This is a genomic window from Mucilaginibacter sp. RCC_168, assembly GCF_041355315.1.
Classification (GTDB): Bacteria; Bacteroidota; Bacteroidia; order Sphingobacteriales; family Sphingobacteriaceae; genus Mucilaginibacter.
Genome location: NZ_JBFUPN010000024.1, coordinates 1 through 115343, shown reverse-complemented (window position 1 = coordinate 115343; position 115343 = coordinate 1). Strand labels below are relative to the sequence as shown.

Annotated in this window: 117 protein-coding genes, 3 tRNA genes and 1 pseudogene (1 of these 121 running past the window's edge); 63 read left to right on the top strand and 58 right to left on the bottom strand. The window is 41.5% G+C overall.

Annotated features, from left to right (window positions below; translation table 11 throughout):
* Both AB6735_RS22075 and AB6735_RS22070 read right to left on the bottom strand, forming a co-directional pair.
* Positions 1 to 872: the 5' portion of a lanthionine synthetase LanC family protein gene (locus AB6735_RS22075; protein ID WP_370998241.1), read on the bottom strand. 1759 nt of this gene lie to the left of the window's left edge; the window shows 872 of its 2631 coding nt (coding positions 1–872); it begins with the start codon at positions 870 to 872; the stop codon falls past the left edge of the window.
* Between the two features lie 343 nt (positions 873 to 1215).
* Positions 1216 to 1794, bottom strand: coding sequence for a Crp/Fnr family transcriptional regulator (locus AB6735_RS22070; protein ID WP_370998240.1), 579 nt, complete (start codon positions 1792 to 1794; stop codon positions 1216 to 1218).
* 240 nt (positions 1795 to 2034) lie between these two features.
* Between AB6735_RS22070 and AB6735_RS22065 the strand changes: the two genes are divergently transcribed.
* Entirely contained in the window at positions 2035 to 3216 is a 1182-nt protein-coding gene (locus AB6735_RS22065; protein WP_370998239.1) for a hypothetical protein, read from the top strand.
* 2 nt (positions 3217 to 3218) lie between these two features.
* Here AB6735_RS22065 and AB6735_RS22060 read toward each other — a convergent pair whose 3' ends face one another.
* A complete protein-coding gene (locus tag AB6735_RS22060; RefSeq protein ID WP_370998238.1) occupies positions 3219 to 3443 on the bottom strand; it encodes a hypothetical protein in 225 nt (74 codons plus the stop codon).
* A gap of 420 nt (positions 3444 to 3863) precedes the next feature.
* Here AB6735_RS22060 and AB6735_RS22055 point away from each other — a divergent pair, with 420 nt between their 5' ends.
* Positions 3864 to 4706, top strand: a complete 843-nt coding sequence (locus tag AB6735_RS22055; RefSeq protein WP_370998237.1) for an RteC domain-containing protein — start codon at positions 3864 to 3866, stop codon at positions 4704 to 4706.
* Positions 4707 to 4735: 29 nt separating this feature from the next.
* On the opposite strand, the gene AB6735_RS22050 is transcribed toward AB6735_RS22055, so the two are convergent.
* The 4 genes from AB6735_RS22050 to AB6735_RS22035 all read right to left on the bottom strand — a co-directional run bounded on the left by AB6735_RS22050 (position 4736) and on the right by AB6735_RS22035 (position 7792).
* Positions 4736 to 5011 carry a helix-turn-helix domain-containing protein gene (locus tag AB6735_RS22050; protein WP_112654675.1) on the bottom strand — a complete coding sequence of 92 codons (276 nt, stop codon included), beginning with the start codon at positions 5009 to 5011 and terminating at the stop codon, positions 4736 to 4738.
* Between the two features lie 79 nt (positions 5012 to 5090).
* Positions 5091 to 6344 carry a site-specific integrase gene (locus tag AB6735_RS22045; RefSeq protein WP_370998236.1) on the bottom strand — a complete coding sequence of 418 codons (1254 nt, stop codon included), beginning with the start codon at positions 6342 to 6344 and terminating at the stop codon, positions 5091 to 5093.
* Positions 6345 to 6569: 225 nt separating this feature from the next.
* Positions 6570 to 6642, bottom strand: a tRNA-Lys gene (locus AB6735_RS22040).
* A 133-nt stretch (positions 6643 to 6775) separates the two neighbouring features.
* Positions 6776 to 7792, bottom strand: coding sequence for a WD40/YVTN/BNR-like repeat-containing protein (locus tag AB6735_RS22035; protein ID WP_370998235.1), 1017 nt, complete (start codon positions 7790 to 7792; stop codon positions 6776 to 6778).
* A gap of 180 nt (positions 7793 to 7972) precedes the next feature.
* On the opposite strand from AB6735_RS22035, the gene AB6735_RS22030 reads away from it, so the two are divergent.
* Both AB6735_RS22030 and AB6735_RS22025 read left to right on the top strand, forming a co-directional pair.
* A tRNA-Leu gene (locus AB6735_RS22030) sits at positions 7973 to 8056 on the top strand.
* Positions 8057 to 8116: 60 nt separating this feature from the next.
* Positions 8117 to 8200 (top strand) — tRNA-Leu (locus AB6735_RS22025).
* Between the two features lie 24 nt (positions 8201 to 8224).
* On the opposite strand, the gene AB6735_RS22020 is transcribed toward AB6735_RS22025, so the two are convergent.
* From AB6735_RS22020 to AB6735_RS21985, 8 genes are all read right to left on the bottom strand, one after another.
* A complete protein-coding gene (locus AB6735_RS22020) occupies positions 8225 to 8680 on the bottom strand; it encodes a hypothetical protein (protein WP_370998234.1) in 456 nt (151 codons plus the stop codon).
* Positions 8677 to 8928, bottom strand: coding sequence for a hypothetical protein (locus AB6735_RS22015; RefSeq protein ID WP_370998233.1), 252 nt, complete (start codon positions 8926 to 8928; stop codon positions 8677 to 8679). The genes AB6735_RS22020 and AB6735_RS22015 overlap by 4 nt, the downstream gene beginning before the upstream one ends.
* On the bottom strand, positions 8925 to 9392 hold the full coding sequence (locus AB6735_RS22010) for a lysozyme (protein WP_370998232.1): 468 nt from the start codon (positions 9390 to 9392) through the stop codon (positions 8925 to 8927). The genes AB6735_RS22015 and AB6735_RS22010 overlap by 4 nt, the downstream gene beginning before the upstream one ends.
* A complete protein-coding gene (locus AB6735_RS22005) occupies positions 9389 to 10015 on the bottom strand; it encodes a head maturation protease, ClpP-related (RefSeq protein WP_370998231.1) in 627 nt (208 codons plus the stop codon). Before AB6735_RS22005 ends, AB6735_RS22010 begins: the two co-directional genes overlap by 4 nt.
* A gap of 510 nt (positions 10016 to 10525) precedes the next feature.
* On the bottom strand, positions 10526 to 10756 hold the full coding sequence (locus AB6735_RS22000; RefSeq protein WP_370998230.1) for a hypothetical protein: 231 nt from the start codon (positions 10754 to 10756) through the stop codon (positions 10526 to 10528).
* A 206-nt stretch (positions 10757 to 10962) separates the two neighbouring features.
* Positions 10963 to 13383 carry a hypothetical protein gene (locus AB6735_RS21995; protein WP_370998229.1) on the bottom strand — a complete coding sequence of 807 codons (2421 nt, stop codon included), beginning with the start codon at positions 13381 to 13383 and terminating at the stop codon, positions 10963 to 10965.
* 87 nt (positions 13384 to 13470) lie between these two features.
* The gene (locus AB6735_RS21990) at positions 13471 to 14115 is read right to left on the bottom strand and encodes a hypothetical protein (protein WP_370998228.1); all 645 of its coding nucleotides are present in this window, start codon (positions 14113 to 14115) and stop codon (positions 13471 to 13473) included.
* Positions 14116 to 14510: 395 nt separating this feature from the next.
* Positions 14511 to 15116 carry a hypothetical protein gene (locus AB6735_RS21985; RefSeq protein ID WP_370998227.1) on the bottom strand — a complete coding sequence of 202 codons (606 nt, stop codon included), beginning with the start codon at positions 15114 to 15116 and terminating at the stop codon, positions 14511 to 14513.
* Between the two features lie 167 nt (positions 15117 to 15283).
* On the opposite strand from AB6735_RS21985, the gene AB6735_RS21980 reads away from it, so the two are divergent.
* Complete coding sequence (locus AB6735_RS21980; protein ID WP_370998226.1) at positions 15284 to 15466, top strand: hypothetical protein; 183 nt, start codon at positions 15284 to 15286, stop codon at positions 15464 to 15466.
* On the opposite strand, the gene AB6735_RS21975 is transcribed toward AB6735_RS21980, so the two are convergent.
* The 3 genes from AB6735_RS21975 to AB6735_RS21965 form a co-directional block, all read right to left on the bottom strand.
* Positions 15463 to 17517, bottom strand: a complete 2055-nt coding sequence (locus AB6735_RS21975; protein WP_370998225.1) for a hypothetical protein — start codon at positions 17515 to 17517, stop codon at positions 15463 to 15465. The genes AB6735_RS21980 and AB6735_RS21975 overlap by 4 nt on opposite strands.
* Before the next feature lie 188 nt (positions 17518 to 17705).
* The gene (locus AB6735_RS21970; protein WP_370998224.1) at positions 17706 to 18599 is read right to left on the bottom strand and encodes a hypothetical protein; all 894 of its coding nucleotides are present in this window, start codon (positions 18597 to 18599) and stop codon (positions 17706 to 17708) included.
* Positions 18600 to 19019: 420 nt separating this feature from the next.
* Positions 19020 to 19484 (bottom strand): terminase small subunit, encoded by a 465-nt coding sequence (locus AB6735_RS21965; protein WP_370998222.1) that lies wholly within the window; start codon positions 19482 to 19484, stop codon positions 19020 to 19022.
* Between the two features lie 437 nt (positions 19485 to 19921).
* Between AB6735_RS21965 and AB6735_RS21960 the strand changes: the two genes are divergently transcribed.
* The 3 genes from AB6735_RS21960 to AB6735_RS21950 all read left to right on the top strand — a co-directional run bounded on the left by AB6735_RS21960 (position 19922) and on the right by AB6735_RS21950 (position 22400).
* Positions 19922 to 21175 carry a hypothetical protein gene (locus AB6735_RS21960; protein WP_370998221.1) on the top strand — a complete coding sequence of 418 codons (1254 nt, stop codon included), beginning with the start codon at positions 19922 to 19924 and terminating at the stop codon, positions 21173 to 21175.
* Between the two features lie 167 nt (positions 21176 to 21342).
* Complete coding sequence (locus AB6735_RS21955; RefSeq protein ID WP_370998220.1) at positions 21343 to 21939, top strand: hypothetical protein; 597 nt, start codon at positions 21343 to 21345, stop codon at positions 21937 to 21939.
* Positions 21940 to 22100: 161 nt separating this feature from the next.
* The gene (locus AB6735_RS21950; RefSeq protein ID WP_370998219.1) at positions 22101 to 22400 is read left to right on the top strand and encodes an RNA recognition motif domain-containing protein; all 300 of its coding nucleotides are present in this window, start codon (positions 22101 to 22103) and stop codon (positions 22398 to 22400) included.
* A gap of 89 nt (positions 22401 to 22489) precedes the next feature.
* Here the strand turns inward: AB6735_RS21950 and AB6735_RS21945 are convergent, their stop codons facing one another.
* On the bottom strand, positions 22490 to 22843 hold the full coding sequence (locus AB6735_RS21945) for a hypothetical protein (RefSeq protein ID WP_370998218.1): 354 nt from the start codon (positions 22841 to 22843) through the stop codon (positions 22490 to 22492).
* A 739-nt stretch (positions 22844 to 23582) separates the two neighbouring features.
* Here AB6735_RS21945 and AB6735_RS21940 point away from each other — a divergent pair.
* Entirely contained in the window at positions 23583 to 23888 is a 306-nt protein-coding gene (locus tag AB6735_RS21940) for a hypothetical protein (RefSeq protein ID WP_370998217.1), read from the top strand.
* Positions 23889 to 23944: 56 nt separating this feature from the next.
* Here AB6735_RS21940 and AB6735_RS21935 read toward each other — a convergent pair whose 3' ends face one another.
* A complete protein-coding gene (locus AB6735_RS21935) occupies positions 23945 to 24646 on the bottom strand; it encodes a helix-turn-helix transcriptional regulator (RefSeq protein WP_370998216.1) in 702 nt (233 codons plus the stop codon).
* 433 nt (positions 24647 to 25079) lie between these two features.
* Between AB6735_RS21935 and AB6735_RS21930 the strand changes: the two genes are divergently transcribed.
* Positions 25080 to 25493, top strand: a complete 414-nt coding sequence (locus AB6735_RS21930) for a hypothetical protein (RefSeq protein WP_370998215.1) — start codon at positions 25080 to 25082, stop codon at positions 25491 to 25493.
* Between the two features lie 145 nt (positions 25494 to 25638).
* Here AB6735_RS21930 and AB6735_RS21925 read toward each other — a convergent pair whose 3' ends face one another.
* Entirely contained in the window at positions 25639 to 25977 is a 339-nt protein-coding gene (locus AB6735_RS21925) for a hypothetical protein (protein WP_370998214.1), read from the bottom strand.
* A gap of 172 nt (positions 25978 to 26149) precedes the next feature.
* Here AB6735_RS21925 and AB6735_RS21920 point away from each other — a divergent pair, with 172 nt between their 5' ends.
* A complete protein-coding gene (locus AB6735_RS21920; protein ID WP_370998213.1) occupies positions 26150 to 26458 on the top strand; it encodes a hypothetical protein in 309 nt (102 codons plus the stop codon).
* 99 nt (positions 26459 to 26557) lie between these two features.
* A complete protein-coding gene (locus tag AB6735_RS21915) occupies positions 26558 to 26917 on the top strand; it encodes a hypothetical protein (protein WP_370998212.1) in 360 nt (119 codons plus the stop codon).
* Between the two features lie 74 nt (positions 26918 to 26991).
* On the opposite strand, the gene AB6735_RS21910 is transcribed toward AB6735_RS21915, so the two are convergent.
* Complete coding sequence (locus tag AB6735_RS21910; protein ID WP_370998211.1) at positions 26992 to 29223, bottom strand: tetratricopeptide repeat protein; 2232 nt, start codon at positions 29221 to 29223, stop codon at positions 26992 to 26994.
* A 652-nt stretch (positions 29224 to 29875) separates the two neighbouring features.
* Here AB6735_RS21910 and AB6735_RS21905 point away from each other — a divergent pair.
* The 4 genes from AB6735_RS21905 to AB6735_RS21890 all read left to right on the top strand — a co-directional run bounded on the left by AB6735_RS21905 (position 29876) and on the right by AB6735_RS21890 (position 32672).
* Positions 29876 to 30466 carry a TetR/AcrR family transcriptional regulator gene (locus tag AB6735_RS21905; RefSeq protein ID WP_370998210.1) on the top strand — a complete coding sequence of 197 codons (591 nt, stop codon included), beginning with the start codon at positions 29876 to 29878 and terminating at the stop codon, positions 30464 to 30466.
* A 46-nt stretch (positions 30467 to 30512) separates the two neighbouring features.
* Positions 30513 to 30881, top strand: coding sequence for a VOC family protein (locus AB6735_RS21900; RefSeq protein ID WP_370998209.1), 369 nt, complete (start codon positions 30513 to 30515; stop codon positions 30879 to 30881).
* A gap of 42 nt (positions 30882 to 30923) precedes the next feature.
* Complete coding sequence (locus tag AB6735_RS21895) at positions 30924 to 31217, top strand: YciI family protein (RefSeq protein ID WP_370998208.1); 294 nt, start codon at positions 30924 to 30926, stop codon at positions 31215 to 31217.
* A gap of 765 nt (positions 31218 to 31982) precedes the next feature.
* Complete coding sequence (locus AB6735_RS21890; protein ID WP_370998206.1) at positions 31983 to 32672, top strand: hypothetical protein; 690 nt, start codon at positions 31983 to 31985, stop codon at positions 32670 to 32672.
* A gap of 8 nt (positions 32673 to 32680) precedes the next feature.
* Here AB6735_RS21890 and AB6735_RS21885 read toward each other — a convergent pair whose 3' ends face one another.
* On the bottom strand, positions 32681 to 33508 hold the full coding sequence (locus AB6735_RS21885) for an alpha/beta fold hydrolase (RefSeq protein ID WP_370998205.1): 828 nt from the start codon (positions 33506 to 33508) through the stop codon (positions 32681 to 32683).
* 229 nt (positions 33509 to 33737) lie between these two features.
* Between AB6735_RS21885 and AB6735_RS21880 the strand changes: the two genes are divergently transcribed.
* Positions 33738 to 34556, top strand: coding sequence for an N-acetylmuramoyl-L-alanine amidase (locus AB6735_RS21880; protein ID WP_370998204.1), 819 nt, complete (start codon positions 33738 to 33740; stop codon positions 34554 to 34556).
* Positions 34557 to 34634: 78 nt separating this feature from the next.
* Here AB6735_RS21880 and AB6735_RS21875 read toward each other — a convergent pair whose 3' ends face one another.
* Positions 34635 to 35087 carry a hypothetical protein gene (locus AB6735_RS21875; protein WP_370998203.1) on the bottom strand — a complete coding sequence of 151 codons (453 nt, stop codon included), beginning with the start codon at positions 35085 to 35087 and terminating at the stop codon, positions 34635 to 34637.
* Between the two features lie 250 nt (positions 35088 to 35337).
* Here AB6735_RS21875 and AB6735_RS21870 point away from each other — a divergent pair, with 250 nt between their 5' ends.
* Positions 35338 to 35559 (top strand): hypothetical protein, encoded by a 222-nt coding sequence (locus tag AB6735_RS21870; protein ID WP_370998202.1) that lies wholly within the window; start codon positions 35338 to 35340, stop codon positions 35557 to 35559.
* A gap of 174 nt (positions 35560 to 35733) precedes the next feature.
* Positions 35734 to 36309, top strand: a complete 576-nt coding sequence (locus AB6735_RS21865; protein ID WP_370998201.1) for a YceI family protein — start codon at positions 35734 to 35736, stop codon at positions 36307 to 36309.
* Between the two features lie 257 nt (positions 36310 to 36566).
* On the opposite strand, the gene AB6735_RS21860 is transcribed toward AB6735_RS21865, so the two are convergent.
* Positions 36567 to 36968 carry a hypothetical protein gene (locus tag AB6735_RS21860; RefSeq protein WP_370998200.1) on the bottom strand — a complete coding sequence of 134 codons (402 nt, stop codon included), beginning with the start codon at positions 36966 to 36968 and terminating at the stop codon, positions 36567 to 36569.
* 393 nt (positions 36969 to 37361) lie between these two features.
* On the opposite strand from AB6735_RS21860, the gene AB6735_RS21855 reads away from it, so the two are divergent.
* Positions 37362 to 38612 carry a DUF2130 domain-containing protein gene (locus tag AB6735_RS21855; RefSeq protein ID WP_370998199.1) on the top strand — a complete coding sequence of 417 codons (1251 nt, stop codon included), beginning with the start codon at positions 37362 to 37364 and terminating at the stop codon, positions 38610 to 38612.
* Between the two features lie 19 nt (positions 38613 to 38631).
* On the opposite strand, the gene AB6735_RS21850 is transcribed toward AB6735_RS21855, so the two are convergent.
* Complete coding sequence (locus AB6735_RS21850) at positions 38632 to 38841, bottom strand: hypothetical protein (protein ID WP_370998198.1); 210 nt, start codon at positions 38839 to 38841, stop codon at positions 38632 to 38634.
* A gap of 181 nt (positions 38842 to 39022) precedes the next feature.
* Between AB6735_RS21850 and AB6735_RS21845 the strand changes: the two genes are divergently transcribed.
* Positions 39023 to 40030 (top strand): ABC transporter ATP-binding protein, encoded by a 1008-nt coding sequence (locus AB6735_RS21845; protein WP_370998197.1) that lies wholly within the window; start codon positions 39023 to 39025, stop codon positions 40028 to 40030.
* A gap of 93 nt (positions 40031 to 40123) precedes the next feature.
* On the opposite strand, the gene AB6735_RS21840 is transcribed toward AB6735_RS21845, so the two are convergent.
* The 4 genes from AB6735_RS21840 to AB6735_RS21825 all read right to left on the bottom strand — a co-directional run bounded on the left by AB6735_RS21840 (position 40124) and on the right by AB6735_RS21825 (position 43808).
* The gene (locus AB6735_RS21840; RefSeq protein WP_370998195.1) at positions 40124 to 41077 is read right to left on the bottom strand and encodes an EamA family transporter; all 954 of its coding nucleotides are present in this window, start codon (positions 41075 to 41077) and stop codon (positions 40124 to 40126) included.
* An 8-nt stretch (positions 41078 to 41085) separates the two neighbouring features.
* The gene (locus AB6735_RS21835) at positions 41086 to 41565 is read right to left on the bottom strand and encodes an Lrp/AsnC family transcriptional regulator (RefSeq protein ID WP_370998194.1); all 480 of its coding nucleotides are present in this window, start codon (positions 41563 to 41565) and stop codon (positions 41086 to 41088) included.
* 427 nt (positions 41566 to 41992) lie between these two features.
* Entirely contained in the window at positions 41993 to 42283 is a 291-nt protein-coding gene (locus AB6735_RS21830; protein ID WP_370998193.1) for a hypothetical protein, read from the bottom strand.
* Positions 42284 to 42554: 271 nt separating this feature from the next.
* Positions 42555 to 43808: a metallophosphoesterase gene (locus AB6735_RS21825; protein WP_370998192.1), complete on the bottom strand. Its 1254-nt coding sequence runs from the start codon at positions 43806 to 43808 to the stop codon at positions 42555 to 42557.
* Between the two features lie 227 nt (positions 43809 to 44035).
* Between AB6735_RS21825 and AB6735_RS21820 the strand changes: the two genes are divergently transcribed.
* Positions 44036 to 44893: a family 16 glycosylhydrolase gene (locus AB6735_RS21820; protein ID WP_370998191.1), complete on the top strand. Its 858-nt coding sequence runs from the start codon at positions 44036 to 44038 to the stop codon at positions 44891 to 44893.
* 202 nt (positions 44894 to 45095) lie between these two features.
* On the top strand, positions 45096 to 45293 hold the full coding sequence (locus AB6735_RS21815) for a hypothetical protein (protein WP_090466280.1): 198 nt from the start codon (positions 45096 to 45098) through the stop codon (positions 45291 to 45293).
* An 81-nt stretch (positions 45294 to 45374) separates the two neighbouring features.
* On the opposite strand, the gene AB6735_RS21810 is transcribed toward AB6735_RS21815, so the two are convergent.
* Together AB6735_RS21810 and AB6735_RS21805 are read right to left on the bottom strand one after the other, a co-directional pair.
* Complete coding sequence (locus tag AB6735_RS21810; RefSeq protein ID WP_370998190.1) at positions 45375 to 46049, bottom strand: Pr6Pr family membrane protein; 675 nt, start codon at positions 46047 to 46049, stop codon at positions 45375 to 45377.
* Between the two features lie 14 nt (positions 46050 to 46063).
* A complete protein-coding gene (locus tag AB6735_RS21805) occupies positions 46064 to 46678 on the bottom strand; it encodes a hypothetical protein (RefSeq protein ID WP_370998189.1) in 615 nt (204 codons plus the stop codon).
* Positions 46679 to 46852: 174 nt separating this feature from the next.
* Here AB6735_RS21805 and AB6735_RS21800 point away from each other — a divergent pair, with 174 nt between their 5' ends.
* The gene (locus AB6735_RS21800; protein ID WP_370998188.1) at positions 46853 to 47083 is read left to right on the top strand and encodes a hypothetical protein; all 231 of its coding nucleotides are present in this window, start codon (positions 46853 to 46855) and stop codon (positions 47081 to 47083) included.
* 72 nt (positions 47084 to 47155) lie between these two features.
* Positions 47156 to 47653, top strand: a complete 498-nt coding sequence (locus AB6735_RS21795; protein ID WP_370998187.1) for a VOC family protein — start codon at positions 47156 to 47158, stop codon at positions 47651 to 47653.
* A gap of 155 nt (positions 47654 to 47808) precedes the next feature.
* On the opposite strand, the gene AB6735_RS21790 is transcribed toward AB6735_RS21795, so the two are convergent.
* The 3 genes from AB6735_RS21790 to AB6735_RS21780 form a co-directional block, all read right to left on the bottom strand.
* On the bottom strand, positions 47809 to 48024 hold the full coding sequence (locus AB6735_RS21790; RefSeq protein WP_370998186.1) for a hypothetical protein: 216 nt from the start codon (positions 48022 to 48024) through the stop codon (positions 47809 to 47811).
* Positions 48025 to 48156: 132 nt separating this feature from the next.
* Positions 48157 to 48567 (bottom strand): hypothetical protein, encoded by a 411-nt coding sequence (locus AB6735_RS21785; protein WP_370998185.1) that lies wholly within the window; start codon positions 48565 to 48567, stop codon positions 48157 to 48159.
* Between the two features lie 49 nt (positions 48568 to 48616).
* On the bottom strand, positions 48617 to 49189 hold the full coding sequence (locus AB6735_RS21780) for an RNA polymerase sigma factor (RefSeq protein ID WP_370998183.1): 573 nt from the start codon (positions 49187 to 49189) through the stop codon (positions 48617 to 48619).
* 494 nt (positions 49190 to 49683) lie between these two features.
* On the opposite strand from AB6735_RS21780, the gene AB6735_RS21775 reads away from it, so the two are divergent.
* Positions 49684 to 50856 carry an aminotransferase class V-fold PLP-dependent enzyme gene (locus AB6735_RS21775; RefSeq protein WP_370998182.1) on the top strand — a complete coding sequence of 391 codons (1173 nt, stop codon included), beginning with the start codon at positions 49684 to 49686 and terminating at the stop codon, positions 50854 to 50856.
* Positions 50857 to 51435: 579 nt separating this feature from the next.
* On the opposite strand, the gene AB6735_RS21770 is transcribed toward AB6735_RS21775, so the two are convergent.
* Positions 51436 to 51756 carry a hypothetical protein gene (locus tag AB6735_RS21770; RefSeq protein ID WP_370998181.1) on the bottom strand — a complete coding sequence of 107 codons (321 nt, stop codon included), beginning with the start codon at positions 51754 to 51756 and terminating at the stop codon, positions 51436 to 51438.
* A gap of 266 nt (positions 51757 to 52022) precedes the next feature.
* Here AB6735_RS21770 and AB6735_RS21765 point away from each other — a divergent pair, with 266 nt between their 5' ends.
* Positions 52023 to 54860, top strand: coding sequence for a TolB family protein (locus tag AB6735_RS21765; protein ID WP_370998180.1), 2838 nt, complete (start codon positions 52023 to 52025; stop codon positions 54858 to 54860).
* 530 nt (positions 54861 to 55390) lie between these two features.
* Here AB6735_RS21765 and AB6735_RS21760 read toward each other — a convergent pair.
* The 5 genes from AB6735_RS21760 to AB6735_RS21740 all read right to left on the bottom strand — a co-directional run bounded on the left by AB6735_RS21760 (position 55391) and on the right by AB6735_RS21740 (position 59340).
* Positions 55391 to 56155 carry a hypothetical protein gene (locus tag AB6735_RS21760; RefSeq protein ID WP_370998179.1) on the bottom strand — a complete coding sequence of 255 codons (765 nt, stop codon included), beginning with the start codon at positions 56153 to 56155 and terminating at the stop codon, positions 55391 to 55393.
* A 166-nt stretch (positions 56156 to 56321) separates the two neighbouring features.
* Positions 56322 to 56768 carry a hypothetical protein gene (locus AB6735_RS21755; protein WP_370998178.1) on the bottom strand — a complete coding sequence of 149 codons (447 nt, stop codon included), beginning with the start codon at positions 56766 to 56768 and terminating at the stop codon, positions 56322 to 56324.
* 91 nt (positions 56769 to 56859) lie between these two features.
* Positions 56860 to 57612 (bottom strand): copper homeostasis protein CutC, encoded by a 753-nt coding sequence (locus AB6735_RS21750; RefSeq protein ID WP_370998177.1) that lies wholly within the window; start codon positions 57610 to 57612, stop codon positions 56860 to 56862.
* A gap of 140 nt (positions 57613 to 57752) precedes the next feature.
* On the bottom strand, positions 57753 to 58760 hold the full coding sequence (locus AB6735_RS21745; RefSeq protein WP_370998176.1) for a N(4)-(beta-N-acetylglucosaminyl)-L-asparaginase: 1008 nt from the start codon (positions 58758 to 58760) through the stop codon (positions 57753 to 57755).
* 163 nt (positions 58761 to 58923) lie between these two features.
* Positions 58924 to 59340: a DUF2007 domain-containing protein gene (locus AB6735_RS21740; RefSeq protein ID WP_370998175.1), complete on the bottom strand. Its 417-nt coding sequence runs from the start codon at positions 59338 to 59340 to the stop codon at positions 58924 to 58926.
* 155 nt (positions 59341 to 59495) lie between these two features.
* On the opposite strand from AB6735_RS21740, the gene AB6735_RS21735 reads away from it, so the two are divergent.
* The 4 genes from AB6735_RS21735 (at position 59496) to AB6735_RS21720 (ending at position 62253) form a co-directional block, all read left to right on the top strand.
* Positions 59496 to 60443, top strand: a complete 948-nt coding sequence (locus tag AB6735_RS21735; RefSeq protein ID WP_370998174.1) for a helix-turn-helix transcriptional regulator — start codon at positions 59496 to 59498, stop codon at positions 60441 to 60443.
* A 218-nt stretch (positions 60444 to 60661) separates the two neighbouring features.
* Complete coding sequence (locus AB6735_RS21730; protein WP_370998173.1) at positions 60662 to 61183, top strand: EVE domain-containing protein; 522 nt, start codon at positions 60662 to 60664, stop codon at positions 61181 to 61183.
* 97 nt (positions 61184 to 61280) lie between these two features.
* On the top strand, positions 61281 to 61703 hold the full coding sequence (locus AB6735_RS21725; protein WP_370998172.1) for an SRPBCC family protein: 423 nt from the start codon (positions 61281 to 61283) through the stop codon (positions 61701 to 61703).
* A 79-nt stretch (positions 61704 to 61782) separates the two neighbouring features.
* Entirely contained in the window at positions 61783 to 62253 is a 471-nt protein-coding gene (locus AB6735_RS21720) for a GyrI-like domain-containing protein (RefSeq protein ID WP_370998171.1), read from the top strand.
* Between the two features lie 177 nt (positions 62254 to 62430).
* Here AB6735_RS21720 and AB6735_RS21715 read toward each other — a convergent pair whose 3' ends face one another.
* Complete coding sequence (locus AB6735_RS21715) at positions 62431 to 63765, bottom strand: dihydroorotase (protein ID WP_370998170.1); 1335 nt, start codon at positions 63763 to 63765, stop codon at positions 62431 to 62433.
* A 448-nt stretch (positions 63766 to 64213) separates the two neighbouring features.
* Here AB6735_RS21715 and AB6735_RS21710 point away from each other — a divergent pair, with 448 nt between their 5' ends.
* The 8 genes from AB6735_RS21710 to AB6735_RS21675 all read left to right on the top strand — a co-directional run bounded on the left by AB6735_RS21710 (position 64214) and on the right by AB6735_RS21675 (position 74274).
* The gene (locus AB6735_RS21710) at positions 64214 to 65560 is read left to right on the top strand and encodes a DEAD/DEAH box helicase (protein WP_370998169.1); all 1347 of its coding nucleotides are present in this window, start codon (positions 64214 to 64216) and stop codon (positions 65558 to 65560) included.
* 111 nt (positions 65561 to 65671) lie between these two features.
* Complete coding sequence (locus AB6735_RS21705) at positions 65672 to 65938, top strand: hypothetical protein (protein ID WP_370998168.1); 267 nt, start codon at positions 65672 to 65674, stop codon at positions 65936 to 65938.
* Between the two features lie 328 nt (positions 65939 to 66266).
* Entirely contained in the window at positions 66267 to 66596 is a 330-nt protein-coding gene (gldC, locus tag AB6735_RS21700) for a gliding motility protein GldC (RefSeq protein ID WP_370998167.1), read from the top strand.
* A gap of 172 nt (positions 66597 to 66768) precedes the next feature.
* Complete coding sequence (locus tag AB6735_RS21695) at positions 66769 to 67209, top strand: hypothetical protein (RefSeq protein ID WP_370998166.1); 441 nt, start codon at positions 66769 to 66771, stop codon at positions 67207 to 67209.
* Positions 67210 to 67469: 260 nt separating this feature from the next.
* The gene (locus tag AB6735_RS21690; RefSeq protein WP_370998165.1) at positions 67470 to 70919 is read left to right on the top strand and encodes a response regulator; all 3450 of its coding nucleotides are present in this window, start codon (positions 67470 to 67472) and stop codon (positions 70917 to 70919) included.
* A 1-nt stretch (position 70920) separates the two neighbouring features.
* Positions 70921 to 71745: a protein-glutamate O-methyltransferase CheR gene (locus tag AB6735_RS21685; RefSeq protein ID WP_370998164.1), complete on the top strand. Its 825-nt coding sequence runs from the start codon at positions 70921 to 70923 to the stop codon at positions 71743 to 71745.
* The gene (locus AB6735_RS21680) at positions 71735 to 72325 is read left to right on the top strand and encodes a chemotaxis protein CheB (RefSeq protein ID WP_370998163.1); all 591 of its coding nucleotides are present in this window, start codon (positions 71735 to 71737) and stop codon (positions 72323 to 72325) included. The genes AB6735_RS21685 and AB6735_RS21680 overlap by 11 nt, the downstream gene beginning before the upstream one ends.
* Before the next feature lie 20 nt (positions 72326 to 72345).
* The gene (locus tag AB6735_RS21675; RefSeq protein ID WP_370998162.1) at positions 72346 to 74274 is read left to right on the top strand and encodes a response regulator; all 1929 of its coding nucleotides are present in this window, start codon (positions 72346 to 72348) and stop codon (positions 74272 to 74274) included.
* Between the two features lie 3 nt (positions 74275 to 74277).
* Here AB6735_RS21675 and AB6735_RS21670 read toward each other — a convergent pair whose 3' ends face one another.
* A complete protein-coding gene (locus AB6735_RS21670; RefSeq protein WP_370998161.1) occupies positions 74278 to 74763 on the bottom strand; it encodes a methylated-DNA--[protein]-cysteine S-methyltransferase in 486 nt (161 codons plus the stop codon).
* A gap of 366 nt (positions 74764 to 75129) precedes the next feature.
* On the opposite strand from AB6735_RS21670, the gene AB6735_RS21665 reads away from it, so the two are divergent.
* The 7 genes from AB6735_RS21665 (at position 75130) to AB6735_RS21635 (ending at position 80771) form a co-directional block, all read left to right on the top strand.
* The gene (locus tag AB6735_RS21665) at positions 75130 to 75813 is read left to right on the top strand and encodes a heme exporter protein CcmB (protein ID WP_172336915.1); all 684 of its coding nucleotides are present in this window, start codon (positions 75130 to 75132) and stop codon (positions 75811 to 75813) included.
* A 358-nt stretch (positions 75814 to 76171) separates the two neighbouring features.
* Positions 76172 to 77362, top strand: coding sequence for a carboxypeptidase-like regulatory domain-containing protein (locus AB6735_RS21660; protein ID WP_370998160.1), 1191 nt, complete (start codon positions 76172 to 76174; stop codon positions 77360 to 77362).
* 156 nt (positions 77363 to 77518) lie between these two features.
* Positions 77519 to 78190, top strand: a complete 672-nt coding sequence (gene ccsA / locus AB6735_RS21655) for a cytochrome c biogenesis protein CcsA (RefSeq protein ID WP_370998159.1) — start codon at positions 77519 to 77521, stop codon at positions 78188 to 78190.
* 2 nt (positions 78191 to 78192) lie between these two features.
* Positions 78193 to 78402 carry a CcmD family protein gene (locus tag AB6735_RS21650; protein ID WP_370998158.1) on the top strand — a complete coding sequence of 70 codons (210 nt, stop codon included), beginning with the start codon at positions 78193 to 78195 and terminating at the stop codon, positions 78400 to 78402.
* 152 nt (positions 78403 to 78554) lie between these two features.
* On the top strand, positions 78555 to 79991 hold the full coding sequence (locus tag AB6735_RS21645) for a Glu/Leu/Phe/Val dehydrogenase (protein ID WP_370998156.1): 1437 nt from the start codon (positions 78555 to 78557) through the stop codon (positions 79989 to 79991).
* A gap of 58 nt (positions 79992 to 80049) precedes the next feature.
* On the top strand, positions 80050 to 80331 hold the full coding sequence (locus AB6735_RS21640; RefSeq protein WP_370998155.1) for a hypothetical protein: 282 nt from the start codon (positions 80050 to 80052) through the stop codon (positions 80329 to 80331).
* Positions 80280 to 80771: a hypothetical protein gene (locus AB6735_RS21635; RefSeq protein WP_370998154.1), complete on the top strand. Its 492-nt coding sequence runs from the start codon at positions 80280 to 80282 to the stop codon at positions 80769 to 80771. The genes AB6735_RS21640 and AB6735_RS21635 overlap by 52 nt, the downstream gene beginning before the upstream one ends.
* Before the next feature lie 22 nt (positions 80772 to 80793).
* Here the strand turns inward: AB6735_RS21635 and AB6735_RS21630 are convergent, their stop codons facing one another.
* A complete protein-coding gene (locus tag AB6735_RS21630; protein WP_370998153.1) occupies positions 80794 to 80970 on the bottom strand; it encodes a hypothetical protein in 177 nt (58 codons plus the stop codon).
* 345 nt (positions 80971 to 81315) lie between these two features.
* Between AB6735_RS21630 and AB6735_RS21625 the strand changes: the two genes are divergently transcribed.
* The 3 genes from AB6735_RS21625 to AB6735_RS21615 all read left to right on the top strand — a co-directional run bounded on the left by AB6735_RS21625 (position 81316) and on the right by AB6735_RS21615 (position 85436).
* A complete protein-coding gene (locus AB6735_RS21625) occupies positions 81316 to 81726 on the top strand; it encodes a cytochrome c maturation protein CcmE (protein WP_370998152.1) in 411 nt (136 codons plus the stop codon).
* Between the two features lie 117 nt (positions 81727 to 81843).
* Positions 81844 to 84312: a cytochrome c biogenesis protein CcsA gene (ccsA, locus tag AB6735_RS21620; RefSeq protein ID WP_370998151.1), complete on the top strand. Its 2469-nt coding sequence runs from the start codon at positions 81844 to 81846 to the stop codon at positions 84310 to 84312.
* Positions 84313 to 84716: 404 nt separating this feature from the next.
* Complete coding sequence (locus tag AB6735_RS21615; RefSeq protein WP_370998150.1) at positions 84717 to 85436, top strand: phytanoyl-CoA dioxygenase family protein; 720 nt, start codon at positions 84717 to 84719, stop codon at positions 85434 to 85436.
* 14 nt (positions 85437 to 85450) lie between these two features.
* Here the strand turns inward: AB6735_RS21615 and AB6735_RS21610 are convergent, their stop codons facing one another.
* Positions 85451 to 86182 (bottom strand): hypothetical protein, encoded by a 732-nt coding sequence (locus AB6735_RS21610; protein ID WP_370998148.1) that lies wholly within the window; start codon positions 86180 to 86182, stop codon positions 85451 to 85453.
* 44 nt (positions 86183 to 86226) lie between these two features.
* Positions 86227 to 87150 (bottom strand): alpha/beta fold hydrolase, encoded by a 924-nt coding sequence (locus tag AB6735_RS21605; protein WP_370998146.1) that lies wholly within the window; start codon positions 87148 to 87150, stop codon positions 86227 to 86229.
* 89 nt (positions 87151 to 87239) lie between these two features.
* On the opposite strand from AB6735_RS21605, the gene AB6735_RS21600 reads away from it, so the two are divergent.
* The 6 genes from AB6735_RS21600 (at position 87240) to AB6735_RS21575 (ending at position 90783) form a co-directional block, all read left to right on the top strand.
* Positions 87240 to 88022, top strand: a complete 783-nt coding sequence (locus AB6735_RS21600; RefSeq protein ID WP_370998144.1) for a Rossmann-like and DUF2520 domain-containing protein — start codon at positions 87240 to 87242, stop codon at positions 88020 to 88022.
* Between the two features lie 19 nt (positions 88023 to 88041).
* Positions 88042 to 88374, top strand: a complete 333-nt coding sequence (locus AB6735_RS21595; protein ID WP_370998142.1) for a 2Fe-2S iron-sulfur cluster-binding protein — start codon at positions 88042 to 88044, stop codon at positions 88372 to 88374.
* Between the two features lie 102 nt (positions 88375 to 88476).
* Entirely contained in the window at positions 88477 to 88719 is a 243-nt protein-coding gene (gene iscX, locus AB6735_RS21590; protein WP_090524422.1) for a Fe-S cluster assembly protein IscX, read from the top strand.
* Positions 88720 to 88846: 127 nt separating this feature from the next.
* Positions 88847 to 89368 (top strand): KdsC family phosphatase, encoded by a 522-nt coding sequence (locus AB6735_RS21585; RefSeq protein ID WP_370998141.1) that lies wholly within the window; start codon positions 88847 to 88849, stop codon positions 89366 to 89368.
* Positions 89369 to 89489: 121 nt separating this feature from the next.
* Complete coding sequence (locus tag AB6735_RS21580; RefSeq protein ID WP_370998139.1) at positions 89490 to 90068, top strand: Maf family nucleotide pyrophosphatase; 579 nt, start codon at positions 89490 to 89492, stop codon at positions 90066 to 90068.
* Positions 90069 to 90132: 64 nt separating this feature from the next.
* Entirely contained in the window at positions 90133 to 90783 is a 651-nt protein-coding gene (locus tag AB6735_RS21575) for a DUF4136 domain-containing protein (protein WP_370998138.1), read from the top strand.
* A gap of 64 nt (positions 90784 to 90847) precedes the next feature.
* On the opposite strand, the gene AB6735_RS21570 is transcribed toward AB6735_RS21575, so the two are convergent.
* The 4 genes from AB6735_RS21570 to AB6735_RS21555 form a co-directional block, all read right to left on the bottom strand.
* Positions 90848 to 91081 carry a hypothetical protein gene (locus AB6735_RS21570; RefSeq protein WP_370998137.1) on the bottom strand — a complete coding sequence of 78 codons (234 nt, stop codon included), beginning with the start codon at positions 91079 to 91081 and terminating at the stop codon, positions 90848 to 90850.
* Positions 91082 to 91088: 7 nt separating this feature from the next.
* A complete protein-coding gene (locus tag AB6735_RS21565) occupies positions 91089 to 94808 on the bottom strand; it encodes a beta strand repeat-containing protein (RefSeq protein WP_370998136.1) in 3720 nt (1239 codons plus the stop codon).
* A gap of 202 nt (positions 94809 to 95010) precedes the next feature.
* Complete coding sequence (locus AB6735_RS21560; RefSeq protein ID WP_370998135.1) at positions 95011 to 98298, bottom strand: hypothetical protein; 3288 nt, start codon at positions 98296 to 98298, stop codon at positions 95011 to 95013.
* 237 nt (positions 98299 to 98535) lie between these two features.
* Positions 98536 to 100032 carry an ATP-binding cassette domain-containing protein gene (locus AB6735_RS21555; RefSeq protein ID WP_370998133.1) on the bottom strand — a complete coding sequence of 499 codons (1497 nt, stop codon included), beginning with the start codon at positions 100030 to 100032 and terminating at the stop codon, positions 98536 to 98538.
* Between the two features lie 225 nt (positions 100033 to 100257).
* Between AB6735_RS21555 and AB6735_RS21550 the strand changes: the two genes are divergently transcribed.
* Both AB6735_RS21550 and AB6735_RS21545 read left to right on the top strand, forming a co-directional pair.
* Positions 100258 to 100425 (top strand): hypothetical protein, encoded by a 168-nt coding sequence (locus AB6735_RS21550; RefSeq protein ID WP_370998132.1) that lies wholly within the window; start codon positions 100258 to 100260, stop codon positions 100423 to 100425.
* 87 nt (positions 100426 to 100512) lie between these two features.
* Positions 100513 to 100965 carry a PA2169 family four-helix-bundle protein gene (locus AB6735_RS21545; RefSeq protein WP_370998131.1) on the top strand — a complete coding sequence of 151 codons (453 nt, stop codon included), beginning with the start codon at positions 100513 to 100515 and terminating at the stop codon, positions 100963 to 100965.
* A 200-nt stretch (positions 100966 to 101165) separates the two neighbouring features.
* Here AB6735_RS21545 and AB6735_RS21540 read toward each other — a convergent pair whose 3' ends face one another.
* The 4 genes from AB6735_RS21540 to AB6735_RS21525 form a co-directional block, all read right to left on the bottom strand.
* On the bottom strand, positions 101166 to 101375 hold the full coding sequence (locus AB6735_RS21540) for a hypothetical protein (RefSeq protein ID WP_370998130.1): 210 nt from the start codon (positions 101373 to 101375) through the stop codon (positions 101166 to 101168).
* 177 nt (positions 101376 to 101552) lie between these two features.
* Entirely contained in the window at positions 101553 to 101762 is a 210-nt protein-coding gene (locus AB6735_RS21535) for a hypothetical protein (RefSeq protein WP_370998129.1), read from the bottom strand.
* 185 nt (positions 101763 to 101947) lie between these two features.
* Positions 101948 to 104581: a phosphoenolpyruvate synthase gene (ppsA, locus tag AB6735_RS21530; RefSeq protein ID WP_370998128.1), complete on the bottom strand. Its 2634-nt coding sequence runs from the start codon at positions 104579 to 104581 to the stop codon at positions 101948 to 101950.
* Between the two features lie 344 nt (positions 104582 to 104925).
* Positions 104926 to 105144, bottom strand: coding sequence for a hypothetical protein (locus tag AB6735_RS21525; protein WP_370998127.1), 219 nt, complete (start codon positions 105142 to 105144; stop codon positions 104926 to 104928).
* Between the two features lie 587 nt (positions 105145 to 105731).
* On the opposite strand from AB6735_RS21525, the gene AB6735_RS21520 reads away from it, so the two are divergent.
* Both AB6735_RS21520 and AB6735_RS21515 read left to right on the top strand, forming a co-directional pair.
* Entirely contained in the window at positions 105732 to 106301 is a 570-nt protein-coding gene (locus tag AB6735_RS21520; RefSeq protein ID WP_370998126.1) for an RNA polymerase sigma factor, read from the top strand.
* The gene (locus tag AB6735_RS21515; protein WP_370998125.1) at positions 106259 to 107416 is read left to right on the top strand and encodes a trypsin-like peptidase domain-containing protein; all 1158 of its coding nucleotides are present in this window, start codon (positions 106259 to 106261) and stop codon (positions 107414 to 107416) included. Before AB6735_RS21520 ends, AB6735_RS21515 begins: the two co-directional genes overlap by 43 nt.
* Before the next feature lie 227 nt (positions 107417 to 107643).
* On the opposite strand, the gene AB6735_RS21510 is transcribed toward AB6735_RS21515, so the two are convergent.
* Both AB6735_RS21510 and AB6735_RS21505 read right to left on the bottom strand, forming a co-directional pair.
* On the bottom strand, positions 107644 to 108768 hold the full coding sequence (locus AB6735_RS21510; RefSeq protein ID WP_370998254.1) for an NADH-quinone oxidoreductase subunit D: 1125 nt from the start codon (positions 108766 to 108768) through the stop codon (positions 107644 to 107646).
* Positions 108769 to 108981: 213 nt separating this feature from the next.
* Entirely contained in the window at positions 108982 to 109857 is an 876-nt protein-coding gene (locus tag AB6735_RS21505) for a cupin-like domain-containing protein (protein WP_370998124.1), read from the bottom strand.
* Positions 109858 to 110007: 150 nt separating this feature from the next.
* Here AB6735_RS21505 and AB6735_RS21500 point away from each other — a divergent pair, with 150 nt between their 5' ends.
* Positions 110008 to 110979: a glycosyltransferase family 2 protein gene (locus AB6735_RS21500; protein ID WP_370998123.1), complete on the top strand. Its 972-nt coding sequence runs from the start codon at positions 110008 to 110010 to the stop codon at positions 110977 to 110979.
* 1 nt (position 110980) lies between these two features.
* Positions 110981 to 111436, top strand: a complete 456-nt coding sequence (locus AB6735_RS21495) for a hypothetical protein (protein ID WP_370998121.1) — start codon at positions 110981 to 110983, stop codon at positions 111434 to 111436.
* A gap of 734 nt (positions 111437 to 112170) precedes the next feature.
* Here AB6735_RS21495 and AB6735_RS21490 read toward each other — a convergent pair.
* Positions 112171 to 113385, bottom strand: coding sequence for an NAD(P)/FAD-dependent oxidoreductase (locus tag AB6735_RS21490; protein ID WP_370998119.1), 1215 nt, complete (start codon positions 113383 to 113385; stop codon positions 112171 to 112173).
* Between AB6735_RS21490 and AB6735_RS21485 the strand changes: the two genes are divergently transcribed.
* Together AB6735_RS21485 and AB6735_RS21480 are read left to right on the top strand one after the other, a co-directional pair.
* Positions 113384 to 113998, top strand: coding sequence for an NADH-quinone oxidoreductase subunit A (locus AB6735_RS21485; RefSeq protein WP_370998118.1), 615 nt, complete (start codon positions 113384 to 113386; stop codon positions 113996 to 113998). The genes AB6735_RS21490 and AB6735_RS21485 overlap by 2 nt on opposite strands.
* Positions 113988 to 114470, top strand: coding sequence for an NADH-quinone oxidoreductase subunit B (locus AB6735_RS21480; protein ID WP_090468904.1), 483 nt, complete (start codon positions 113988 to 113990; stop codon positions 114468 to 114470). Before AB6735_RS21485 ends, AB6735_RS21480 begins: the two co-directional genes overlap by 11 nt.
* A gap of 601 nt (positions 114471 to 115071) precedes the next feature.
* On the opposite strand, the pseudogene AB6735_RS21475 reads toward AB6735_RS21480, so the two are convergent.
* A pseudogene (locus AB6735_RS21475) lies at positions 115072 to 115343 on the bottom strand (hypothetical protein); the annotation flags it as partial.

Genomic DNA, 115343 nt, shown 5'->3' with positions numbered 1-115343 from the left:
CCAATTGACTCCAATAAAGAAGAACCCTCAACGTATTCCATAATAAAATAGCTATTGCCGTCTTCTTCAAAAAAATCGATTGCCCGAGGCAGAGCTACTGCACCGTGCAAAAGGGATTGTACTTCAAACTGCCACAGCAGGCGATCTTTGATACTCCGCCCCGCATCGTCTGCACAATGATGTCTATTTCCTTGTTTAATAATACACCACTCGGCGTTCAGCCACTTTGTTAAATTAAAACCCTTATATACATTTCCCTTAACATCGTTTTTCAAACTATAAAGCTGAAGATATTTACCCTGGTGCCACTTTTTAAGCTTGCTGCTTTTTCCGGAATTAATACCCTTGAACGGCCAGGCCGATTGATTAGGCAGGCTTATCCGATTTTGATCACCTAAATAAACAAACTCGGTAAAGACACAATTATCCAAGTGCCGGGCTGAAGGTATATCCGGGCCAAAATTTTCCCTGGTTTCGGCAATAAGCATTTGAGCTGCCTCTTTGGCTGTAGTTGCATCTAAAGGATATATCACTATTACCTTACCTACCTGATCATAGCCTAACCCCCCATCCATAATCGTCGAGTGTATGGTACTACTGGCTGGAATAAAATATGTAACTCTTAAATTGGTTAATGCCGGGATTAGCCTTGATAATAAGCCAGGCATTTGCTGTTTAGTAACTGATAAGTAAACGGCCCAGCAATACTCAGGGATATTTTGCCCAATCTGTAAATAAACTGCATGCTTTGTATATGCAATCCCTTCATCAGTTAGAATGATCTCAAAATCAGATAGCAAATGTTCGGAAGAACCAGCCCTTGAATTATCTTGAATTCCAGAGTGAGTTTTTTGAATTGCAGTGGTTTCCATAGTGTTGCTTAAATCGGTATAAAGCTACGCCGCAGTAGTTTAGTCACTGTTGACTAACGATATTAAATAAACATAATACCTCACAAAAATTTATGATATGTATCAATGATGTTATTATGGAAAATCAATTATAAAGACGGTGTTGATCTTAACCCCGGTTGATTTTTCAAAGGTTAGAACGGCAGTCTAATGCAATCTTTGAAAAAAAATTGTAAACGATAATAAAAGGAAAATATGGTAAAATTAGTATCTAAACATATTGCTCAGGTTGATATAGCATATAAAAAGAGAGTGCTACCATAAATTTTTTTATGAAGTAAACTTGTCCGCCAAATACGGTAAATCAATAATCTAAACCTTTATGCAGCCTGCTAAACGTTTCTTTTGTCACATTCAGATAAGAGGCGATCAGATAGTGTGGGATTCTTTTAAGAATGAAGTCCTCATGTTTTGAAAGGAAAGCATAACGGTCTTTTGCAGCCGAAATACGGAGCAATTTTTCACGGTACTGTCCATTCAAAGTGGTTTCCGAAATCAATAAAATAAACAGCTCTTTTGCTTCAGGATACGACTCTAAAACTTTCTGAATATGGTTAATTGGAAGTGCCAGTAATACTGTTTTAGCGGACACAGCGCTGATATATTCTTCACCTGCCCGCTGATTAAATAGCCCCTGCGGTATAATAATATCCCCCTCTTGTTTAAACCAGGTCGTCATTTTATCTGACTCTCCCTCAATCGAACCCCTGACGATCCCGCTTTGAATAAAGTAGAGCGAACTGGGGAGGTTGCCTGGGGATATAAAAGTTTCCTGGGCATCAAAGCGGTTTACTCTTAAACCTTCCATCAGCGCATTCGCAAGTTTTAAGGTTATAGATTTAGTGCGGTTTAGGCGTTGTACAAAAGCGGCAGAATCGATCATAATAACTCCGTTTAGACAACAAATAACACGAATCTAAATGCACTGGTCAAGTGGCTAAAGGTGGCAACAAAAAAGCCATCCTGAATGAAAAAGCAGATTTTTGTAAAAAAAGGCCCATAATCAAAAACAATTTTCCCCAATAAGGGAATTTTATAATTAATTTTGTTACACCTTTTAAGAATATCCTTTTAATATTAAACTATCTCAATTAAATACTTCTAAAAATGTGAAAGATAGATTATGGCTGCTGCGTTAACTAAATTAAAAGGATTTATTCAGACCTATTCCGGATTAATCTTTACTAATATTTCTGAAATCGAACTGGATGAGCTAAAAATCTTTATCACTCAGGCAATTTCTACTATTAGATGGGAAATTGAAGATGAGATAAGCCAGATGAAAGATCATTCTGCCAAATCAATTTATATACTGGCGCTTCAGTTCCAGTTAACCTATCTCGCTGACGGAATCACAGGTTTTCAGCATGAAGGTAACAATTTGTTAATAGAGTCCGGGTTATTTGACTGGTTATCATTAAGTATCTACGAATTATTGGAGCACATTCGGGAGTATTTCACCGATTACTTTGATTTTGATGCAGAATTACCAATACATTTTTTTGAACGATACCAGTCATCAATTCCTCTTTTTGGGGACGCATTTAGCGAGCGTTTAACCTCATTGAATGTCGATCCCAAACTTTCAGCCCTAATACTCGGGTTCAGCCAAGGGACAAACAAAACGGAACAGTTTAAGATAAGAACATGGCGACAATGGGATTATCTCGCCAAAACGGTTCGTGTCATTTCCCAATTTCTGGAAAATCCGCCGAAAGAGGACATAGACCTTGAATTATTAAAATTAATGATCTGTAAGGAATTCAACAGTATTCAGGTATATGCTTACTTTCTGAAATATATCGAGCGGATTACCTTGAGTGATACCGAATTTCATGAGCAGAAGCAGGACTTGATTTATCTATTAAAAATATTTCAGCAGGTAAGAGTAGATGCCCAGAACTTGTACGATCCTAAAGTTCAATCTCTTAAACTCTCGGTTATTGAAAGCCTTGAGGCAGAACTGGCCTATATCGAACAGAAAGAAAAACTTTACACGCAGAATTTTAAGATTACAAGCCCTAACGAGCCTTCTAAATTTTATTTTGTCGTCGCGGTTACGCTGGCAGAACTGATGTTTTTTTTCAGAATATTGCTGGAGGTCGCTTTTATTCAAACAAAATTCAAATCTTATTTATACGAATTCGTGAATAATCATATCAAGACTGAAAGAGCGGAGAACATTTCAAAAAAAAGCCAGCGTAATCATTTTAGCAACAAGCCATTCCCGGATCGGATCGTTCAAAGCATAAGAAGTTGGCTGCAAAAAATGATCAACCATATTGATCAGCATTACAAGTTATAGGTTTAATTTTCCATCAATGAAAGTAAGTTTTGGGATTGCAGGAATTTAATCAATTCATTAAATTTTCTGTAATCAAAGCCGTCCATTTCTCTTAACCCATTCCATTTCTTAGCAATCACTTCCTGTAGATTGCTGAACCCTTGCTGTTTAAGATATAGCTTACAATCATCGCTTAAAGCAATTTCATCAATAGGCAGGGTAAGAATTTCCAATTTAATTTCCTCCATAAAAAATAGCGTGGGACACTAGCTTTTCTGTTACAGGAGGTACGGCTAAGAACCTACACACAGGGTAAACCAATGCCCACGCATGCGTGGACGATTAGTCTATTACCCCCTTGTGTTAATTTTGAATTTAGCCGATTCCCTGTAACAAGGTTAATAGTATCGTATTATATCTTAATTTTCTTTTGTCTATTTCATACTTCAAAGTTAAGCATCCTTTAACAATTGGCATTTATTGAAAAAAATAAAAAAAATATTGCTAAACAGGGTTGCATCTAAATCTACGCATTATCTGCTCAAATGCGTTCATATCTGCTGTGTATGACACATTTATGTGCCATGTTAGCCACTTTACATCAAAGGTCTTTTACACCAAGTTTGTCCCAAGTTCTAAAAAATGGATGTGAAAAATAATTTAAAGCTATGATAATCGAAGAAGCAAAAGCACGCTTAGTGCAACTTGACGACGACCTGGAATTATTTGAAGAGATGGGAATTCCAGCCGGGCAAAAATTGAATGGTAAGCTTAACAGTATCAGACAGGCAATTGCTGAACTGAAAGTAATGTTAAACCAGCAGTCCTTTTCTTCAACTGACGAAGAAATCCAGTTTTTTAAATATGTAAAACCGCAGTTCATCGCGCGGCATTTATTTGCTTTGGATGTTTTTACCATCGAAGCAGGTAAACCGGTTGATACAGTCGAAGTGGTCAAAAATTACTTTGAACAGGAATTAAAATATTTGAGGAAATATTATGACCAGAACAAATTTATGCATCAGTATTACCTGCTTGACGGCACTGAACTTGATGCTTTATTATTTGTCCGCAATGCCCAGCTGCCGGGTTCGCTGATTCCTGACGTACAAGGCTTTGATCCTCAATTTTCAACTGCCGGTGATTATGTTTTCGCAAGGTTTATAACCAATGAGCGGATACAGCAGTTTTTGACAGATCGCTTGTATAGTCCACAAGAAGCCGAAACTTTATCCGGCATCACAAAGAAGAGAACGACATTAAAGTGGACGGGAGATGCAATTAACCTGGCAGAAATGGCTTATGGTATTTGGCTGACTGGTCAGGTCAACCATGGCAACGCTGGGATTGCTGAAATTATTGGTTCGCTGGAAGTAAACTTTCAGGTAAACATTGGGCGGCCATTCAGAAGGTGGCAATCTATCTCCGGCAGGAAGCGGGTGAGCCAGGTTAAATATCTCGATCAGATGAAGGCAGCGATATTAAAGCGTTTGGATGACGAAAATGCCTAAAATAGAAGCCGGGGTGACCGGCTTTTATTTTACCTTTTGGGCTTTTTTGCGGTGCCTTCCATGAGCTGCATAATGTCCTCATAATTGTAATAAATGATGTGCCCGATCCGCGTGAATTTCAAAGTGCCGTTTGCGCGCAAGGTGTGTAAGGTTCCCCCGGAAATCTTCAGCATATTTTTTACCTGGTAACTTTTTAAATATTTCTGAGGTTCCTCGGTTCGTTTGGTTAAAAGTAATTTGAGATCCTGCAACATGGATTGCCTGAATTGCTCTAAATCATCTTTTGTTATTAGTTCTACTGTCATCTGTTTTTAATTAAAGAAGACAAAACTATCTAATCTGTTTAACGCTGATTGTGTCCTTTCGGGGTGGCACCCTCAAATTTTAAGCACTTACCGCTAATCGCAGGGGGCTATTATTTTCATACAGTTTATCATGCAAGGCCTTCATATTGTTACTAATCTTCCTTTTGGTCATCTTTGCATAAATTTGGGTTGTCCTGATATCCTTATGACCGAGCATTTTGCTGACAGTTTCAATAGGTACATCGTTTTCCAAAGTAATTGTTGTTGCAAACGTGTGACGGGCGGTGTGCGTGGTCAATAGTTTATTGATGTCACAGATGTCAGCCAGCTCTTTCAGATAGGAATTAAACCGCTGATTACTATTTACCGGCAACAATTTGTTTTCATTGACGCAATAAGGATGACGTTTATATTTTTCAATGATCTCCAATGGGATAGGCAGTAGGGGTACGGTTTCTTCCGTACCTGACTTGGCCCGGTCTTTAGTAATCCACAAGCCGCCATCCACACCGGTAAAGATATTTTCCGGTTCAAGCGCATACACCGTTTCAAAGGCATAGCCGGTAAAGCAGCAGAAAACATAGACATCCCTTACTTCAGCGATCCGTTGGCAGCTTATTTTCTTGCTGTACATTTTAATGATTTCATCCATTTCCAAGTAATCGCGATCCGGGTCTTTGTAGGTACACTTAAAGTTGTTGATAGCGCTTTGGGCGATCATACCGTCATTCACGGCCTTTGTCATTACCTGCTTTAAGGTTTTGACGTATTTCATCGATGTGTTTTCATCGATGTCCTGCATCAGCAAATAATGATAAAAGCCTGAAGCGAATGAATACTGGATCTGGTCGAGGTTGATATCCGTCGATTTAAATTTCTTTTTCAGAAAGGCTTCCACTTTTCCCTTTAAACGCTCGTACCGCGCCAATGTACCTTTCGTGCCTTTACCCTTGCTTACCTTTTCGGCGAATTCGTCATTATGGACTTTAAACGCATGCATGAGCGTTGGTTTTGCTTCCGGTTTAAAAAGGTAAGCCTCCTTGACCATTTTTGCTGTAACTGTTACATGTTCTTCACAAAGCTGGTTATAACATTTCTCCAGTTCCCTCGTCGTATAAGTGATATAGGTATTAATAGTAGCGGCATCCTTACATGCCCTGATGGCAAACCCGGTTTCGTCATTCCAGTGTTCTGCCATAATCTTCTTACCGGATGAGAACTGATCCCTTAATCCGTTGACGGTGATGCGTACATAGATGGGGATCATCCCATCTGATGTTTGTTTGGCTTTCCAAAGCCAGAACAAAATTGAAAGTTCCTGATTTACTTTCATTTAGCCAGTTATTTGAGGTTAAACCATGGCCCCACCACAACCCCAAATTGAACTGCTGAATAAATTCGGTATACTAAATTCCGTTTTTTTGGTAGTATACCGAATAGTATACCGAACGGCTTAAACTGTTTTGACCCTGCCTGAATGAAAAAGTGCCTTAGAAGTGGTTTAAAACGAGAAAAGCCATTCTTTCGAACGGCTTTATCTCTCCTTAAACGGATTTTGTGATCCCGCTGGGACTCGAACCCAGGACCCCAACATTAAAAGTGTTATGCTCTACCAGCTGAGCTACGGAATCTTTCTTTTAACTTTTTCGATTGTGTTACCGTTTCCGTTTAAAGTGGTGCAAATATAGAAGTATTTGATATATGGCGCAAGTCTTTTTTTGAATTAATTTATAAGTATTTTTTAAGGTATTCATTGCCAATAAACTATAATTTTAAAAGCGCGATTTTACCTCCATTTCCAGCCAATAAAATCATTTTTCCGTGCCTGGCTTTAATGCAAACATTAAAACTGGCGCTGTCTATCTGCCTCCAGGTGCGGCCGCCATCCATCGTTATATTACTTCCGGAAGTTCCAGTGGAAAGAAATATGTTGTCTTTAATGTATTCTACACATGACTGAAAACCTAAAGGTCCCTGGGTTGGGCTGTTTAAAATAGGTGGATGAGCTGTGAAAATAGTGGCAACAGAATCTGTTCTTTTATCGTTTTCATAATCGCCGCCAACTATTATGATCTTGTTTTTTCCGATAGCTAAAGAGAATGCTCCCTGGCTGGCTTTGGAATGAATAAGGGGTAGATTGGTATAATTGTATTCAGGTTTGCTATCCATGCGGGTAATTATTCTGCTGTTTTTACCTCCGGATACAATAAATAATTTCCTGTTATATATTCTGAAACAGGTACCGCTGGCCGCAAAGGCTGCTTCGTTTGGTAGGGCAGTAGGAGGATTGGATACATTAGTCCATGTTTCACCGCCATCTTTAGTCTCCATTAATAAAAACTTGTTTTGAATAGGATCACCAAGGATATACCCATGCCGCTTGTCGGCAAAATCCATGGCATCAAAGAAATAAGTAGTGTCGGTTTTTCGATATTTTTCCTGCCAGGTTTTACCACCATCAATGGTTTTTAACACTAATGATGGTGTACCAGAGCTCATAACCACTGCTTCTTTGTTCGAAAATGCTTCAATATCCCTGAATTCAGATTTTTCATAACCTTTTATCTGTTGCCAATCCCAGGTTTTTCCTCCATCGTTGGTTATCGCAATGTATCCTTTACTACCACTAATCCACGCTGTTTTATCATTTACAACAGATAGCCCCCGAATACTTGTGGGTTTATCTTGTTGTAATAATACCACGCTTTGCGATCTTGCGATTGGCGATAGAAATAGAAGTGGAAATAGAATGCTGGTAATGAGGTAGTATTTTGTTTTCATTGAATTGGATAAAGAATACAGTTTTATCCGAAATTAATTTAAAAGAGTGCAAATGACAATATTTATCAATTTTTATATTATTTAGATTGCAATTTGATTGAAACGATTATATTTGCACGCTTGTTAATTAATCGATATCAAAAATCACTTTATGGTGAGCTTGAAGTATCAAAACGATAAGCCCGGATGGCGAAATTGGTAAACGTTGCGGTCTCAGAAGCCGTTGAGAATTGTCTCTTGAGAGTTCGAGTCTCTCTTCGGGCACGCCTGATTTGATTGAGTAGCCTTAAGTAATTATTTAAGGCTACTATCTTTTAGTAAAGAGCCCAGGTGGCGAAATTGGTAGACGCACCATCTTGAGGGGGTGGCATTCGTAAGGATGTGGCGGTTCGAATCCGCTCCTGGGCACACCTCAAAACATTAATCGTATTCTTATTCCTCAACCGTTTTGAACTTATGTTCATAATACCATTGTGATAAAAGTACGCCATCACTCCAGCTTAACTTTCCATCCGCTGCAACTTGTGCCATGAGTATAGAAAGCTGGTGAAGAATTCCCGGTTTAATGTTTTTGTCCATAGTTTGTATAATTGCGATTGCAGCTTTTACAATGAGATCGGGCTGGGTTAGACTTAAAGAACTTTCTACCAGTTTCAATTCAGTTAAAAGAACAGGTAAAGATGCCCGCAGTTTATCTTTGATCACATCATCAATATTTCCTGGTATAATGGAAGTCAAGATATCTACAATAGGGGAGTCGACAAAGTTTTTAATATTTTCCGTTATCGTAATCCCAATCTGCAGTGCTGCCTTTATTTCTGAGGAAAGTCCACCAAAAAGGACTTCGATCTGATTCCAGATCTTTTTTAAAAATGTGTTTAAGCTCATGGTTTTTTATTTTCTTTAAGTTTGTTTACATCTTGTTGTAATATGGCCACCTGACCCTCTAAAACCTTTAATCTTATTTCGTTGACACGAGATTGCGTCTCTTGCGTTGAACGAACGTCTTTTATATCACTTTTCAATTGGAAATAGGTTGTCATAACAGACATAACTATACTGACCGTGCTGACGACAGTCACCAAAATATTTTTAAGGGTGATACCCTTGATTTCGCGATGTTCTATAGTTGTCATGGTTGTTTGAATAAAGCGCTTTCCTTAGCGCGTCTTTTTGTTAATGCGTCGTTTACTATTTTTTTGCCGGTTTTAGGATCAGTAACTTTATTCCAGGGCGCAAACCAATTGGCAGCCGTAGCATAATCTTTTTCATTCAGCTTTTTTAATAGAGTAGAGTGTAATAAGGCATTTGTCCCCAAATTATAAGTGAACGAAACAAGAGCATCGTATTGATTTTGCGTAAGTGGAACAAGTACATAGCTATTAACAGCTGTTTCGTACTGGTTGAGTGTATTCAGCAATAGTGAATTGGCTTGTGCCTCGTTACTGAGTTTATCGCCTGGTTTTATAGCATCGCTATTCTGATACCTTGTTGATCCGTATCCAATTGTCCATATTCCGCCAATATCTTTATAAGCGTGCAGTACCAGGCCCTCAAAGTTTTTAATAATGGCAATACCGTTTTTACTGAGCTTCATCATCGTGGTAAGGATATTATAGCTTTTGCCGGTGTAAACAGATTTTTGTTAATGCATCGCTGGTAAACCGCGGGGGCGGTATCGGTGTATTTTTGAATGAGGGCACTGTTAGTAATAGGCGAATTGTAATCATCAATGCTATCGATAAAACCAAGATCAAGGGCCTGGTCGGCAGTCATCCATGTAACAGAATTGATGAGGCTGTTGATGGTAAGCCCATCCAGCCCCGATTTATCCATGTAGATCTGTGCCAGGCGCGATTGTACCACGTTGAGCATCTGTACATCTTTTAAAAGTTCGTCGGCATTACCACCCGAGCCTACCATGGGCTTGTGGATCATGAGCAGGGCATACTTGCTCATCACCACCTGCTGTCCACCCATTGCCACAACCGAAGCTGCCGAGGCGGCCAGCGCATCGATATATGTAATTACCTTACCGGGATATTTTTTTAGCAGATCATAGATGGCGATGGCGTCAAAGGCGCTGCCGCCTACCGAACTGATGTGTACTTCTACATCGGCGCCGGCGGCAGCTTCCAGTTGCTGCTTGATATAAGCCGAGGATAAGGCGCCCGAACCTATACAGTCGGTTTCGGTATCATGTAAATAAATTTTGTAGCTCATTTGTTGAGATATTTGATGTGAGATTTGAGTATGGAGATTGTCTGAACCCGAATTAAACGAACTGCTTGAACTGATCGAATTGTATTGGAATTCTGTAAATTCTTTAATTCCTGGAATTCAGGTTCAGACAGTAGCTTTTGAGTCGTGCCGGCTATTAAATGTGAAGCAGGTTTGCTTATGTGTTTAATATGTTGAATGGCATAATTCAAAGGTCGTTATTAATTTTTATTTGGATGGTGACAGTGTTTTGTCAGTGGGTGATTGTCTGAACTCGAATTAAACGAATTGTTTGAATTGATCGAATTTTAGTGAAGTTCTGTGAACTCTTTAATTCCATGAATTCCGGTTCAGACTAATTTGATATTCAAAGATCGGGACAATTATTGAGTAGTGTGGTGGCAGTAGTTTGTCAGTAGCTATCTAAACCTTGATTTTCTTGATGTTAGAACTGATGGATTAGGATATCGGTAATCAAGTTAATCAATAAATCCTACAAATCATGGTTCAGAATTATTCCGAAAAGCAATTCAGCGCCCGCCAAATAGTGCGTTCATCTTTGCCGAACTTGACTTCGGCTTCCAGTACAGCCTGGTTTTTGCTGATTCCGCGTGTTTGCATCTGGGCATCAACCCATAGGTAAATTTCGCGATAGGTAAATATTTTGGTGGTGATGAAACCGGCCTTGTACATGGCCGTAAATACGCCTTCATCAAACAGCGTGTTTGCAAGTTGGATATTCATGGGAAAGAGGTCAAAAGTCAAAAGTCAAAAGGCAAGAGATCAAAAGGCAAAAGGCAAAAGGCAAAAGGCAAAAGGCAAAAGGCAAAAGGCAAAAGGCAAAAGGCAAAAGGCAAAAGGCAATGATTGATATGAAATTTGGCATACTTGTATTGCCAGCAACAAAAGTTTTAACTTTTGAATTTTAACTTTTGAATTAAAGCCGAAGGCTACAGATTCACCCTGTTTACCGTTTGGGCCAGGATGTTTTGCTGATTGTTGATGTCTTTTACATCTACATAAACAGGGGGGAAGTTGTTGATCATCTGGTAGGCCAGGGTGTTGGTCAGCTCTTTAACATCATTAACCGGCTGATTGTAGTAACGGTTGGCATTGCCACCATCGGTAAATATACCGCCTATGGCATAACCCCTGCTTGTATTGGGCATCGAGAAATCCCTGCCGCCGTGCGCCACATTGATGGCGCTTACCAGGTTACGTGCCCAGGGATTGCGCATAGCTTCGGACACCACAATCGCCTCGCCCGAACGCAGGTAGGCGTTGGTGTTATCGGTACGACTATAACCGGGCAGCAAAGCACCTCGCCCGTCCGACTGGTAATGCAGACCGCCTTTGGCATATTGCGGTGGTTTTTGGGCCGCAATGGTGGCTACCTGTATAGCTGTGGAAGCAATAATACCTGGGATAACAAATGCAGCCAGCATACCCGCTTGCGAAGTAGCCTTGGTAACTGCCAATGCGCCATTGATAACTGCCTGTAATATAGATGATTTTTGCTCCGATTTAAAGGCTTTTACCTTTTCGGCGGCTTCCTGCTTTTGATATTTGGCTTCGATGGCCTGGCGTTGGGTACTGGTGAGGCTTTTGTTGCTTAACTCGGCGGCTTTGTCTTTTTCCAGCCCTTTTATCTTGGCATCACTTTGATTTTTGATATTGTTTTGAAGAATGGAAAATGCCGCGTTGGAAACCTGTTGAGCCGCTTGTTGAATGAACTCATTACGTTGTTGCTCATATTGCTTGGTTAGCTGGGTAAGAGCTTCCTGTTTTTGAGTTTCCAGCTCTATTATTTGTTCCGTGTTGCCGGCCGCCAATTTTATTTCATAATTATACTTATCGGTGATCAGTTGTTTTTCGGCATCCAGTTTTTGGCCGGGGAGGATGGCTTTATCAACGTTTTTCTGATCTTTATCTATAACTCCCTTTTGCTGTTGGGCATCAACCAGGTCTTTTTGTAGCTGTTGGGCTTTAGCAAGATCATCTTTGTTGAATTGGGTAACCATTTCGCCAATATCGATATGGAATTTTTGCTGCAACTGTTCACTCTGTTGCTGATATTGCTCTTGGCTTATTAATTTGTTATCCAGTTGTGCTTTCAAATCAATTTGCTCGGTATTATAATTGGCATGATCTTGTTCTAACTTCTTATTAAAAGCATCGGTAGTTTGCAGGAGTTGTTTTGTCAGAAAATCGGTATAAGCTTTTTCATTATCAGTAGTCGATTTTTGCACATGATTCTTCTTTTCAGTTTCCCTGACGTCATTAACCGAATAATTGCTTAACATTTTATTGATAGCTCTGATACGTTTGATGATTGGCTTTGCTTTGGTCTCAAAACCCTTTGTTCCGGCTTCCAGTTTATTTAATGCTTTTTGTTGGTTTGCCAACTCGGCTTCCCAATAGGTTTTATCATGTTTAGGATTTAAGTTGGCTTTAGGGGCAAAGTTGAGGAGTGATTCGGCCAGTTCACTGTCCAACTTTGCTATTTGGCTTAATATAGCCTTATCTTTTTCTGCAACATCTTTGAATCTCGCATATGCCTTATCTCTCAAACTGCTTTCACGATACGCCCCACCAGTATCTGAGCCCGGGCGATAGGTAAATCGCGAAATACCTTCGTCCTTTTTTTTACCGCTTTTATAGGCATCCCTATCTGCTTTTGCTTCTGCGTAATCCTCCTTCAAAGCCATACGTTGTTTTACATATTCAGTTCTTTTATCCTGTACGGCCTCTTCCATGGCCCTGCGGTTAAGGGAGTTAATATATTCGTCCAATAGCCGTTTACCTTCTTTGGTTTTTATGTTTTCGAGAGTAAGATTTTCTAAATATTTAGGTGATAATTCATTGAGTTGTTTTATCGCTTCAATTTGTAACTCATGCGAGGAATTTTTATTATTTATGATATTTACCAGCATGTCTACTTTTGAGATTTCGCCTGATACGTTGTCGATATAGGATTCCATGACCTCCTTATAGTCTTTCAAAGCCTGCGCCGCCCGCTTTGTTTTTTCGGACTGGAACATGTTGCTTAAAAAATCCAGTATCTGCGGCCCATAAGTAGTGATGATGGTAAAAGTAGCTGATAAAATTCCCTGCCAGCCCTTAAGACTTTCGGTTGCAATACTAATGAATTCTTTAGATGTATTAAATGCGTCATTAATATCCTTTATTGTATTTTTAATTTTTGCCCCCCAGCTTACGGTTTCCTTGTTTTGATTATTATACTTCAAGATCTCTTTATTGAGATTATTGATGGAAGACTGTAAACTGTCAAAGGCCGCTTTATACTGGGGTATTTCTCTTAATGAGTCGGTATTGATATTAATATCAACGTTAATTTTTTGATTATCCATATTTTTATGTTTTAAATTCCATTTGGCATATATTTATGTGAGAAAAATTCTTACAGCAGATAGAAAGTAGAAATGTGTACTTATAACTTACCTGAAATTTGAAAGCTCAGCGTTTGATATCAATAGTGGGTCAAGGTAGATATCCTTATTAGCGAACGTATAGTTTTTAGGAATCCCATATTTATGCTCATAATCATTTGGATATTGTGTAAATACCTTTTTATTGGGTTCTATAACGTACGCAATACCTAACATATATTTTCCGTCAAGGACTTCTATATAAACAAGGCTCGATTTGATGAACGTGCCTATGTATCCGGATTTCTGTTTTTTTACTTCATCTAAGTCAAATACTTCTGTGAGTGGAAGCACATAGGGTTTTAACGAAGTTGCATCGGATAATTTTATATCATTAACTTCCTTGTCAGTTAAGCCTAAGGGGCCTATATCCTGACTGGTTATTGGTCTTATTAAACGTAATGTACCTAATGCATTAACCCGTTTGTTGTCAAAATAGCTTTGGGATACGTATACTTTATCACCCTTATCAAAATGTGGACACTGGAATAGATAAGCATATCCTATTGTTATATAATTGAAGTTCAAATATCCAATTATCGCTATTGTAATAGCACATGCTCCAATTATCCAGGCTTTGGCATTGCCTTTTCTGTTATTTTTCTGATGTGTGCTGAGGGAATTATGAGCCCCTGGAGTTTGTGATTCGGTCATGATAGATTTGGTTACTAAATATTTTAGTAAAAAAAACAATAGAATATTCAATTGCAAATAATAAGTAAAGTTGTGGAGAATAACTCCCCAGCAGTTCGAATATCCTCCGTTTGAACCGATATACTGATGAGAACAGACGCTCATCAATATCAAATAAATCAAAATTAAGTACATGAGCGTTGACGCTCATGTAAGGCTGCATTCAAGCTAAGACACCTGACTGTGCGGGTAGTTGTAAACTACAGGCATAGTTGTCCGAAGTCAGAGACATTCGGACAGCACAGAACTCTACGAACAACGGGCGTTTTTTTGTCTTTTCTAATCATGGCCGTAATATTCGGCTTTTGTTATTTTTTTGTCTTTTAAATCCTTATTTGATTTTTAAATATCATCAGTTATTTGTGGTTTTGTTTAACTATGTTTTTGATATCAAATTCAAGTTTTGGGTTAGTAAATATATCCCCGTCATGGCTTAAAACGTCGGTATAAGCGGCAAAATCAATATCTCCAGCTTCACTTTTTTGAAATGAGCCACTTACTAAAACATTATCACCTTTTGATAATTCTCGTAATGAGTTTTTAACTGAAGATTTTTCATTAAGTGGTATTCCTGAGGATAATACTATACTACTATATTCTGGATATTTTTCATCTTTGTCTGGCATTATCCCCTTAGGAATAAGCAACGTGACCTCTATAAAATCAGCAGGCCAATGTTTGACACTAATTTCATGAACAATGGCATGCCATTGTTTAGCTTCATCATGTAGACTATCAGTGATGAATTTTATTAGTGAAGTTTTTTGCTTCTCATAAGTTTCAGTTTTCTTAATTTCATTTGTTTCGAACTCATCGTAAAGTGAGTCTGCAAGCTGGAATTTTCTAATTAGTGATTGTTCCTCAAATGGTCTATTATCAATTTCAACTATTTTAGCGGGCGGCGGTGTTGTGTTGCACCCTAAAAGAAAGAAAGAAGGAAAAAGTAATCTTGAAAGCTTCATGTAATGATATAGTTTAAGGTATTGCTAAATATTTTAGTAAAAATAAGCAATAGAATATTCAATTGCAAATAATTATTAAACTTGCGGATAATATATTAGAAGACTCTTTTGCCAAAACCCGTAACAAAATAGCAGGCTCATCATCTTCTTCAAAAAAAATCAACCATATGATCATCTTAAAATCTGATTCTTTTAGTTCGCATAAAACACTTACCCGCTTTATAAACGAGAACCTCATCAAACGCGAAGACATATTGAAGATTACATATGAGGAAAGTACAAGTTTTTATATTATTTTCTTTTATGGAGAAGACTCGGTAGAGGAAATCACACACGGCTTGTTCTCTTAACCCAGTTTTACCAGCTCTACCTTAGCAGGCTGCCCGCTGCGCCAACTGTCAATTTTGTTGATGTAGTAATAGCAGCCATCCTGTTCCAGGTAAACGGGGATAAGAAGATTGAGCTCCAGGATATCGCGCGGACTGAGCAGAAAGTAGCGCACCACTTTTTTGGTTTGCTGCAGTATTTTTTCCAGTTCGGGGTAGTAGGCAATGCGCAGATCTTCCCACAACAGGCTGTGCTCGCCGCCAGGTTTATAAAAATAGGGTACGGATATTACATCATTCACGGTAATACGATTACTACCATCGGTAAAGGTAACTGATGGGGTACCGTTTTGCTGACGCAGGTCGATCTTTTGATCGATCAGTAAACGTGGCTGGGTATTGATGCTGAAATCAACGGCATCGGCATCCTGCAAGGTATCTATCTTTAATATTTGCGCCATATTGCCACCAATGTATGGCCGGTTAAGGGTAGGGGCAAACTGGCTCTCGAACAGAGCTGTAGTTAATGGCAGGGTTTTATCGGCCACATTGATCTGGGCGTTGCCAAAGTTTTTGGGCAAAATGGCATCATCCTCCTTATAGGTCATGGTGTTTACCTGTGCATAATTACCCAGCTGAAAGGATACGGTTTTACCCTGGTCAACACATTTGCTTGTCCAGTTGGTAGCCACAGGTATATTACTCACAATATCACGGAAGGACGAAAATGTAACGGTGCGCGTGGTATTGTTAGTTTGGCAAATGATGCCGAAACGCTGCAGGGTGTCCTTCAACAGATCTTTCTGAGTAATATCCGGGAAAATGCGCTCGCACTGGATATCCTGTCCAAATAAAATATCCTGACCATCAGCCTTAATGGTTAGCTCCGTAGTGCCGGGCATGCTAAACCGCGAACCGGTGTAGCCCTTAAATTCATAACCAATATGCAGCTGCCCGCCAATGGGTAAATCCGCGTCAGCCGAGAGCGTTACCGGATCCGTAGTGTTTTTATAGGCGTAAAGATTGAAGAACCCCGATTGTTTATCGATAACGATATTGTCTTTCAGATCAAAATTATGGGTAGCTAATGGAAGTTGAACACCATTTACCGGGTCGGTGTAAATGATATTGATATCCAGGTTAGAGGCATAGTCGCCAACAAATTTCCCGTAGAAGTAAAAAGAAGGTATTTTTACCGTGATAGTAACTTTCGTAACAGCCTTCGCTACATACCTGCCTGCTGATGCCTGGTAATTTGGATCGCTGTTAAGGATGTTTTTAAAAACAACGGTGCCGGTATTGTTTCGGGTATCGGGATGTGAAACATTTAAATCATTACCTAATGACGCGTTTACACCAAGGGCCGTGGAGTTTTGATAATCCGTACCATGCTCAAAGTTGTCATTGGCAAACTGTACAATGAGTTTATCATACATGGCTTGCCTCAACAGGAACGAGCTTTGATCGATCTTATAACCCGCCGTTTGTGCGAATAGTTCGATAGCTGTTTTCAGGAAAAAGCCTGGTCGTTGATAACGCACATCGATTTGAGGGTTATTTGAAAAGTCGGTAGCTATCCGGCCATAATCAATCACGGGCCATATATAGCCGTTGGTGTTGTTTTGTGAATGCGCAACCGTATTCAGATCCCACGTATGCTGATATGGCCCAAATGCGTTTTGCTTGCCTATCTCGGTAGTGGTATCGCCCATGTCATAAATTTTTACGTCCAGCGCGTCGAAAAGATCAACATTGCCGCTGAGCACGGTGACGCTGGCTGTATCCTGTTCAATAAGGTTAAGCTGGGCAATGGCCGAGGGCACGATCTCCAGTCCATCCTGTATGATCCGGGCTTCGTAATTATCATAAGGCAGGTTGGTGGTGAAGGCCACATCATCCGGGAAGCCCAATATCTGCCGGTTACGCTGTGTAAGGAGCAGCTTAAACTGGTTACTGGTATTGCCCTGCTGATTTTTTACCTCTGCCAGGTTATTGATCTGGAAGGTGAGCGCGATAGGGCTATCATCACTCAGATCAACCAGTTGATTGTTGAGATATAGTTGTAATTGGTTCATTTTGATTTCGGAATTGGGATGTTGGATTTTGGATTTATTTTTGATTGGGATATTGGAATTTCTGAACCTTGATTTATGAGATTGAAGGATTTTCATGATTCCTGTTTGATATGAAATCCTTTAATCCCCTAATCAGGTAAATCATGGTTAAGAAATCCGAAATCGAACATCCCAAATCCGAAATAACCCTACTGCGTTTGTATATTAATTGACGGCATGTTGAACGTTACGCTGAATGGTGCTTGGCCATTGCGGGTTTCATACTCGCTATAGGTTGCGGTATTGATCACAATGGTTTGCCATTTTACCGGATTTTTGTTCACCAACATCTGTACTTTGGGCGAGTATTTGATAGACTGTAAACCCTTGATGTCATTAACCGAAAGGTCTTCAGCCATCACCTTCATTTTTTGCCCGGCTGTTTTGCTGATCACCTGTTCAATGCCTTCCTGGTTTTCCCAGTCGCTTACAAAATTTTTAATGATCACAGCATTCTGTACGTCCAGACTTACCTCCTGATTAAAAACAAAACGATAGTATTCCCAACTGCCGCTCAAACCTATCCAGCGCAGGTAAACGGAGTTATCATCAACAGCATCATCTATCCTGATGGTTTGAGTTTGGGTAACGGTATGGTTAACGTTCTGCTCGTCGTTATATTTGAGATCAAGATTCATATAAAAAGCCTCCCGCGGGAAGTTGCCGTTGATGTGCAGACGATTAAGCCCCAGTTGAGCAGCCAAAGGTGTGTTTACCTGGGTCTGATCGGCGATGATAAATGAACTGCCGTCCTCGTTCAGTAACCAGGAGCCATCTTCATTAAGTAGATAGCTTGTTTGCTGTCCGCCGGCAAGCGGGTTGCGGTTAATATCCAGTAAAGTGAGCTCTGCATATAGTTGTAAGCCTAACAGATCTTCGCTGTAAATAAAACCGATATCAAAAGGGTAGCCGTTGGAGTAGGCAGGCTCTGTAAAATCAGTTACCCAGCGGGCAAGCAAGGTAGGATTGTTCATGGTTTTAAATGGTACATAAGCGGCCAGGTTACCGCCATAACGCTCGCCCAGTTGTTTGGCAGCATACATCACATAAAACGGATAGGGTAACGATCACCTGTGCATTGGAGAAATAGTTTTGCCCAAAAAGGACCGATCCTCCCAAACCGTTAAATGGGGGCGCATTAATATCATTCAGCATGATGTATTTAAGTTAAGAATTTGGTATGGAAACCCTTTGCCTGAGTGGTAAAGAGCTTTATGTTTAAAGTGCCATTTGGCATAAATGAATTCAAATATACTAAGAAAATTAGTTAAATCAAAATATATTTGATTTTGGAGCAAGGATTTTTAGAACAAGGAGTAAAGACATTTGATATATGGATTGGGATTTCGAATTAAGGATAAAGAATGGAATGCTTCAATACTTTCTTTAGTATCCTGCTCTTCATTTTGCTTTATTCTTACTTTTCCTGTCCTTGCTCTTTGCTCCAAAAATCCTTGCTCTACTCAAAGCATTACTTCCTTTTCGCTACCAGCGGGTAAGGGGCCTGTATTTAGGATCTCCACTTTGAGGGTATTACCGGTTTTTGAAACTGGTTTTTGTACCTCCGGTTTGTCATTCCATCCCAGTGTTTTAAGCGCGAATATAACTCCGGTTGGTGTTTGATATAAACGCGATTCATAGGCAGCTTCTAACCGCAGGCGTCCGCGTTTTAATACACGGGCATGCTTGCCGCTATCCTCATAAGCTTCAAATTCCTGCTTGCTGCTAAAGCCAAGGAACAGCGCCATACCTGCTATGGTGGCGGCTTCCGGTTCGCGGTTCAACATCTTTTGTGCTTTTGTAGTAGTAGTTTTCCTGTGGACTGTTTTTTGTTCGATAGGGGATGATCCTTCAATGTGTTTAAAGTACTGATCAATACGGTTGGCTAATACTGCCGCTGATTTTGAATAATAGGCATGAATTTTCATAGATTAATGTTTGAATTGTTGAACAGGGATTTTGAAATAAGAGCAAGGATTTTTAGAGCAAAGATTTTGAAACAAAGAGGTGGGATTCCCGAACTGTGCAAACATGTTGCTATTTAATCTTTGCTCATTCCTTCAAAAATCTTCGACCCAAAAAATATGACATGAATGACGACTGGAATAATCACTAACAAATATCGGAAATAAAAATATAAAATGCTAATTTTTTTGGTAATTTATCGCAATGATTTGATTGGCAGCTTGTTAATTTTTGAAAGTGGTTTATCTACTCCACACTTTGCAAAACACAAAACTTCAGCACAAAATTTAGCTATAAACTTTGTGTGATGCCCGTCAAATTAGTTTATAAAAACAACCTTTTGGCTTATTATTTTTATTATTGCACCCGATAACCATTTATATACCCGGGTACTATCATAATGCGCATACAAAAAATACCTGTTCTTATTTTTACTTTGGCAGTTTTCTTTTTCGGCAACGAAAAAGTATGTGCACAGGATAAGCGGTATATTCCACTGGGGCATCCCAAATATAAAGATACCTTAATGGTTGTTCATCCTGATACTACTTTTGAAAAGGATATTTTTGACGTTATCAAATCCATATTTGATAAAAATTACAAGGACAGCAAAGCCGATTCGGTGACTACCAAACCGGTGTTCTCCATTGTACCGGCCATAGGATATACCTTGCAAACAAATCTGGCTGGTACCCTATCGGGTAATGTGGTTTTCCGTACGGCTCCCAATACCCGTATCTCTACCATTACCATCAATCCAGCCTATACTCAAAAAAAACAGATACTGATACCCCTGTTATCCAGTATCTGGACAAAGAACAATAAGTACAATTTTGTTGGCGATTTCAGATTTTATAAATATCCGCAAAGTACCTATGGTTTAGGAACCAATTCCAATCTGGCTAATGAAAATCCGCTTGATTATTCCTTTTTCAGGTTTTCAGAAACAGTACTAAAACAAATTTCTGGCAATTTTTATGCAGGTCTGGGGTATATTTTCGATAACCGATGGAATATGTCTGAACGGGGGCAAATCAATGGCGGTGTTTCCGATTATGAACGATACGGACCCATTGCCCGTTCCATTTCCACAGGCATAACTTTTAACGCGCTGTTTGATAGTCGCGATAACTCCATCAACGCCTCACGCGGCTTTTACGCTTCTTTGCAATACCGCGATAATTATTCCTTTTTAGGCAGTACCAACCCATGGCGTTCGCTCATTATCGACGTACGGAGGTACTATAAATTTCCGCAGGAATCTGATAACGTGTTGGCTTTCTGGTCATACGATTGGCTGATCTTGAATGGCCGCCCGGCTTATCTTGATCTGCCCGCCACCGGTTACGACGCCGGCAACACAACCGGCCGTGGATATATCCAGGGAAGGTTCAGAGGAGCGCAAATGATTTATCTGGAGAGTGAGTATCGTTTTAAGATTACGCGCAATGGGTTATTAGGCGGTGTGGCCTTCGTCAATGCGCAATCTTTCTCAGCTACTCCAGGCTCAGGATTACAAAGTATACAGCCCGGCTTTGGCCCTGGTTTACGGATCAAACTCAATAAAGTGTCCAAAACGAACATTGCTATTGATTATGGTTTCGGCCGGGAAGGTTCCAGGGGCTTGTTCATTAATGTGGGCGAGGTATTTTAGAGATATTATTTTGTGATTGTCTTTTTTATAGATGCACAAATACCATATTTTTTATGAGGTTAATAATAATGGTGATTAATTGTAAAAAAATGTTAAATTTTTGCTTAAGGCTATCAAACTGATGAAATTTAAACTATTTATTATTAATTTTAAGCATCTATTAGCCTATGAACAGTATTCGGTTTACTAAATGGTTATTTTCTATGCTTTTGCTCATCTCGGTGACTGTTTCGTCATGCCAGAAAGATGAGAATGTAAAGGGTATGGATGCCAATAAGTCAATCGCAGCTGCCGATAGCGCATCCACCATGAGTGTTACCAACGGCCCTGGTAACTTTTTGGCCGGTAAAGGAACACTAAAGATCACAATTGAAGATTCTACTTATACGTTTGATGCGGCTACAGACTCTGTAGCTTTTATTAGTGTGCATAACGGTGATAGTAAATATTTCGGTATTACAGCTATCAACAAGGCTCATACCATGAGTTTTGGCATCAGCTCCGTTGGCTTTGCAGAAGCCAATACAACCAGCAAAGTAGCAGGCAGTCAGTTTCTTTTCAAATTGGATGAAAAAAATCCAGTATTGCAGTATACCTTAACCAAGTACGGTGGCAAAGATGATTCCGGAAAAATTAGTATTGAAAGGTATAATAACGATAATCTTATAGCAAAAGGATCTTTCTTTACCTTTTTAGCCAAGGATGACAAGGTTAATTCGCCTTTTTACAAGGTTGAAGGCAGTTTTGAACTTCAGTTTAAATAATTTAACTCTCCGTAATTAACAGCCCGATTTTTCAATAAGCCTTAAATAATTTTTGTTGCGTAATTTAAAGGTAAAAAAGACTAACATATCTCCTATGCTTTATATTTCTGACCAAAATATGCCCTATTTTTAGTACCTTTACAGAAATTTTAAGGAGATTAATGAAAGTATTTATAGCAGGGCTTCCTTTAGAAGTAGATGAGGCCGAATTAACAGCAGTTTTTGGTGATTTTGGGCCGGTTAAATCGCTCAGGATCATTAAGGATCGCGAAACAAAAGAGAGTAGGGGTTTTGGCTTTGTAGAAATGGTTAACGATAATGAGGCGAAAGAGGCTATAAGATGCATGAATGGTGCAAGTTATTATGGTCGCCGGATTACGGTTAACATTGCGGAAGACAAAGGTCCGGGCTTTAACGCCGGGGGCAATAGCACGGGTAAAGGCAGCTTTAAACGTAATTAAGTAACAAGCTAAAAGATATTCTTTTTTGATATAAGCCGGATTTTCCGGCTTTTTTTATGCGTCGTGATTTTATTATACGGGCTTCGAAACTAATAGGCCTGAACCATAGATGAGCTATTGATATTAAGTGCGTCCAATAAATAATCAAGCCTTAAGTTTAATTCGTTAAGCGGTATTTCGCCACTTTCAAGTGCGGTGGTAAGTAAATCTAATTCTGCGGTGATATTGGGGGCAGCTGTGTTCAGGTCAACAGTAGTGTTATTTAACTGTTGCCGATTCTCTAAAACGTTAATTTTAAATTCAGCAGCGGTAAGCAGGTAGATTTGTTGTACATCATTAGTATACAGGTGATTAGTTATCTTACTTTCCTGTTGGTTATTGAATACAACTAAAACTATAGCAGCAATAATAGCGGCAATTACAAACATCATTACAGGTTCCATCTTCGTCAGTTTTATAATTTAGGTGACCGGAGCAGGGGCTCTCAGTAGTTTATTAAAATAAATATATGAGTATTATATGTTACTTATTACCGCGATGTTGATAAATCGAACAAATGTTGAAAAGTATTTAATTTTTGCCTCCTGATTAATAAAAAAGAAGCGGGTTGTGTTTTTTATAGGGCTTACAAGTCGAATAAACTTGTTTTCTGAGTGAGAAATACCAGGTTTATGTAGCATAAGAAATTTAAAGTCGTTTTTATAACAGTAAAACCTTAACCCAGTTCTGCTAAAGTCCAGGTCAGCCTCATGGGTGTGCCATACCCGCAATTTGCCTCTCCACTTGGGCTATCTAAAGAAGATATAAATTGGGCTGAGTTTTGTTTATTTGTAATGTTTGCGTTGCTTGGTTTTTAGCTGCACAATAATAACCCATATCATAAACAGTAATATTGTGTAAAATGCAATATTCTGTAGTTTACTGCCAACGCTAAATGAGCAATCAATGAAATGTAGGGCTTTAGCGAGCATGTCAATTGTGATAGTTTAAACTAATGGGTTCTTATGGTTTGTTTTACAGCTACTTATAGTTCAAAAATAACAATTTTGTATTTTAATGTACAGAGTTTTATAGCGGGCTCAACATAATACAATAAATCCCTACAGTTGAATGCATGATAGTTTTCTCTTTGTTTATATATTTACTATCAAACGGCGAATAATCTTTTAAAATATATAGCATATGACCCTTGTTGAATTTTTAAAATGGCTTAAACGAGAGTCGGAGAATGTTGAGCAATTAACCAAACGTAATTATCACACCCATTTAGAAGTGTTATTTAAAACAATTGCGTATGATGGTGCGCGTTTGGATAAGAAGCATAACCTTATGATCACTACGTACCTGCAATATATCGATAATACTAAACGCGATGAATTTAGGAATGATCTGTCTAAAACTGATTTAGGAGAGATTCTTGAAAGTATAAAAGCTGATATAGATTGCATGATCTTTCGGATTGAGCAGGGGAACAAGCCGCTTGTTTAATTGCATTACATAAAATACCATAAGCCCTTGTGGGCTGGGCTTATGGTATCAAAATATTAATGATTGTGCTTTTTATGAATGTCTTTTACAAGACACAGTTTTTTAATATCTGCTATTTTAATGATAAAAGGGCCGTATTTGAGCCGGTTTCCTATCATTTCTGTGGTATTATCAGAATGGGCAACTACTTCTTCCGGATTATCGCCGGCCAGCAGCCTTTTATACATACGATATTCGCCCCATTCAATGTAGTATACCTCGCCCGGGAGTATTTTTTTGTCATGTATTACTTTTAGTGCTACCCAGCAACCATTTTCAAGGTAAGGATACATCGAGTGGCCCCAAACCGGCAGCGCAAAGTCGCAATCCTCAATTCCTGGAAAATTCATCCGGCCAACCGGCATGGAATCATTGATGTCATTATAAACCTCAACCCCCGAGGCGGTAGCCGAGATCTCATACATGGGAATGCCTTCTTCTGTTTTTTTATCTGTGTTTTTTTCTTGAATAAGGCCTGTTTTTGCACCTGTAATAAATTCGCTATAGGTTTCTTTAAAAATTCTGAGCTTTTCTGGATCTATATTCTGCCTGCTCTTTATTATTTCAGTAATCGAGCTGGGTGAATTAAAGCCAAGGGTTTCGGATAATTGAGCGTTTCCCATAAATGCTTTTCCTTTAAGCTGATTATAAAGTATAATAAACTCCAGGGTTTCCGGGCGAATAGTTTTGATCTTACTGACTTTTGGGGTATCGTCCATGTTGATAACTTTTTAAAGATTATTCTTTAATTTAATAAAGATTATTCTGTATGTTTGTTGTGTTGATTTTACTAAAGTACTACATTTTTTTTCAATTGCAAATATATTTAATACAGAAATTAAAGAATGTATGTTACAGAAAACTGTAATAATAAAAATCAACTTCAAAGAATGCTCAAAATGTAAATAAATTTTTAAACATGTATATAGCCTATTCCGCCTTTCAAAAGCAAGATGACCACAATCAGCAAAATGCCAACCCTATTTCCAACCATGAACAGTTAATACGATACCGCGCGTATATAGAAACCTGTTCAAAGTATAGTAAAGAAATAGCTGCTATACAGAAACACCTACCGGGGTGGACTCCAACTTTCAGATAGTACGCCATCTAACAAAAAACACACCTTATTCATAAATTAAAAACAATACCATGATAAAAATTGCGCAAAAACTAAAAGACCAATTATGGTGGCTTATCATATCTGTAGATTATGATTATAGCCGGATTGCCATAGCAGATCACGATCTGAATGATGAAACTCTTACGCTTTGGCTGGAGGACAAACAGGATTATAAAAACTCGCTCGATGAATGCCTGCAGGTTGATATTAAGGCACGCGAGTTTGCCAAAATTATAAAAGGCGAGGGGTTGAACAGTTATGAGGGTAGTAAAATGCACCCAACTAAAAACTTTGTTTACAAAGCACGCATTGAAATAAATGCCCCATTGAAATGGTACCAAAACGATGCTGCCACTATTGAACAGCAGTGGGCTCGCGAGTCGGTTTTAAAAACTATACTAACCCAGCTGGTAGAAACAGAGGCCGCCAGGATCTATGATTAAAGTTTTTGAGCATTCTATTATGCCAAATGGAATTTTATTCATATTTAATAAAAGCGTTAAAAGTAGCTATTATGGCTGCCTTTGGCGCTTTTAACTTTAACAAGATGTGTGAATTGTATTTAACAGATGTTGTAAGAGTAATCTGTTATTTAACCCTGACCTGCTGTTTTTCGGCTTGTTCCGTTTCTACCAATTCATTAACCTCGCTTAGCGCCTCGGCGGGTTGGCTGGCATAATTCAGTTTACGGAAACGCCATTGAGCGAAAGCAGGCTCCTGAAAACGATTGATCAGCTTAAAGAATTTTGGAAAATTGTGCACCTCTTCCAATAATACACCGGTTACTATGCCATTATTATCTAATATTTCACGAATGGTATATTCTTTATCTTTGGTTATCCAGATCTCAAAATCCCTTCTTATTTCTTCGCTTTTTTCAGGATCGATCCTGTCATTTATGCAAATTACCTTATCTCCTGGTTTCATGATCGTATACGTTGTTTGAGCTGTGTTATATTTTATTCGCAACTATTATACACTACAAAGTACCGCTTTTTAAATCGGAAAGTAAAAACATGCTCATAATTATTCCGACTAATAGTAACCCATTCATTAAAAATGTCGTATTAATACGTGATATATCAATGTAGGGGGTGAAATGAATTTCTTTTATCTTTTTCTGGTCATCGGTTCGGGAGTGGTTTATCTGATTTTAAGATTTGATAAATTGCAGCGCCGGAAACAAAGAATGCTTTTAAAGCAAGCCAACAATGTGCAGCCGCTATTGCTGATGCAAAGTTTGCAACAAAAACTTAGCAGGCTAAATAAAGCGATGGTTCATAATTCAACCCAAAGCAAAATAGGTAATCAATTTAAGAAAATATCTGCCGACTATAACCGCGGCCAAATCAATATGCAGGTATATTGTAATCAGCTTAATGAATTACTGCAAAGAATAGGGGAGTGATAATTATTGACACCTCTGTTGCGTATAAATAGGTACTGAGGGCAAAAAAGTAAATAAATATTTGCCAAATAAACAAATTGTTTATTATTGCAGTTGCATATGTCTGACGAAGCAATAATAAAACGGTTAAAAGTAATTGTGAAGGAGCACGGAGGGCAGCTGGGGCTTGCGGGTGCTATTGGGGTTGATCAGGGCTTTATCAGTAAAGTGATCAATCAAAAACAGGATATCAGTTATTATTTGATCCGTAAGCTTTGCTTTCAATTGAAATACTCACCAGAGTGGCTTATTTTAGGAACCGGTGAAAAGAAAATTGATAAACCAGAATCGGCCAAACTGATCACCGAGATCCAGATGATGCGGACGGAAGTAGATATTTTACATGCCCGTATGCGTGCCTATGAAATGGAGATCAAAGAATTGCGTGATCAATTACATCTGGATAAAAAAGCAGGATAATTTAACATTTTAAAAAATTTGAAATAAAAAGGCCATCTTGTTACAGGATGGCTTTTCTGTGTTTTCTTAAATTTTTACCGACAATAACGGCTGGCTATTACCGCGGCCTTTTTTAAACCCAGTTCAACAGCTTTGTTGAAATTGGTACAGGCTTCTGGTTTTTGATTAAGCGCGATTTTGGTAAGTCCCATTTGCAAATAGGCCCCTGCATATTTGGCATTTAGGGTGATGGCCGTAAAGCAATCAGCAAGAGCGCCCTGTGCATCATTAAGACTCAGTTTCAGCTCGGCCAAATCGGTGTAAACATAAGCGCCTTCGCCAAATTTTAAGGCGTTATCAAAGTCATCAGTCGAGCCCTGTTCATCACCTAATTTGCTTTTGGCTATGCTGCTATGTGCATAAGCTTTGGCATTCCTGTTATTAATATAGGTAGCGTTATGAAAATCGTCGGCAGCCCCTGCATAGTCTTTCATGGCTAATTTAACATCACCTCTGAATAGGAACGTTTCGTCGTTTGAATAAATGGCTACCGCTTTATCCAGATCGGCCAGGGCGGCCTTATAGTTTTTTAACCTGGCCTGGATGTGTCCGCGGTTTTGATATACCACTGCTGATGAATCAGAAGTCGAATCAATTTTTATGGCGGTGCTAAAGTCGGCTAATGCACCGGTATTATCCTGGAAGTCGGCACGGTTAAGGCCACGTTTTAACAGAATGGCAATGTTTTTAGGGTTTTTAACAATACCGGCATCATAATCGGCCATGGCGCCTTGTATATCACCGGCGGCGGCCTTTGCTTCGCCCCTGAAAAGATAAAAGTTGGAGTTTGCCGGGTTTAAGCTAATAGCTGTTGTGAAAAGTGATACACCTTTTGTGGTGTATTTAAAAAAATCGGTTACTCTGCCCAGGCGCATATAAACATCCTGGCGCCGCGGTGAAAGGGTTAAAAGTTTTTCAAAGTCCTTTACCGCTCCGGCCGGGTCATTTGTTTTGTCCTTTTCGATACCACGGTTTAAATAGGCGTAAGTATAATTAGGGTTTACCTGTATGGCTGTAGTATAATCGCGAATAGCGGCTTGCCTGTTACCCAGGTTACGGTAAGCATCGCCGCGCACTAAATAGGCTTCGTCGCTTTTATTATTAATATTGATGGCCTGAGTAAGATCGGCTATAACACCAGCAGTATCTTTTAAAGCCATTTTTGCCTTGCTGCGACTTATATAAGCCTTTAAACTTTTGGGGTTTAATATAATCGCACTGTCTGCATCCGATTTGGCTCCCTCACCATCATTGAGTTCAAGTTTAACAGCCGAACGATTTTGGTAAGCATCCGGGTTTTTAGGGTCAAGTGATATGGAATGATTCAGATCATTTATAGCACTTTTATAATCTTTCAAATTGCTTTTTACCAATCCGCGGTATAAATACACATCGGCCCTATTGGGGTACTGGCTAATAGCTTTGTTAAAATAATCAAGTGCCCCTTTACTATCGCCCATGTTATTTTCGGCACTAGCCAGGTAGAAGAACAAATTTTTAAGATTAGGGTTTAGGGCAGCAGCTTTTTTATAATCATCAACCGCGCCTTTATAATCACCCAGATTCCCTTTGGTATTTGCCCGGTAAAAATACGCTTCGGCATTTTGAGGGTTAAAAGTTAACGCTGTGGTATAGTCGGTTACAGCTCCGTTATAATCGTTAATGCTTGCTTTTGTATCGGCCCGGTATCGGTATAAGTCGCCTTTTTGAGGGTTTAACTTTATAGCTGAGTTATAATCGTCAATAGCGCCGGTAAAATCCCCCTTATTATTTTTAGCCAGGCCCCTGTATTCATATAACTCAGCATTATTTGGACTAAGTTTTAAGGCAAAGGAGAAATCCGCAATGGCTCCCGTATAATCCTGAATGTTTGATTTTGCACTGCCGCGGTATTGGTACATTTTGGCATTCTGGGGCTCAAGGGCAATAGCTTTGTTAAAATCATCAATGGCATTGTGGTAAACGCCAATGCTGCTTTCAGCGTTAGCTTTATAATAATATGCCGTGGCAAAATTTGACTTGAGACTTATAGTTTTGACGTAGTCGGCAATTGCAGCTTCATAATTTTTAAGATTGCCATAAGCGTTCGCGCGATAAAAATAAGCATCGCTGTTATTTTCGCTGAGCTGTATGGCTTTGGTAAATTCCTGAATGGCGGCATTGTAATCTTTTGAATTAGCCCGGGCATTTCCATTTTGTATATAAGTACTTGCTGTTTGGGCAAACGTGCTTAAAGGAAGCAGGATAAAAAGTAAGAATTTTTTCATTTATGAATACTGGGTGATATTTTCAGCAACCAATAGAGGTATAACAAAGGCCATACCGAAAATAAAAGCACTCTAATTTTCGCAAAATGATAGTTTTATGGAACCAGGGAATAAAATTTGGGGCATAAAAACCCCATAATCTATTTTTTAAGCAATATAATCCGGGTAGATATTAACCTTATAAGTACCGAGTATTAAGTTTTAGGAATATGATGCCTCGTTTGTTTTATCGGTATGGTTTTGATCTCGTCTTTTATTATAAAAAATAATCGCGCTGCAAATCAGGATGCAAAAAATGGAGAATGTTTCAATAATAAAATGAATCAGAGGGATATGACTTGAGCCATTGGAGATTAAAATACCCGCATCTGGCAGAAGTATTCCGAATAGTGGAAAACAAAAGAACATTCTTAATATTATTAATTTTTCCATAATTATTAACATTTAGTATGATAATGCTAAAGTAGGTATTATTTTGTTACTATTTGAATAAAAAGCAAACTAATTCGTACTACAATTTAAAGGGAGAAATGTTTTTGTTTTTTTTAATAATTTTTCATTGATCTGTAAGTGTATACCCGGTCAATGAGATATGAAAAAGTGAAAATTATTTTTAAATGAATGAACGTTCACTTATATTTGTAATGATAATATGAGACCACGCGACGAAAATAAAGAACAGCTGATACGCCAGAAGGCCATTGAACTGATAGTTAACAATGGGCTCGACGGCTTTAGTATAAGTAAACTGGCAAAAGCCGCAGCTGTATCACCGGCTACTATCTATATTTATTATGAGGATAAGGACGATCTGATCACCCGGCTTTGTATTGATGTGGCCTGGAAAATGATGGAGTTTAGTTTCAAAGATTTTTCGCCGGAGATGGATTTCGCTGATGGTCTTAAAATACAATGGTTAAACCGAATGAAATATTTCAGCAGTTTTCCGACTGAAATGGAGTTCATCGAAATTATGCGTTATTCCCATTATTATGAAAAGGTGAGCAAAGCGATTACTGTTAATTTTGGTGCGGTTTTAGGACCGTTTATGGAAAACTCCATTAAACGTAAACAATTGATACCGCTTCCCTTTGAGGTTTACTGGTCGCTCGCTTTTGCTCCTTTGTATCAGTTAATAAAGTACCATCACCAGGGTAAGAGTTACGTAAATAACAAATTTGAACTTACAGAAGAACTGATGATGCAAACATTAGAGCTGGTTTTAAAAGCGCTTAAACCTTAAAAATTAAACTTTTTGAATAAATGACATTCACTTATGATATATGAAAATGAAACTCAACCATATTAACCTGCCTGTAACCGACGTAGCTGCCTGCATCAAATTTTTTGAACAATATTTTAGTTTTAAATGTGTAGAAATCAAAGGCGATAACTTATTGGCAGTTTTACAAGGCACAGATGGCTTTACCCTGGTATTGATGGGCAATAGCTTTAACCGTAATGGTAACTCTGCATATCCTGATGCATTTCATATCGGCTTTTTTGTTGAAACCCACGAAGAGGTGATAGATATGTATAACCGTTTACTTGCAGGGGGATACCTTGCAGAAAACCCTCCGGGTAACTTACGTGGCAGTTATGGTTTTTATTTTAACGCCCCCGGAAACCTGCTTACTGAAGTTACCTGTCACGCTTAAAAATTAAAAAACTCAAACTCAAAATTTAAACTATTTCATCTTATGACACAGGCATCAGCGTATAAAGAACCCCATCATGTAATGCTGTTTTTTGAAGAGAAAGAAATTACCAATGAACAGCATACCTGTATTAGGGAGCGTATTAGCTATTACGAAAACCTTAAAAATATGGGCAAGGTGTTGCTAAGCGGTAACTTTTGGAATCAGGCTCGTAATTTTATTATAGTATACGTAATAGTATACGTATCTTCAGATACGGAGCTGGAGCAAATTATAGATAACGATCCGGCGGTGCGTAATAATTTGTTTGAATTAGTAAGAGCCATACCTTTTTAATCTGATTTGCAGTATCATTTTCTTTATAATACTTTTTAATTAAGAAATTTATATTCAAAATAATGTGTGTTATTACTCAATAACAATAAACATCAGGTGTTTAGATAAGTTTTATGCGTAAATATTTAAAATATTTCGAAAAAATTTATTAAAATTAACCTTGTTGAAATATTATTTTACTTTTTAAGCAAAATAACTTGCATTGTATTCCTAAAAGGTGTAAATTAGGGATATCAAATTATTTGTTATGGAGGAAATAGCGATTTTTAGAATATTCTCGAGTTTCCCGCTGCTGGGACTCTTAATTCCAGATCTTTCATCACTGTTTATTTTTCCACTGAGGCAGATCTCTGTTACACATTTATATGTTGAAGGCTTTTTATCATTAACCGTTATCATTTGTACTATCGGCATTTGGTACCACCAAAAGCAAGGACGGAGTAATAATATGCAGGTTACAACGGGCAGCTAAATGCTGTTTGGGCCGAAGCGGCTTTAAACAGCTGTTGAAATTATGATATAAACCAATTATAAGCCTATCTTATTTATTTAATACCCCTATGCCCGGTATATTTAAGCCGGGCTTTAATTTTTATTGCCATGGTTAAGTGAGCTAATATTTGCATTTATAGTAATGAATTAAGGTTTTTTCATATTTTTACTGTAATGAACCTTAATCAACTTAACCCTTGCACCTTCGGCGTTATGCACCTTAGCACATATTGGTTTAAAGCCCCTCGCTGTTTAAAAACGGTTTTAATTTTAATGTTTACATGCTTTGTTGGTACGGTTATGGGCCAGCACCGGTCGCATGAGGCGCTAACCTGGGGTGGAGGCGGCAGCGGAGGTGGCGGCAATTTTGAATCGGGATATGCGGTTACATTTGGTGTCGGTATTGACGCCCCACAGAATTATTTTAAAGATATTTACAAGCCGGCCGCCGCATTTAATTTAGGGATTGCCCGTTTTATAGATAAGCTCACCATAAGCCTTAATGTAGGTTATCATAACTATCAGCCCAAGGACGCTTTTAACCCGGATAAAATAACGATAGATATTGGAAATGGTGTAGATGATGGTACCCAGGATCAAACTCCAATTACTCTTTTTACAAGCTACAGGGTGTTTTCTGGTTATGCAAGCATTGTTTACAATATTAATGTAGCAGATGGGGCAAGGCTTTATGGCGGAGCTAACCTGGGTGGTTATTATACAGATTATTCCTATCTGGTTTTTGATCCTAATAGTGATCAGGGTGGCACCGTAGTTACGCCCGGGCGCAAAAACTTTTATATGGCTCCGCGCTTAGGGTTGATCTTCGTGCTTAGTGATCACATCGGCGTAAGTATAGAATCAACTTATAACTTTTATGCGCCACTAAAAAAATCAAACAATAGCGGAGGAACATTTTATACCTCAGTAACCGGTTTGGCGGCTGTTACCTACAAATTTTAATCAAAGGGTTACCGTTTTTTAAACGGAGTTGAAAAAAATTCATCAACCTTTGCGTTGAATTCGTCCTTGTGCTCAATCAGTGTGCCGTGGCCCGAATTGGGCACTATCCATAAATAAGCGTTAGGGATGTTTTGTGCAATAAGCACCGTATGTTGCGTAGGGATTAGGTCATGGTCGCCGCCGATGATCAATGATGGGCATTTGATGGCTTTTAAGGCCGAAAGCTTGATATTAGGCTGAAACCAATCGAGCAGAAATATCTTCCAGTCGTTTTTTTCTTTTGCTGTTTTAAATTCGGTATTCTTTTTGGCTTCGTATTCTTTTTGTTCCTGTTTCCAGTAAGAGGGTATAAGCCCTGTTGAATCAGGCCATAAATTGGCGCCAGTGGATGCCAGCTTAATCACTTTACCTGGATGGCGTATAGCGAGTTCCAGCGCGTTGATGCCTCCATCGCTCCAACCAATAACGTATGCCGAATCGATATGCATAGCGTCAAGTAAACCAGCAAAATCATCAGCCATCATTTCAAAACTCAAAGAATCGCGATCATCTCTTGATTTACCATGTGCCCGGCTGTCAACAGCAATAACTTTATACTTCTTCGCAAAGTAGGGGATAGTATTAGCAAAATTGCCCATACTGCCTCCGTTGCCATGTATCAAAAGTAATGGTTTGCCGGCGCCATAAACTTCGGTGTACAGCTTTATGCCCCTTACATTGTAGTATTTACCCACAGTCGAATTGTTGCCGTAGGGCGTTTTTATTTGAGCATTACCTACGGAAACTATCCATAACAAGACTGCTATTAATACATACAATGATTTTTGAATTTTCATGGGATTAATTATAAAGATATAACCGTCAAATAAATTACGAGCCGGGACATAAATGTATGATTACTTTAATATATTATTAACTGAAAATGTAAAAAACTGTGCTAACACGTTAAGTAATATTACCTTTGCCATATTAATTTGAAATACTTTTAAACTATACGCGTAAAACAATATCCTACTAAATGAAATTAGATAGAAATGTTTTACCACCTATACCAATATATTTTCCATGCCTGCCATTTACCTAAAAAGTAATTATATAGTTTTTCTTCTTTTTTTTATACCTGGCTTGCTTAGCAGTAGCTCCTCTTTTGCGCAGCAGGATGTTATTGGCAGGAGTACTTTTAAGTTTAAAACTGTAATTGTTGATGCCGGACATGGTGGTAAGGACCCAGGAGCCCATGGCGCTTACTCCAAAGAAAAAAGCGTAGCCCTTAGTATTGCCAAGAAATTACGCGATCTTATTAACGACGAAATGAGTGGGGTTAAGGTAATTATGACCCGCAGCACCGATGTTTTTGTAGAACTGCATAAACGTGCAGATATAGCTAATGATAACCACGGCAACCTGTTTATATCTATACATTGTAACTCATCGCCTCAAAGGCATAGTACAGAACGGGGAACATTGCTGCTGGTTTATGGTTTTCACCGGAGCCAGGAACAACGGGAAGCCCTGCGCGAGAATGCCTCTATTTACATTGAGAAGGATTATAAGGATAAGTATAACGGTTACGGGAGCGACGTGGTTGTAAACACCATTGTACTGAATGCTTTTCAGCAAAAGTATCGTAAACAGAGTATTCAATTTGGCGACCTGGTTGATCGTGAGTTTAAAAAAACAGATGGCCGGCGCAGTCATGGGGTAAAGGAGCAAGGGGTATTGGTATTGGCGCAAAGCGGCATGCCCGCGGTATTAGTTGAAACCGGTTTTATTAATAATGCGGCCGATGAGGAATATCTTAACTCAAATGAAGGCCAGAATGCCATAGCCCGATCCATTTTAAGAGCGCTAAAAAAATATCGCGATAACCTGGAAGGGAGATAAGCTGAGGAATTTTCAGTAGCAAAAAAACCGGCACAATTCAATTGGCCGGTTTTTTTGTTGAATAAGTTTAAAAACGGTTTATGGCTGTTTTACGTACTTCATTGCGGTGCCATCGGTAACCGTAAGGGTATCCTGAGCAACGCTTATTTTGTAAGGTAGTTTATTAAAGATAACCTGGTTTACCGGAGTTCCTGAGCCATTGGCATCCAGTGAATTTTGTTTTTGATTCAAGATAAAGAAGATCTGTGAACCATTGGTATTGTAGGTTGCTCTGTACAAAGTGCTGGTTGGTGTACCGGCCGGCGTAGCCGAAACATTAGTTTGGAAAGTGGAGAAATCACCTTCATAAAAAGTGATAATCTGTGTGCTATCTCCTAAGGGGAGGCGATGTATTACTCTTTTCCATGCCCCTGTCAGTTTGGTGTCTTCACCTTGAAGATCGGGCTTTTTGGTGCAGGATTGAATGGCAATAATAAAACCTAATGAAATAACCAGCATTATTGCTTTTGTATAATAATTCTTAATGTTCATAGTAACTTTTTAAGTTTACAAATTAGTTTTTTTAGGGTGTTTTTTGAGTTAATAATGCAAACTTAACATTGTTGTGCCAAAAAAGTTTTTATGAGAATAACTTTTATTGCGTTTTTTTTAGTACCCAAGTAATTGTAAGATTGTGACCGCTGTTTAGTTGGAGCGCATGCCTGATTATAATTGATTCGCGCTATTTTTGGGTCGATTTTTTGAAAAGTGTTAACTTAGCAAAAGCCATAAATAAATCACTATGGAACCTTTTATAGTTACCATCAATAATGTAGATTACCAGGTCAGCCTTCATTCGGCATTTCCCCGGTTATTTGATGTTTATAATAAGAACATTAGTTATACTATAGGAAAAACAGATGCCGGTAATTGGGTATATATAAAGCATGAACCATCGTCGGCTGTTATCCCCCTGGAGCAAATTGGGATGGTTATTGATGAGCATTTACCCGAAGAGCAGTAGGTTTCTCTTTTAAATTCCTCATTGCCGATATGTATCGATATAAAGTCCACTAAAATGGTAGAGATTTGTCATGAAACTTTAATAAAAAGATGTTTAAACATTTATTTTAAAAAAGATCAATTCAAATATATACTTTTGGTGCATAAACAAAAGAAATTTAAAAAAATTAACACAATGAAAAAAATCTTTATCCTTTTGGCCTCAGCGTTTTTATATACGGCTGCATCGGCACAAACTACCTGGAATGCCGACAAAAATCACTCAAACGTTAAGTTTACTGTAACTCACTTATTGGTAAATGACGTTGATGGAACTTTTAAAAACGTTGATGCAACTATAATTGCAGCAAAACCTGATTTTAGCGATGCTAAAGTTTCTTTTACTGTTCAAACAGCTTCTTTAAGTACCGATAACGATAATCGTGACAAACACCTTTCAAGTGCCGATTTTTTTGACGTTGCCAATAAACCAACCATTACTTTCACCAGCACAGGTATCACTAAAACATCTGATAAGCATTATGCGCTTAAGGGTAACCTTACCTTAGTAGGTGTTACTAAACCGGTAACCTTTGATTTATGGTATCGTGGTACTATTACCAACCCAATGAGCAAAGCTGATGATGCAGGTTTTCAGTTAACCGGTGTTATCAAACGTTCTGATTTTAACTTTGGCAGTAAATTTGGCGCGGCTATGTTGAGCGACGAAGTAACTATTAAAGCTAATGGCGAATTTGCTAAAGCTAAATAACTTTTAGGATTTTAGAGTAAGGATTTTTGGAACAAGGAGCAAAGACTGACTTACGGAGGTGTTTTGTATTGTTTCAAGGATAGATTAAGGACTTTTGGAGCAATGAGCCAGACATTTTATATTGTTTAGCATTGTTCAAAAGTCCTTATTCTTTACTCCAAATATCCTTGTTCCAAGAAAGAGTCCTTATTCTTTACTCCAAATATTTTTTCCAAGAAAGAATCCGTGCTCTTTACTTCCAATATATTTGGTCCCAACTACATATCCTCGTCGGCCAACAGTTGTTTCAGGGTATCAAACCAAAGCTGGTTTTTGGTGCCGAAAAAGCTATTATCAATCATGAGGTATATGGTATTGTGCCCATCGGCAACTTTGTAACGAAGCCGTAGTGGCTGCCAAAACGTACCATTGTTTTTGATGAGCGAACGTTTGTACACATCATCAAAGCCCAGGTAAACCTGTTCTAGCTGATTTAAGGGGATATCTAAATAGTTGTACCCATCAATAACCAGGGTACCGGTAGTCAATATAATTTCGCCTTCGCGATGGTGTGGAGGCGGAGTGAGCGCAAAAAGCCCTCCAGCCGCGTCAATTAATGTGCATGCTGCAATTTCATGATCATAGCTCCACATCGCCTTACCTATTTGTAAAATTTGCATTGCTTAAATTTCGACATTATAATTGATAACTGCAACCATGGCATTTTGTGTATAAGCTACTCAAAATTTCAGCCAAAAATTGCCTGGTGTTGACAACTCACCGGTTTAAGCTTTGCTGGAAAGGGGGACATTCCATTTCTCTCCACGCGTCATTACGAGCGCAGCGTGGCAATCCCCTACTTACAGAGCGAACCTGCTTATTGGGGATTGCCACGCTGCGCTCAATGACGGACTTTATATATTCTTCAATTCCATCTTTCCACCACAGGTAAAGAGAAAATTATATAGTGCAGCAATACCCTAACCAGGAATCCTTACCCTTTGTTCCAAAAATCCTTGTTCCAAAAATCATTATCTTTGATCTGAAGAACTATTTTTCGCAGTATTTATTATATGGCTACAGAAGTTAAGTGCCCCAGTTGTGGTTTTGGTTTCCCGATAGAGGAAGTGATGGCAGAGGAGTATAAGAAAGAGCTTCGGCTTAAAATGCAGGACTATACCCGCCAAAAAGAAGAGGAATACCGTAAAAAAGATGAGGAATTTTTAACCAAAGAACGCCTGCAAAAGGAGGCTTTTGAACAACGGCTTGCCGACGAAAAAAAGCAGTTACAATTGGCTATGGAGCAAAACCTGCGTAAATCCATCAGCCAGGATTATGAGAACCAGATGACGATGCTCAAAACATCGGCACAGGAAACCGAAGAAAAGTTAAAACTATCGCGGCAAAAAGAATTGGAGTTTTTGCAGCGCGAAAAGCAATTACAGCAAAAGGAAGAGGAAATGGAACTGGCCATGCAACGCAAATTGCAGGAGCAGCGTAACGAGCTGAGCGAACAGATCCGTAAGCAGGAAAGCGAACGCCACAGTATAAAAGATACCGAATACCAACTCAAGGTAAAAGAGCTTGAAAAACAACTTGACGATCAAAAAAAGCTGGCCGAAGAGATGAAACGCAAAGCCGAGCAGGGCTCGATGCAGTTGCAGGGCGAAGCGCAGGAACTGATACTGGAAGAGTTGCTGCGGAATTATTTTCCGTTTGATGTGATCAGTGAGGTAGGGAAGGGCGTTAGGGGAGCCGATTGTATTCAAACTGTGCGTAACCAGTTTGGACAGGAGTGCGGGAAGATCATTTATGAAAGTAAACGTACCGCCACTTTCGGTGCCGATTGGATAGAGAAGTTAAAAAAAGACATGCGCAGTGTAGGTGTGGATGTTGCCGTTATTGTAACCCAGTGTTATCCTAAAGGAATGGATTGTTTTGGCGAAAAAGATGGTGTTTGGATCTGTAGCTTTGATGAAGTAAAAGCGGTATCCTACATCCTGCGGGATGGGGTGATCAAACTATCCAACCAAGCCCGTTCGCAGGACAATAAAGGCGATAAAATGCACTTGCTGTATGACTATTTAACCAGCAGCGAATTTTCTGAACAATGGAAAGCTATCCGGGAAGGCTATATGAGCATGCGCCTGTCCATACAAAAAGAGCGTGATGCCATGGAAAAGATGTGGAAATCGCGCGAGAAACAACTGGATAAGGTATTGCTGAATGCCGCGCATATCAAGGGTAGTGTAGAAGGCATAGCCGGCAGCGATTCCATACAATTAAGTTTAACAGATGATGAGGACGCGTTGTTGTTGGAATGATATAATTTATGTATTGCTGCTACTTCTTTGAGGTGGCAACAATAACAATACCTCCAACCAACAATATGCCACCTAAATAAGGTGGCCAGTTTACAGTTTTCTGCCTGTCGGCCGATACCTGCACCGGGCCGGCATCAATGATCTTTTCTTTTTTGGTATAGGTAAAGCCCGTCCAGATAAGCATAATGATACCCACAACAATAAGTACTATCCCGATGGTCTTGTTCATGGCTTATAATTAAATGGTTATATCATAACAATAAAGTATATCATGATTTGTTTGCTATTTGATTAAAATATACCCATATCAGCGTTTTTGATCGTAAACTTTTTATAGATTAGTTACCTGATTTGCATTGGTATATGTTTCTGTATAACAGTTAATTGATAAATTAAAATACCCCTGGAAAATGAACAATGAGCTAATACTGGAAACCATATCGGTTACCAAAAACTTTTTTGGCGATAAATCTTCCGGTGTTAATAATATAACCATATTTATACCCAAGGGTAAAATTACCGCTATAGTTGGCGAAAGTGGCAGCGGTAAAACTACATTGCTCAATTTGTTATATGGTCATTTACAGCCAGATCATGGCGAAGTGTTTTTTAAGGAAGAGCAGGTTTTGAGCCGGGAACATGGATTACAGCACGCCCATAAGGTAATGCGCCTGGTTACTCAAAACGGAAGCGATATGGATGCGCAATTGTCTGTTTGGGATACGGTAGGTGCCGGGCTCCAGGAAGAAGATAAAAGCCTTACCATACAAAAAGTAACCGAGGCCTTGAATATGCTGCATATTTATCAACTGAAGGAACAACCCTTTGGTAAATTAAGCGGCGGCGAAAAACAACGGGTAACCATTGCCAAGGCCCTCATCAGCCGCCCGGAAGTATTGTTGCTGGATGAGCCTTTTAACCAGGTTGATGCCACCTACCGTGAAGGTTTGCAGCATGATATCCGTTATATTGTACAGGCATGGGGAGTTACGGTGGTGTTAGTTTCCCATGATCCCGCCGAGATCCTGTCGATGGCTGATGAACTGATTGTGCTGAAAGAAGGGGAGATTGTAGAGAATGGCAGCCCCGAGCAATTATATCATTCGCCTAAACTCTTGTATACTTCGCAGATATTAGCCAGCTGTAGTCAGCTTACCCCCACCCAGGCAAAAGTTTGCGGTATCAAAAGCCGGCGTGGCGCGGTGGTTATATACGCCGAACATATTAAGATCGGTGCTTTGGGTAACAAATGGCTGGTGAAGCAGGTGCTGTTCAAAGGTTTTTATGAGGAGCTGATCATCGAACGTGAGGGAGTTATCCTTCGGGTAATGAATTATGACAGGGGTAAATATCTCAAGGACACTAAGATCAGCATCAAAATCAATAAATATTTTGAGTTTGGAAAATGGGAGAATTAAGATAGAATCAAGAAGTTAGAGTCAAGAATTAAGATTTGCTTGCCAAAATGATTTTTCTTGGCTCTTGATTCTTGACTCTTATTCTTAGCACAATTATGCCAGCTCCAATTTTGACTGCTTCTCTTTGCGGTATTTGCTTAGGTTGATGAGGAGCACGCTACCCAGAATGATCACCAGGCCACTTACTTGTAAAAGGGTAATGTTTTCGTGCGCAAACAGCACCCCGAGTATAACCGCTATAACCGGGTTTACATAAGCATATGTACTTACCTGTGTTGCCGGGCGAACCTGCAAAAGCCAAACATAAGCGCTAAACGCGGCTATGGAGCCAAAAATTACCAGGTAAAGTAAAGCGAGCCAACTATGCGTTGGAATATTTTGCCATTGCAGGTTTTGCACCTCATGATTAAAAAAGCTCGACGGTAAAAATATAAAACCGGCGGCCAGCATCTGCCAGGCTGTGTTTACCGAGGCAGATCCTTGTGTATTATTATATTTTGAATATAAGGATCCGGATGCCCATGACATGGCAGCTATGAGCAGCAACAACATTCCCGGCAGTTTGGAAAGTCCCGATGAAGAATTAAACAAGCCTTGAATTTGTTCGCTAAACAGTAATACAACACCGGCAAAACCAATGATCAAACCAACAATGGTAGATGTGCTTTTGAAATTTACGCGCCAGTTTTGTTTGTCAAACAACACAAACCATATGGGGGCCGATGATACCATAATGGCCACCATAGCGCTGGGGAGCGTTTGCTCAACCCAAATCACGGCGCCGTTACCTATTACCAGTAACAAAAAACCGGTAACAGCGGCATGGATAATATTGCGTTTAATAAAGATCTGTTCGCCTTTAATTTTACACCAGGTCAATAACAAGATACCTGCCGTAAGAAAACGAAGCGCGCCCAACAGCATCGGTGGAAACCCATCGACAGCCATTTTTATAAAAAAGTATGTTGACCCCCAAACAACATAAACTGTTGCAAAGGCGATGATAACCATTAATGGTGATGCGGATTTTTGAGGTGTTAAGGCCATGATGATATTTATTTTTCGGGTATAACTAATTGTTGTTCTTCTTTAACCGTTTCCAACACTATGGTGGTGCGGGTGCTGATGATGTTGGGTATCTTGCTAAACTGGTTACGCATAATGCTCATCAATGAAGCAGAATCGTAAGTGCGTACTTTTACCAGGTAGCAATCGTCCCCAGCTACATGATGTACTTCCTGTACTTCGGGTATTTTGGCAAGTTCCAGCGTTGCGCCGCTGTAACCCGGCCCGTCAGCTGCCTTCATAAATACAAAGGCCAGCAGTTTTTGCTGTAAAGCAGCAGGGTTAATGCGGGTGGTGTATTGCTGGATCACGTTTTTTTGCTCCAACTTTTTTACACGTTCCAGCACACCTGACGGCGCCATGCCTAACTCGCGAGCCATATCGGCATTTGATATACGGGCATTTTCCTGCATCAGGCGTAAAATGTGAAGGTCGGTTTTATCTAAAATTATTTCTGTTTCGCTAATCATTCTGTAATATTATATAATTTTTGAATTAAATTCAATATAACAAATAAAAAATGAATTTAATTCGACAAAAGCATCTATTTAATCTTTGAACGTATAAATGACTAAAAATATGCGCGTTCTTTGAAATACGAGATTACCTTGGTATAAAAGTGGCTTGCTAAAAGTTTAGCGTATAAGAATTTAAACGGAGTTAAAAACTTCCTATATCTGGCTTTTTATTTTGAATATTGATTTAGCAGCTTACTTATTTATCCAAAATTATGCCCTGAGGTACAGCCGTTAAACCCGAAACTTGCTGTATGCTGTCGCGATAATTTAGCTGATGAAGGAGGGGAGATATGGTCTTGAATTGAGCGTACCCTATAAAGAACAAACACCCGTCATGGTTTGATGACAGGTGCAAGTACGATAAGGTTAAGGTATTTTACTATTTCGTAGCCAGCAGTTTTAATAACTTGTCGGGTTTTGTTTCATCAAAAGCTGTTTTTACATACTTGTAGCCGCTTTTAGTGGTTGCAGTAAGTAGTTTAGCTTTATTCCCTTCTTCGTCTAAAACATAGGCTGTACCATTGTCATTGATCCAGTCAAAAAGCACATCTCTTGTAGTAATTCCGCGATTTTGTGTGTAGTCATCAATCCACACTAATGAGTTGATAGCCAGGTAAGGATTATCATACTCACCCATCGTGCTGTTTACTCCGGTTATTTGTAAGGGCATCGTTAAATATTATCAGGGTTTGAATGTTTTAAAACTCTGAAATAAATGTCAATCGAACAATCCGTGAAAACACCGTATTTTTGCGTGTTCAAACACGGTGTTTTCACGGGTTGTTTTAGTGGATTATGATTCCCGGGTAATGTGTTTTATTTTACTGATTTAAATTTTTTTTACGGGATTTTATCATTTTTAGCTGTGTTTTGGTAATATCTGCTAAAAATAGGTGCCATCCCGTATATGTTGAAACTTGTCGAAAATCAGTAAACATCAGTTATGCTTTTTTGCGTAGTTCGATAACGGTGATTTCTGGCCAGATGCCCAAACGGCCCGAAAATGCAAGGAAACCGAAGCCCCGGTTCACATATAAATAACGGTTTTTTTCGTTCGCCAAACCCGCCCAGTCAAGGTAGCGGTATTTTACGGGGCTCCACCTGAAGCCTGGGATCTCGACACCAAATTGAGCACCGTGGGTATGGCCCGAAAGTGTGAGATGGATATTGGTTTCGTTATAACGCACCTGTTCTTCCCAATGTGTTGGATCATGGGATAATAAGATCTTAAAGGCATCTTTTGGTACACCTTGTAATGCTTTATTCAAATTACCGATCTGAATAAAGCCGCGCCCCCAGTTTTGTATCCCGATAAGTGATATTTTTTGACCATCTTTCTCGATGGTCACATTTTCATCCAACAGCAGGCGATAACCTAATGTTTGGTGGTGTTGCTTTAACTTATCCAGATTGGCGGCCTTTGCATGTTCACTATCCCAATGTATATAGTCGCCATAATCATGATTTCCCAATATTGAGAATTGTCCGTAAGGCGCTTTGATCTGGCTGAAACGATCAATATAGGGTTCAATTTCAAAGGCGGCATTATTAACAAGGTCGCCGGTAAATACAAACAGATCGCTTTTTTGAGCTTTAGCCATATCAATTCCGCGCTGCATGGCCTCGGTATTATCAAAACTGCCTGAGTGGATGTCTGATAGCTGGGTTATTGTAAATCCATTAAAAGCATCGGGCAGATCATCAAAATAAAGCGTGACGCGGTGCAGTTTATAATCATATTTACCCTTAAACATAGCATAAAACATGGAGGTAAATGGAATAGACGCGACTAATACCGCTATTTCACTGATAAACTTACGGCGGGCAGGAAATACAGGGTCGTTACCAGAACGGGAGGCGAGATTGAATAAACCAACAATAAAGCGCCCCAGATCGCCCAGTGATAAAATAATAACAAATACCAGCTTGGTCAGGAAAAACGTAATGAACAAACTTAGTATCCATTCATGAAAGGGACGCATACCATTAGCAGTAGTAAAGCTGCCAAAACCGATCAGGAACAAAGCAACCACCCCAACAGAAATAAAGAGGTAGCCAAACAGCATAGTGTTGCGCCACAGCTGAGATTGCCAGTCGGAGGTTAATGTTTTAAGTCCCGAAAAGATATACCAGTCGAACAATAAACTAATGGCCGAAATAATAAGAAATACTTTTAAAAAACCACTGCCGTGCATATATATAGGTATTAACCTGCAATTTAAAAAAAGAAGTACATTAGAATCAAGAGACAAGAACTAAGATATAAAAAACGCGTCATTGCGAACGTAGTGCGGCAATCCCCAAATTAGAGGGTGGCCCTGCTTATAGGGATTGCTTCGTCGTTCCTCGCAATTGACGCTTTTTTTGTTTTTAACCAGAGTTTGACTCTTGATTCTTATCTTGGTCTCAATTAAACGTAACAATGAAATTATATTATTTATTGTCCGCAGGCCTGTTAATGGCCTTGCATACTAACGCCCAGCAGTCCAAAATTGATACCGTATTTTTTGAGGATTTTAACGAACAAAACCTCGACAGGAGTAAATGGAATGTAGAAGTTACAGGCCATACCGTGAACGACGAGCAACAGGCCTATGTTGATTCGGCGGCTACTATATATATGGTAAAAGGTAAAGATGCGGAGGGTGCGGTGAACGGTGCTTTGGTACTTAAAGCCATATATCAACCCGGCTTTACCAGTAAAGAGCAAAAAAAGTATGATTTTATATCAGGCCGTATCAATACACAGCGTAAAATGGAGTTTACCTATGGCACTGCTTCAGCGAGGATGAAAATGACAGCTGGTGCCGGGTTATGGCCGGCATTTTGGGCTTTGGGTAACGGTAAATGGCCCGATTGCGGTGAAATAGACATGATGGAAACCATAGGCGATTCAAGTTGGGTGAGCCACGCCCTGCACGGCCCTAATTATTTTGGCGATACGCCGCTGGCCTATCGCAACCATTTTGAAAGAGGTATTGATGTTACGCAATGGCACGTTTATTCGGTTGACTGGAGCCCGGCCAACCTGATATTTAAAGTTGACGGTAAAGTAACTTATACAGTCACGAAACCTATGGTAGAAAAATATGGCCGCTGGGCTTTCGATAATAAAAAGTTCATCATCCTTAATTTTGCGCTGGGTGGGGGATACCCGGCAGGTTATAATAAGGTTGCTAAACCATATTTTGGAATTTCAGAAAGCACCTTTAATAAGATAAAGGCTGGCGAAGCTAAGGTATTTGTTGATTGGGTACTGGTTACCAGGGTTAAAGCGTAATTTGTTGTTAAAATTTGTTAAAGAAACGTAACAAAGTCACAGCAGGGATAATACATGCCTTGATAGTGCGTTTTGTTTATAAAATGCAAAAAATGTAAAATTGTCATCAAATTATGGCTCTAATTTTACTTTTTTTAAACATTGCCTAAATAGCAATTGCATATTTTTGAATATTGATCATTAACATCAAACATCTACTATTATGGCCATATTAACAATTCAGATCCCCGACAACGAAGTACATACTTTATCAAGTATAGTTGAACAAGTAGCAGGCAGCGTAATAAAAATAAACGCCGACGAAGACATACACACCAATGAGTGTTTACAAAAAGAAGATTTTTTTATCCAGAATAAACTGGCGAAATCGGTACACAAAAATTACCTGTGGAACGATTAAGCATCGATTATTGAATATGAATTTTTAACTGTTAATACACCATAAAAACAGGAGCCCGGCCCAATAGCCGGGTTTTTGTTTTTATGACGGGGTGCCTGTTCTTGTTTTAAATATTCGGTTTACAGCAACAAGCAAAAGGCCGAGTACTAAAAATACGATCAGCAAGATCAAAGAATTGATGAGTACTTGGCTGTATCCCAGTTTATCTACATTAATAAAGGGATAGGGGTAATAGTTGATGATTGCTCCCCGGATAACGGTGTATATCAGGTAAAGGAACGGAAACCAAAGCCAGTTTAAGGATTGTGTCCATTTTAATTTTTCCTGCCGCGCAAAGATCAGCCAGTAAATAACAAATAATAAGGGGTTTACCGAATGCAGTAAATCATCAGCTAATTTAAACAGGCCGGTTGGATGCCACAAGTTACGCAGTATGATATTATAAACAAGACCAACTACTATAATGCATAGGCAGATTCCCCCAAGTACATATCCTCTTGAAAAAAATCTGTAAAGAGCGTTTGATGGTTTTAATAATAAAGTCCATAAACAAACGCCAACCATCAGATTGCTTTGAATGGTGAAAAAGCTCAGTATTTGTATAATAGCATTTAACAGGCTATTATTTACTTTCATATAAGCCGGTATCGAGATACTTACCTGCAATATCAAAGCAAACCATACTATTAACCCGGTTGTTGCAGCATAAATAGTTGCGGCTTTACTGGGTTTGTATGGAGATAGGCTGTGTTCCATGTTTAGCTATCAGCTTACTTATTGTAATGCTGCTTGTTGTTCACGTTAGTTAACATAACCTGTAATGACTGATCGTTGTTTTTAATGCTTTCAATAATGCCTGCGTTGTTTCTTACAAAATCTACTAAAATATCGGAGGCTTCGTTTGTATTTAAACGTTTGCTGGTTCTGATATTCTTTATCAAAGCCTCTGGTGTACGTATCAGCCCCCATGGAAGTCCCCACCAGCCTAATAGCGCGGTTTTTAAAGTGGCCGCCTGATTTGTCTTTTTTAAACAGGCAGGGCAGCCGATGGAAAATGCTTTTTTGTAATGTGTGAATATAATAATACTAATAACCGTACCACTTAATGCTGCATTAAGCTGTTGAGATGTATCACCGCAAGTGGGGCATGACTGGCTGCGTATAAGGGAGATGTAGCTGTGGAGCTGGGTATCGTCTATATTATTTAGTTGTACATCTATACCTCGTGTGATCCCTTCATCCAATCCACGACTTTTTATTTCGGCTTTTAGCAATTCAAGGGCTTCTGGTCGTAAGCTTGCTGCATCGGTAACTGCCAGTCGGGTGAGTTTATCATCGGGCAGGTTTTTATAGGTAAGACTTAATTGCTCTAAGGTTGGTTGCATAAAGTTTAAATAGTTTTAAATATAATAAAAGAAACCGATGCTCAAACATATTTCAATAAAGAGTAATTGCAATACTTAATAAATGAATAAAATGCTTACCACTATAATCCACTTTTATGCTGTAATTTAGAGTATACGGGTAACCACATCAGGAGTTTACCCGTACTAAATGTTATGAATGGCTATTTGACCATACCTAAATCTATTTACTGCAAACTTTGCAAAACTTGTGGTGCGCGCCCGGTTATCAAAGCGGGTGAGGCAGGTTTGTATGTGGTTAAATGCCCTAATGACGACAGACATTATCAAACCCGCTCCGGATTGATAGATATAGATGACTGGAACCGCAACAATTCTGTATATTATGTGCCTGATCGCGATTTTAATCCGCAGGTATCCTGTTAAGTAACAATTCACTGACTTTGCCCGGCAACTTCGTTTAAACCTATATCTTTAGGCTTTAAAACCAACAATCACATGAACACTTTTTTGAATTTAAGTTCGCATAAGGCCGACAGGCTAAAATGGGGTATACTTTTGCTGGCATTTATTTTACCCGGTTTTTGCCAGGCCCAAACTGCAACGGATGCTGCACCGGTAGTTGACCACATTGCTATTTGCGTTCGTGATCTCAAAAAAAGTACCGCCTTTTATACCGAAGTGATGCATCTGCAAAAAGTACCCAATCCATTTGCTGATACCTTACACCAGTGGTACAGCCTGGGCAATCATGTAAAACTGCATGCGATACAAGGTAACTGCAGCTATAAGCATGACATTACCGAGCACCTTTGCTTTGCCGTAGGTTCTGTTAAGGAATTTGCCAAAAGGCTGGATGAATTACATATCCCTTATGGTAACTGGAAGGGTGATAGTAAGGAACCAACGTTAAGACCCGATGGCGTTTTGCAGCTTTATTTTCAGGACCCCGATGGATACTGGATCGAGATCAACAGCCCCGCGAAGGGGAAATAGGTTCTTAGAGCGGCGAGAATCAAGATGTTAGAGTCAAGAATCAAGACACGAAAATAATAGGTTGATCCGGTCTTTAAATTATCGAAGATATTTAGATCCAGCCCAAGTGTTTTGGTTTTATCTTGATTCTTGACTCTTGCTTCTTGGTTCTAAACCTAATAATCAAGCTCCTGGCATTGGATGCCCGCCTTTTGTAAAAGACTTTCAATCTGGCGTGGGCAAATGCCTTCGGCTTCAATACGCAATATATTATCACAGTCTTCCAGGTCAAAGTTCCACTGCATAATGGCCGGAACTTTGGTGAGCAGGGTAGTAACCCTGTTTACCTGCCGCCGTTCTTTAACGCTTGTTGAAAATATCAGCACATCCATTTTAATTATTGAATTATTGATTTAGTGAATTGGTGAATAGTGAGTGGTCAGTGGCGAATAGAGAGAATAGATGTAAATAGTTTTCTATTCTATTAATTTGGGATCACTCAACTCACAACTGACCACTCACCACTATTCTCCGCTCGCTTTAGCTTCCCCTTCAGTTTTAAAATCGTTCCAGTCGCGGTCAAACTTTCCAAAGCCCTGGCCACGGTCGTTCCAATTACACATACGGTCGCGCATTTTGGCTTTGAATTTTTCCTGTTGCTCTGGGCTCATGTTTTTAAAGCGTTCGGCCATGCGGGCCCGCATAAATCCACCGCCACCCCAACCGGGGCGTCCGCCCCCTTTGCCAAAGCCAAATAATAGCTTGCACAAAATAAATATGCCCATGGCCTGCCAAAAGGTAATGGTACCCAGGTGTAAGATATCGGGCAATAAATTATTCCACAACTGCATCACTACAAAGCTGATGAGCGACAGGAAGGCGGCAACTGCCAGCGGAATAAATATAAAACGCCCTCTATAAAATACTTTTTTCATTTTCTTATTCTTTAATTTTTTTGTGCCACCGGCTTTGTGCAGGTCATCTTTAATATTCTGTTATTTCTTTATACAATTGCTCCAAGCGTTTACGCAAATGCAGCACCGCGTACCGTTTGCGCGATACCAGGGTTTGCATTTTTTCGCCTGTGATATCGGCAATTTCCTGGAAAGACATATTCTCCAGTTCGTGCCATACAAATACGTCCTTTTGCTCGTTGGGTAGTTCGTCCAACGCAATAAATAGCTGGTCCCAAAACAGGTTGCGCAGGTATTCCGTTTCGGGGGTGCTGGTTTCGGTGAATAAAATAGCCTTAAAATCGGCTGTATCGTCCTCCTCGTCCTCGCCGGTAAGCATATCATCCAGCAGGGTTTCCGTCTTTTTTTTATGCTTATCGGTTATTTTATTGCGGGCAACCCGGTAAAGCCAGGCGCTGGTTTGTTCAATAGGTTCTGAGTTGATCACCGAACTAAACTGATACCAGACATCCTGCAGAATGTCTTCGGCATCGGCATCGTTCTTTACCCTCCGGCGAATAAAACCCAACAGGCTTTTACCATACGCTTTAATAGTATGTATAATGTGGCTGTTCTTATCGTCGGGCATTATGGCGGTGATCAATTTTTTTTCTCCTTTAAAGATAAAGACGATTGACCTTTAAAAACATTTTAAATTATTTTAAAGAAAATGAAAGAGGGCTGCCGGAAAACTTTTTAAACCTTAAATTTTAACAAATTACTGCTCAAAAACCGGCTAAAATGGGCTCGAAATCAATTGAAAAATCCTCATTTTAACACTTTTTAACAAATTTTAACGCGATTTTGGGCCGTGTTTGAAACTTTAAAAAGTATTAAATTGCTGGCTGTCAAATAACTGCATACCAAATGGTCGGTTTTTGACCGTGTTTTGATCTTAACAAAACAGCCCGGTTTCCTTTGTGTCGGGAAACCGGGCTGTGGTATATACAAATATAACGAAAATTCTGGAGGATGACAAGGCTTTTCTCTTGACGTGGTATTGGTTCATAGCTGATGATACCCATTGCTAAATATGATGAACAAAAACTTAAATGTCACAATCTGGTTTGTATTATCTGGGATTTAAATCAATCTACCATGGATTTGCAGATAATACGTAATCAAACAGCAGGATGCGAAGAAGCAATACATTTTAATAATGCCGGTGCTGCGCTCATGCCTAAACCGGTTGCCAGCGCCATCAGGGATTACATTACGGCGGAGGAACTACACGGCGGGTATGAAACCGCAGATCGTAAGAGGGAAGAGCTTGATCTTTTTTATCAATATGGCGCCCGGCTGCTCAATTGCGAAAGCCGCAATATAGCATTTACCACCAATGCCACCGAAAGTTACAACAAGGCCCTTTCCTCCATTCCGTTTAAAACCGGTGATGTTATTTTGATTACAGCAAATGATTATCCCTCTAATTACATAGCGTTTATCTCTCTCCAAAAAAGGTTTGGTATTAAATTAGTGCGCGTTGAAAATACCGAAACCGGCGAAATTGATCTGGCCGACCTGGAGGAGAAGATCCGTAAATATTCCCCCCGGTTACTTTCTGTCACGCATATACCCACAAGTTCAGGATTAGTGCAACCTGTAGCCGAAATTGGGTTGATCACCCGGAAATATAATACACTTTATTTATTGGATGCCTGTCAGTCGCTTGGGCAATTGAAAGTAGACGCCTCGTTAATTGGGGCCGATTTTATTAGCGGAACCTTCAGGAAATTTCTGCGAGGGCCAAGGGGCGCCGGTATTTTATATGTATCGGATAAAGCATTGGAGGCCGGCTTTGAACCTTTATTTATTGATTTGCATGGAGCCACCTGGGTTGAGGAAAATAAGTACATACCGAGAAATGATGCGAGGCGTTTTGAAGATTGGGAAAAAGGCTACGCGCTGATGATGGGCAGTAATGCCGCATTAAAGTATCTGCACGAAATTGGTATTGACCAAATTGAATCAAGAAATGAAATACTGATGAACAAGTTACGTTCAGACCTTTCAAAAATTAATTTTGTTAAGCTGCAGGACAGAGGACAAAAACAATGCTGTATACTGACTTTTAGCTGCGATAACCGTTCGGAAAGTGAAACTAAAAAGTACTTTTCTGAAAATAATATTCACATATACACTACCCCTAAAGCAAATGCAATTATCGATTTTACGGAAAAAAAATTGGATTGGGTAGTTCGGGTTTCGCCTCATTATTATAATACCGAAAGCGAAATTGAAAGGTTCATTCAGGTAGTTGGAAATTTATAATACGGAAATTTCAACGTTATGGATGACAAAACTTCTCTCCATGCGAAGAACCTCGGGCCCTTTTTAGGAGAACCTCAGGAGACGGAATTATTATTTTATAAGGTCGAACATAAAGTAACTCGGAGTAATGGCGGCTAATTTACCACCAGTTTCATCTGAAAGCGTACCATGTACAAAACCGTAACACATTGTTCCAGAGCCAGTGGTAGTCATTGAATTTATCACGGTCTGAGATACGTCGAAAACGGGACCTCCACTATATCCCCCTACACTAGGGTTTTCTAAAAGGAGAAACTCACACATCGTTTTAGAATCGGCCCTTTGCATAGTAATAAACCCACTTGATGCATATGTGCGATATGTTAGAGGAGAAAAACGCCTATCAACCCCTATACCCAAAGGAAAGCCGATTACGGTTAGTTGAATGTCTCTCGACACTGCTTTTAAAGAATCTTTACTGATATAGTTAGTAGGTAAAAACTTCCCCTGGAGGAGTCCACTATTAGCTATAGATCTCTTAGGGGAGAGTTTCAATACAGCTAAATCGGCTCGCTTGTGGAACCGCCATATTGGTTTACCTCACTGTATCAAGTCGAGTAAATAAATTTTCATTGGTACATCATTGCTGCCTCCAATAATTATGTAAGAAGAAAAGTCCATAGATTTAGCAACATGAGCTGCAGTAACGATATATGCATCCTGTTCGTTAAGGACAAACAGGCCTGTGCCAGATATGCTGGTATTTATTACGGCTCCTTTGCTATTTATAATAGTTGTGTCTTTGCGAAGATCCATTACGCATCTTACCAATGTATCTCTGCTTATAATCCCACCAGAAATTTGTGCTTCAATATTGGTATATACCAAAAAGGTTAGGCAATAGCTTAAAATAAATTTCATGTCTGTGATGGGATTAGTTAATGCTAAATATAAAGAATTAAATAGGATGAGTAGGAGATTCATAGTAGCAAAGTAGAAGGGAAGAGATGAAGTGGCTGGCCTATGGTTAGTGTCCTACCCCTCTTTCCGCCGAAGGCGAAGAACCTCACCCCAGCCCTCTCCAAAGGAGAGGACTTTACGCAGCATGTTTAGCTCCCTCTCCTTTGGAGAGGGCTGGGGTGAGGCTGTTGTTTAAATTACAAATTGTGCTTACTTTGAGCCAACCTATGAGAAATTACCCCGCCATTAAAAAAGCCTTATACAAACTATTACTGCCTGCTTTATTATTTACTGTTACCGTGGCCCAGGCGCAGGAGTTTGGGGGCAATCCGCCTTCGATAAAATGGAAGCAGGTAAATACGCCGGCGGCACGTATCATTTTTCCGGCGGGAATGGATTCGGCAGGGTTGAGGGTGGCGAATATCATACAGCAAATGAACGGACTTATTAAGCCTACCATTGGCTTTAAGCAAAAACAGGTGAGTATTGTGCTGCAAAACCAAACTACCATTGCCAATGGCTATGTGGGTTTGGCGCCTTTCCGCAGCGAATTTTTTTTAACGCCCGAGCAAAACAGTTTTGACATTGGCAGCCTGCCCTGGCCGCAGCAGCTGGCCATTCACGAGTTTAGGCACGTGCAGCAGTATAATAATTTTAATGTAGGTGTTTCGCACGTGCTGCATTTCCTTTTTGGTGAAGGCGGGCAGGCCCTGGGTAACGACCTGAGCGTACCGAACTGGTTTTTTGAAGGCGATGCCGTATTTAACGAAACTCACGTAAGCGGGCAGGGCCGCGGGCGGCTTCCCTGGTTTTTTAACGGCTACAGGGCCCTGTGGGCGGCTGATCGCGACTATAGCTTTATGAAGCTGCGCAATGGATCATACGTTGATTTTACGCCCGATCATTATCCGCTGGGCTATATGCTGGTTTCCTACGGGCGCGAAAAGTATGGCGATAACCTCTGGAAAAATGTAACGCATGATGCCGCGGCTTTTAAGGGCGGCTTTTATCCTTTTCAGCGGGCCATCAATAAATACACCGGTACCGATTTTAAAACATTTACTAATAACGTGTTCGATCATTTCAAAGAGCAGTTTAAGGATGATGAAAAGCTACCTGCGGCTAAAACCAAACACTTTGATGCCGACCGTGAGTATCCTGCCTATATAAACGATAGTACGCTTATTTATATGAAAAGCTCGTATGATCATATTCCGGCCTTTGTGATCCGCACCGGCAACCGGGAGTGCAAGATCAGCACCCGCTCATCATCGTTGGATAATTACTTTAATTACCATGACGGTAAGGTGGTTTATGCCAGTTATCGCCCAGACGCGCGCTGGGGTTACCGCAATTACAGCGAGCTGATGATACTGGATATAGCCAGCGGCAAGGAGCACCGTATCACCCAAAAAACAAAATATTTTTCGCCGGCCTTTAGCGCCGATGGTAAACGTATCGTGGTGGCGCAGGTGGCTACTTCAGGGGCAAGTGAGCTGCATCTGTTAAATACTGATGGCCAACTGATCAAAGTATTACCTAATCCGCAGAAGCTTTTTTATACCTACCCGCAATTTTATGGCGATGACAGGCTGATAGCCGCGGTACGTGATCCGCAGGGTAAAATGACGCTGGCGCTGATCGATATCGCCACAGGCAACGCTAAATACCTGGTCCCTTTTAGCTATCGTCCCATTGGTTTCACTACCGTTAAAAATGACGATGTATATTTTACCCAGACCGAGGATGTGAACGATCGCCTGTTTGTGCTGAAACTGAAGGATAACCAGTGCTTTGAATTACTGCCCACCGGTCATGATACGGGTATAGGTCATTACCAACCCGCTGTGGCCGACAATAAACTGGCCTGGGTTGGTTTTACCGCTTTTGGCTACCAGATCAATGAAGTAAATAAAAAAGACCTGAAATGGATAGATGCCGGTCCGCAGTATGTACGGCATTTGCCAAACATGGGTATCAGCGCGCTGAGCCGAGATTCGTCAGCCGACATGCTGACCGAAGTAGTGGATAAGCCCCTGCCGGTTGTGCCTTATTCCAAAGGACACGGTTTATTTAATTTCCATAGCATTATCCCCAACATCAGCGATCCGAACTACTCTTTTGCTATTACCGGCGAAAACGTGCTGAATACTTTCCAGTCGCAGATCTCATTTGATTATAACCGCAACGAAGGCTACAAGCAGTTTGGCTTTGAGGCGATCTATGGCGCTTTGTACCCCTATATATCTGCCGGGGTTGATTATACGCTTGATCGCCGCCAGTTTTACAAAGGTAACTACGTGTACTGGAACGAAACATCCATACATGGCGGGCTCGAAGTACCGCTTAACTTTAGCGCAGGCAAGCACTCTACCTGGCTAACCTTTGGCAGCGATCTGTACTATAACCAAACGCGTTTTCAGCAGGGTAATGCAGTAAGATTTAAGGACAGGGATTATGCCTATCTTAACAATTATATATCCTTTAGCAACCAGGGCTTGGTGGCTAAACAGAATATATATCCTATGCTGGCGCAAAGCATCAGCCTAAATTATAAGGCCGGCGTATCTGGTGGGGCTGCCACCCAATTGCTGGCGCAAGGTTCGTTCTATTTCCCTGGACTGGCTACCAATCATAGTTTCGTAGTCAATATAGCGCATCAGCAAAAAGGCAAGAATAACGTGATCGGTTTCTCGAACGATTTCCCCTTCAGCAAAGGCTACACCGCCGAAAGCCTGGACGATATGAATAAGGTGGGTCTCAACTATCATTTCCCCTTTGCTTATCCCGACGCTGGTTTTGGTAACATCGTTTACCTGCTGCGTTTACGCGGACAGCTGTTTTTTGACTATACCCGGGCCACTTCCGATAACTTTTTTACCAATGGCGCCAGCTTTAAACAAAACTTCCGGTCGACTGGGGCAGCCGTGTTTTTTGATACCAAGTTCTTTAATCAGAACAGCATCTCGTTCGGTATCAGGTACAGTAGGTTGTTGGATGAGGATTTTTTTGGCGGTACTGGCCGGAATAGGATAGAGTTGGTATTGCCGGTGACGTTTTTTTAATTAGTGAATTAGTGATTATGCCAGCCGCACCCCTCCCGTGGGGCTACTGTGTGGACACATCTTTTCAATGCACTAATAGTTAAAAAAAGCTGCTCCAGAGGAGCAAAATGTCGGTAGCAATAATAAAAGTTAACCTCTTTTAGTGCCATAGGTACTACACTAACCGACTTAGGGTCTATTAATGCACTATTATTTGCCCCACGAAGTTAAAAAGTGACGTACCTACGGCACGTAAAAATTTCTTTTGATCCTTCTTCTACCGACATTCAGCCCCTACAGGGCACATTAAAAGATGTGTCCACACAGTAGCCCGTGGGGAGGGATTGAAATTTTATTCATACGTCTACTTGGGCTCGTTTGTAACGAGTGCTTAACATGGGTTTGCGTTTAAAACGCAATGGCGATGCAATCGCTTAATCACAATAAGCACTCGTTACAAACGAGCGCAAGGGGGTGGCGATGATCTAAATGTGATTATAAGAAAGGCGCTAAACGAATATGTTGAAACGTAACAACAAATAAATATCTGCTTAATCATTAAATACGCTTAGAAAACATCCACGGCATTCCAGCAGGGCTGATTTTCGCCTGTTTAAGTACGCTATTATCTTCTTGTCGTTGATTGATATTTTAGCATGGGCTTTTTGGAGTAGTTTAAAACCAAGCACACCATAAGCCTGCCTTTCGCAAGAAATACTTACCAACATTGACCGAAGTTCGTTTATCCGTTTTTGTTTTACTAACTGCTCAATGTTTTTATATTCATTTGTTTTGTCAGCAGCCTCTCCACAAAAAAGAGCATACACCTCGGCAGTATTTAATTCATTTTTTAAATCATCAATGGTTTTTGTCGACCCATAAAATGCATTTCTTAATTTAAGATATTTTATGGCCTGTAGCGTATCAATTTTAGGATGATTTGTACGTTTGTTATAGTTATCCTCTTTATCACTTAAAAATGGGGCAGGACCATATAAAACCGAAGCAAAGCAAAGGGTATCATGATGAGTGAGTAGGTTTAAATGATAGGAATATTGCCCGTTAAGGGTAATGTTTATGCGTTGTTGGGTATAGCCAAAATCAACATCCCGGTCAAATTCTATTTTTATGCTGCTGTTGCTGGGTTCGCGGGTTTTTACAATGCTGTCAATCCTGGTATAAAACTGTTTGTAGGATGTTTCTTTATTGGCGACAGCTTCGAATTTGCGATAGAAAGATGTATAAATGTTAGACTGGCTAAAGGCTTCGGAAAAAGCCATTAGCATCAGCAGGATAAATATTAGTCTTTTATACATCGGTTGTTAACTATGTTGTCTTCTCGTCAAGCGACGGCTGTGCTTAGGCCCCGGTTCTGTGAATCAAGTATATCGAATTTTTACATCGGCCGGAGGCCGGGTAATAGCTGACAACCGGCTGGGGCCGGGCGATGGCAGGGGTTCTTTGCTGTGAGGGTTGATATAATTAAGGCTTATTTATCTGTTTATCAAATTCCGCATTTCCATTTAATTGTATCTTAAATGCGCGGTCATCTCCCGCATTCCATTCTTTTATATGTTCTAATTCCTCATTTGTAGGATTATAAAATTCAAAAAAGTTTTTACTCGGCGAAATCGTTTTTACGCCAGTAAATTTAAGTCTTTCTGTCAGATCATTTCCATTATAGTCACAGGGAGCAAAACTTAGCGTATTTAAATCTTTAACATGAATATAAACCATTCGCAAAGAGTCGTTAAATTTAATATCTTCTATTTTGTCAGCCTTCAAATCCGGGTCCTGGATTACACCAATAAAATACCAGCCGATTCTATCAGGATTTACAAAGATCTTTACCTTTTTAACATCTGGATCCAGGGTACAATTACTAAAAAAGACTAAAGTCGCCAATATCATCGTTGTCATTTTTTTCATTGTTCTTACTATTGAAATAACAGGCTCTCCAGCCGAGCGACTGCTGTTTTTTAAATCTTAATTCTTGACTCTAACCTCTTGATTCTATCCCTCAGCTATTAGCCAACTCAACCAGCTTCCTAACCCTATCAACACTGGTTAGGTCGATGCTGTATTCATCGCCGGGCTCGTTGCTCATCAGGATATGATCATTTTTGTATTGCATTTTGCTTTGTACGCTGGTGCGGGCCGATGAATGTACTTCGGTTACGCCGGTAAAATGTACCAGGTCGGCCACGTTGGCTTCGCTTACGCCGCTGCCCGGCATAATGCTGATGCGGCCCGCGGCTTTTTGCACCAGGTGATTGATCACGGTAGCGCCTTCCATAGCAGTGCTTTTGCCGCCCGAGGTCAGGATGCGCTCGCAGCCCATTTCGATGATCTCTTCCAGCGCTTTGTCCTGGTTGGCGCACATATCAAACGCGCGGTGAAAGGTAACACCCAGTCCCCATTGGCGGGCCAGGCGTGCCATTTCCAGGCAGCGCCCGGTATCAATGGAACCATCGGGGTTCAACATACCTATCACCACTCCATCACAACCAGCATCGATACAATACCGGATATCGGCCATCATGATCTTGTATTCCAGATCGGAATATAGAAAATCACCACCACGCGGACGGATCAGTACATATAATTTAATGTGCAGTAAGCTGCGGGCCATTAGTATTTGCCCGTGCGAGGGAGTAGTGCCACCTTCTTTTAAATTTTCGCACAATTCCACCCGTACGGCCCCACCTTCCTGGGCTGCCAGTGCCGATGTTACCGAATTGGCGCAAACTTCAAGATTAACGGGTTTAATCATAGTTGGTTAAGATTATCGTTAGTCGTTAGTTTATTAGTTCATTGGCTCATTAGTTCAGTCGTTCATTAGTAAACATTATATAATTAGCAAGCCCTCTGCTAAGACCAATAAACTAATGAACCAGTGAACTAATGAACCAATTAATAAAAGCTTTTGCCCTTAATGAGCAGATCCTGCTGCTGCGCGTTGCAAACCGCGAAGGAAAAGCCGCTTTGTATAGCATAAGCGCCATATTCGCCTTTTTTGTTGATGGCTAAAAAGCCTACCTGGATCTGTTTGGCGGTTTCAGGTTTCTTTTTGATGATACGACGAACAGCTTCCTTGCAGGCATCCTCGGGTGAATAACCCTGGCGCATCAACTCAACCACCAAAAAGCTGCCCACATTGCGGATCACCTCTTCGCCCACACCGGTTGATGTGGCGCCGCCTACTTCATTATCCACATATAAACCGGCGCCAATGATAGGACTATCACCTACACGGCCATGCAATTTAAAGGCCATGCCACTGGTGGTGCAACCGCCGGATATATTGCCTTTGGCATCAATAGCCAGCATGCCGATGGTATCGTGGTTATATTTATTTCCTGGCTTCTGACCGTTTTCAATATTCATTACCGGGGCATATTTGGCTGTTTTAAGCCATTCTTTCCAAAGCTTTTCAGACTCTGGTGTCAACAGTTTTTCTTTTTTCATGCCCTGTTCAACCGCAAACTGGGTGGCGCCTTCTCCTACGAGCATCACATGCGGGGTTTTTTCCATCACCAGTCGGGCTACCGAAATAGGGTGGGCAATGTTTTCCATAGCAGCTACCGAGCCGCAGTTGCCATTCTCGTCCATAATACAGGAATCGAGCGTAACATGACCATCACGGTCGGGCAGGCCTGTACGACCAACAGTATGACTGCTGATATCTTCTGCTTCGGGTATGCGTGCACCAGCTTCAATGGCATCCAGCGCGCGGCCACCGGTTGAGAGTACCTTCCAGGCGCCTTTATTGGCAATGATGCCAAAATCCCAGGTGGATATGACGATGGGCAAAGTAGTGTCGGTAGTTGACGAAATAGCTTTGGCTACAGCAGAGTTGGATAATGCGGCAAGCGAAGCGCCCGCGGCTGATATTTTGATGAACTTACGGCGGTTATACATGCTGCTAATATATAAAAAACTTAGGTACGTGTTTACCGGAGCGAGTGTGAGTGTGAGAGCGGGTTGCAGAGATGGGGTGTGTAAAGAGCGAGAGGCTGAATTTCAGATTATAACCCTCACATCACTCCCGCACCCGCACTTGATCATCGCACCCACTCCAACTTTACTCAAAATCCTGCGAACAGTTAAAACAATGCCAGGCTTTGGTATTGTAAAACGGGAAAACAGCCGAAAGAAAAGTCGAGAACTTACCCGGATCTGCCGGACCGATATTGGTAGAGGCGCAAAAAGGACAGATGATCACATTATTGGTTTCCTCATCAATTTCTATATGGTCCTGCTCGTGTAAATCGCCCTCGGTGGCCAGTATTTCGCGGCTGCGCTCCAGGTCGCGTTCAAATATTTTGAGTTTAACACCTCCAACAGCCTGGTTATATAGCGGATTGGCACCGATGGTATTTTCGTCGGCAATAAAGCAGGGTATGCCATTATCTTCCAGCTTGGTGCGCATAATATGTGCCAGCATTACATCATAATAGGTTTCCAGGGTTATGATCTTATCTTCAATAGGGTTGGCCATTTGTAATTTGGGATTTCGGATGTTCGATTTGGGATTTGTTTTTATTTTGGATTTTGAATGTTCGATTAAGTATGAATTTTCTAAATCCGAAATCGAACATCCGAAATCCGAAATAATTCATCAAAGGTAGTTTGTTTTTTGCTTAATTTGAAGTTATGAACCGCATCGACCGTATTTCGGCAATTTTGATACAGCTCCAATCGCGCAGGGTAGTAAAAGCTTCTGACATTGCCGAGCGTTTTAATATCAGCTTGCGTACGGTTTACCGCGATGTAAAAACGCTGGAAGAAGCAGGCATCCCTCTTATGGGCGAGGCCGGTGTAGGCTATTCGATCATGGACGGCTACCGTTTACCCCCGGTAATGTTTACCCGCGAGGAAGCCACCGCCTTTTTAACCGCCGAAAAGTTTGTGGAAAAAATGACGGATACCAGTACCATGAAACATCATCAGTCGGCCATGTATAAGGTGCGGGCCATCCTTAAGACTGCCGAAAAGGATATCCTGGAAAATCTTGACGGCAGTATTGAGGTGTTGAAAAACAGGTATCATAAGCCGGCAGCCAATACCGACCACATCCAGACCATACTGGACAGTATCGCCCAAAAAAAACTGTTAACGCTTGATTATTTTGCCGCGCACAGCCAGGAGGCAACCAAAAGAGATGTAGAGCCGGTTGGTATTTTTTTTGCGGATGGTTACTGGCATTTAATAGCCTTTTGCCGTTTACGTAACGATTACCGAGACTTTAGGATAGATAGGATGCGCAAGGCGGTAATAGCCGATGCTTCTTACAACCACAGCAAGCATCCTACCCTTAAAGCTTATATTGAACAAACCGCCAAAGAAAAGCAGCTGGAAACGGTACTGATCCGGGTGGATAAAGAGATAGCCCGTCATTTGGATTACCAGAAATATTACAGCGGCTTTGTGTCCGACAAAGTGGTGGGCAATAAGATCGAGATGACTTTCTTGACGCGATCTATAGAAGGCTTTGCCCGCTGGTTTATGATGTATGGTGATTGTGCCGAAATTGTGAAACCCCAGGAACTCATTGATCAGGTTAAAACCATAGCCGCGGCCATCGTTCAAAAAAATAATTAAACGTTACTTCTTCCTGCTGACATAAGGTTGTCATTCCCCCGTATTTACTTTGCTTAACCATTACAAAGTCTTTAGTCGAAAGTCTGAAGTTCTGAGTCAGAAAACAAATTTGACTCATGACTTTACGACTTAGTACTCATGACTTTATGGTAGTGTTTTTGTGACTTTTTACAAGAAGCATAAAATCACTAACTCACTAAATCATTAATTCACTAATTATGAAGTACTGGATAACCGTAGCATCAAAAGATCATATAGCCCGTGGCATAGCCGGCGGCTTTATGCAGGCCAATCATGGTAAACAGTCTGCTCTAAAAAAAGTGCATGCAGGCGATTGGATGCTTTTTTATTCGCCAAAACAAAGTATGAACGGTACTGAACCTTGCAAAGCCTTTACCGCCATTGGACAGGCCGTTGGCGAGGAGATCTATCAGCATAAAATGACAGAGGATTTTATACCCTGGCGCCGCAACATCCAATTTTACGAAAGTACCGAAGCTCCTATTGTTCCGCTGGTTGATGAACTCGACTTTATTATCAACAAAAAATCATGGGGTTACCCTTTCCGTTTTGGCTTCCTGGAAATAGGCGAAAAGGATTTTGAACTGATCAAAAAACAAATGATAACAGGGGTGCCTCACCCTGTCTTCTCCAAAGGAGAGGGTTCAAAAGGACACGAACCAAGTAAAGTCCTCTCCTTTGGAGAGGATTTAGGTGAGGCCATTATAAACCATAAATAAACTGCATTATGAAACCATCATGAGCTAAAGTTCAGCAATCTGAATGAGTAAACCGGCTCATGATAGCTTCATTACCTTTAAAAAACAAATTACTTAAATGAAAAATCTAACATTAACCACCGAATTAAAATTTAAAGCGCCTGCAGCTAAAGTTTGGCAAGGCCTAACTGATCCAGAAATGGTAAAAGTCTACTTTTTTGGTACCAAATTGGAGTCGACATGGAGGGTAGGGGAGCCTATTTCTTTCAGCGGCGAATGGGAGGGCAAAGCTTATCACGATCATGGTACCATACTGGAGATCGACCCAGGCAAATATGTAAAGTATAATTACTGGAGCAGCATGGCCGGCACCGAAGATAAGCCCGAAAACTATGCCAACATTACCTACAGTTTGAGCGAAAGTAATGGTGTAACTACGCTCATCATTACCCAGGATAATATCAAAGATGAGGCTGCCAAAGAGCATTCAGAACAAAACTGGCACGGCGTTTTTGACAGATTGAGAAAAATGATCGAGTAATTATTGTATTAAATAAATAATTCATATAAGTGTTATAAAAAATTGATATAAAATTAATTATATATCAATATAACAAATAGTGATAACTTCAATTATGGATAAGATAGATGTAATAGGGTTCTTTTTGTTAGGGATCTCCACACGTACCACCAACCAGAACGGGCAGGCGGCTAAAGATATCGGCGACCTCTGGTGCCGCTTTATGGACGATAACATTTTACCGCAGATCGAAAACAGGGTAAGCGATGAAGTGCATTGCATTTACACCGATTATGAAACAGACCATACCGGGCCGTATACCGCTGTGTTGGGCTGCAAAGTAAATTCACTGGATAACATTCCGGAAGGTCTGGTTAGTTTGGCAGTAGCGCACGGCACTTATGTGAAATTTACGGCCAAAAGCTGGCTGCCTGACCGGGTGGCCGAAACCTGGCAATACATCTGGAACAGTAATCTTAACCGCAAATACACCGCCGATTTTGATGTATATGGCTGCAGTGGCTGCAACCCGGAAGATGCCCGGGTAGAGATCTATGTAGCGGTGGAGTAGGTTACCGATACTTAACCCATCATGTCATTGCAAGCGAAGCGTGGCAATCTCGTAGCTATTCTTATCCATGAGAACGCGAGGGGATTGCCACGCTTCGCTCGTATTATAGGTTATATGACGTGCTTTTGAGGTTATTCCCTCTCCAGAAAATTCTGTATTTTAAAAATATGAATTTTATTAATGATTAAAATTCAAACGCTTGCCGGCTTTACCTTCAGTTAAACTTCCGTGAGCGTAGGCTATATTACCTGATACCAAAGTATAGGCGATTTGTGAGCGGAAGGTGGTTCCTTCAAAAGGGCTCCAACCGCAGTGGTATAAGATATTGCTTTTGTTCACGTTCCAGGGTTTATTCAAATTCACCAGCACCAGGTCGGCCCAGTAGCCTTCGCGAATGTAGCCGCGCTTGTCTATCCGGAAAAGGGTGGCTACGTTATGTGCCATTTTTTCGACTATCTGTTCAAGCGTTATTTTGCCGTGGTGATATAGCTCCAGCATAGCCGGTAAGGCATGTTGAACCAACGGTCCGCCTGATGGCGCCTGCAGGTAAGGCTGCTCCTTTTCTTCCAGTGTATGCGGGGCATGATCGGTAGCGATCACATCGATGCGGCCATCCAGCACAGCCTGTAAAACAGCTTCGCGGTCCTGTGCGGTTTTTACGGCCGGATTCCACTTTATAAAATTGCCTTTGGTTTCGTAATCAGCATCACTGAACCACAGGTGATGTACGCAGGCCTCGGCGGTAATGCGCTTGTCCTGCAATGGGATCTTATTGGTAAAAAGGTGCGTTTCCAGCGCGGTAGATATGTGCAGGATATGCAGCCTGGTATTATGCTTTTTGGCCAGTTCCACTGCTAAGGACGATGACAGGTAGCATGCCTCGGCGCTCCTGATCTTGGGGTGCAGCTTCACCGGCAGGTTATCGCCCAGCAGCTGTTTGTAATGGTTTAGGTTGCTTTTGATGGTGGCCTCGTCCTCACAATGCACGGCTATCAGCATGGGCGACTGCGCAAACAGGTTATCCAGCGTACGGGGATTATCTACCAGCATATTCCCGGTTGATGAGCCCATGAATACTTTTACACCGCAAACGTTGGCTGCATCGGTACGCAGCACTTCTTCCAGGTTATCGTTTGATGCACCCATGAAAAAGGAGTAGTTAGCCAGGGAGTTGCGTGATGCTATCTCATATTTATCTTCCAGTAATTGTTGTGTTAAAGTGTTAGGTACGGTGTTAGGCATTTCCATGAACGAGGTAATACCACCGGCCACAGCAGCGCGCGATTCGGAATGGATATTGGCCTTGTGCGTTAAGCCTGGCTCGCGAAAGTGCACCTGGTCGTCAATACAGCCGGGCAGCAGGTGCAGGCCCTCGGCGTTGATCACCTCATCGGCAGGGCTATCAATGTTTGAATCTATCCGTTCAATAAAACCATCTTTTACCAGGATATCAGTTACATATTGCCTGCCTTCGTTTACTACTGTTGCTGATTTGATGAGGATTGTTGACATGTTTTATATTTCGGATTTGGGATGTTCGAATTCGGATTTATTTATTTCCAAAAAGGCTACGCTGTTTCGGATTTATTGTGGGGCAAATTTAGGATATAAATGTGAAAGTTGATTTGAGATGAAATTGGATTGTATGTAGTACAATCTACTCACCCGGTTATCGCTATGCTCGCCGGTCTTGTCTTCAGTTTCTGCTCCTTCTCTCCATGCGTCATTGCGAACGTAGTGTGGCAATCCCCGACTTACAGAGTCGCTCTGCATATCGGGGATTGCCACGTCTTTCCTCCTCCTATGACGTCCGTGGATAGTTTCTTGCCCTCTTTGCACCGGAGAGAGGGGCGCCCAGCGAAGCGCCGGCGGGGTGAGTCTATCGCCGCCAGACGTCCCCCAATCTCACATCTCATATCTCACGTCTCAAATCTATTTCCAAAAAACCTATCTTTGCGCCATGGCTGTAACTTTTGAAGAATTTAATTTTAACCGGCAAATATTGAACGCGATAGCTGATGCCGGTTATACCGAAGCTACGCCCATACAGCAAAAGGCCATCCCCCCGATACTGAACGGGCAGGATGTGATGGGTATTGCGCAAACCGGCACCGGCAAAACGGCGGCCTATGTGTTGCCCATCCTCATGAAGCTCAAATATGCCCAGGGCGAAAATCCGCGGGCGCTGATCATTTCGCCAACGCGCGAACTGGCCATGCAGATTGAAGAGAACGTAAAAACATTTGCCGCCAATACCGATTTGCGTGTGGTGGTGCTTTATGGTGGATTGGGACCTAAAACACAAATAGAGCAGATCAATAAAGGGGTTGATATTATTGTAGCCACCCCCGGCCGCTTTATGGATGTTTACCTGGCCGGGCACATCGTAACCAAAACCCTGCAGGTGCTGGTATTGGATGAAGCCGATAAAATGATGGACATGGGCTTTATGCCCCAGATAAACCGCATACTGGAAGTGGTGCCGGTGAAAAGACAAAACCTGCTTTTTTCGGCTACCATGAGCGATAAGATCCACGAACTGTCCAATAACTTCCTGGAGTATCCAACCATAATTGAGGTAACACCGCAGGCTACCCCGGCGCAAACGGTAAACCAGCATTTATACCATGTGCCCAATAACAAAACCAAGATCAACCTGCTCAAAAAGCTGCTTGACCTGGAAGGTGACATCACCAAGCTCATCATATTCTGCAAAACCCGTATCGCTGCCGAAGACGTGTACAAGTTTTTACTACGCAAATATGGCGAAAACGGTGTTCGGGTGCTACATGCCAATAAAGGGCAAAATACCCGCATCAACTCCATCAATTCGTTTAAGAACGATGAGGTGAAAATTCTGGTAGCAACCGATGTGGCATCGCGCGGTATTGATGTGAGTGATGTAAGCCATGTGATCAACTTTGATGTACCGGTGGTAATTGAAGATTATGTGCACCGCATTGGGCGTACAGGCAGGGCTTTGCAATCTGGTGAGGCTATTACCTTTTGCGGTCCGGCAGAGGAGTATTATTTAAAAAAGATCGAAAAACTCATCAAACAAAGCATTCCTGTATCGGCCATACCCGATGATGTGTTTGTTGAGGAAACCGGTTACGATGAAAGGCAGGAGCAGAACAAGGAGATCGACATGCAGAAACGCAAGGAAGATCCCGATTTCAAAGGCGCCTTTCACGAAAAGAAAACCCTTAACCAGCGCAAAAAGTTCGATGCCACCAGAGACAAGGCCCGTTATGGTAAAGTAGGTAAAAAAAATCCGAACAGTAAATCATCCAGAAAAAAACGATAATGCAAATGTGCAGATATGCAGATTTCAGATGTGCAGATGAAGCCATTAAAAGATTTTTCGCCTACTAATAAAAAAACACTAATTCAATAAATCACTAATTCACTAATTAAATTGAAGCTTCGCATCACCCCTTTAAATTTCGCTACTACTTTTTTTATTGTGGCGGCGGTTTATATCTGGATCTATGGCGCCCACATCGCGGGAAGGCCGCTGGAAACCTGGAGCACTACCATTGGCTGGATATTTTTACTGTTTGCGGCGGTGGTGTTTTTTCTGGACCTGATATTCCGTAACTTTTTTGCCGAGCTAAAAAAACTATGGATAATAGAACTGTGTTTTATAGCCCTGGTAGCCGTTATATTTTTATTGGTTAAATAATTGATAATCCAAAGAGGGGTGTCATGCTGAGCTCCGTCGAAGGGTAGAGCGCAGAGGCCCTCCCTCCATGCTTCGACGGAGCTCAGCATGACACCCGTTTTTGAATAAAGCCACTAAGATGGACAATTATTTGATGAAGAGAGGCCAGGCAAAGGTTAAATAATTACAAACCCATTATATGCCCTTTGTTTAAAATTTAAGATACTTGCGACCTCAAATAGTTATTTATAAAAACATTAATCAATACCCCCTCCCTGTGTGATTTTTTTTACAGAGGAGGATAAAAATCACTAATTCACTAACTCAATAATTCACTAATTATTTTCGGATGAAAACTGCTGAAATAAAGCTGACTATAAGCCTTGATGATAACAATGTACCAGAAAGCATCCTGTGGGAATCGACAGATTCGCAAAACAAAGAGGCGCTGCCTGTAAAATCAATGATGCTGGCCCTGTGGGATCAAAGCTACAAAAATACCCTGCGTATTGACCTGTGGACAAAGGATATGCCCGTTGATGAAATGAAACGCTTTTTTTATGAAACCCTGCAAACCATGGGCGACAGCTTTTTACGCGCCACCGGCGAAAAAAACATCGTAGAAGACCTGCGCGACTATTGCGCCCACTTTGCCGATAAAATGGAAATAAAACAATAATTTAGTGAGTGGTGAATTGGTGAGTAGTGAGTGGTGAATAGTGAGAGAAAAGTGTAAAATGCTATCTCCACTAAAGTTGATAACCATTCACTACTTTACTATATAATGCCTTATTCACCACTTACTATATACAATTGCTTATTCACTACTCACCAATTCACCACTCACCAACATGCGTATCAGTTCTATTTTATCGTTTCTGGGTTTTGTGCTGCTTTTTGCGGGTACCTATTGCCCTTTGCTGCGGCCGCTTGGCTTGTTTAACTGGAATGTTTATCAGCTTAACCAACCGTATGGTTTGGTGCTGGCGTTGGTAGCTGTAGTTGGCGTTGCCGCGTCGTTTTTAAACCAGCCAAAAATTATAAAGGCAGCTTCCTGGATGGCCCTGGCTTTGGTGATACTTCTGTTACTGGCTTCTATATTTAAAGTGCAAACCGCCTTTAGTTTTATCCCTTTTAAAAAACTCGATGCCTACTTAACCCGGCATGTGCGGTTTAAATGGGGCTGGTATGTGCTGTTCTCGGGAGTAATATTGGCCATTGCAGGCGCGTTAAGCAGCAAACCTAAAACATACATTAAACCAGCACAGGCAGCCGAAGATGCGGGGAATTAGAATCAAGAACCAAGAGTCAAGAATCAAGAATCAAGAAAAGCAATAATCTTGGCTCCCGGTTTTCATTTAAGTTAGTGAAGACGTATTTAAGCAACCGGCGTTTTTAGTCTCGACTCTTGATTCTTAACTCTTGGTTCTACTATCAAGGCTCTTGATTATGAATCCCCTCAATTAACTATTCCTTAAATGTTTATTGTCCTTTTAAATAGTAAAAAGGTTTTTTTTTTTAAACATATTTGTAATATAAACAAAAGGTCTGAATGTTAAAGTTTTCTTTCCGCCAGCAGGTTTTAGCCGGCTTTGTAGTATCCATTATTCTGGTTTTAGTAGTTGGGGTGTTATCATACAACAGCATCCATCAGTTTGAGGAGGATAATAAATGGGTTGACCATACCCAGAAAGTTATCCGCACATCAACAAATTTGTTGCAGTTGATGATAGATGCCGAAACCGGTATGCGTGGATACAGTGCCACAGGTAATAAAAAATTCCTCGAGCCATATAATGACGCGTTGCCCAGGGTCGACGGCGATCTGCAGGAATTAAAGAGAATGGTTACAGATAACCCTACCCAGGTTAAGCGGGTCGATTCCTTAGTGTCATCAGTATCTGAACAGCTTCGTATTTTAAAAGAAAATATTGAAGCACGTGAAAGCAAGGGACTTGATTACATGGTGCAAAACCAGATGTTTACCAATGGGAAAGCGAGCATGGATGAGATACGCCAGCTCAATACCCACATTATTGATGCGGAAAATAGTTTATTGGCTGCACGTAAACTCAGTTCAGAAACGGCTTCCACTACCGCTATCCGGGTTATTGTGGGTGGTTCATTTATATTCCTGGTCATTATCCTGATATTATTCTTTTACATACAACGCACTTTTGATCGGCAGAAAAAAATCGAGGCCGAAATTAAGGTGACCAATACCGAGTTGGGTAAAGTATTGGCCGAAAACGAAGCCAAAAACTGGCTGCTTACCGGCACCGGGCAGCTAAACGAAAAAATGCAGGGCCAGCAAAGCGAAAAGGAACTATCCGGAAATATACTCACCGAAGTTTGTACTTATACCAAGGCCGCCGCGGGCACGCTATACCTGTACAACGAAACACATCATCGCCTGGAGTTATACGCTTCGTACGCATTTCACAATCCTGAGTTTATTAAGAAAAATATTCAGTTAGCCGAAGGATGGCTTGGGCAGGTAGCTGCGGATCAAAAAGCCGCGGTTGTTAAAGGCAAGCTGAATGAAAAGTTCGACCTCGAATCGTCGCTGATCAAAGAAACTTTAACCGAAAACTTTATTGTCCCTTTCTTTTTTGATAAAAAATTAAAAGGCGTACTGGAAGTAGCTTACGCCGGCGAGCTAACACCCAACAATAACGATTACATAGTGGCAATAGCTAATGATATAGGTATTGCCGTAAATACAGCCCAGGCGCGCACCATTATGCATGACCTGTTTGAAGAAACCCAGCAACAAGCCGAAGAGCTGGAAGCACAACAGGAAGAAATGCGTGTTACCAACGAAGAGTTGGTGAACAAAACAGAAATGTTGCAGGCATCGGAAGAGGAGTTGCGCGTGCAGCAGGAGGAGCTACGCACCATTAATGCCGAACTGGAAGAAAAGGCCAGCCTGCTGGAAGAAAAGAACGAAGCTATTGAACAGGCCCGCGCCGCCATCAACCTTAAAGTTGACGAGCTGGAAGTAACGGGTAAGTATAAATCGGAGTTTTTGGCCAATATGAGCCATGAGCTTCGCACACCGCTGAATAGCATCCTGGTATTGGCCCGGATATTAAAAGATAACAAACCGGCCAATCTTTCCGAAGACCAGGTAAAATATGCCAGCGTAATATTTAACGCTGGTAACGATCTGCTTACGCTGATCAACGATATCCTCGACCTGTCGAAAATTGAGTCGGGCAAACTGGATATGCAAAATGAGGATATCAAAGTATCCGATATTTTGAACGATATGGAAATGCTGTTTGCCGAGGTGGCCAGCAACAAAAAGATCAACTACAGCACCCACCTTGCCAAAAGCTTGCCGAAAACCATATTTACCGATAAGGTACGTGTAGAACAGGTGATCAAGAACCTGCTTTCCAACGCGTTTAAATTTACTCCCGAAAACGGCTCTATAACTATTACTGCAAAGCCGGATGCAAAAGAAGGTACGGTAAGCTTTGCCATTAAAGATTCGGGTATCGGTATTCCCGTCGAAAAGCAGCGTATCATATTTGAGGCATTCCAACAGGCCGACGGCTCAACCAGTCGTAAGTATGGCGGTACGGGTTTAGGCCTCTCAATAAGTCGCGAACTGGCCATGCTGCTTGGCGGCAGCATCAGTCTGAGCAGTGAACAGGGGGTAGGCAGCGAATTTGTGCTCACCATACCATTGAAGGCTATACAGGTGGCGCCTCATGAAGAAGAGATATTACCAACGGCGCAAACCTTTAAAACCGAGAGCCCGGTTTTAGCTCAAGTAGCCAAAACAGCTATTGACAGCGGCCGCGAACCATTAGTAGTGATTGTGGAAGATGATAAGAACTTTGCCCACATACTGCAGGATTATGCCCGCGATCATGGCTATAAATCAGTGATGGTTCATGAGGGAACTGCAGCTGTTGAAACCGTGAAAGAACATATGCCCGATGCTGTGATATTGGATATTATGCTGCCAGGCAAAGATGGCTGGCAGATATTGAAGGAATTGAAGAACAACGAGGCAACCATGCACATACCCGTGCATTTGATGTCGGCGGGTGATGCCGCCGCAAACCGGGTACGGCGTGAAGGTGCTATCAGCTTCCTGAAAAAGCCAATCAGTACCGAAACACTGGATAAGCTTTTTGCCGATATCATGCTGCAGAGCGGCACCAAATTCAAACAGATATTATTGGTTGAAGATCATAAGGCCCAAAGCCAAGCGCTGAAAGATATGATGCAGGGCCAGGGTATTACGGTCGACCAGGCATTTGATGGCGAATCGGCCTTCAGGATGCTGCATGAAAACGAATACCAATGCGTGATCCTGGATCTCAACCTGCCTGATATTTCCGGGCTCGACCTGCTGGACAAGATCAAGGAGGTGGATCGTTTCGCGTCGCTCCCGGTAATTGTGAACACGGCCATGGAGCTCGACAAGGCATCGGTTAACCGCCTCATGCAATATGCCAACGCCATGGTGGTAAAAACCAACAAATCGGCCGACAGGCTAATCGATGAAGTAAACCTGTTCCTGAACAAGATCAGCGAATCAAACAGCGCCCAGTATGATCAGCAGCCTGCGTTTACTAAAATAAAACTACCTTCGAAAGGTAAAAGTGCCCTGAAAGGGAAAAAGGTGCTTATTGTGGACGATGATATGCGCAATATTTTCGCGTTGAGCAGTGCCCTGCAAAGTTATGACCTGGTAGTGGAGATAGCCAATGATGGCGAAGAAGCCATTGCCAAGCTGGAGGAAGTACCTGACATTAACATTGTACTGATGGACATCATGATGCCTAAGATGGATGGGTATGAAGCCACCAGGTATATACGCAAGCAAAACAAATGGGCCAAGCTGCCTGTAATAGCTTTAACCGCAAAAGCAATGAAAGACGACCGGGAAAAGTGTATAGCTGCCGGCGCTAATGATTATATTACCAAACCGGTTGATATGGACAGGCTTATTTCATTGATGCAGTTGTGGTTGGAGAGTTGATATGAGTGATATTGCTATAACATCAACCCAGATAACCGAATTGATTGACCTGGTGAAAAGGGTGCACGGATTTGATTTTTCGGGTTATACCAAAGCCTCGTTAAAAAGGCGGGTGGTGAGGATTATGCAATTGAAAAAGATGGAGTTTTATGATCTGAAACACACTCTGGTTAATGATCAGCATTTTTTTCAGTATTTCTTAGAAGAAATTACGGTGAACGTTACCGAAATGTTTCGTGATCCGTCGTTTTATAAAGCGCTTAATTTGCAGGTAATGCCTTATCTGTCAACCTACCAGCATGCCAAAATATGGTGTGCGGGCTGTTCTACAGGCGAAGAGGTTTATTCCCTGGCCATATTACTGCGCGAGGCAGGGCTCAGCAAAAAATCATTCATTTACGGTACCGATATCAATACCGAAGTATTGAGGGAAGCCCGTAAGGGAATATATAGTTTACGCAACATAAAAAGCTATGCAGAAAATTATCAGTTTACGGGCTTAACCGGCTCTATATCAGATAATTTTACTATTTTGTATGATGCGGCGTCGGTGCATAATGAGCTGAAGCAGAATACCCTGTTTTCGGTACATAATTTAGTATCTGACGATGTTTTTAACGAGTTTCAGTTGATCAGCTGTCGCAATGTGTTTATTTATTTTGAAACAGAGCTGCAGGAACGGATACTGGAATTGTTTTATAAAAGTTTGTGTCCCTTAGGTTATTTATGTTTAGGCAGTAAAGAAACCATACGGTCAGAAACTTTTAAGCGAAAGTTCAAGGTGATCAATCAAAAGGAAAATATTTATCAAAAAATTGGGACCTGATAAAAATTTACTCGAACGCTGGCGTACGACCGAGTTATTATTGCTGGGTGGTTCTGCGGGGTCGTTTAAACTTTTGTTCCAGATGGTAAAACTGCTTCCGGCCGATCTTGGTAAAACGGTGATCATTGTTATCCACCGTAAGCGGAATTTTTTTAGCGAAATAGCGAAACTTTTTGCCGAGAACAGCCGTATGTCACTCCGGGAAATTGAAGATAAAGACGTTCTTGAAAAAAATACGATCTACATAGCACCGGCCAATTATCACACCCTCATAGAAAAAGGCAGGTATTTTAGTTTGGATGTATCCGAGGCGGTTTGGTATTCCAAGCCATCCATTGATGTAACTTTTGAAAGCGCTGCTGAGGTTTATAAAGATCGTTGCATGGCTATTTTATTATCGGGTGCCAATCAGGATGGCGCCGAAGGGATGCTGAAATTAAAAAACAGCGGGGCCGTTACCATAGCCCAGCATCCGGAAGATGCTGAAATGGATGAAATGCCTGCATCGGCCATAAACAATGGGGCAGCCGGATATATATTACGTACAGATGAGATATTTAAACTTTTACATACCCAGTAATTCACTTACATTAGCATTAAATGAGTCCCGTTAATATTCTTATTGTTGATGACAGAGAAGAAAATATTGTTGCGCTTGAAGCATTATTAAAGCGTGATGATATTCGCATATTCTCTACAACATCGCCTAATGAGGCCCTGAAAATTGCCTGGGACACGCATATTGCTATTGCCCTTATTGATGTGCAGATGCCCGAGATGGATGGCTTTGAGCTGGTTGAAATGCTCAAATCAAATCCGCGTACACGGGATATCATGGTGATATTTGTGACCGCTATATCTAAAGAGGCTAAGTACGCTGTAAAAGGTTTGGGTACTGGTGCTATTGATTATTTATATAAACCGCTTGATCCTTATATTACATCGGCCAAGGTTGATTCATTTGTGCACCTGGCACGCAGCCAGGCCGAGATCAGGTTAAAGAACGAAGAGCTGCAGAACTTTGCCATCGTTGTAAAAAACTCTGCCGATATTATTTGTTCGGTTGATGCGCAAAATCTCCGCATCAGTAATATTAACCCCGCGGTTGAAACCATCATGGGTTTTAAATCGGCCGAGTTGCTGGGTAAAAGTATTATTGATCTGTCGGTTGAAAATCAAAAAACGCTGTTTCGTAAAAAACTGGGAGAGATCATCAAAGACAACCTCAATTTTGCCGTTTTTGAATTGCAGTTTGAAACCTTTGATAAGCGGGTAATATGGGTAGAATGCCGTGCATCTTATCACAATAAAACCATCTTTTTAAACATTAGCGATATCTCTCCGCAAAAAAGTTACCAGGAACAGCTGATCAAGTCAAAAGAAAATGCGGAGTACAGCAAAAAGGTAAAAGAAACCTTCTTGGCCAATATGAGCCACGAATTGCGTACGCCGGTTAACGGTATTATTGGCATAACCGACCTGCTGCTTCGTACCGAACTAAATGAGCAGCAAAAGAACATGCTTAATTTATTGGAAACGTCGTCAAAATCGTTGTTAGGCGTTATCAACGATGTGCTGGACATCTCCAAAATAGAAGCCGGCAAGTTTAATATTGTACGTACCCCCAATAATATACGTGAGCTTATCCAGGCAGCGTTTGACCTGCTTAAATTCAGGGCCGATGAAAGCAATATCGAATTTATACTGGAGATAGAAAACAATGTGCCGTCGGATCTCATGGTTGATTCCCTCCGCCTGAACCAGATCTTGATGAACCTGCTGAGCAATGCCATTAAATTTACCGAAAGGGGCTATGTTAAACTAAAGGTATCGGTATTGCAAAAACATAACGATAAGGTTAAATTAAAATACAGCGTTGAAGATTCTGGCATCGGGATCCCGGCCGACAGGCTCAGCAAAATTTTTGAATCATTTGAACAGGCCGAAGAAGACACCGTAAGCAAATATGGCGGTACCGGGCTTGGGCTAACTATAGTAAAAAAACTGGCCGAGTTAAAAGGCGGGGAGCTTACCTTGAGCAGTCAGATAGGTAAAGGGAGTACTTTTAATTTTATAAACTGGCATACTATAGCAGCAAAACCCGTTGAAAAAATGAACAGTAAACCCGATAAGGTATTGAACCCTTTTAACAATGTTACTGTTTTGGTGGCCGAGGATAATATGGTGAACCAGTTCATGCTATCGAAAATGCTCAAAGACTGGAATGTGGAAGTTGAAATGGTTGATAACGGCCGTAAGCTGATCGAAAAACTGAAAACCAAAAAATACGACCTTATTTTAATGGATACGCACATGCCCGAAATGAACGGCTATGAAACGGCCCGCACCATACGGGTTGATTTTGAAGAACCCAAAAGAAGCATCCCTATTATATCCCTTTCCGCATCTTCATTTGGGCACGAGCAGGAACAGGCTATTACCTCTGGTATGAATGATGTATTGGCAAAACCTTTTCAGCCGTATCAACTACATGAAAAAATGAGTCAGTTGTTAAAGGAGGTGGTATAATCGCTAAAAATCAAGCTTGGTTTGGCCAATGCCCATCACTTTGGCTTCGTGTTCCAGCAACCATTTCTTGCGCCACAAACCGCCTGCATAACCGGTTAGGCTGCCATCAGAACCAATAACCCGGTGGCAGGGCACCACAATCCACAGATCATTTTTGCCATTTGCCGATGCTATGGCCCTTATGGCCAGCGGACTATTCATCCGGTTTGATTGCTGGGCATAGGTAATGGTGCTTCCATATTTTATTTGCAGTAACTCATCCCATACCTGTTGCTGAAAAGGGGTGCCTGCCTGTTTCAAGGGCAGATCAAACTCCTTACGCTCGCCTTTAAAATATTCATCTAACTGATCGATGGCCATTTGCAGCAATGGGGTAGGTGCCGGTGTAATTTCATACTCCTCATCCCTTGCCGATATGGAAGCGATAAAACCGTCCTCTTCAATAATGCGGGTAATGCCAAGCGGGGTATTACAATAAGCAACAGGCATGAATTTTATTTTTTACAGGTTGATAATGGATTGCCGATTTTTCAAATTTAATGCAATTGATACAATTGGTCAAATGTACGTGTCAGGACGATCTCATAAAAATCGCGTCATTGCGAGGTACGAAACAGGAGCCTCATCCAACCCTCTCCAAAGGAGAGGGCTTTAAAGTGCTTTTTTTGAAGTCTCCCCCTTTGGGGGAAACTTAGAGGGGGCTCCTGCTTCGTACCATCAGCAATGACGCGAGTGAGTTACCCCTCTTTCCGCCGCAGACGAATAGAGAGACAAGGCAAAAGAATGGTCAATGCAAGCAAAGCAATGCACCAATAAACCAATGAACAAATGAACCAAATAATTACCTTTGACGCCATGAAACTCGTTAACGAAACCTGGCACCTGCTTAAAAAAGAGATTTTGCTCGAATGGCGATCAAAATATGCTTTTAATGGTGTTTTGTTATACGTGGTGTCAACCGTTTTTATTTGCTACATTTCCTTTAACCTCACACCTGGTTTTAGCGGCAGTAACGGTTACAAAGTGGTATGGAACGTACTGTTCTGGATCATTATGCTGTTTGCTTCGGTTAATGCTATAGCCAAAAGCTTTATGCAGGAGAGCAAGAGCCGCTTGCTTTATTATTACTCCATTGCCAGTCCGCAGGCTATTATCCTGTCAAAAACCATCTACAATGTTTTGCTGATGGCCCTGTTAAGCATATTGGCTTTGCTGGTGTACATGGTCTTTTTTACCAATACTCTTGGCGATCCCCTGTTTTACTTCTTAACTGTGTTGTTGGGCAGCCTGAGTTTTTCAACGGTGTTCACCATGATATCGGCCATCGCCTCCAAGGCGGGTAATAACGGTACACTGATGGCTATCCTGAGCTTTCCGGTGATTATACCGGTGATCCTGGTGCTTATTCGCCTCAGTAAAAACGCGATGGATGGGATAGACAGAAGCCTGAGCCTGGGTAACATAGGCGTTTTGTGCGCCATTAACGCCATCGTGATCACCACCGCGCTTTTACTTTTTCCTTTCCTTTGGAGGGATTGATAATATTATAGAATCAAGAGATAAGAGTCAGGAATCAAGAGAAAATAGAGCAAACAAGAGAGTGTATTATATTTTCCCGTTTAAAAAGAACTAAAAACCATGTCATTGCGAGGAGGCACGACGAAGCAATCTCATCATGTTCAATTCAAGTAAGCATGATGCGGAAGCACAATAAGGAGATTGCCACGCTGCGCTCCAATGACATGTTTTTCAAGTATTGGAACAGATGTGAGAGTTGTTATCAAACCAACTTCCATTGTAACTTTCTTGTCTCAGTAAATAAATGCCGGTAATTTCATCAAGCGTTCATAAAAAATGTGTTTTTTAGTACCTTGGAAAAAAATTGTATCCCTCATTAATGCGGCCTTATTGGATCATTCTTCTTTTTATAGTTTGCCCATTTGTAGTAATAGCTCAAAATACTACTATTACCGGTACTATTGTTAATGCCAACGGCAAAAATCCGGTAGCCCGGGCCAGCGTGTTTTTAAGCAATGCCACTTATGGTACGGTTACAGCCGATGATGGTTCATTTACCCTCGGAGGTGTTAAGCCCGGTCAGTATGAACTGGTGGTGACTACCGTTGGCTATGAGGATTATTCCCAAACCATACAGGTGAGCGGCGTACCCTTGAAACTCAATATTGAGCTTACCCAAAAAGTATTGATGCTGCGCGAAGTAGTGATCAGCAGCGCGGCCGACTGGAAAAAGAACTACGAGCAATTCAGGCGTGAGTTTATTGGTACTACCGAAAACTCCAAACTTTGCCGGGTGGTTAATCCGCATATTCTCAATCTCATTTATCATCGAAACAAACAGCAACTGGAAGCCTCTGGCGATGAGTTCCTGGTGGTGGAGAACCATGCATTGGGATATCGTACCAAATTCCTGCTCAAAAATTTTGTAAGCGATGCTATTGAACATACCATACAATATGCCGGCAAGGCCTTGTTTGAAGAACTGCCCGGTTCGGCAGAGCAAAAAAAGGCATGGAAGTTAAAACGCGAGCAGGCGTATTATGGCTCTGCACAGCATTTTTACCGGTCGTTATATAAAGACCGGCTGAAGGAAGAAGGCTTTGAGGCGCATGATTTTACACGCATGCTGAACCGCGAACGCCCGGACGAAGCCCTGATACTGCAAAAGATCAAAAGATACCGGGATATCGCCCCCAACCGCGATTCGCTAGTGAACTGGTATAGGATCAGTAATCTTACCAAATGGAATCGGGAAAACCTGAGCCGCATCCCTTATCAATCCATGGAAATATTGCGCAAAACACCCGAAAAAGGCATATATGCTGTTGTTTTTCCGCATCTTTTATACGTAGTATACACCAAAAAAGAAGAAACTACGGAGTTTAAGGATGTTTACCGTCCGCTGGATATGGGCAACTATGAAACCAGCATTGTAACGCTTTACGGTAACTATATTTTGTTTGATATGAACGGCATCGTAATATCAAACCCAAGTCCGCTTTATGAAGGTACCTGGTCCAAAGCCAAGCTGGCCGATCTGCTGCCGGTAGATTATGAACCGGGGGACTGACGTGGTTCACTCGTTCATTGGTGTCATTTGTTCATTGGTAAACGCGGCATAATCAAATGACAATAACTGGTCATAAATAAACTATAAAAGACCAATGAACTAATGAACAAGTAAACCAATGAACCAATAATTCACTACATTTGCCCATCAATCAATATGAAGTTTATTTATCAATCCTGGTGGAAGGTTTTAACAGTGATCGTAATTATTTACACACTGATAGCCGGTTTACTGCTTGGGGTGCCCAAGCTGCCTATAGTTCACGAAACAATTAGAAATACCTATTTCCATGTGCCTATGTGGATGGCCATGTTTACGGTTTTTACTATTTCGGTTTATTACAGTATCAAATACTTAAATACGGGCAAAGAGCAGTATGACCTTATTGCAGTAGAATGTGCCAATACCGGTCTTTTCTTTTTTGTGCTGGGGCTGATAACCGGTATGCTTTGGGCCAAATATACCTGGGGCGAATTTTGGAGCAACGATCCAAAACAGAACAGCGCCGCCATAGCCTTCTTGTTGTACTGCGCTTATTCGGTATTGCGTAACTCTATCGACGAAGAGCAGAAACGGGCCAAAATATCGGCCATATATAACATTTTTGCTTTCCCGGTAATGATTGTACTGATTATGGTGCTACCCCGGATGACTGATTCATTGCACCCAGGTAATGGTGGTAACCCCGCTTTTGGTAAGCTCGATCTGGATAACCGTATGCGCATGGTATTATATCCTGCCTTTATTGCCTGGAGTTTTATGGGCATCTGGATAGCCTCGGTACGTTATCGTATCCGCTTAATTGAATATAAAAAGAACGAAAATTAATAATGAAGAAGCTTATAGTTTTAGTACTGCTGATGTTAAGTTTTGCGCGTGTTTTTGCACAACAAAACGCGGCAGTTGAAATGGATAATGTATTACGTAGCTCGGGCAAAATATACGTTGTGGTGGCTACTATAGTGATAATTTTTGCCGGATTGGCCTTTTACTTGTTCTCTATCGACCGTCGATTAAAAAAAATCGAAAAAGAAAAATAGTTCAAAAAATTTGCCTATCTTGTTTAAACATGGTTTTTGTACCGTTGTTATAAGGTGTATCTGAAACACTAACAATAAAATATTTGCGATATTGATAAAAAATGTACCAAATTTGTGCACTTTTTTAAGAGTTTAATATTTATATAACAATTATGGCTACGAATATTTTAGTTGCTGATCAGGATACCCACTTCTTTGGCGACGTATGTAAAAACTTCGATTACGCAGCGCAGTTTACTAAACATGATGCTGGTTTATTAGACCAGATCAAATCATGTAACAGTGTTTACCGCTTCCGTTTCCCTATCCGCAGGGGCAATGGTTTTGAGGTGATCGACGCTTGGAGGGTTGAACACTCACACCACCAATCGCCAACCAAAGGCGGTATCCGCTACAGCGAAATGGTGAATGAAGATGAGGTAATGGCACTGGCCGCTTTAATGACCTACAAATGCGCCATTGTGAACGTTCCGTTTGGCGGCGCCAAGGGCGGTATCAAAATAAATCCCAAAAACTACACCGTAAGCGAGCTGGAAAACATCACCCGCCGTTATACTGTTGAATTGATCAAGAAAAACTTTATTGGCCCCAGCATTGATGTACCTGCTCCGGATTATGGATCGGGCGAGCGCGAAATGAGCTGGATTGCTGATACCTATGCTACCATGAACCCAGGTCAGTTGGATGCCATGGGTGCCGTTACCGGTAAACCTATCGCGTTACATGGTATCGCTGGTCGTCGTGAAGCTACCGGTCGTGGTGTGGCTATTGCCATCCGCGAATGTGTAAGCGTTGGCGAGGATATGCAGAAATTGGGCTTGCTGCCAGGTTTAGCAGGTAAAAGAGTAATTGTACAAGGCCTGGGTAATGTGGGCTACTATTCGGCTAAATTTTTGGCTGAGTTTGGTGCCATCATTGTAGGCTTGTGCGAGTTTGAAGGCGCTATCTATAACGAAGACGGGCTTGACGTAGAAGCTGTTTTCCAGCACCGTAAAGCAACCGGTTCTATTTTAGGCTATGCCGGTGCCCTTCGCGAATTTGCCAATACCATGGAAGGCCTGGAGCAACCATGCGATATCCTGGTGCCAGCTGCTTTGGAAAACCAGATCACTGAATATAACATCCGTAATATACAGGCAAAAATTATTGCCGAAGGTGCCAATGGTCCAACATCACCGGAAGCCGAGGCTATATTTTATGCCAATGGCGGTTTGATCATCCCGGATATGTATGCTAATGCAGGCGGTGTAACCGTATCTTACTTTGAATGGTTAAAAAACCTGAGCCATGTGGCTTTTGGCCGTATGAACCGCAGGTTTGAAGAAAACTCAAACCTTAACCTGGTAAACATGGTCGAAGGCATCACCGGTACATCATTAACACCAATGCAGCGTTCAACCATCATCAAAGGCGCGTCTGAACTGGAACTGGTAAATTCCGGACTGGAAGATACTATGATCCGCTCATACCATGAGATCAGAGAGATCTACAAAAACAACCCTAAGATCGAAACCCTGCGTAATGCAGCCATGGTAGGCGCTATCAACAAAATAGCCGTATCATACCAAAACCTTGGTGTTTGGCCATAAATACATTACTTTGTGATAAGACAGAGCTTGAAGCGGCGGGTTGAAAAACCTGCCGCTTTTGTTTTTATATTTGCTCCGTACAGCTAAACTGAAATTTCACATGGGCACCTGGAATACCTCCATCGATAGCAACGATACATTTCTTGATATCTATTCCAATTTCTTTACCCTCTACAATCAGGGCCAGCATCCATCAAATGTATCAAAACAGGTTGTGGAGATGTTTGAAGATGAATTTACCGATATAGATACACGGAATAATGCCCTGTTCGGTCTTGCTTTGGCACAATGGAAACAAAGGCGCAGGATAAGCGGATTTTTGATGAAGTTAAAAGGATAATCCTGACCGATCAGGATCTTAAAGTATGGGGCGACCTGGGTGCTGACGCTGATATGCTGGATGAAAGAAGAATTCTGCTCCATAACTTTTTAGAAAAGATCAGTAAGCCTAAAGACAAGGCGAAACGACGTATTAAGCCTAAGTTTGAATATAAAAGTATCGAACTTGTTAATATAACGGCGCCTGACGGGCTAAAAAATTTCGAAGTTAGTGAGCAGTATGTTAATGATAACTATATCCATACGGGTTCAAATATGCAGTGGAGTAGCGGCGGTGGCTCGGTTCTTTATTTTACCGGCCAGGGAAAAAAAGTGTCGGCAAAGTGGCTGGATAGTCAAACAGTAGAGGTATTACACGATAAGGATATTATTTTTACAATGAAAAGGGACTCCTCTTACTTTTGTGGCGACGAGGTGAAAGTAATCTATATTGCCAAATAACGATTTCAGTAGATATGTATTTCTATAAATAAAATCCTTTGTTTTTCCATCCATAAACAGTTTTTGTTTTGGATTTGCCATACAGCATCGAAGAAGATTTACCGGCAACAGGCTTTTTTAAACTTTTGTCAGATAGTTCGGTAGCCCTCTTATACGCCTCCGGTACCCATTCCAATCTTAGTCTGCATTCGTTACTCATAGTCGTAAAGTGTTTAGGTAAATATACCAAAAGTATCCAGCACGCGTCATTGCGAGGAACGACGTGGCAATCCCCGATTTGTAGAGCCACTCTGTATAGTTAGGGATTGCCACGCTGCGCTCACAATGACGCGTGGATATAAAAAGCAGAAGGAGGGTGGTCCAACGAAGCGTAGACCGGTGAGTCGGTCTCCGTATTAAAGAAAAATCCTGATTCTTGCCTCTTAATTCTCGCCTCTTTTTATTGTTAAGAATAATTCTAAATAACACATATGGCTTGTAAAAAACTTTATTAGCGCTATGTTTTGTATTTTTGCATTCTATTTTATAATATATAAGCCTCAGAATGAAGAAAAGTGCAATTTTTGGTCTTGTAGTTATAGCTATCGCTATAGCGGTTATCATTAGCGTTTACTCTAATTCCAGTACCTATGGTTCTTTTAGCGATGCTACAAAAACTACCAGCGAGCTGCATATTGTAGGGCACCTGAACACTGCAAAAAAGTTGTATTATGATGCCACTAAGGATGCCAATTACTTTTCGTTTTACATGAAAGATAATAAAGGCGAAGAACGCAAAGTAGTATTTACCGGTACCAAACCCGAAGACTTTGAACGCAGCGAGCAGTTGGTATTAACCGGCACCATGGTTGGTCAGGAGTTTCATGCCTCCAAGATCCTGATGAAATGCCCTTCCAAATACACTCAGGACAAGTTAGAAATTACAGAAGCAAAGGCCACGCAGGCCAGTATATAAATTGGTATCAAGTAGTTAGTATCAAGTATCAAGATTTTTTCACAGATTCTAAATACCGCGTTTGATAAGTCGTGATACTTGATACTAACTACTTGATACTAATCACTCGAATCTAATATGGATACAGTTTTTAAAGGCGAACACCTTTTACCCGGCCAGATAGGTCAGTTTTTTATCGTTCTTTCTTTTGGCGCGGCTCTTTTATCGTTCATCAGCTATTATTTTGCCACTACCGAAGATGCAGGCAAAAATGCCAGCTCCTGGCAGCGCATGGGCCGCATCGGCTTTTATATCAATTCCATCTCTATACTGGGCATGGGCACATGCCTGTTCTATGTTATTTATAACCACTATTTCGAGTATCATTATGCCTGGGCCTATACCTCGCGCTCGCTACCAGTTTACTACATAGTATCTGGTTTCTGGAACGGACAGGAGGGGGGCTTCCTGCTGTGGACTTTCTGGCAGGCCGTTTTAGGTAATATCCTCATCCGCAGGGCCAAATCATGGGAACGCCCGGTAATGACGGTGGTAGCCTTTTCGCAGGTGGTTTTAGCCACTATGGTACTGGGTGTGGAAATTTTGGGAACCCGCATAGGCAGCTCACCATTCCTGCTGTTACGCAAAGCGCTCGAAGCACCTATCTTCCAAAACCCCGACTATCTTTCGTTTATAAAAGACGGCCAGGGCATGAACCCATCCCTGCAAAACTACTGGATGATCATTCACCCGCCAACGCTGTTCCTGGGTTTTGCGTCAATAGTAGTGCCTTTTGCTTATGCGGTAGCCGGTCTTTGGCAAAAACGTTATAAAGAGTGGGTTGCACCTGCTATACCATACGCCCTGTTTGCCGGTATGATACTGGGTACAGGTGTTATCATGGGCTCGTTCTGGGCATACGAGTCGTTGAATTTTGATGGTTTCTGGGCCTGGGATCCGGTAGAGAATGCCTCTATCTTCCCATGGATCACCATGGTGGCTGCTTTGCATGTACTCATCGTATTTAAAAATACGGGTCACTCTTACTTTACCGCTACTTTTTTGGTATTGATCAGCTTTGTGCTGGTATGGTATTCTTCATTCCTGTCGCGCAGCGGTATTTTGGGCGATACTTCTGTACACTCCTTTACCGATAACGGCATGTTCTGGCAGCTGGTTATTGGCGTATTAATATTCCTGGTACCGTCCATTGTATTACTGGTGGTCCGGAGAAAACAGATGCCAATCACCAAAAAAGACGAGGACACCTACTCGCGTGAGTTTTGGATGTTTGTAGGCTCGGTATTTTTGGGCCTGTCATGCTTTCACTTGTTGGTGGTAACTTCTGTACCGGTATGGAACGCTATGTTTGGTACTAAAATAGCGCCGCCATCTGATGTAATTAAGCATTACAATGTTATCCAGTCGTCATTTGCTTTTGTGGTGACGATATTGACCGGTTTTACCCAGTTTTTAAAATATAAGAAAACCGATGTTACCCGCTTTTTTATTACTACGGGCTTATACCTGCTCTTCGGCGCTTTAATAACCGCGTTGGTAGTGTATGCCACCGGCGTTTACAAGCTGAACGCGGTGTTTATACTGGTGATGTGGGGTTCGGTATATTCGGTGGTAGCGAACGCGAAAATATTGGCAGATGCCTTTAAAGGTCAGTTTAAACTGGCCGGATCGGCAGTGGCGCATATTGGTTTTGGCTTACTGTTGATAGGCGCGTTGATAGCAGCAGGTACCAGGAGCATTATCTCTATTAACAATACCGGCGAAGGTTTTTCTCCGGAGTTTGCCAAGGAGCAAAATCCGCGCGAAAATATATTGGTTTATCTGAATCAGCCTCAAAAAATGGGTGATTATACGGTTACATACATTGGCGATTCTATATCAACTCCTAATATCTTTTTTAAAGTTGATTATAAAAAAATGGATGCCAACGGTAAGGTAACCAACGAATTTGTATTGAAACCCAAAGCGTTGATCAATAAAGGACAGATGTCGGCCTCGCCGGATACAAGGCATTACCTGTTTCATGATATGTACACGCATATTACCATGTTTTATCCGGTACCATCTGCCTTAAAAGGCGAAGCGGAGCAAAATGGTGCAGACGGTCATGATGAAGCTAATGACGATAAAAATTACGATGCCCCGGTAAGTCACGAAGTAGCCCCGGGAGATACTATCAGGTATCGCGATGGCTATATCTTATTAAAAGGATTGAATAAAGAAGCTAAAGTGCAAAGTATTCCACTTACTGATAGCGATGTGGCTATTGGTGCCAACCTGGAAATTGTAACGAATGGCAAAAAATATGAGGCGGTACCGGTATACATGATCAAAAACGGTAACGTGTTTGATTTTGCCCGCAAGGTAGATGATGCCGGTTTGAAACTACGTTTCAGCAAGGTGATACCAGAGAATAAAAAGGTGGAGATCATGGTGTATCAACAACCCGAAAGCAAAAAGAAATTTATTGTGATGAAAGCTATCCAGTTCCCATACATTAATTTCTTTTGGTCGGGCACTATCATTATGGTGATCGGGTTCTTTATGTCGATCCTCCGCAGGAAAAAGGAATTGAAGGTGGTTTAAAAGCCTCACACGGCCCTTTCCAAAGAGAGTAATAGCTCATGTAAGGTGGAGTTGAAACTTACAAGGTAAAAACAAGAGGCAGAGCAGACTCACCCGGTCTACGCTTCGCTGGACCACCCTCTCTGCGGCTTTGCCGCAAAGAGGGTAAAGAAAAAAGAATTAAAAATCCCCTCTATGCGCGAAGCGGAGAGAGGGGTGACGAGCGCAGCGATGTCGGGGTGAGTCGATAGATGCTTAATTTTCGCTTTATGCCTTTTCATGGGCTATTACTCTCCAAAGGAGAAGGCTTTTAAAAATATTATAATCTTCGTAGGTTTCTGGATTAAAACCTCTTGTCATTTCTCCCTCCAGTCGAAATGACAATATGGGCTGTACAAAAAAACTTCGTAAGTTTACCTGCAAGCATGGATACTTATTTAGCCGCGCACAGTCAAAATATCCTTAACAATGGTTTTGCCATTGTTGATGCCATTTATACACTATCAGAGATAAAAGAGATCCTCACTATTATCGAATCTGTCGATCCATCGAACCCGGCTTTTCGTAAAACGGAGGATCTGTTTGCCATCAGGCAATTTTTAAAGGAGGTGCCCCATATTGTTCCTTTGATTTTTAACAACAATTTAAAAACGTTGATCAATAACTTGTTTGGTGAAGGGTATTTCGCCGTTAAATCTATCTACTTCGACAAGCCCGAACTTTCCAATTGGTTTGTAGCCTGGCATCAGGACCTCACCATTGTGGTTAACCAGAAAAGGGATATCCCAGGTTATGGTCCGTGGACGGTTAAACATAATCAATTTGGCGTACAGCCGCCGCTGGATATATTACGGGATAATTTTACCATCCGTATCCACCTGGACAATGCCGGCCCGGATAATGGCGCGCTCAAGGTAATTCCAGAGTCACACCTGAAAGCTGTTTATCGTCCTGAAACCATTAACTGGCAGGTTGAAACAGAAACGCTTTGCCCTGTTGCTGCAGGCGGAGTAATGATCATGCGCCCGTTGCTGCTGCATGCCTCTAACCGAACCACCAACAACCAAAAAAGAAGGGTAGTGCATATTGAGTTTAGTCGTGCTAAATTGCCTGATGGGATTGATTGGGCGGAGAAGATGGACTAGTAGTATTTATATATCTATTCATGATTTTCATATGCCATATTCTTATTAGTGCCATAAATGACACCTATACTTATAAAAAATTTTCTGAGTATATCATATTTCTGGCTGCATACGGTCCCAATGTCTAATTTATTTGTGTCGGATTCATAATTGTGGCAATGAAAACAAATATCCAGACGGTGAACCACCTTGCCATTTTTATTAAGGAAGATAAAGGAGTTACGAGGTTCAAAGCATGCCCCACGACCCATGAGATTAGCCCTATCAATCTTTTTAAAATCAGTATTATAAATTATGTTGGTGAGGCGGATGATCTGGTTTTTAGTTAAGGTTTTGGTTTCTATTACTGTTGAATAATCTAAGCTATCTTTTATGATCACTAGCCCATTTCGAAGTTGTAATTCTTTATGACTTAGCTTTTGTACGGGTTTTAAAGTATCGAAAGAAATCTCTGTGTTAGGTTCGGCGCCACCCCTATACGATACCGCCAGTATTTTATACGCTCCTGAAAATGGGTACTTTTTTAGTCGTTGCTCAACAGTGTACTGGTCGGTAAATGTGCAGTCATCAAACCAGGGCTTATGCCGTTTGTTTAATATTTGAAGTTGTTTTAGAGTTAGTGGTTTTGAGAGAATTTTCTTGTGGTAACGTTTGATAGTATCTCGCCCACAAATCAACTCCTTGCTTTCCGCATAACCACTCAAGCAGATCAATAAAAATACAACGAGGAGTAATTTAGGTTTCATTACTTAATATTACAAAATTTTTGGGATGCTTGCCAACCCCAATTTTACTCCTGCTTTAAAAATGCTAATATTTTACTGTTCACGGTATCGGGTTTTTCAACGGATGGCAGGTGGGCAGCTCCCGCAACCGGAAAAAAATCAACCTTAAGTACACTGCGGATAGAGTCGCTGTAACGGAAGGGTGAGGTGCCATCTTTTTCGCCCCAGATAAGCAGCACGGGTTTATTGGCTTTATTGAGGCATATATTGCTTTCCCGGCTGTGCTGTTCATAATCATACATAGTTGATACCAACGCATGCCTGAAACCCTTATATTCCATCTGCGGCAGATAGCGTTTTACCCACCCTGAGTGTTCTTTCGGATACAGGAAATCATTCAGTTGGTCCTTTGCCCGTTTATTGGAATTCACGGCCTCGTTATACATAGTAAAATGGCGGGGAGCGCTGGGCTTAAGGCTTTCATAAGCCGGATCTATCAATATCACTTTATTGATCATGTCCGGGTGCTGGCAGGCAAAATTAGTTATCATTTCGCCGCCAAATGATATACCAGCCAGGTTTACATGGCCTTGTAGTTTCAGGGCGGTTATCAGATCCAATAATTGGGTGTTGTACAGGTTCTTATCATAGATGGTGTAAGGTCTGTCAGAATAACCCCGGCCATACATGTCATAACGCAGTACTCTATAGCCATTTTTTACCAGGAACTCATACGTACCATCCCAGATATAGTATGGAACGCTAAAGCCGTGCACCAATATCACTACTTCGCCATTTTCTGGCCCTTCGAGCTGATAGTGGGTAATACCCTTGCTTAATTTTATAAATTTGCCATTGATATTTTTGCGGTCGGCGGCGGTTAAAACCTTTTTTTCTTTGTTGTTATATTCATAAAAACCATATAATATCAGGGCAGAGGCCCCCACCAGGAAAATGACGATGATGATACTTACTTTAAGTATTTTCATAGGGCAACGGATAGATAGAGATGATGATCGCTAAAATACAGAAATATTTAAATTACAACTGTTTACAGAATATTAAATTGTAAAATAGTATGCGTATAACTTTAATCGGATCGGGCAATGTGGCCACACACCTGGCTGCTGCTTTAAAAAACGCGGGCCATCGTATAGTGCAGGTTTATAGCCGCAATGCTCAACATGCCGCATTACTGGCTTACCATGTTGGCGCGGAAGCCATTGATAACCTGGCAGCCATAAATCCGGATACCGACCTGTTTATCATTTCTGTAAAGGACGATGCCATTATAGAAATGGTAAAAGCGCTGGCCGGGTATCAAAAACTCATCGTACATACATCCGGTTCAACCAATTTAAATGATGTGCTGGCTTTTACGGATAATGCGGGGGTATTATATCCGCTGCAAACCTTTAGCAAAACTAAAGAAGTTGATTTTTGGGCTGTGCCTTTATGTATTGAAGCAGCTAATGACCATATCAAATCCAATCTGAAACAACTGGCCGCTACGATCAGTAATAATGTATATGATGTAAACTCCGCCGATCGTAAAATATTGCACCTGGCTGCGGTATTTGCCTGTAATTTCCCTAATTATCTGTATGCAGTAGCACAACAGTTGCTGGCGGCACATCAAATGAACTTTGATATGCTGAAACCCCTGATACTGGAAACCGCTCAAAAAGTGCAGGCTCAGCTACCCGCAAGCGTGCAAACCGGCCCCGCTGTACGCAATGATGTTGTTACGATGGATGCTCACCTGCAAATGCTTAATGGTCAGCCCTATTGGCGGGAGATCTATGCTTTATTAAGTCAGGGTATTATCAAAAACAATAATGGTGGGCACGGGGACAAGTAATTTTGTTACTTTTGCCTAAATGAACGTTTTTAAAATAAAGATAAATTTCGAGGAAAAAGGGCATGAACCCGTTGAACTGCCTATAGCCGAAGGAGAGTCTGTATTGGATGTTTGCCTGGAAAACGGCATAGAGCTGCAGCATAATTGCGGCGGCGTTTGCGGATGCAGTACCTGCCACGTTTACGTAAATAAAGGAATGGATAATATCCAGGAGATATCTGATAAAGAGGAAGATTTTATTGACAGGGCCGTAAATCCGCGTATTAACTCGCGCCTGGGTTGCCAGTGTGTAATAGTTGATGGTGATATTGAAGTAACCCTGCCAGATCAGTCACAATTCCTGGGGCACTAATTAGAAGGTTTTACGTTTGACGTTGTACGTTTTACGTAAAGTTAATAAACATAGAATATAAAAGAACGTATAACGTACCACGTAAAACGTACAACAAAGAAAATGAGCGACAATAAATTTGCCTTACCTATTCACTGGAATGATTACGAAGACATCGCTATTGAACTTTATGAAAAGTTTGGCGATGATTTTGACGAATCAAAAATATACCGCATCCGTTTTACCGAATTGCTGGAATGGGTTTTATCGTTACCCAATTTTGCAGGCACAAGAGCCGAATCAAATGAAGGGCACCTGGAGCAGATCCAATCGGCTTGGGTTTACGAATGGCGCGATAATCAATAAGGGACAGTAGTAAGTAATGAATGGTGAGTAGTGAGTTGTCAGGGTTTAGTACTCTTCTATGTACTACTCACCATTCACTGTTCTCCACTCACTAATTCGCTAATTCATTAATTCAATAATTACCTCGTTGGAATCATTTCTACAAAAATTAAAAGATATTACCACGTTTATTTTTGATGTGGACGGTGTGCTTACCGACGGTTCTGTTTTTGTGACCGACAACGGAGAGCAAAGCCGGGCTTTTAACATCAAAGACGGGTATGCCCTGCAGCTGGCCGTTAAATGCGGATACAATGTATGCGCCATATCTGGCAGCCGGTCAAAAAGCGCTATATATCGCTTAAACAGTCTGGGTATTCAGGATGTTTATATGGGTACGCATACCAAATCACAGCGTTTTAAAATATATCTGGAAGAAAAAGCCATCATTGCTACCAATGTTTTGTACATGGGTGATGATATTCCTGATCTGGAAGCCATGAAAATGGCAGGTTTGCCGGTTTGCCCTGCTGATGCGGTTGAAGAAATAAAAGCCGTAAGCGCCTATGTATCGCCTTATGCGGGAGGTAAAGGGTGTGCCCGTGATATTATTGAAAAAGTGCTTAAAGTGCAGGATAAGTGGATGAGTGAACAGGCTTATAGCTGGTAGATTATTTAGTTCATGGATCATAGGTCATGGTTCATGGTAACTTAAGTGATCAAGGTATAAGTTATAGGCTTTTTACTATGAACCATGATCAATGAACTATCAACTATAAAAAACATCTACTATGAACTCAACGTCTGTCCCCAAAATCATTCTGGCATCAAAATCACCGCGCAGGCAGGATCTGCTCTGGTTGATGGATATGGAGTTTGAGGTTGTTTTAAAGGATGTTGACGAATCATATCCCGAAGGTTTAACACCCCAGGAAGTGGCGGTTTATATCGCCCGTAAAAAAGCCGAAGCCTTTGATGGTACCGTAACTGATGAGGTGGTACTTACCGCCGATACCATTGTTTGTATAGATGGCCTTATATTGGGCAAACCTGAAACTCCGCAACATGCTGTAGAGATGCTGCAGTTGCTATCGGGCAAGGTGCACCAGGTTATTACCGGAGTTTGCTTGCTGTATAAGGGTCGTTATAATAACTTTTTTGATGTATCCGAAGTGTTTTTTCGCAAACTAAGCAACCAGGAGATTGAAAGTTATGTAACTGAGTATAATCCGCTTGATAAAGCTGGCTCATACGGCATCCAGGAACGTATTGGTTTAATAGGTATTGAGCGCATTAATGGCTCTTATACCAACGTGGTGGGCTTGCCTACAGAAAAGTTATACGCTCAGCTTTTTAATTTAAATAAATAAATATTTAAATTAAACCTTTGTTTGTTCAAGAGTCTAATGAATAAATATAAGGGAGTGAATTAAAATGAAAAAAACTATCTATACAGGGCTGGTATTATTGCTGGTTTCGGCCCTGTCTGCTTGCAGCAGTTACAATTACTACACAGCAGCCCGCAACAAAACTGATCTCTCATCTTACCGTACATTTGCCTGGGTAGCACCAGAAACAAGCAACAAAGCCGGTGGTGTTGTGAAAAAAGAGATCGCTGATGAAAGGGTGAAAGATGCTACTATCGCGGCATTACAAACTAAAGGCTTAAGATTACAGGAAAACAATCCCGATTTGCTGGTGAGCTACTCTACCCTGACCGGCAGAGGCGTAAAAACCGAATTCTATCCGGCTTATTATGGCGGATGGGGCTGGGGCGGCTGGGGTGGCTGGGGCTGGGGTTGGGGCTGGCGGTCACGCGGATTTTATGGCTACTATGGTGGCTGGGGCGGCTGGGGTTATCCATACGGCTACGGCGGTACTTATGCCCGTGTTCCCTACAAAGAAGGCACCTTGATCATCGACCTGATTGACCGTAACACCGGTCGTATAGTGTGGAGGGGTTTTGGTGTTGGCGAACTGCACAATCCGCAAAAAACGCTCAACGAATTGCCTAAAGTGGTTGATGGCGTGTTAAAACAGTTAGAAATCAACCAGGTTAGTCCGTCGCAAATACGAAAAGCGTAAAACGCGAACCCTTATTCGTTCATTCATTCCTGCAAAAAAATATAATGATCAATCCCTTTAGGCGCTAAGCCTGGAGGGATTTTTTTTGGCGGTATAGCCGGGTAACCGCAAAAACAACAGCTACTACTACCAATACAATTACCCAGGTATCTAAAGGGCAGCCATCGGGTCCACCATCATTTCCATCACAAAGACCACCGCCCGGGTTTGATTGGGCAAAACAGTTGGAGGTGATCAATAAAAGGCATATCCCCGGTAAAAATTTATAAATAGTTTTTACAAAGGCTGATGATTTCATGGTGATGTTATTGTTTATAAAACTTAGCGCTGCCAATTCTTTTTCCTGTAGACTCGTCAACTGCTTCTATTACGTAAAGCCCGCTCAGGAGGTTACTAATATTTTGCTGTAAATAATTGGTATCGCTTGTTGTTATGGTTTTTACTAAGCCTCCGGAAGCGGTTGCAATATTCACTTTAATGGTGTTGCTATAAGTTTTACCAAAGTTAATATTTATACTTTGTGAAGCAGTACTTGGGTAAACAATAAATCTTAAAGGGCTTGTGGTAAGATAATTGAAGTTTAAAACGTTCGAAATGTTTGTTTGCCCGGTTACCAATTGTTGTTTTAAACGATAAAATACCTGTCCGCTGCCAGATGTTATATCAGTATAGCTATAGCTACCCACGCCGGTTGAACGCAAGCTATCAATAGCTATAAAAGAATTACCACCATTAGTGCTTTTTTCAACAACAAATGTGGTTGAATTGCTTTCATTATCAGTTTGCCAGGTTAGTTTAATACCGCTTGTTTGTTTAGCTCCATTAAAGTCGCGTAATTTATATTCATGCCCCGGGGCTATGCCAATACTTAAATAAAACCTGTCGCGCGCGTAACTGGCCGGGGCGGTAGTTACATTAAAAGTGTATTCGGTATTATGGATCACATCTAAAGAATCATTGGTGAATTTGTCCTTTAAAAAAATGGTGTAGCGTTCGTCAATATTTTGTTTAATAGGGGCCGTAAGCTTATAAGTACCATAATTGGTGTAGGCAATAAAAAGGTTTATCCGCTTTTGTTTCTCTAACTCTGTAGTATAGTTTGCAAAACATCCTATAGAATCGGCAGTTTGTGAGAAAAAGAAATTTCCCTGGCCCGATGATGCTAAATATGGAGCATCCTCGCCGGGGACAAATTTATTTTGAGCGTTTTTGTCAAAATAAATGTCGGTAGAACTAAAAGTGCTGGAGTCCTGCATCATATCCAATCGTAACCATGGGGTAGTACTCACATTGGTATTACCTGTTGTCGCTGCTGTGGTTAATGAAGTGCTTGCCTGTTTACTATCCTGACCGCCGTTAACAGCCAACGTTTTTACAACAGAAGGTCCTCCCTTTTTTACATTAAATATCGGCGGCGAAGTATTGGTATAAGTTGCATAAGGCACTTTCATGCTTTCATCAAAGGTGATCTTAGTACTGGCAGCCGGTGCAATCACAAAAAAGCCTTGTCCCGATAATACATATTGACTGCCTCCGGTCCCTACAACAGGTGAATTAAGGGTGCTTGTATTAATCAGCACAAACCGGGTAGATGAGCTGTTTGTGCCGGTTGGAGCATTTTTAATGAGTAGGTAATAAAATTTTAAAGTAATGTTAACCGCACCAACTTTAGCCAGATCGATAACGGAGGCGTAAGGGTTACCTACTAAATTATACCCCCTCTTTTGTGTAGGGGTTGTGCTACTGAACGATAAAGTAGCTGGGTATGCAGTATTAGCCAACGGATAGGTTGACGCGTCTGTCGCGGTGGTAGCTGGCAAATTAATAATATTAGGCGTCATGGGGGAGTTGGTGGCCGTTGTGCCTTTAATAACAGACCCAAAAAATGTTAATGTACCATCGTCGGCAGCAGGGAAAGGCTTTACAAATGGCGCTCCGGTGGCCGGGTTTAGCTGGTCGCGGCTCCCCCGGTAATAAAGCAATATGCCGTTGCCCATGGGGATAGACACGCTGGTATTTGTAAGCGCTTTATATTCATTGCCCGCTACCTGGTTTTGGTCGGTAGTTGCCGGGGCGTTTTCATTATAAACAAAAACGGAGGGACTATTACCCGTGGCCGGGGCACTGTCAAAACCGCCTCCGGAACCACTGGGGCCGGTAACAATGGTACTCAGTTTGCTACCCGCCGCGCCCGGCAATATGATCGGTTTCAGGCTGTAACTGTTAGAGGTGCTGCTTATAACTGTATTGGTAGTATCGGCAACCGGCGATGAAAGAAGCATATACCTGCGGGCACCGCCCTTTATAAAACGCTGCACTTCAATTTTACCGGCAATAGCCCCGGCAGTAAGGTTGCCGATGCTGGCATCACCGCTGGCATTAGAGAGCAGTGTTAAAGCAGAGGTATAGGTTGAAGGCGTATTTTCGACTGTCAATATACCCGATCCGTTAACGTTGATGGTATAAGTGGGGTTAATAAAAAAATTACTATTCAATTTCATCCGTTTGCTGGTTGCTCCGGTTGTACCATTGGTAAAAGTTACATTATTGAATTTTGTACCTGCTGTGGTGTTGTCAATTAAAGTTTGGGCGGCCGTGCCGTCAAACGTAATGAGACCGGCGCCTGCGGTGAAAGTTCCGGAATTGGTATAGTTCTGCGCGATATTTAAGGTACCACTGCTCATAGTTAAAGAGCCGCTGGTGGTTACACTGCCGTTAATATCGGTAGCGCCCGATCCGAGGTTTAACGCGCCTGTGTTACTGACGTTAGATGCAATACTCAAACTACCACCGGCCTGATTAATAATACCCGGGGAGTTATTAATAAGACTCCCGTTGATAGTAGTTGCACCCGCACCACCTGTCACTGTAGCTGAATTTGTCCAGGTGGCCGCTGTTGATCCACTTATCCCGATAGTTGTAGTAGTATTAACAGTAGCGAAAGTTACATTGGCCGATGTGGTAAAAGTAGAATCGATATTTAAATAACTGGTTTGAACCGGGGTGGTGTTGCCAATAACCGGGCCGCCAATTACAGCATTGCTCCCCTGGACTACTAAATTATCATAAGTAACATCGGTTGAGGCAGTTGTACTTACTTTGCCGCCATTGGGGCCAAAACCCTGAGTAGAAGAAGTGTAGACTACCGCATTAGGGGCTGTATAATAAATAGTTACCCGCCCACCAAGTGTTCCGCTTTGCCTGTTACCATACAGGTTTATAGAACCGTAGGGCGCAGCCAAAGCACCTATCGCATTGGCGTTATTGAGGTATAATGTCGGACTACTCTTAGGAGAGCTGGTATTATACGTACCGTTAACTGTAAAGTAAGCCAGGTTATTACCAGTATTATAGCCGTTTGGGTTTGTAATGCTTATTTGACCATCCAGGCGCATAATACCATCCTCTAACCTGAAACCGCTGCCATTGGTTAAGCTGGTGCTCGGTATGATCAAAACACTGCCCGATACATTTAAATTGGCTATATGTGAAAATAAAAAGCTGTTTTGCCCGCCTGTGGTGCCACTTAAGCCAACTCTAATGTTAACGCATTTTAGGGTGGCTGTGCCGTTTATAAAGTTATTGATAGTTGTACCGGCGCTATTGTTGAGGTTTGGATTTTGAGTAATATCGCCTGCTATTGCCAATGTTCCTGTGCTGCCATTTATAGTTACTGTAGTCCCGGGTGTTGAGGTGCTGTATTGTTTTGATCCGAACGTAATAGATGCTATTGTTAATGTTTGATTGGCGTTTAGCGTTAGTGTTGGCTGGTTGGTATAAACACCAATTGTAGTACTTACGCCAAACAGAACAATATCATCTGTTCTGCCCCCGCCACCGGGATAATCCGCTGTACCGGTTCCGCTTCCCGTAACTGTCCAGTTGGCGGTGGTTGTCCAGGCCGTTGAGCTACTGCCATCCCAGTTAAAAGTATAAGCAGCAAAGGCCCGGCTTTGGATAAATATCAGAAAAATAAGAAGAAGGATGATTTTAGATAGACGTGTTGGCAGATTCAGAAGTAGCAATGTATAATGTATTAAAGCTTGTTATAATGTGGCTTTATACGGGCAAAATTTCTTTAAAGTTTCATTTTTACACCCTAAAGACATATAAATCAGTGAATAAAATGAATAAGATATATCATTTTTTGAAGGATTTTTTAAAAAAGATAACAAGGTGCAAGCTTGCTGATGTATTGCTGAAATGGATCAAATTTATAGCTGGGTATTATTGTTTGAAGAATTTAGCGCTGCCGATACGTTTGCCCGTGATAGTGTCAATGGCCTCTACAATGTAGAGCCCTTTGATCAAATTGCCCACGTTTTCCTGTACAGAATCGGTGTTGGCAGAGGTTAAGGTTTTTACCATGCCGCCGGTTGCGCTTATAATATTGATTTTGATATTGTTGCTGTATGTTTTACCCAATTTAATATGGATGTCTCTGGCCGTGCTGGTGGGGTATACCATGAACTTTAAAACATTCAGGTCGCTGTTATAATCAAATACCAGGTTTTTTGACATTTGGGTATCACCTGTCACTAAACTTTGGGCCAGGCGATAAGTGATCTGTCCGTTACCGGGGGCCGGATCGGTAAAGGTGTAACTGCCGGCACCGGTTGATTGCAGACTGTCGATCACTTCAAAAGATTTGCCGCCATTGGTGCTTTTTTGAACCACGAAACCTGTAAAATTACTTTCATTATCAGTTTTCCAGGTCAGCTGGATGCCGCTGGTTACTTTACTGCCGCTAAAGTTTAATAGTTTGTATTCGTGCCCCGGCGCAATACCAATGCTCAGGTAAAAACGATCCCTGGGATAACTGGCGGCATTTTGATCGACATTAAAAGTATAAACTGGATTGTGTACCACATCTAATGAGTCGTTGGTATACTTGTCTTTTAAATAGATGGTATAACGTTCGTCGATGTTTGATTTAATGGGCGAGGTAATTTTGTACTGACCAAAATTCGAGAACGCGATAAATAAATTGATGCGTTTTAGTTTTTCCAGGTTGCCGGTATAATTAACAAAACAACCCACAGAGTCGGCCGATTGCGAATAAAAGAAATCGCCCTGGCCCGATGCTGCTATGTATTGTGCATCTTCACCAAGTGCAAATTTAGCACTGGAATTTTTATCAAAAGCGATGTCGGCGGTATTTAATATGTTGGTATCCCGCATCAACTCTAACCGCAACCGTGGTATAGGATCTATAGCGGTTTCGGCAGATGCGGATGCTGCAACAGCCGCCTGCTGTGTGCTGGTTTTATCAGGACTAACCGTTAAAGTTTTAGCCACTACACTCGGGTTGCGTATCACATTAAACACCGGTTTGGTAGAAGCTGGTGAAGTATACGAAGTATAAGGCACTTTCATGCTTTCGTTAAATGTCAAAGTAGAAGTTGCATTAGGGGCGGTTATAAAAAAGCCCTGCCCGGATACGGCGTACCTGCTGGCCCCGGCAGGCGGTGTACCTGCGTTACTGGCATCATAAACGGCATACGTGGTGGAGAAGCTGTTGGTGCCGGTAGTGACATTTTTAACCAGCATGTAATAGAACTTATACAAAAAGGCGATATTAACCGTATAAACCGTGTGCAGGTCAATTACTGATGGATAAGGGTTGCCTACCAGGTTAAGTCCTTTTTTGGTAGAAGCAGAGCTGGCAAACGATAAATTGTTTGACAGGGTAACCGCTGATGAACTATAATAAGTTGGCATCGGTGTGGCTGGGAAATTAATAACACTCACAGTTAAAGCACCACCAGCACCGCTGCCTTTATATACCGCGCCCGAAAAATTTAAAGTGGCATTATCTGGAGCAGGGAAGGGATTTACAAATACGGCAGAGCTTGATACACCTGTACGGCTGCCCCTGAAATAATATTCCACTCCATTACCCATTGGTACCGTTTCGTTCATAGTAGCAAAGCCTTTAAATTCATTGCCTGTAACTACGTTGGGGTTAGTTGTTAGCGGGGCGTTTTCGTCATATATAAAAACGGATGGGTTGTTTTGAGGCGAAGTATCAAATCCATTGGCAGAGCCGCCTGGCCCGGTGATATAGGTAGTGGCAAAAAATGGCAGCAGGTTATATGTACTGGCCGATGCATTAGCTACCGGCGAAGAAATAAGCATATAACGGCGCGGACCGGTTGTTCCTCCTCCGCCTTTTACATAGCGTTGTACATTGATGGTGCCGGTAACTGTAGCAGTAATAGCATTGCTGCTGGCATCTGTACTTAAACTGGCTATACTGGCATCGCCCGTGCTGTTTGATAATAGCGTAAGACTATTTGTTGCTGTGGCATCCACATTCATGGTAGTGGCGCTTGTTTTTAAAAAGGCCAAAGTACCCAGAGCCGCTATATTGTTACGCCCGCTTAAGGTTGCAGTTGTGGCTGATGAAGTGAGGTTGTAGAATACCGTGCCTGTAGTAGGTGCGCTTGCATATGATCCTCCAGCGATGGTTTGGGTAGTACCGGTTAACTGAACAGTATTGGTATTGGTAACAAAATCAATAGGAGAGCTGGCGGAATTGTCAATATTACCCGCAACGGTTAGTAATCCAGATGCAACATTAGGTTGTTTTTTACCTGTTCCTGTTAATATTAAATTTTGATATAATGCCGGGCTTGTGTTTAAATTACTAACACCGGTTGTTGCGTATACTATTTGTGTGCCTGCACCTGCATAAGCATAATTAACGGTAGATTGCCCGGTTCCTGTGCTATTATAAAAATCAATAGAACCTGCATAAGTTGATCCGGAAGCAGCTGTTGTATTAATAGGGGCTGCGTTAGTAAGTATTAATGTAGCTGCTGAACCAGTACCAGGATCGATACTAAATACGGGATTCCCTACACTGTTGCTTAGGCCAAGTATGCGAAACAGGGTGTTTTGTGTAAGTATTTGTCCGCCAATAGTAGTAGTTCCGCTTACTAATGAAAACCTTCCGTCAATTTCCCCTAATGGGATAACAAGGGCTACAACAGTAGTTGAATTAACAGTTACGTTTCCACTAACATTTAAATTTTGAAGAGTTACTATAAAATTTAAACTCGGGAAGATACCTAATAGGGCACTACCGGGATTTGCAGTTGTGTTAATTTGGATAGAGCCGCAGTTAAGGGTGCCGGTACCGGATAGTGGAACCGAATAAGAAATTAATAAAGTTGGTTGCTGGGTAATGGAATTGGTTACATTTAAGGTGCCGTTCACTGTTAAAGGTACAGTAGTTAAACTTAGTATGACGCCAAACGTAATAGACGCACAGGATACGTTATCCCCGGCATTTACAACTGGGGGATTAGTAAAAAAAAGTAATGCTCCAATGTTTACGTCATCAGCGGCTCCAGGTACCCCTGCAGGCGACCAATTGGCCCCGTTATTCCAGTTAGACACATCACCAGTAGCTCCGCCAACCCATGATTTGGTTGCCGCTTTTACATCATTTGTTGCCTGCAAGCTAAGCAGTATCAGCAGCAATATCCAATAACGTAAAAAGCTTTTCATACACACAGGTTTATAGGCGCAAATACTCCTATCAGTTATTAAACTAATAAAGTAATTTACAGGTTATTACGTGTGTTTTACTATAAGGATGTAGTGTTTGTGGTAATGAATAAAATGAATAAATAAACACTATTCAAAAGAAAAACCTGATACTGATCAATAAAATTAAGTTTATTATTAGGAAATATTTAACCTTTAATCATGTAATGAGTTACTGTGCCTAATGTGAAATATGCTTCAACTAACCACTTTCCCTTTGTCAAGCCGCAATACCTTATCAACGCTGTTGGGGATTTCATGCTGGTAGTGGGTTACATAAATGAGGGTAACATTACTCAAACCGCAAATGGTATCAACCAGGTTTTTAAAATGGAGCTGCTGATGATCGTCCATGCCCTGGCAGGGTTCATCAAAAATAAGTAGAGCCGGGTTTTTGATCAGTGCCCTGGCCAGTAAACATAAACGCTGGGCGCTTGCCGGTATATTTTTTAACAGGGTGCGGGCATAGCGGTCAATCTCCAACGCTTTCATCCATCGCAGGGCAATAGCTGCCCTCTCCTGATTACTGGGCCTGAACAAACCCAGGGTGTCATAATAGCCCGACTCAATTACCTGCAAACAACTATTATCGGTAGGGAAGTACTGGTGCAGCTCGGGCGATACAAAACCGATCTTCTTTTTAATATCCCAGATACTTTCGCCGGTACCGCGTTTTTTATCAAACAAAATAATGTTATTGGCATAAGCCTGTGGGTTGTCGCCATTAATGAGGCTTAATAAAGTCGATTTACCCGCACCATTGGGACCGAGCAGCGCCCACCTGTCGCCGGTTTTTATCTGCCAGTTTACATCATCCAATATCACCTTGTCGCCATATTGAATACGCACCTTATCCATGGCTACTATCTGGTTAAAAGCAATGGGATTTTTATTGATGTTGAGTAATGCGGTAAGTTCCTGGTTGTCAATGTTATCTGCTGTGTCTGTTGTAAATAGTTCGGGGTTAAAAACTGCCCGGGGACTTTGATGGATGATTTTTCCGCTTTTTAAAACCGCTATATGGGTAATAGCTTCGGGTATTTCATGTACAGATGTAGCCATGATAATGCTGATGCCGGATGCAGTGATCTGCTCAATAATACCGTTAAATTCCTGCCGGGTTTTCACATCCAAACCGGTTAGGGGATTGTCGAGCAATAATAATATGGGATTTTTGAGCAGTGCGGCGGCCAGCATTAAGCGCTTGGTTTCGCCGTTAGAGAGTTTGATGAGCTGCTTATCACGTAAAGCATGCAGATTCAGCAGGGTTAGTATTTTATCCAATGTCCACTGCGTATCTGTCCGCGCGACGCTTTTAACGGACAATAAATAATCATCAACAGTTAAGGCATCTTCAGAATCTGAGGAATTGTATCGTTGCTGATAATAAAAATCGGTCGTGTTTGAAAGATTCCGGAAATGGTGTTTGGGTTCAACCAGGGATATCAATTTGTTAGGCAAATTCTGACCGTTTTCGTCAACCTGCAAGTTTGTAACATCATCCAGAAGGTGATAATTTATAGTGCCACCGGTTATATTAAAGCGTCCTGCTATAGTTTGTAGCAAGGCGCTTTTACCTGAGCCGCTTTCGCCAATTAAGGCCCAGTGCTCACCTTTGTTTATTTTAAAATTAAGCTCAGTGAACAAGGTATTGGTTAAAAACCTTACGGTAGCATTATTTATTGAAAAAAGCATATTAAACATGGCTTTATAAATAGGTGGTAAAAATACTTATCTGCCTTAAAAAGCCTGTACAGTTTTACCTGATTTTTAATAATGCATCGTATATAGTTAAAAACGAAGCGATTTTTTGAGTGTCGGGCTGAAGCGACGGTTGGTATTCCTATCTGTCATTGCATATAAAAACAAAAAGCTGCACACTGCTGTAGTAAATAGTATCACCAAATAAATAATCAACATATGAAAAATGCACATTGGATACTTATTGCCTTATTGCTGTTCACCATGAGCGGCTGTTCTGTGATTGAAGGGATATTTAAAGCCGGCGCCATTACCGGTATTATAGCAGTAATTGTAGTTATCGTGGCACTCATCTGGATCATCTCTTTGTTTCGCGGGAAATCATAAAATTAAATTTATAAATAGGATAAATTATTTATTTAAAATTAAACAATTTAATTTTAGCTGTGTTGATTCTGTATAAAACTTACAGTTATGGAAAACACACAAGCAACAGCCGAGGTATTGAATGATTTAATACAGATTAATAATGACCGCATTGAAGGATATACGCGGGCTTTGAAAGACCTGAAGGATAATGAGGGCGATCTTAAAGAGCTATTTACCACAATGATAGGCGACAGTCACCGGTTTAAGGTAGAGCTCGGTACCGAAATTGAGGTATTGGGGCATGACATTGATACCGGAACAAGCACCAGTGGTAAAATTCACAGGGCATGGCTTGATGTTAAGGCAGCCTTTACTGCTCATGATACCCATGATATATTGGAGGAATGCGAGTTTGGAGAAGATGCCATTATTAAAGCCTATCGCAATGCCCTTGAGGAAGAATACCTGCCGGCTTATTTACGCCAGGTAATAAATACACAGTTGGATAATCTGCTTGATGCTCACGATGAAATAAAAGCACTGCGCGATCAGGTTTAATAAAATACCTTTTTATCTTGACACCAAAAGACCGGCTATTATCTGACCGGTCTTTTTTATGTTAACAGATCTCATTGTTTAGTTTGCTGGTGCTATACTTACCGATCTGGTTGAAAATTACGTAATATCCGCCCGAAATGTTGGTCACAAAAAAAACGCCCTGGTAAACCGGGGCGTTTCTTGTTCTAAAAAATGAAAAATTACATTTTTTTAGTAGTGTCTTTTTTAGTGGTATCCATTTTAGAAGAATCAGATTTAGCTGAATCAACCGCAGTGGTTTTAGCTGAATCCATTTTAGCTGAGTCCATTTTAGCTGAATCAGCAGAACCTGCTGAACCAGAACCTTTACAAGCTGCAAATGAAGTAGCGATAGCCAGGGCTAAAAAGCCAAGTTTGAATGAATTTTTCATGTTTAATTTTTTAATAAGTGATTTAATAGTTTCTTGTTAATACGGTAAACAAAAAAAGGTAACCCATAATTTTTAAAAAAAATTACAGGTTACCCTTTATAAATTAACGAATAACTAAAAAACCAATAAAAAATGACTAAAATTTATATTTCAATCACCTTTTATATTGTGGTATAATTATTTTTTAGCAGCAGTGTCTTTTTTTGCAGTGTCAACTTTAGCTGAATCAGTTTTAGCTGAATCAACAGCAGTAGTTTTTGCAGAATCAACTTTAGCTGAATCAGCTTTAGCAGAATCAGCACCTGAAGCTGAACCAGAACCTTTACAAGCAGCGAAAGAAACAGCGATAGCTAAAGCTAAGAAACCTAATTTGAAAGAATTTTTCATTTTGTGAGTTTTAAAATTTAAATATTTTGTGATCGTTTTTCAGGAGTTAATACTTTTAGGAATAAAAGGTAACCCAACTTTTTTAAGGAAAATGAAAATAATTTTTTTACTGTTCGTAATTTCTTGTGCTATAGTCTTTTAAATAATGCTGATTTATGCCGTTTTTTCTTAAATATCAATTGTATTTACAATATTTCTACATATCCATCCGTCCCGTTCACCCGGATGCGCTGCCGGTCTTTGATCAGTTTGGTAGCATTATCCACGCCAACAACTGCAGGCAAACCGTATTCACGTGCAATAACCGCTCCGTGGGTCATCAATCCGCCAACTTCGGTAACCAGGCCTTTTATAGATACAAACAATGGCGTCCAGCTGGGATCGGTAAATCTGGTCACTAATATATCTCCGTCTTCCAGGTCAGCGTCTTCCATGTTCAGGATCACACGCGCCTGCCCCTCTATAACTCCCGAAGAAACCGCCAAACCTGCAATGGCCCCGGCCGGGAGATCCTCCAGCTTGTATTTACCGGTAATAATTTCACCATCAGACGTCATAATACGCGGAGGAGTTAATTTTTCATATAATTTGTATGCCTCTTTTCGTTTATCAATCATCTGGTAATCCAGTTGATGAGTGCGTACAACTTCGCGCAATTCTTCAAAGCCGAGATAGTAAATATCTTCTTTTGCATGAATTACGTTGGCTTGTATAAGCTTTTCGGCTTCTTTTAATAAAGCCTGCTTATAAACAAAGTAGCGGCAAATTATAGCGTATTTAGGATATTCGCGATAGCCGGCAAAATTCCTGATCAGGTTTATCATTCGTTTTGTTTCTTTGGCTTTTTGTTCGCCATCAGGTAATAGCGCCAGCCTGGCTAATAAGTCCTGCTCTTTTTTCAAAGCTTCCTGCCGCCCTTGCTCAAATCTCCGGCTGCCTGCCCCGGCCTCAAAGTTTTTGACATTATTGAGCAAAATAGGGATAAGCGTAATTGGTTTTTCGCTCCAGCGGTTTTTGGTAATATCAATTTCCCCGGCACACCGCATACCGTATTTGTTGAGATAAATATCGATAGCATACCGTATTTGTGGCCCGCCATCAAATTGAAGCAGTCCATCCAAAAAGTTGTCATCCTGTGCCTGTTGCAAATATTCAATTACAGCCGGGTAAGGACGAATTACATCGGCAACATGCAGTAGTTCGAGCCCCATTTCAGAAGTAATATTGTTTGGCACAGATTGAGCAAGCGTATCCCCCGCATTTTTCTCACCCAACCATTCGTTCATTTTTTCGTTGACCCATGATAAAGCATTCATCCCGGTCATAATCACACCAAAGCTTGGTGAGTCGGCTGAAGTTTTCTTGAGCTGCTGGATATCTTCCAGGATAAAATCAAACACATCCGGTCCCGATTTCAGCCGGATGTTTTGCTTTAAAGATTCTATCCATGTTTGGCTGCTCTTGATCAGATCATAAACGATGGTTGGGTCGTAGTCGTTTAGTGTCTCATAATCTCTGTGCGGCGCGTTGGCAGTGCTTTTAGCAGAACCCGGTTCTTCTTTATCAGCGGGTAATGGTTTTAGAAAATCACCCCGTTCATTAATGCTTGTAAGCGCGTCTTTGATGAGCGGATCGGATTTTCCAAGAACGTTTAGCATCGTGTGTCTGCCCGCAGCTGAAGCCAGCATTGGTGTAATATCAACAAACAGCCTCCCGCCAGCCGTACGCATAGGGGCGGGGGTGGTTAACAGGAAAAAAGACAATCCCAATGGTTTCATGGCATCCGTCATCATTTGCTGATGACCGACAGACACATATACATGATTTTCCTGATCATCAACTTCAGGAACCGGATATAAGGTAGTGATGGAGCGGCTTTGTACAATATAAAATGTATCGCCGGCCAAACACCATTCGATGTCCTGCGGGCTGCCGAAGTGTTCTTCGATCTTTCTGCCTATCCGCTCCAACTGCATGATCTGTTCGTCCGTCAGCACTTGTTTGTTCTGCTGTTCAGGCCCGATCTCCTGTTCTTTGGTACCGCCATCTTTTACGGCATAAATAGCCAGTTTTTTGCTGGATATCGTTTTATCTATGACGTGACCGTTACTCACTTTATAAAGATCGGCACTCACCAGGCCCGAAACCATAGCCTCACCAAGCCCGAAACTGGCATCAATGGATAATACTTTTCGGTTACCGGTAATGGGATCGGCAGTAAACAAAATTCCCGCCGCCCCTGGGAATACCATCTGTTGAACAACTACCGCCAGGTATACCTTACGGTGGTCGAAACCGTTTTGAATACGGTAAGTTATTGCCCTATCGGTAAACAGCGATGCCCAGCATTTGCTGATATGTTTGAGGATAGCCTCCCTGCCAATAATATTCAAATACGTATCCTGCTGGCCTGCAAAAGATGCCGTTGGCAGATCCTCGGCCGTAGCGCTGGACCGGACCGCATAAGCATTGTTTTCGTCAAGCCCGGAGAGGAAGCTGGTAATCTCTTCAATAATGTCTTGTGGAATGGTTATCCCTTCGATGATCCCACGGATGTTAGCACTAAGTTGAGTGATCTTATCCCGGTCCTCCGCTTTCAGAAGTGATAGCTGCTCAAGTAATTCGTTAACTGGCGGCGTTTCATTAATGACTCTTTTGAAAGCTTCGGTAGAGATGCAAAAGCCATCAGGTACGCGGATCCCGTCGATCCTGGAAAGTTCGCCCAGATTGGCACCTTTACCCCCCACCATGTTGAGCTTTGTTTTGTCGATATGCTGAAAATCAAATACCAATGAACCCGTGCTGGTCGTGTTTCCCATAGTTTTTATTTTGTTTATAATTTGTTTTTAGATAGATCGTGATCAGGCTTGGAAGTGCGGATGTTTTAATAAAAAACAACACTGAATATTCAAAAATATCTGATAGCCAGATATCAATAAAGCATTTTGTACTATATTTTTTTTCGCGCAATAATTGCCGCGAACATTGCGTTAACCTTACAACAAGTGACAAATAAAAAGACCCACTAAATGGCAAAAGCCGCTCCCGGAGCGGCTTTTTTTTAATGCTATACAAATCCTGTACAAACCACTTTTCTTCATGCCATTTTCCGTTTATTTTCGGGAATGGCTCCAGCTAAGCTTTGCTTGTTAGTATTCGCCGCTTATTTTTTAGTTGAATCGGGAAGAACAGCTGTTGCAGAATCAGCCGCCGCCGCGGTAGCAGAATCGGGAGCAAGGATTTTAGCCGAATCAATTTTAACGGCGTTAGTTTTGGTAGTATCAACCGGGGTTGAATTAGCCGGAGATTTTGGAGGATCGCAGGCTGTGAAAAAAACAGCGATAACTAATGTGGCTAAGCCGGTTTTGATAAGTGTTTTCATTTTTGGTACGTTTTAAGTTTTAATTGTTTTTTTGATGTTAATACAATGAAAACGAAAAGGTAACCTCACAAGAGTAATAGCCCATAATTTGGCAGAACAGGCTTTGTTGAGAAATATCATGAAGCATAGCCGACTCACCCGGTCTACGCTTCGCTGGACCACCCTCTCTACGGCATCGCCGCAAAGAGGGTATGGAAAATAAAAGTAAAATCCCCTCTATGCGCGAAGCGGAGAGAGGGGTGACGAGCGTAGCGATGTCGGGGTGAGTCGATACGCGTATTTGATTCTTTTCTATATCATAGGGCTATTGCTCTCACAAGGGTACCGGGGGGGGAAGCACCCGGTTGACCAATGGTTGACGAAATGTTTTTGAGGCCGGTTTTTTTATTGCAGATTTGCCATCTTATAAAAAAGCGTGTTAAAATAGCTTTGGGTTACCTTGTTTAAATTATTGTATTAAAACGGATGAAACATTCGGGCTTATAATTGTTACAGCACCAAACTATCCATGTTGATGCTAATGATTTATTTTAGGTAAATTATTTTTTATAATGATGGGTTACAATTTCATATAAATAGTATTAAGAGTGAATAAAGAGTTAAAAGCTTCGGCACCAACAGATAGCGAGATAGTTCTTGGTATACTCAACAACTCGGAAATAGTGTTAAAAAAGTTATACACTACCTATTTTCCGATGATACTACAGTTGATTGTCAATAACAACGGAGATGAGGATGATGCCAAAGATATTTACCAGGAAGCGATCATCGTTCTTTACAATAAGATCAAGTCGGGCAAGTTCGAACTGAGCAGCAAGCTTAAAACATATATTTATTCGGTTTGCCGCAGGCTCTGGCTCAAAAGGCTGAGCCACATGAATAGGTACGGGGGCGATATCCGTGATTTTGAAGAATACCTGCCTGTTGAAGAAGAAATTGATGACCATAATGAGCGGGACCTGCAATTTGGTAAAATGGAAAGCGCCCTGCAATTGCTGGGCGAACCCTGCAAAACCATTATGGAAGATTTTTATATACATAACAGATCAATGCAGGATATCTGCGAACGTTTTGGCTATACCAATGCCGATAATGCCAAAACACAAAAATATAAATGCCTGCAAAGGCTGAAAAAGTTATTTTTTCAGCAGAAATAAGGAAGGAAAGCAAAGAGATGAGTGATAACCAACTTACGGAATTAATTGAAAAGTACCTTGACGGCAGCATGACCGCCGAAGAACGTACCCAATTTGAATTGCTCCGAAAAAACGATGCGACTGTAGAAAGCCGAGTTGCCGAACACATGCAGTTTATTGGCTTACTAAAACAATACGGCGAACGCCTGGAGCTTGAGAAACGCCTGAACGCTATTCATGATGAGATAGATGTACATACCTTGAAAGAGGAAGTAACCATACATCCAACCTGGGTAGTGCGCATGTGGCGTAATCACCATTCTAAAATATCGGTTGCTGCTTCGATAGCTATATTTGCTGTTTTGGGTACCTTGATCTTTACCGGTAAGCTGAGTAACGACAAATCGAAATATGAAAAGCTGAGCGAAAAGATCAACAATATGGAGAGGACTGTGGCTCAAATAGGCAATGGTAGTCGTACGCCTGTAAAACCTAAAGCCCCAATAGTTTCACCTGCAAAATACAGAGGAACAGGTTTTGCCATTACTTCAAACGGATATTTAGTTACCGATTATCACGTAATAAAAGATGCTGATTCTGTTTATGTTCAGAATGCGGCAGGCGAAGCATTTCATGCTAAGGTTATTTATGCTGAGCCTCAATATGATCTGGCTATATTACAGATCAATGATGCCACGTTTAAAAACCTTGGTCCAGTACCTTACAATTTGAAAAGATCAGAAAGCGATTTAGGTGAAAACGTGTATACATGGGGATATCCCGGAGATAACGTTGTATTAGGCGCCGGATTCTTAACTTCAGCAGCAAGTTATTCGGGCGATACAACTGAATACCAGGTTCAGATACCGGTTAATCCGGGAAACAGCGGTGGCCCTTTGCTTGATGAAAAAGGAAATGTTATTGGTATTATTACTGGAAGACAAACACAGGTAGTAGGAGCGGCCTTTGCAAAAAAATCAGCCTATCTGTTAAAGACGATTCAAAATATACCAACAGATTCATTGACAAAAACACTTAATCTGAATACTAAAAATACACTTGCCGGTTTAAACCGCAAGCAGCAGCTGAAAAAACTTAAGAACTATGTTTTCATGGTTAAAGTTTACAATCAATAATTTGCCCAATCCAATAAAAGTTAATATATTAAAATGAAAAGGAGGTGCCGTAAGGTACCTCTTTTTTTATGTCAGAATTCGGATATTCGATTTCGGAATTAGCTTTTGTCTGAACCTTGATTTATCGGATTACCAGATTACTATGATTTAAGCGAACAAGAAATCATTTAATCTTCTCAGCAGATAAATCAAGGTCAGAAATCCGAAATCGAACATCCCAAATTAACTTACCTGTCCACTTCGCCCAACACAAAATCAATGGAACCTACAATGGCAATCAAATCGGCGATGAGTACGCCTTTGGATATTTCGGGTAATACGGAAAGATTGTTAAAGCTTGGTCCGCGTGCTTTTACACGGGTTGGGATCTCCGATTTGCCGTCGGCCATAAAATAAAAGCCCAGTTCGCCTTTAGCTCCTTCGCAGCGAACATAGTAATCCTGCGCTTTAGGAATGGTTTTACGAGGCATTTTAGCCCGCGGATCAAAATCGGGAGTACGTTTCAGTTCGTTTTGCAGGCGATCGAGACATTGTTCCACTATGCGTAGGGATTGTTCGATCTCGTCCACCCGCACCTTGTAGCGGTCCCAGCAATCACCCACGGTACCCATAGCGCCTGTGCCAACGGGGATCTCAAAATCAAGCTCAGGATAAGCCGAGTAGTTATCGATGCGTCTCAGATCCCATTTAAGTCCCGACGCCCGCAGCATAGGGCCGGAGCAACCGTAGTTAATGGCAACATCCAAGGGCAGTACCCCAACATTGGCTGTTCGCGATATAAACACCTGGTTATCGGTAAGCAGCTGGTTAAGCTCTACCATTTTAGGTTTAAAATATTCTACAAACTCGCGGCAACGTTCCTCAAAACCTACCGGCAGATCATAGAACAAACCGCCGACCCATATATAATTGTACAGCATACGCGAGCCCGAGGCCCATTCCAGCATGCCCATAATATGTTCGCGGTCCCTAAAGCACCATAGGAAAGGGGTGAAAGCGCCAATATCAATACCATAAGTACCAATAGCTATGAGGTGCGATGCAATACGGTTCAGTTCGCAAACCAGCACGCGGATATATTCAATCCGTTTGGGGATTTCCTTATCAATCCCCATCATCCGCTCCACACCCATCACAAAAGCGTGACTGTTGTTCATAGATGCCAGATAGTCCAGCCGGTCGGTAAAGGGAATGGTTTGCTGGTAGGTTAATGATTCGGCGTGTTTTTCAAAGCAGCGGTGCAGGTAACCAATATGCGGGATCACCTCTTTTACAATTTCGCCATCGGTGATAAGCTCCAAACGCAAAACACCGTGGGTAGACGGGTGTTGCGGCCCCATATTAAGCACCATATCTTCCACGCTGGCTTCAGCTATTTTTTTATAGTAGTTATTTAAAGCTTCTTCGTATTTGGGATTTGTGATAACCAATGTTGTATGCTGTTTTGTAGGTTTCAAAAATCAACATTTTTTTGGTTTGTAAGGCTAAAAATCTATAAAATAGGGAGCAATGATTTTTGGAGCAAGGAACAAAGACTTTTTGTTCGCTTTATCTCTATCCATTTTTCAATCCTTGCTCTTAATCCCAAAATCCTTATTCCCCCTCAAAGCCTCTCCAATTTTACAGCTTTGCGTGGCCACCGCTGCATAGGCATACATAGCTACGGCCTTCAGCTTGCTATCGCGTTTTTTAAAGGTCCACACATCTTTCATAAATTCCTTGTGGTTTTTGCTGTTCAGGGTATCAAAAGCAACAGAAATGGTGGGCGTAAGTGAATAAGCTGTGTGCCAGGTACCAAAGGGGATAAACAAAGTTTCACCTGGACCTATCACAAAATTGATCGGGGTGGCATCTTTAAACAGCGGATATTTCTCGTAATCAGGCTCAAAAACATTGAGTTCCGAACGCCATGGATCATCGGGGCGAGGGTAAAGCAGATGTTCCTGTCCGCGCGGGAAAACGGTGAAACGCTTTTCGCCATACAGCTGCGTTATCCAGGCATTCAGATGATAATAGTCGATGTGCATATAAGGGAACTTACCGCCCGGGCCGCCCACAAACATTTCGGTAGCGCCGCCCCATTTACCAATGCTGAACATTTTATTCTTTAGCCAGTTGGGTGATGCATAGTTTAGATCCAGGGGGTCAAGGAAGGGTAATATTTCGGGTAAGGTTCCGGGGATATCAAAAATAATAGGGTAGGGCGCTGGTTTCTCCTCGGTAGCGGCCTCCACCATATTCATCACCTGCTGCATGGTATAGGTGATGTCCCGGCAATCGGTTTTACGGTCGGGGTAATTTTCACGGAACCAATCCGGACTAAACAGTCCGTTAGCCTTCCACACTTTGGCAGCATTGGTAAACACCAGCGGGATGCCAGGCTTATAATGCTCTTCCATAAACTCCTCATAAGTAATATTGTCTCTTCTGATGATATCCATATTAAACGGCTTGCAGGGTGATACAGGTTTAGTAAAAGATTAAACTGTTAGCTTAATAATTAATTGTTTCTTTAAAGTTAGGAGGCAGATGGGCTTTAACTGTGTTACGCAGAATAGCATTTGAAGGTTGTAAAATAACATGAAGATTGGATGAACAAAATGCACGGCGAGATTTTTGACTACAATAAATATCCTATAACTTTTATCAAAATTATCCCTTGTTTAAATACCTTTGGCTTAATGAAAGTATCCGGATTTACCTTTATCAGAAACGCGGTTAAAAACGATTATCCTATTGTTGAAGCCATTACTTCTATTTTGCCGCTTTGCGATGAGTTTATTGTGATGTCCGGAAACTCTGATGATGGTACCCGTGAATTGATTGAGGCCATTGGTTCACCAAAGATCAGGATCATTGATTCGGTTTGGGATGATACCCTGAAAGATGGCGGGCGGGTTTTTGCCATAGAAACCGACAAAGCCTTTGATGCTATATCGCCAGATACCGACTGGGCTTTTTACATCCAGGGCGATGAAGCCGTGCACGAAAAATACCATCCCCTCATCAAAAAAGAAATGGAGGAGGCGCTGAACAAACCTAATATAGAAGGGTTGCTGTTTAAATACCTGCACTTTTATGGTTCCTACGATTTTTACGGCGATTCCCGGCGCTGGTATCGCCGCGAGATCCGTCTGATGAAGAACATTAAAGGAATCCGGGCCTATCGCGACGCGCAGGGTTTCCGGCTAAACGACCGTAAGATCAAGGTAAAACTCATCGATGCTTATATCTACCATTACGGCTGGGCCAAACCGCCGCAGGGATTGAACAATAAGATCCGCAACTTCAACAAGTTTTATCACGACGATGCCTGGATGGAACAAAACCTGCCCGAAACCTTTGAGTTTGATTACGGCAATGCTGATAAACTGGTGCGTTTTAATGGTACACACCCGGCGCCTATGCAAAAGCGCATAGCCGCCACCAACTGGAAGATCGATTTTAGTACCAAGGCGTTGCGCAAAAACATGACCTTTCGCCGTAAATTCTTGCAACGCGTAGAGCAGCTGACAGGCTGGCGCATAGGCGAATACCGCAATTATGAAATAGTAGAACGGTAAAATGGGACAATTTTTTGATATCAACAACCGGACAGAATTGCGCGAGTTACTATTATCGCTTGATCCGCAAACTACGCCCATTTGGGGTAAAATGAAACCCCAGCAAATGGTAGAACACCTGGTTGACCAGGTGGAATGGACAAACGGCAAAAAGATACCTTTTTGTGAGCAGCCGGCCGACAAAGCTTATCAAATGAAACAGCTAATGGTATACTCCGACATAGAGATAGGGCGAAATGTAGTTTTTCAAGAACCGCCTGAGCATTACCAGTACCCTGATATAGTAAGCGCTGTAAACCAACTAATGCTAGAGCTGGAAGCTTTTGATCGTTATTTTGAACAACCCGGCATCACGGCCATCCACGGAGGCTTTGGCCCCATGAATCACCACGAATGGCTTATATGGCACGGCAAACACTTTACCCACCATTTAAAACAGTTTGGACTGATAGCGTAGTAGAGGGCTGGCCTTGCGCGATTCCCCTCTTGAGGGGGTGGAGGGGGGTGTTTTTCCGCTTCATGAACACACCCCTGCTACTACACCATCCATCGCTCCCCCTCTCAAGAGGGGAGCAAAAAAGCAATATTTTTAGGAGATAAAATAAAAGCCCGGGGCCGTGTGATTCCTTCCCTCGGAGAAGGGGTGGAAGGGGTTTCTTCGTAAGGCAAATCGCATAGAACCCCTCCCTGCCTTCACGCACAGCCAGTCGCACCCCTCCCGTGGGGCTACTGTGTGTACACATCTTTTTGATAAACCCCCAGAGGGGTTTCATGTCGGTAGAAATAGAATCAAAAGAAGTTTACGTGCCGTAGGTACGTCACTATTGAACTTTGCAGGTCAAATAATGGCGCATCAAGAGAACGTGAATTAGGTTAGTTGAGTACTTACAGCACTAAAAGAGGATTGAGTTTTATTATTTCTACCGACATTTTGCTCCTCTGGAGCAGCTTTTTTTAACTATTAGTGCATTGAAAAGATGTGTACACACAGTAGCCCGTGGGGAGGGAACTAAAAAATTCCGTTAATTCTTAAACCTCGCTGTCCGAAGTCTCTGACTTCGGACCATTATGCCGGTAGTTTTCAACTACCGAAACGTAGAGCTACGTTATTTCCTGTAGTCAGAGACTACAAACATACTCATCCTAAGTCTCCGACTTCGGACAGCGCCAGGGAAATCGAAAAAATTCTGATCAAATATGCTGCGCAATCACAAAACCACTGGCCCAGGCCCATTGGAAATTGTAGCCGCCCAGCCAGCCGGTCACATCCACACATTCACCACCGAAAAACAGGCCGGGAACTTTTTTGGCTTCCAGTGTTTTGGAGGATAGTTCATCGGTGGATACGCCGCCGCGCATTACTTCGGCTTTGTCGTAACCTTTGTCGCCAGCAGGTTTTACTTTAAATTCATGTATCAGCTCGCTGATGTTTTCGATATCTGCTTTGGTAAGCGATGCCAGGTTTTTCTCTACAGGTAATTTATCGCTCAGGGCCTCGGCAAATTTGCGGGTGTATAAGCCAGCCAGATAAGCCAGCAGCATCTTTTTGCCGTTCGCTTCTTTTTCCTGCAGCAGCAGGTCGGCTATGTTTTGGTTGGGTAATAGATCTATGTTGATATATTCGCCGGGTTTCCAGTAGGAGGAGATTTGGAGGATAGCCGGACCGCTCAAGCCCCAATGAGTAAACAGGATGTTTTCTTCAAAGCTGATCCTGTCGTTCCAAACGCGGCAAAAAATGCTGTTGCCACTCAGTTGCTCATACCAGGGCTGATCCTTCCCGGTAATGGTCAACGGCACCAGGGCAGGGGCGGTATCCACAATTTTCAGGTCGAACTGGCGCGCTGTACGCAAGCCAAAGTCAGTAGCTCCCATTTTTGGTATCGGCAAACCACCCGCGGCTATCACTACGCTGGGTGCGCTGATATATTCCTGCTTGCCGTTAACTTCGGCCCTAACCGTAAAACCATCGTCAGTTTTTTCCACCATTTTAACCTCGGCATCGCACCAGATCTCCTGGTCCATATCGGCACACAGATCAATAAAAACCTGTACCACATCTTTGGCTTTATCACTTACAGGGAAAAGCTGACCCAGGGTTTTCTCCTTGCCTTCAATACCATAGGTTTCAAAAAAGCCGATGGTATCCTCCACCGTCCATTGTGAAAATGCCGACTTACAGAAGTGCGGATTTTGTGAGATGAATTGCTGATCGGTAGCGTACAAGTTAGTGTAATTGCACCTGCCGCCCCCGCTAATGAGGATCTTGGCGCCCACGCGGTCGGCTTTTTCCAGTATCAGCGTGCGCTTACCCAAAAAGCCCGCCTGTACGGCACACATGAGTCCGCAGGCACCGCCGCCAATAATTATTGCATCAAAATGGGTTTGTTTTGTTAAATTTGTAGTCATGACCGATGTTTCGCAAATATCAGAATTTGGCAAGATACTCATCTTCCTGATCACCGGAATAATTATGGTAGGTGTAATATTTTTTATTAACCGCCTGCTTGCTCCAAAAAATCCGAATTATGAGAAATTAACCTCATACGAATGCGGCGAAGAACCTACCGGCAATGCCTGGCTACCCTTTAATTCGCGGTTTTATGTTATTGCCCTCACATTCTTATTGTTTGATGTGGAAATGGTGTTCATATTTCCTTGGGCAACCGTATTTGGAAGTCATGAAATTATAGCGCAGGATGCCCGCTGGGGCTGGTTCTCGCTGGCCGAAATGTTTATTTTTTTAGGCATCCTGATATTGGGCCTGGTTTACGTTTGGCGTAAAGGCGACCTGGAATGGATAAAAGCCAAACCCGTAGTGCCTGTTACCAATGTAACTATTCCCGCATCTTTATACGAACAATTGAACATGGAGCAAGGGGAATTTGTTGTGAAACCCTTTAGCATGGGTAATGAGGCTGTAGTTGCCGAAGCCACCGTGGCAGAAGTACCCGCCGAAGCCGCGCCTATCCGGAAACCCATGTTTAAACCCACCTTTAAAAAGCCTACTAATGAGCAGTGATATAACGAGTGAAAGCGGCGGTGTTGTCGTAACCAAACTGGACGATCTGCTCAACTGGGCGCGCTTGTCGTCCCTATGGCCTTTAAGCTTTGGGATAGCCTGTTGCGCTATTGAAATGATGGGCTCCATGGCATCTACGTATGACCTGGACCGGTTCGGCGTTTTCCCGCGCCCATCAGCCCGCCAGGCCGATGTGATCATTATTGCCGGCACGGTAACCTTTAAAATGGCCGAACGCATCAAACGCCTCTACGAACAAATGCCCGAACCTAAATACGTGATCTCGATGGGTTCCTGCTCCAACTGCGGCGGTCCGTACTGGCAGCACGGCTACCACGTAGTAAAAGGGGTAGATAGGGTGATTCCTGTGGATGTATACGTACAAGGCTGCCCGCCCCGCCCCGAAGCCCTTATCGGATCCATCCTTGAACTGCAAAAGAAAATTGAGCAGGAACATTGGGTGAAGGCGTAAGGATGCATTACTTTTAAATGATGATTTATAGTAACATTTTTCCGTTTCATGCAGATACTTGGGGAACAGTTTCCGATTGGGCCGCTGTCATTGTATATGGGGTTACAGGCTATTTAATATTTAGAACTTTAAAGTCGCAACAAGAGGTTCAAAGAACTCAAAATGAGTTATTTAAAATTGAACGTATAAGGTTTAATGAGAGCATAAAGCCAATATTGAAATATTCCCCGCCAGTTCAAGCGTCCTTCGCTTGAACTATAGTGAAGGTAAGCGTCCACGCTTACGATTATCGTGTCAAAATGGGTAAGCGTGGACGCTTACTTTAAAATATCATTCAAGCGGAGAACGCTTGAATGGGCGAATTAATCAGGATGGCATATAAACCCCTCCCTGCCACCGCACAAACCGACAACAGCCTTCCCGAAGGGTGGAACTAAAAGGTTTATCTCATAATAACATTGTCATCCTGAGCGAAGCGAAGGATCTTCTTCAATATGCATATCGCAGAATAGATACTTCAATCGTTCAGTATGACAAATCTTTTTTCCTCAGAATTTCCCCATGCAGTCGCTCGGCTGGAGCCCACAGGTGTTGGGAAGAGTTACCAGAAAGGGGAATGATGGCCGTTCGGAGGCGGTTTGTCAGGGTCTCCACCATAAAGTCTTACAATAAACTTCATGAGTTCGGCCTCCATTTCCAGGGCAAACTGTTGTTTGGCAGACTTGCTGCTTTTGATCTGATTTAACTTTTGATAAGTTATGATCAACAGCGATAATATCATCCTGACATATAATACAGACTTGATACCATTGATACTTCTGGATAGTAAATGAGAAAAGTTAAGTTCCTGTTTAATGAACTTGAAAAACACTT

Bases quoted from the DNA above. Each gene is read 5' to 3' on its own strand.
- AB6735_RS21675 (WP_370998162.1), top strand. From the start codon at position 72,346: ATGAGTCCCGTTAATATTCTTATTGTTGATGACAGAGAAGAAAATATT.
- AB6735_RS21955 (WP_370998220.1), top strand. From the start codon at position 21,343: ATGAACAGTATTCGGTTTACTAAATGGTTATTTTCTATGCTTTTGCTC.
- AB6735_RS21915 (WP_370998212.1), top strand. From the start codon at position 26,558: ATGTCTGACGAAGCAATAATAAAACGGTTAAAAGTAATTGTGAAGGAG.
- AB6735_RS21805 (WP_370998189.1), bottom strand. From the start codon at position 46,678: ATGCAACCAACCTTAGAGCAATTAAGTCTTACCTATAAAAACCTGCCC.
- AB6735_RS21715 (WP_370998170.1), bottom strand. From the start codon at position 63,765: ATGTCAACAATCCTCATCAAATCAGCAACAGTAGTAAACGAAGGCAGG.
- AB6735_RS21670 (WP_370998161.1), bottom strand. From the start codon at position 74,763: ATGCCTGTTGCTTATTGTAATACCCCGCTTGGCATTACCCGCATTATT.
- AB6735_RS22050 (WP_112654675.1), bottom strand. From the start codon at position 5,011: ATGACAGTAGAACTAATAACAAAAGATGATTTAGAGCAATTCAGGCAA.
- AB6735_RS21650 (WP_370998158.1), top strand. From the start codon at position 78,193: ATGAAGAAGCTTATAGTTTTAGTACTGCTGATGTTAAGTTTTGCGCGT.
- AB6735_RS21880 (WP_370998204.1), top strand. From the start codon at position 33,738: ATGCCTGCCATTTACCTAAAAAGTAATTATATAGTTTTTCTTCTTTTT.
- ccsA (WP_370998151.1), top strand. From the start codon at position 81,844: ATGGATACAGTTTTTAAAGGCGAACACCTTTTACCCGGCCAGATAGGT.
- AB6735_RS21980 (WP_370998226.1), top strand. From the start codon at position 15,284: ATGATCATCTTAAAATCTGATTCTTTTAGTTCGCATAAAACACTTACC.
- AB6735_RS21785 (WP_370998185.1), bottom strand. From the start codon at position 48,567: ATGAAAAAAGTATTTTATAGAGGGCGTTTTATATTTATTCCGCTGGCA.
- AB6735_RS21615 (WP_370998150.1), top strand. From the start codon at position 84,717: ATGGATACTTATTTAGCCGCGCACAGTCAAAATATCCTTAACAATGGT.
- ccsA (WP_370998159.1), top strand. From the start codon at position 77,519: ATGAAGTTTATTTATCAATCCTGGTGGAAGGTTTTAACAGTGATCGTA.
- AB6735_RS21690 (WP_370998165.1), top strand. From the start codon at position 67,470: ATGTTAAAGTTTTCTTTCCGCCAGCAGGTTTTAGCCGGCTTTGTAGTA.
- AB6735_RS21580 (WP_370998139.1), top strand. From the start codon at position 89,490: ATGAACTCAACGTCTGTCCCCAAAATCATTCTGGCATCAAAATCACCG.
- AB6735_RS21595 (WP_370998142.1), top strand. From the start codon at position 88,042: ATGAACGTTTTTAAAATAAAGATAAATTTCGAGGAAAAAGGGCATGAA.
- AB6735_RS21695 (WP_370998166.1), top strand. From the start codon at position 66,769: ATGCGTATCAGTTCTATTTTATCGTTTCTGGGTTTTGTGCTGCTTTTT.
- AB6735_RS21630 (WP_370998153.1), bottom strand. From the start codon at position 80,970: ATGAGTAACGAATGCAGACTAAGATTGGAATGGGTACCGGAGGCGTAT.
- AB6735_RS21535 (WP_370998129.1), bottom strand. From the start codon at position 101,762: ATGAAAAATTCTTTCAAATTAGGTTTCTTAGCTTTAGCTATCGCTGTT.
- AB6735_RS21610 (WP_370998148.1), bottom strand. From the start codon at position 86,182: ATGAAACCTAAATTACTCCTCGTTGTATTTTTATTGATCTGCTTGAGT.
- AB6735_RS21480 (WP_090468904.1), top strand. From the start codon at position 113,988: ATGAGCAGTGATATAACGAGTGAAAGCGGCGGTGTTGTCGTAACCAAA.
- AB6735_RS21995 (WP_370998229.1), bottom strand. From the start codon at position 13,383: ATGGATAATCAAAAAATTAACGTTGATATTAATATCAATACCGACTCA.
- AB6735_RS21755 (WP_370998178.1), bottom strand. From the start codon at position 56,768: ATGAAAAAAATGACAACGATGATATTGGCGACTTTAGTCTTTTTTAGT.
- AB6735_RS21745 (WP_370998176.1), bottom strand. From the start codon at position 58,760: ATGTATAACCGCCGTAAGTTCATCAAAATATCAGCCGCGGGCGCTTCG.
- AB6735_RS22065 (WP_370998239.1), top strand. From the start codon at position 2,035: ATGGCTGCTGCGTTAACTAAATTAAAAGGATTTATTCAGACCTATTCC.
- AB6735_RS21800 (WP_370998188.1), top strand. From the start codon at position 46,853: ATGAATGGCTATTTGACCATACCTAAATCTATTTACTGCAAACTTTGC.
- AB6735_RS21945 (WP_370998218.1), bottom strand. From the start codon at position 22,843: ATGGAACCTGTAATGATGTTTGTAATTGCCGCTATTATTGCTGCTATA.
- AB6735_RS21795 (WP_370998187.1), top strand. From the start codon at position 47,156: ATGAACACTTTTTTGAATTTAAGTTCGCATAAGGCCGACAGGCTAAAA.
- AB6735_RS21605 (WP_370998146.1), bottom strand. From the start codon at position 87,150: ATGAAAATACTTAAAGTAAGTATCATCATCGTCATTTTCCTGGTGGGG.
- AB6735_RS21810 (WP_370998190.1), bottom strand. From the start codon at position 46,049: ATGGAACACAGCCTATCTCCATACAAACCCAGTAAAGCCGCAACTATT.
- AB6735_RS21550 (WP_370998132.1), top strand. From the start codon at position 100,258: ATGAAAAATGCACATTGGATACTTATTGCCTTATTGCTGTTCACCATG.
- AB6735_RS21840 (WP_370998195.1), bottom strand. From the start codon at position 41,077: ATGGCCTTAACACCTCAAAAATCCGCATCACCATTAATGGTTATCATC.
- AB6735_RS21660 (WP_370998160.1), top strand. From the start codon at position 76,172: ATGCGGCCTTATTGGATCATTCTTCTTTTTATAGTTTGCCCATTTGTA.
- AB6735_RS21725 (WP_370998172.1), top strand. From the start codon at position 61,281: ATGAAAAATCTAACATTAACCACCGAATTAAAATTTAAAGCGCCTGCA.
- AB6735_RS21820 (WP_370998191.1), top strand. From the start codon at position 44,036: ATGAAATTATATTATTTATTGTCCGCAGGCCTGTTAATGGCCTTGCAT.
- AB6735_RS21975 (WP_370998225.1), bottom strand. From the start codon at position 17,517: ATGAACCAATTACAACTATATCTCAACAATCAACTGGTTGATCTGAGT.
- AB6735_RS21540 (WP_370998130.1), bottom strand. From the start codon at position 101,375: ATGAAAAATTCATTCAAACTTGGCTTTTTAGCCCTGGCTATCGCTACT.
- AB6735_RS21555 (WP_370998133.1), bottom strand. From the start codon at position 100,032: ATGCTTTTTTCAATAAATAATGCTACCGTAAGGTTTTTAACCAATACC.
- ppsA (WP_370998128.1), bottom strand. From the start codon at position 104,581: ATGGGAAACACGACCAGCACGGGTTCATTGGTATTTGATTTTCAGCAT.
- AB6735_RS21625 (WP_370998152.1), top strand. From the start codon at position 81,316: ATGAAGAAAAGTGCAATTTTTGGTCTTGTAGTTATAGCTATCGCTATA.
- AB6735_RS21790 (WP_370998186.1), bottom strand. From the start codon at position 48,024: ATGGATGTGCTGATATTTTCAACAAGCGTTAAAGAACGGCGGCAGGTA.
- AB6735_RS21875 (WP_370998203.1), bottom strand. From the start codon at position 35,087: ATGAACATTAAGAATTATTATACAAAAGCAATAATGCTGGTTATTTCA.
- AB6735_RS21635 (WP_370998154.1), top strand. From the start codon at position 80,280: ATGGAAACAAAGGCGCAGGATAAGCGGATTTTTGATGAAGTTAAAAGG.
- AB6735_RS21525 (WP_370998127.1), bottom strand. From the start codon at position 105,144: ATGAAAACACTTATCAAAACCGGCTTAGCCACATTAGTTATCGCTGTT.
- AB6735_RS21505 (WP_370998124.1), bottom strand. From the start codon at position 109,857: ATGGATATCATCAGAAGAGACAATATTACTTATGAGGAGTTTATGGAA.
- AB6735_RS21970 (WP_370998224.1), bottom strand. From the start codon at position 18,599: ATGTATGCTGCCAAACAACTGGGCGAGCGTTATGGCGGTAACCTGGCC.
- AB6735_RS21990 (WP_370998228.1), bottom strand. From the start codon at position 14,115: ATGACCGAATCACAAACTCCAGGGGCTCATAATTCCCTCAGCACACAT.
- AB6735_RS21495 (WP_370998121.1), top strand. From the start codon at position 110,981: ATGGGACAATTTTTTGATATCAACAACCGGACAGAATTGCGCGAGTTA.
- AB6735_RS21515 (WP_370998125.1), top strand. From the start codon at position 106,259: ATGCCTGCAAAGGCTGAAAAAGTTATTTTTTCAGCAGAAATAAGGAAG.
- AB6735_RS21910 (WP_370998211.1), bottom strand. From the start codon at position 29,223: ATGAAAAAATTCTTACTTTTTATCCTGCTTCCTTTAAGCACGTTTGCC.
- AB6735_RS22045 (WP_370998236.1), bottom strand. From the start codon at position 6,344: ATGAAAGTAAATCAGGAACTTTCAATTTTGTTCTGGCTTTGGAAAGCC.
- AB6735_RS21600 (WP_370998144.1), top strand. From the start codon at position 87,240: ATGCGTATAACTTTAATCGGATCGGGCAATGTGGCCACACACCTGGCT.
- AB6735_RS21500 (WP_370998123.1), top strand. From the start codon at position 110,008: ATGAACAAAATGCACGGCGAGATTTTTGACTACAATAAATATCCTATA.
- AB6735_RS21860 (WP_370998200.1), bottom strand. From the start codon at position 36,968: ATGCAAATTTTACAAATAGGTAAGGCGATGTGGAGCTATGATCATGAA.
- AB6735_RS21575 (WP_370998138.1), top strand. From the start codon at position 90,133: ATGAAAAAAACTATCTATACAGGGCTGGTATTATTGCTGGTTTCGGCC.
- AB6735_RS21760 (WP_370998179.1), bottom strand. From the start codon at position 56,155: ATGTATAAAAGACTAATATTTATCCTGCTGATGCTAATGGCTTTTTCC.
- AB6735_RS21935 (WP_370998216.1), bottom strand. From the start codon at position 24,646: ATGGACGATACCCCAAAAGTCAGTAAGATCAAAACTATTCGCCCGGAA.
- AB6735_RS21925 (WP_370998214.1), bottom strand. From the start codon at position 25,977: ATGAAACCAGGAGATAAGGTAATTTGCATAAATGACAGGATCGATCCT.
- AB6735_RS21485 (WP_370998118.1), top strand. From the start codon at position 113,384: ATGACCGATGTTTCGCAAATATCAGAATTTGGCAAGATACTCATCTTC.
- AB6735_RS21835 (WP_370998194.1), bottom strand. From the start codon at position 41,565: ATGATTAGCGAAACAGAAATAATTTTAGATAAAACCGACCTTCACATT.
- AB6735_RS21750 (WP_370998177.1), bottom strand. From the start codon at position 57,612: ATGATTAAACCCGTTAATCTTGAAGTTTGCGCCAATTCGGTAACATCG.
- AB6735_RS21770 (WP_370998181.1), bottom strand. From the start codon at position 51,756: ATGAAATTTATTTTAAGCTATTGCCTAACCTTTTTGGTATATACCAAT.
- AB6735_RS21940 (WP_370998217.1), top strand. From the start codon at position 23,583: ATGACCCTTGTTGAATTTTTAAAATGGCTTAAACGAGAGTCGGAGAAT.
- AB6735_RS21960 (WP_370998221.1), top strand. From the start codon at position 19,922: ATGCGCATACAAAAAATACCTGTTCTTATTTTTACTTTGGCAGTTTTC.
- AB6735_RS22010 (WP_370998232.1), bottom strand. From the start codon at position 9,392: ATGATGAAGCTCAGTAAAAACGGTATTGCCATTATTAAAAACTTTGAG.
- AB6735_RS21855 (WP_370998199.1), top strand. From the start codon at position 37,362: ATGGCTACAGAAGTTAAGTGCCCCAGTTGTGGTTTTGGTTTCCCGATA.
- AB6735_RS21765 (WP_370998180.1), top strand. From the start codon at position 52,023: ATGAGAAATTACCCCGCCATTAAAAAAGCCTTATACAAACTATTACTG.
- AB6735_RS22055 (WP_370998237.1), top strand. From the start codon at position 3,864: ATGATAATCGAAGAAGCAAAAGCACGCTTAGTGCAACTTGACGACGAC.
- AB6735_RS21890 (WP_370998206.1), top strand. From the start codon at position 31,983: ATGTTTACATGCTTTGTTGGTACGGTTATGGGCCAGCACCGGTCGCAT.
- AB6735_RS22005 (WP_370998231.1), bottom strand. From the start codon at position 10,015: ATGAGCTACAAAATTTATTTACATGATACCGAAACCGACTGTATAGGT.
- AB6735_RS22070 (WP_370998240.1), bottom strand. From the start codon at position 1,794: ATGATCGATTCTGCCGCTTTTGTACAACGCCTAAACCGCACTAAATCT.
- AB6735_RS21920 (WP_370998213.1), top strand. From the start codon at position 26,150: ATGAATTTCTTTTATCTTTTTCTGGTCATCGGTTCGGGAGTGGTTTAT.
- AB6735_RS21950 (WP_370998219.1), top strand. From the start codon at position 22,101: ATGAAAGTATTTATAGCAGGGCTTCCTTTAGAAGTAGATGAGGCCGAA.
- AB6735_RS21870 (WP_370998202.1), top strand. From the start codon at position 35,338: ATGGAACCTTTTATAGTTACCATCAATAATGTAGATTACCAGGTCAGC.
- AB6735_RS21685 (WP_370998164.1), top strand. From the start codon at position 70,921: ATGAGTGATATTGCTATAACATCAACCCAGATAACCGAATTGATTGAC.
- AB6735_RS22000 (WP_370998230.1), bottom strand. From the start codon at position 10,756: ATGAATATCCAACTTGCAAACACGCTGTTTGATGAAGGCGTATTTACG.
- AB6735_RS21965 (WP_370998222.1), bottom strand. From the start codon at position 19,484: ATGAAAATTCATGCCTATTATTCAAAATCAGCGGCAGTATTAGCCAAC.
- AB6735_RS21825 (WP_370998192.1), bottom strand. From the start codon at position 43,808: ATGCACGGCAGTGGTTTTTTAAAAGTATTTCTTATTATTTCGGCCATT.
- iscX (WP_090524422.1), top strand. From the start codon at position 88,477: ATGAGCGACAATAAATTTGCCTTACCTATTCACTGGAATGATTACGAA.
- AB6735_RS21850 (WP_370998198.1), bottom strand. From the start codon at position 38,841: ATGAACAAGACCATCGGGATAGTACTTATTGTTGTGGGTATCATTATG.
- AB6735_RS21985 (WP_370998227.1), bottom strand. From the start codon at position 15,116: ATGAAGCTTTCAAGATTACTTTTTCCTTCTTTCTTTCTTTTAGGGTGC.
- AB6735_RS22035 (WP_370998235.1), bottom strand. From the start codon at position 7,792: ATGAAAACAAAATACTACCTCATTACCAGCATTCTATTTCCACTTCTA.
- AB6735_RS21570 (WP_370998137.1), bottom strand. From the start codon at position 91,081: ATGAAATCATCAGCCTTTGTAAAAACTATTTATAAATTTTTACCGGGG.
- AB6735_RS21740 (WP_370998175.1), bottom strand. From the start codon at position 59,340: ATGGCCAACCCTATTGAAGATAAGATCATAACCCTGGAAACCTATTAT.
- AB6735_RS21905 (WP_370998210.1), top strand. From the start codon at position 29,876: ATGAGACCACGCGACGAAAATAAAGAACAGCTGATACGCCAGAAGGCC.
- AB6735_RS22015 (WP_370998233.1), bottom strand. From the start codon at position 8,928: ATGACAACTATAGAACATCGCGAAATCAAGGGTATCACCCTTAAAAAT.
- AB6735_RS21510 (WP_370998254.1), bottom strand. From the start codon at position 108,768: ATGGTGCTTAATATGGGGCCGCAACACCCGTCTACCCACGGTGTTTTG.
- AB6735_RS21645 (WP_370998156.1), top strand. From the start codon at position 78,555: ATGGCTACGAATATTTTAGTTGCTGATCAGGATACCCACTTCTTTGGC.
- AB6735_RS21815 (WP_090466280.1), top strand. From the start codon at position 45,096: ATGGCCATATTAACAATTCAGATCCCCGACAACGAAGTACATACTTTA.
- AB6735_RS21545 (WP_370998131.1), top strand. From the start codon at position 100,513: ATGGAAAACACACAAGCAACAGCCGAGGTATTGAATGATTTAATACAG.
- AB6735_RS22020 (WP_370998234.1), bottom strand. From the start codon at position 8,680: ATGAGCTTAAACACATTTTTAAAAAAGATCTGGAATCAGATCGAAGTC.
- AB6735_RS21710 (WP_370998169.1), top strand. From the start codon at position 64,214: ATGGCTGTAACTTTTGAAGAATTTAATTTTAACCGGCAAATATTGAAC.
- AB6735_RS21775 (WP_370998182.1), top strand. From the start codon at position 49,684: ATGGATTTGCAGATAATACGTAATCAAACAGCAGGATGCGAAGAAGCA.
- gldC (WP_370998167.1), top strand. From the start codon at position 66,267: ATGAAAACTGCTGAAATAAAGCTGACTATAAGCCTTGATGATAACAAT.
- AB6735_RS21900 (WP_370998209.1), top strand. From the start codon at position 30,513: ATGAAACTCAACCATATTAACCTGCCTGTAACCGACGTAGCTGCCTGC.
- AB6735_RS21665 (WP_172336915.1), top strand. From the start codon at position 75,130: ATGAAACTCGTTAACGAAACCTGGCACCTGCTTAAAAAAGAGATTTTG.
- AB6735_RS21730 (WP_370998173.1), top strand. From the start codon at position 60,662: ATGAAGTACTGGATAACCGTAGCATCAAAAGATCATATAGCCCGTGGC.
- AB6735_RS21490 (WP_370998119.1), bottom strand. From the start codon at position 113,385: ATGACTACAAATTTAACAAAACAAACCCATTTTGATGCAATAATTATT.
- AB6735_RS21845 (WP_370998197.1), top strand. From the start codon at position 39,023: ATGAACAATGAGCTAATACTGGAAACCATATCGGTTACCAAAAACTTT.
- AB6735_RS21865 (WP_370998201.1), top strand. From the start codon at position 35,734: ATGAAAAAAATCTTTATCCTTTTGGCCTCAGCGTTTTTATATACGGCT.
- AB6735_RS21895 (WP_370998208.1), top strand. From the start codon at position 30,924: ATGACACAGGCATCAGCGTATAAAGAACCCCATCATGTAATGCTGTTT.
- AB6735_RS22060 (WP_370998238.1), bottom strand. From the start codon at position 3,443: ATGGAGGAAATTAAATTGGAAATTCTTACCCTGCCTATTGATGAAATT.
- AB6735_RS21560 (WP_370998135.1), bottom strand. From the start codon at position 98,298: ATGAAAAGCTTTTTACGTTATTGGATATTGCTGCTGATACTGCTTAGC.
- AB6735_RS21930 (WP_370998215.1), top strand. From the start codon at position 25,080: ATGATAAAAATTGCGCAAAAACTAAAAGACCAATTATGGTGGCTTATC.
- AB6735_RS21735 (WP_370998174.1), top strand. From the start codon at position 59,496: ATGAACCGCATCGACCGTATTTCGGCAATTTTGATACAGCTCCAATCG.
- AB6735_RS21885 (WP_370998205.1), bottom strand. From the start codon at position 33,508: ATGAAAATTCAAAAATCATTGTATGTATTAATAGCAGTCTTGTTATGG.
- AB6735_RS21830 (WP_370998193.1), bottom strand. From the start codon at position 42,283: ATGCCCTTACAAATAACCGGAGTAAACAGCACGATGGGTGAGTATGAT.